The sequence below is a fragment of the Leeuwenhoekiella nanhaiensis genome (assembly GCF_002744755.1).
GTDB classification, from domain to species: Bacteria; Bacteroidota; Bacteroidia; order Flavobacteriales; family Flavobacteriaceae; genus Leeuwenhoekiella; species Leeuwenhoekiella nanhaiensis.
This window is the reverse complement of the sequence record NZ_KZ319290.1, coordinates 315421-423190: the sequence shown is the minus strand read 5'-3', so window position 1 is coordinate 423190 and position 107770 is coordinate 315421. Positions and strand designations below refer to the sequence as shown.

Below are 107770 nucleotides of genomic sequence, written 5' to 3'. Positions count from 1 at the left end.
TAAAAAAACGTTTTACAACATTTCATAACCGTAATTACGGCGGATTCGACTACGTCTGAATCCACTCGGAATTGCTAAAGTCAGTGCTAAACCGAAAATTAACGCATATAAAACCGTAACTGACGGTTATACGAGACCGTTGTAAAACATTTTGACCGAACCAACAAATATGGAAATAGACCACATATTTATATTTTCAAATAATGATGGAAAAGAAGCCGATAAATTAGTTGAGTTTGGTTTGACCGAAGGAAGTAATCGCATTCACCCAGGACAAGGAACAACGAATCGAAAATTTTATTTTGAGAATTTTTTTCTCGAAGTTTTGTGGGTCATTGACGAAATTGAAATACGAAGCGACTTGACTTCTAAAACAAAACTTTGGGAACGTTCACAATTTGATGAAAATCAATTTTCACCTTTTGGCTTGTGCTTAGTCAACTCAAAATTGACTGACAAGCTTTTTGAGCAAAGCCAAATTTATCAGCCGAATTATTTTCCAAAAGGAATGTCAATTGACATAATTACAAATGAAAAAAATCCAAATCTACCTTGGACTTTCAGACTTCCATATCGTGGCGAAAAAAAAGCCCATAATGAACCTACAAATCACAAAAATGAAATACGAAAACTAACCCATGCGGAATTTGAAATCCCATTAAATAAAGACGAAAAAGTATTTGAGACCTATTTTCAGTGTTGTGAAAATATTGATTTTAAGAATGGACAACGAAATCATTTAACTCTTGAATTTGATAATAAAAGTCAAAACAAAATAATGGAATTTGACGGACTGAATTTAACAATTAAGTACTGAATTAAAACGTTTAAAAAAAATGGTAACCGTTGCACAAGCCTCTAATATTTATAAAATCTTACTTATTTAAACCGCTTTTCTCGTTCTAGCAGCTTTTCCCTACTTCACTTCAAACGCTCTCACTTTTAAAACTTTAAAAGCAAAAAGCTTAAAAGTTTTACGGGTTTCTGTAAGCTGCTTCTGTGACAAAAAGCTATTTTTATAAAGAGTACTTTAAAGTGTTGATATCCGGTAAGTTTTATGGGATATTAATACTATTAGAGTTGATATAATAAGTTGTAGAGCATTAGAACTCAGAGATGAAATACATATTTTTAGATACAAACATATTTCTACATTTTCAAAATTTTGAAAAAATTGACTGGTTATCTGAATCATCTTCTGAAACCTGTAAACTAATTATTCCGCCTGTCGTAATTGATGAATTAGACGAAAAAAAAATTGGCACCAACAAAATTGGAAATCGAGCAAGAAATGTACTGAATCGATTTGAAGAGCTTGTTGAAATGGAAGATTCCAAGATTAATGAAGATATTGATTTTGAAATTCTTTTGTCAAAACCAAGGAGAGAGATTTATGAAACAAATAATTTAAACTTTGACGAGAAAGACCATAGGCTTATAGCTAGCATAATTCAATTTTGCGAAGGCTGTGATTTAGATAAAATACTTTTATGTTCGAATGACATTGGACCTAGATTAAGAGCAAAAATGTATGGTATTCAATCTTTAAAATTGAATTCGAAATACTTAATACCAAACCAAATCTCGGAGGAGGAAAAAAAAATTAAAAACCTCGAAAGAGAAAATCAAATTCTTAAATCGAGAGTACCTAAACTAGAAGTTTTTTTTGATAATGAGAAAAACCATATAAAATTTCAACTTGAAAAAAAAGACTTCTCTAATTTTGAAAGTTTCAAAAGAGAAAAGTTAAGTCAAATAAAAATTGATTATCCTCATTTGGAATATAGTAAATCCAAAAGCAATACAGTATTACAATTTAGTTCCCTCAATCCAAGTCAGATTAGAGAATATAACGATGCATTGAACATATATTATGAAGAATATGAAAAGGTTTTGGACGATATATTTAAATATGAACAAAAAGAATTATGCACATTTGAAATTCAATTAATTATTAAAAATATTGGTAATACACCAGCAAGGGATATCGATTTACACTTACATTTTCCTGATGGCTTTAGATTAATAGAAAGTACGAACAAAGAAGAATATCCAGAATTACCAAAACCACCGTATAAACCAAAACACCCTTTTGATTTTGGCTTTTCAAATCACCCTATTTTACCATCATTATATACTAGAATGGGACAAGATGTTAATCTGAATTTAAATTCCCCAAGTATAAAAAAAACCAATAGTTATGACGTGGATTTTCATAGAGCTAACTTGAAACACGGTTATGTTGAAGAACTAGAAAAATTATTAATCATTTTTGATAACGAACAAAGTATAAATAACTTTAAAATTGATTATCAGTTAAGTTCAGCTGATATTCCTGAAAAAATAATAGGAAAATTAAACCTAATATTTGAAAAATAACGCTCTACAATAATGGTAACAGCTCCACAAGCCTCTAATTCTTATAAAATCCTACTTATTTAAACCTCCCGAAGCTTCGGGATTAAGCGGTTTTCTCGTTTTGAGATGTTTTTTCCTACTCCACTTCAAACGCCCTCGTTTCTAAAACTTTAAAAACAAAAAGCTTAAATATTTTACGGGTTTCTGTAATCTGCTTCAAGGACAAAAACCTATTTTTATAATGATAACGCTAAAGTGTTGATATCCAGAAAAAGTTAAAAAATTATCAATATTAAGAGAGCTAATATTATAAGTTAGTTTTAATTATGAAAAATAAAGGATATATATCAAAAATCAGCTCCGTTAATAGAGGATTCGGTCAAATATTGGATGAAACCAAAATCGTGGTGAATTTTGAACTTGTTGAATGTAACTATGATTTTGTGCGAATTGGAGATGAAATATTTTATGATTTGGTACAAATCTATGATGGCTCATATGAAGCCTTAAATATTGAATTTAAAAATAACTCAATCTTATCCGAATTAGATAGTGCTTACCAAAAGCAAAACAAACTTCAATGTAAGGTAAATTTTAAAACACCAAATGGCTTTGTCCTTGATTACAAGGGAGTATCCATTTATCTTCCAAATAAAGAATTGCAAGGAACTAATTTAGTTGAAGGAAGCGATACAACACTTTACATAAAGCACTTTTCTTATAATGCTAATATTATTTGCTCTTTAAATAGCAACTCAAATTCTAATCTAGTCTCACAATTTCAAAAATATATAGGAAAAAGTGATTCTTTTAATTTTGAGATAATTGAGATCAACAATTCTGGCTTAATCGTAGCAGACTCTTCCATATATGGTTTTATTCCAAACTCTCATTTAGGCAAAATAAGTAAAGATAAAATCCGGCAAGGTAACACAATCAAAGCTTCGGTTATTGCGTGTTCTCTTAAAGGAGGTCTGGTTCTTTCCATAAGAAATCATCTTTTGTACGATATTCTTGTTGATTTAAATGACGCATTCAATAATCAGATTTGCTTATCAGGGGAAATAAAAAGTTTCTATAAAAAATACTTCATCATTGACTACAAAGGGATAGATCTTCTCCTTAACAAAAATTATGTACTCAATAATGATAATATTGACATCAAACAAAGTATATATTTCAAAATTATTGATTTTAGTTGGACAAAAACAATTTCAATATCAGTACTAGAAACATCTGAAAATGGCTTAGTCAGTTCTTTTAGACGTGAAAATTTGTTTATCGGTACGGTGCAAAACGTAATGGATAGTGGATTACTGATTTCTATCAATGAAAATTATATTGGCTTTATGCCAAATTTTGAAATAACTAATAATTGGAAACTCGATTTGAGTATTGTAAAAGAGGGCCAAAAAATAAAGGCTTCAATTACAAAATTTAACTATCAAGGGCTTTATTTGTCTAGACTTCTTTATACAAGAAAAATCAGAAGCAGGTTAGCTTCAAAAAAAATCAAAATAAATGATACCGTTGTACTAAAAATCTACGATAAAATGGCAAAATTTGGTGTATTAGTAAGAAATGAAGCAATTAAAGGATTAATACCCTTAGAGAATATTCTACCAAAAGAAATCATTGAACAAATTAACATCTTAAATTTTGTCAAATACTGTAAACTCATTTTTAAAAAAAAATCATTAATAAAATGTATTGTATCAGAAGTGGACGATAATGATAACAAAATAGCATTTGATATAAATGTTCATGAAATCGATAATAAAGAAAAAATTATTCAAATTTTCGACTATTTTAAGAATAACACTAAACAAAAAATTGCCGTTATCGATTTCTACAATAAAAAAGCCCGTAAAGATCTATAAGCGGCATTAAATCGACCGCTAATACAAAATATCGAAGTGCATTTAAAAAACAACAGGTGTTGTAAATTAGAAATATGAAAGAGACAACAATATATTCAATAGGTCACGGCAACAAGAAGATTGAAAACTTTATTGCCGAATTAAAGTCGTTTAAGATTCAGTTTCTTCTTGACATACGTTCAAAACCATATTCAAAATGGAACCCCCAATTTAATCAAGCAGCACTTGACTTAGAATTAAAAAATTATGGAATTACTTATGTTTTTGTTGGCGACACCTTAGGAGGTCTTCCAGAAGACAGAAGCTGCTATGACAATGATGGAAAGGTGGTTTATGACCTGATTAAAGAAAAAGAATTTTTCAAACAAGGACTCGAAAGATTAACAACTGCTAATGCAAAAAAAATTAACCTTGCAATAATGTGTAGTGAATCTAAACCAGATGAATGCCATAGAAGTAAATTAATCGGACAAGAACTTCTGAACAAAAAAATTTCCTTGAAACACATTATATCAAGCAAACGTATTAAATCGCAAGAAACAGTAATGAACGAACTAACAAAAGGTAAAGGAACTGTTGACCTATTTGGTAATGAAATGGACTTTACTTCAAGAAAATCATATTAATGGAATTTTTCACAATTGGAGTTTACAACTCGACCGAGCAGGAGTATTTTAAAAAGCTGACAGAAAATAACATTGACACATTTTGCGATATACGTCAAAGAAGAGGTGTTAGAGGCGCAAAATATGCTTTTGTAAATAGCACTAGGCTTCAAGAAAAGCTTAAAGAGCTTGATATTCAATATGGTCACGTTATTGAACTTGCCCCAACTACAGATATTAGAGACCTTCAAAAAGAAGCTGACGCTCAACAGGGAGAATTAAAAAGAGACCGAAATAAACTCGGTAAGGTTTTCACAATCGCTTATATGGACAGAATATTAAGCAATTTTGATTTTGACTCATTTATAAATAAGCTTAATGAAGTTGGTGCAAATCGTGTGGTTTTATTCTGTGTTGAAGAAAAACCAGAAGCTTGTCATAGGTCAATTGTAACCGATAAACTTGAAAAACTTGGATATAAAATTACTCATTTGTAATGGATGTTATCATAGTATCAAAAACCCATATGTCCAATGCAGCCTGTGTTGGTGGTATTTTAGCCAATGGTCGTTTTGTAAGACTTCTTAACTCGGACGGATATAATCAAGATTCAGATACTGACCTTGAAGTTGGAGATGTTTTTACTATAACCTTTTCAGAAAGAACAGATAAAAGACCTCCACATGTAGAAGATATTTTGGTTTACTCACTGGAGCATAAATTCTCTTTTCCTTCAATTGAAAAAATGGTTGATTACTTAACGGTAAAATTGAAAGTAAGAATTTGGAAAGGAAGTCCAGATATTCTATTTGACGGCAAGCTAAATTGGACAAATAGCGGCAGTGGATATATCAATGAAGAAAATGGAATTTGTAAAAATAGTGTTGGGTTTTGGATTTCTGACAGGGATTTAACAAAAAAAATTTTCTACGATAAAACAAGATATAATTATCCAAATACCAATGGTTGGAGAAGTTTACCATTCGTAGGGTACGGAAACGCAGTTGAAAATATTCCAGCAGGCACATTAATGCGTGTTTCTCTTGCAAGATGGTGGGATACTAATGGTACAACGGAGGAAAGGTGTTCTTTACAATTATCAGGTTGGTATGGGCTACCTGAACCTGATACTAAAAATGAAGAAGAGGAAGATGATTTACCATTCTGAAATAGGAAAAACTAATCCTACATAGTGCATGGTTAATCGCGATTATTTGCTTTTAATCAACTTTTTTAAATCGACCCAACTAATCGTTCAACCAAAAGGAAAGTGAATTGAAATACGCCACTTAGCATACACAGACCATTATTCCCGCAAAAAAATTCCTTGTCCAAACCCAACCCCACTTTTCTCAAAAAAAAACTACCTTACCATCCGGTAACCGCTTCTAATCAAGCGAACTAGGCTTTCTAAGGATGTTGCGTGCTTTAAAAATACTGGTTTTTACAGGTGTCCTGGGATGTGTAAATCTGGCTTACAGCCAGCAAATACATCGTATTGATACCCTGTATCCCGTACACAGTCTTGATTATGCTTTAGCCGTCTACCCCGACTCTACCCAAAGCTTAAGCCCTGAGATGCTGCTTGACAATCTACCCAAAGACCATTTAAAGGGAGATCAACTACCCCGATATCTGGAAGTAGGCACCGTCTACTGGGGCAGGCTAAGCCTTGAGGCCAAACAACCCCTTACCGGCTGGGCATTGCATTTTGAAGATTATATGATTGGTCCGCCTGCCTGGACCAAAAGCAACGGCAAGGTAGATGTCTATGCCTACTCAGGCGACAACCTCCTTTTTCATCAAAGAACCGGGTTGAGTTATCCCAGGGCAGCACGCGCCTTTCAGGAATCTTTGGCCTACAACCGCGTTTCTCTGGCAGACCTGCCGGTCAACACACCCGTAACGCTTTTAATTCGGGTAGAAGGCAATGCGATGGGCTACCCGCACTATTTTAACCTGACGGCGCGCAGCAGTAAACAGGGCTTTTATCACGAGTTTAATCAGGTACAGCACAGCTTTAATGTGTTTTTGTTTGGGGTTACCTTTATTATTTTTCTGTATCACCTCCTGCAATTTTTCTACCTGCGCGAACGCATCTATTTGTGGTTTTCCACCTGGCTTTTCTTCTGCACCCTGACTCAGGGTATGACCAGCGGTATGGTGTTGAATACGACTTCAAATGCCTATTATATACTGTGGTTAGTCATTGCTACCAGTATTTTATACAGCTATTGGTTTTTTGGAAGAGCCTTTGTCAACTCCAAAGAAAAATTTCCCAGGCTTGACAAGCTGATGCTGGGCTTGGCGCTGTTTGTACTACTTGAAATTCTGATAACCGGTCTCTATACGCTTCTCTTTAAACCACAGGTGTATTATACCGCCGTTGGGCCGCATTATATCTTTCTCAATATCTACACGCTGGCAGGCCTCATACTGTCTTTTGTGCTGCTGAGCAAAAAAGACCGGTTTGCACGGTATTTTGGCGTGGGTTCACTGGTGGGCAGTTTGATGATGCTTATTGGTACGCTTTGGTCGTTAAAGCTGATCACGCCTCCCTTTCGTATAGATCCCTTTGCCGCCAGTATCTTTCTGCAAATCATCATTTTCTCCTTTGGAATTGCCTACAGGCGGCAGACTTTGGCCAAGAAAGCCGAAGCCGAACGTCTCGAGACCCAGCGGGCACAGATTGAAATTCAGCGGGTAAGGGATCTTGACGAACTCAAAACCCGGTTTTTCACCAATATTTCGCACGAGTTTCGAACTCCGCTTACGCTGATACAGGGCATCTTTTCGCAGGCGAAACCCGGGAAAAAATCCGCATCAGATGCTGAACGTATAGAACTTCCGCTTAAATCTTACGAAGTGGTGGCGCGAAACACCCGCAGGCTCGAGTTGCTTATTGACGAACTGCTCGAACTGGCCAAACTGGAAAGCGGTACTGTTAAGCTGACCTTGCATCAAGGCGATGTGGTGCAGTTTGTACGCGCGCTGGTCTTTTCTTACGAAAGCCTGGCGGAACGTAAAAATATCAGCTTAAGCGTTACGGGGATGACTGAAACGCCTGTTGACAGCTATTACGATCCCGGCAAGCTTGAAAAAATAGTGGTAAACATCCTGTCTAACGCTTTTAAGTATTCACCGGAAGGCGGCAGCGTTTCCGTGTCCATCAATCACGCCAATGACAGGCTCAGTCTGGTGGTAGCCGACACCGGCAAGGGAATCCCCGAAGCGGAGATTCCGCATATCTTTGACCGCTTTTACCGTACGGAAGGCAGCGAGGCTAAAGGCAGCGGCATTGGCCTTGCCTTGTGCAAAGAACTGGTGGCGGTGCATGGCGGTGAGATCCACGTAAGCAGTACTCTGGGAAAAGGTTCCAGCTTTACGTTACAGCTGCCTACTTCACTTGTAAACCTGCCCAAAGACGCCTATGTGCAGACCAGTCGCGATCCTTATGCTCCTGCTTCGCCTGAATTTACAGCAGACGGAGATGAGATCGCTGAATCCTCCGTTTCCAAAGACCTACAGAAGCCACACATTCTGGTCGTGGAAGACAATGCAGATCTGCGGAATTTCATCAAAGGCATTCTTCAAGATCACTACGAAATAAGCACCGCTGTTGATGGAGAACAGGGCGAAGAAGTGGCGCTTAAAGAACTTCCCGATCTGGTTTTAAGCGATGTGATGATGCCGAAGAAAAGTGGTTTAGAACTGTGTCACAACCTGAAAAACAACACCAAAACCAGTCATATTCCCGTGATTTTGCTAACTGCCAAAGCCGACCACAGTCATAAAATGGACGGACTGCAACGGGGTGCCGACAGCTATCTGACCAAACCTTTTCAGGAGGAAGAACTTTTGGTTCGCATTCAAAACCTGCTCACTGCTAAAGAAAAGTTGTGGCAGCGCTTTAAAAATTCGGGCAGTATGCTTGTAGACGATCTGGAGTTGAATTCGCTGGACGATGCCTTTTTGCAGCAGGTTTTTAAAAGCATAGAAGCCGAAATGCACGAAGAAGACTTTTCGGTAGAGAAACTGGCACAACGAGTAGGCTTCAGCCGCACGCAATTGCACCGCAAACTCAAAGCTCTGATCGATAAATCGCCCAGTCAGCTGCTTAACGAAATTCGTCTTAACAAAGCCCATCAGCTGCTCACTCATAAAACCGGTTCGGTTTCCGAAATCGCCTATGCGGTAGGCTTTAGCAATATGAGCTATTTCACCAAACGCTTTAAGGAAAAGTTTGGCGAAACCCCGAGCACTCTTCTGGAATCAGATGAAACATCCAATTAAAAAACACTGATAATAAGCCAGTTAACACGCTCGAGACATCTGTGTTAGTCTTTGCAACATAGGTGTTAGTAGCCCCTTTCTATTTTCTTCAACTTCGTACGAAACAAGTTTATCAACGTTCAACTTAAAACTACAATCGTATGAAAAATGTTACTACATGGTCACAGCGTATTCTGAAGTTTACCTGTGCAACCGCAATCGTTTTGGGCACTGCCTGCTCTACTGAAGAATTGGCCTTAAGTCCGGAGGAGCAAGCCGCAGATTTAAAATCAAAAACCACTACTGTAGAAAGTCAGCTGGAACGCCTCACCAAAAAAATGCAGCGCTTTCACAACTTTAAGGTAGCCGAAGCGCAGGGGTTTATAGCGGTTTCTCCCTACATACCGCATATGGGTATTCACTTTGGGCAGCTTGATCGTTTTGATGCGGACTTCATTCTCGAAGAACCTGAAATCCTGCTCTATGTAACCGAAGAAGATGGAAGTATGCGCTTTGTCGCGGTAGAATACGCTGTGCCCGTCGCGCTATCTGCAACTCCTCCGGAAGGTTTTGTGGGTGACGACGATCACTGGGAATTTAATCCTAATGTCGCGGGAGGTTCGTGGACGCTGCATGTGTGGATGGTTGAAGAAAACCCGAATGGCATTTTCGCACCTATGAATCCGAACATTCCGGCAGCGCCTGCTAATTAAAACCAGCCTTACGCTCATTTTAACTTAATTATTATGAAACCACAATTGATTTGGCTTTGCCTTACAACGGCCCTGCTTGTCACGGCCTGTAAAGACGGGGAAGCAAAGAAGGAAAAAGAGGAGTATCAGATTCAGCAGGCCGGTATGCAGGCACCGGTTAATTTAAAAAAACGTGGCGAATACCTCGTAAACATTATGGATTGTGCGGCCTGCCATACGCCCAAAACGATGACGCCCCAGGGCCCCGTTCCTGATATGACCCGCTATATGATGGGCTACGATGCCGCTGAAGCGCTCCCTCCACTGCCTGATAATGTACCAATAGGTCCGTGGGCTTTGTTTAAAGGCGATCTGACTGCAGCGGTAGGTCCGTGGGGTACTTCGTATGCCGGGAACATCACTCCGGACGATACAGGAATTGGCAGCTGGACGCTGGAGCAGTTTTCAAACGCTATTCGTAAAGGCATGTATAAAGGGTTGGAAAACACCCGCCCGCTTATGCCGCCAATGCCTACTCAGGCCTATAAAAACCTGAGCGACGAGGATGTCAAAGCTATTTTTACTTACCTAAAAAGTCTGGAACCTATAGAAAATGTGGTTCCGGCATACACGCCTCCAAACGCCTAACCGTAGATCTACAAAAAAACAAAGCCAAACAGAGGTCTGTTTGGCTTTGCTTTTTTAGTATAATATTGTTATTATTTTTTATCGGCAGGGGCTACAGCTTCAATAGTACCTTCACTGGAAGAATCTGCGGTGCGTTGAGCTGCTTTATAAGAAACCCGGAATTTTTTTCCTTCAAAATTTCCGTTGATTAGGTCCACAGGTAATTCTTTCTCACACTTCAAGACTACCGCCTGAAAATCAGTATCGGTAAAAAAGTAATACTCTCCTTCATATCCATCAAAAGTCAATTCCTGATTGATGAGTATTTCTGCATTAATGTCGATGCTTTCTGCCGGTTTCAGTACTTCCGTTTCACTTTCCAAAGGTGAAAAAGTAAGGGTGATGATGCTTATAATGCCTATTAAGAGTTTCATAGTTTTCTAATTTATACTACTAAGATAAGCAGCCTCTTACCCAATCTAAAGACTCTTAATTATACTTTAGCAGGAAGTGCTAAAGCATTCCCAACATACCAGCTCAAAAGCTTACGATTCCTAATAATATTAACAAAATAAATTATTATTAATAAAATTGCATTTCAACGGAAAAAAGCGTGACTTAAACAAATAGTTCCCTTCCCGTGGAAAAAAGGGGTTTTTCTTAACTAAAAAGACTCCGTTTTTCTTGTAACTTAGTTGAAGTTCATTCTTAGTTGGCCTCTAACTTCCCCTTTTGTTTTTCCTCTATAAAACGTGAATGAGCCTCCTGAGATCGCAGTATTGACTATTAACCATTCTATATATATTCATCAAATCAACGGGTAATGAGAAAAATTTACTTCAGTCTCGGAACACTTTTCTGCGGGACTTTCCTAATCGCACAAACCAACACCAGTACGGTAACGCAAACCGGAACGGGCAATGTTTCTGACGCGATACAAACCGGAAACCGTAATATACTTGACGTCAGACAAGAAGGTGTTACTAATTTTGCAGATTCCAGACAGAACGGGAGAATTAACGATGCAGATATTGATCAGATAGGTACCAGTCAGGATTCGTACATCAAACAGATTGGAACGCGTAATGAGTATCGTACCTCTCAGGTTGAAAATGGAAACGACAACCTGGCAATGGTACGTCAGGAAGGCTATGCGAATTATGGTGGTCGTGGAAACGACTGGGGGACCTATCAGGCCGGATCCCGCAATTTTTCAGAATCCTATTCGATAGGAGACGAAAACGGTGCTGCCACCCTTCAACGTGGCGCCGATAATGAGGCTTCGTTATTGCAACGGGGAGATCGCAACCGGTCTACCTATTTAACGAGTTGGAACTGGGGTATTCAGCAGATTGGAGACCGAAACAGTGCAGATATTGATCAAATTGATGATGATAATGTCGCTTCTGTAGAGCAATGGGGTAATGACAATGACTTTCGCATTACGCAGGAAGGCTTTGTCAATGTCGCCTCATCCTATCAATTTGGAAATCGCAACCGGGGTGGCGGCTCCTACTTAAACTGGGGTGTTCTTCAGGTAGGCAGCGAAAATCGGGCAAGTTCCGTATCCATCGGTGACGACAACAATTCAGGCACCTATCAGGAAGGGGATTACAATACTTCAACCATTTTACAGGTAGGAAATGCTAACGTAACAAATGGGTTTTCCGTCGGAGATTTTGGCACTAATCAACGCGGCTATTACAACAATTCCGATTTGGTTCAGGCAGGCAACTCCAATGCGGCTTCTACAGATCAGCAGGGCAATAGAAACCAGGCTGACACCTATCAGCTGGGAGATGGCAATACCAGTTCTGTATTTCAGGAACGCTTAACTAACCATTCTGATGTTGACCAACTGGGGGATTTAAATGGTTCTGCCGTGTACCAGTACGGCACTTCAAACCGAAGTATAGTTTTTCAGGATGGAGATCGCAACACCAGCGATGTTGCTCAGACCGGGCTTACGCATTTAAGCAATGTTAACCAATGGGGTGGTATGAATAATGCGCAAGTAACACAGCGCAATTAATTCTTTATAGACTTTATTTAATATAAACACAATATAGCCTAAAGATTTTACTGCACTTTAGATCGAAGCCTTTAACAAAGTCTAGGCATTAACCACCTCTTCTTTACGCTTTACCAGTCTGCGATCTTTGATATACAGACGGGCATCTTCAAGTGCCAGATACAAACAGGGTACGATAATCAGAATAATAGATGTAGCGAAAATAATACCGAAGCCCAGCGATATGGCCATCGGGATCAGATAAAATGCCTGACTCGAAGTCTCCAGAATAATCGGGGTAAGTCCGCCAAAGGTGGTAAGCGTAGTAAGCATTATCGGTCTGAATCTACGTAATCCCGCCTCGTGTATGGCTTCGTAAATAGACAGGTCTTCGCGCTTTTTATTAGCATAATCAATCATGATCAGCGAATCGTTAACCACCACCCCAGACAATGCGATCACGCCCATCAGGCTAACCAGAGAGAGGTCATAACCCAATAAAATATGGCCTAAAACCGCACCTACAATTCCAAAGGGTATTGCCGTCATCACAATCAGCGGCTGAATGTAGTTTGAGAACGCCATAGCCAATAACGCATAGATGATCAGCATCGCTATGAGAAAGTTGCTGTACAGCGACTGTGTCGATTCGCGCATATCAGCCTGACCCCCTTCAAAAGTCCAGGTAATCCCGGGATAATCGGCTCTTAGTTGTGGCAAGTCTTCCTCTTTAACTTTAGCCAAAACCCGGCTCACCGCATTTGCCGGTTCTACATCAAAACCTACGTTAACCACGCGCCTCCCGTCTCTTCGGTTGATACTGGTAAAGGCTTCACGTTGGCTAACTTCAACCACATCCAAAAGAGGCACCTCAACCCCTGCCGGAGTGCGTACAATAAAGTTTTCTAGATTTTCCAGATCCCGGCGTTCTTCGAGGGGTAGTTTTACACGTACTTCTATTTCATTGGTACCGCGTAATTGCCTTAGAGCAAGCGCACCAAAAAATGCGTTACGCACCTGGCGTCCCACCTCATTTGAAGTAAGCCCTAGATTACGCCCCTCCGGAAGTATTTTAAAGTCGTACTGCAGTTTTCCCTTATCGTAATTATCGCTTACATCCCGCGAATTCTCAAGCGCCTTCATCCTGTCGTAAAAAGCCATACTGGCGCGTTCCAGCATCTCAATATCCGAATGGCTCAGGTCTACGCTGATGTCCTGCTGATAACTCCCGGGGCCGCGTTCCGCTTCAAAAGTGATTTGGTCAACACCCTTAATATCCCCAATATTATCGCGCCATAGCGTGATGACCTCAGCCGCGCTCATATCCCGCTGATCGGGTGGCAGCAACACAATCTCGGTATCTATAAAGTTCTGTCCCCTGATGTTGGTCTTAATTCCTTCTGCGATTTCATAGAGATTATGCTCGTCAAACATACGCTGGGTAGCCTGCGTTATCTCTTCGGCAACCGCTTCTGCCTGCAAACGCGTGGTGCCCACCGGCAAACGTACTCCTGCCTCAATCTCTTCGGCAGCCACCTGAGGCATTAAGATCATTCCCATATGATCGCTATACGCATAGCCCCCAACGATGAGGAGCAAAGCGAAAGCCGCACTGAGGGTAATGTATCGGTATTTTAAACAGCGATCCAGAAAGGGACGGTAGTAGGTTTCGATAACATGTTCAAAACCTTTTGCAAACCGCTGCTGATAGGATTCCAGTTTTAAAATCCATTTGTTCTTCTGTTTTGTGGAAAGATGCGCCAGGTGTGAAGGCAGTATAAATAAGGCTTCAAAAAGACTTACCGCAAGAATGACGATTACCACGGCAGGCAGGGGCCACCAAAACTTTCCGGTTTCCCCGGGAATAAAAAGCAGGGGTAAAAAGGCTATGATCGTGGTCAGAATACTAAAGATTACGGGCTTGGATACATCTTTGGTTCCGGCAATGGCCGCTTTTTTAAACGACATGCCCTGCTGGCGTTTTTCGTAGACGTTTTCGCCCACAACCACCGCATCATCTACCACAATACCCAACACAACCAGAAAACCGAACATCGAAATCATGTTCACACTTACCCCGATGAGTGGCAATAGGATCATCCCTCCCACAAAGGAAATGGCCATCCCCATCATTACCCAAAAAGCCAGGCGGTATTCCAGAAACAAACTCAAGATCACCAGGACGATAATTATTGCCAAAATACCATTTTCGGTCAGTAAGGAAAGTCGTTCCCGGTAGTCCTCTGCGCGGTTGCTGTCTATCCTGAAATTGACGCCGGGCGGAAGTGGGAAATCATCCATAATTTGTTGTACCGTCTCTGCAATGACCAGCGGGGATTGATCGCCAATTCTAAAAATCTCCATCTCAACCGACGGGGTCTGATTGAATTTTCCGTGAAAGCCCGATTCTTCAAAGGTATCGTCTAAGGTGGCGAGATCACCCAGTGTGACCTTAGCACCTGAGTCTGCCGTTAGAATGGTAATGTTGCTGAATTCATCGGCCCATTGCTTGCGTTCTTTCATGCGCAACAGGATCTCGCCCGAATTGGTTTCTACAGCGCCTGCGGGCACATCCTGACTGCTTTGGGAGATGATGTCTGCGACCTGCCCGAGTGTGAGTCCGTATTCCTGAAGCTTGTAGCGGGAGATTTCAATTCGGGTTTCATAATCGGGTACACTTCCTATTTCCACCTGGGTTATTTCGGGATCACTTAGGAGTCTGTTTCGCATTTGCTCGGCAAGTTTGCGCAGGGTCCAGATGTCTACATCGCCATAAATACCTATTTCCATCACATCGCGCTGCCGGTCGCGCAGGCTTACCTGAGGCTGTTCGATATCATCGGGAAAAGTGTTGATACGGCTCACGGCCTGATCTATATCCTGAAAGGCTTTCATACGGTCTGAACCGGCTACCAGCTCAATCGCGATGGTTCCCGAACCTTCATTTGCGGTGGAAACAATTTCTTTTATACCCTGAATGCCTCTGATGGATTCTTCTACCGGAAGGAGTATCCCCTGCTCTACTTCGGCGGGGGCAGCTCCGGGATAGCTCACAGATACATCCACAAAATCAAGCTGAAACTGGGGAAACACTTCTTTCTGAATGTTTACCATGGTATAAATACCTCCGCCAATAAGCAAAATCATCAGCAGATTGGTAATCACGGAGTTTCGGGCCATAAAGGCTATTGCCCCTTCCTTACGCGGTGTATGTTTCTCGTTACCGGCCATTAGTTTGTTTCGCTTATAGAATCCATACTCGTTTTACCGGTATCTTCACGCAGGGCAACACCTTCTGCCACCGTGCTCAAATTGGTTATCACCAACTGGTCTCCATCTTCCAAACCCTTTTCCACATAGGCATAATCGGCATCGGTAAGCAGCACCTCCAGTTTGCGAATCTGCAATTTACCGTCTTTCATAACCCAGGCGGTAGTGTTGGGTCTTACATAATCCCGTCGTATCCGCACCACATCGTTTACCGGTTTCCCCTCAATGTTTACCTCTACAAAAGAACCTATGATGAGTTCGGGTTGATCTTCTTCTGATTTCAGATTTAAGGGATCTGCTACACGCACCAGGACGCGCGCCAGACGCGTCTGACCTTCCAAGGCGCCTATTTGTTTGTCGAGATAGCCGATGCGCTGCTGCTGCGGGCCCCAGGCCGAATTGCTGCGTAAAATTACTTTAGATCCCTGCTCTCCATTTTTAGGGAAACGAAGCCAGCGCAGTTTCGCCACCGGAATCGTTACTTCTACCCAATAAGAATCGGTACCTACCAGTCGTCCCAGGTTATCCCCTGGAGCCACCTGTGAGCCTTCGGTAACGTTTTGGGACAAAATATGCGCATCAAAAGGAGCTCTGATGCTGGTACGGCTTAAATCTAAAGCTGCCTGATCAACAGTTGCCTGAGCCGCCTGAATATTCGCTTTTACGGCTTCCAGCTGGGGTTGTCGCAAAACCAGATCGCGCTGATTGCTGCTCAGACTATCTGCTCCTATAAGGGCCAAATCCTGTTCTGCCACCTCCTGGCGGCCCATTTCAATATTGAGATTGGTTTGTTGTTGTTTCAGGTTTCCTCTTTGCAATTCTAGCGCATTGCGATAGTCCGCCGGATTGATTTGCAATAGAAGTTCGCCCTTTTTTACAAAACTCCCGGGTACAAACGAGCCTGAACGTCTGCTTACCGGTCCTGCTACCAACGGACTTATAATTACATCTTCGACCGGTCGTACGGTTCCCGTAGCTTGGAGAACCGGCGTAAAATCGCTTCGGGATACGGTGTTCAGGCTTACCAGCATAGCCGTTTCCTTCACACTGCCTTCACTTTTTGCGGTGGGTTCGGTATTAAAAATAAGCACCAAAACCAGCACTGCTACCAGCACTATTCCCGCACAAATGATTATTATTTTTTTTCTGCTCATAAGTTAACTTCCTTCTTCCTGTTCTCTCCGGGTTTCAAAACCTCCTGCTAAAGCACGATAGAGGTTTATTCTAAATTCAATGAGTTGTTGTTCGGCCCTGATCTGATCGCGTTTGAGCTGCTGTTGCTCATCGAGTGCAAGCAAAACATCCAGGTAATCGCTTAGTCCGTTAAAAAACTCAAAGCGTATTTGTTTGTTGGTCTTTTCGGTGAGTTCCAGTTGACGCTCCAGGATTTCAAGTCGGTCTTTTTGCTTTTGTTCGTTAACCAGGGCATCTTCGACCTCGCGAAAAGCAACCAAAACGGTCTGACCATAATCATATACCGCGCTTTGCTTAAAGGCTTCAGCCTGATCGGCCTCGGCCTGTAACCGGCCACCGTAAAAAAGCGGTGCCACGAGATTTCCGGCTAGGCTGTACGCCCATTCCCGGAATAAATTGGTATAGGTATTAGAACGCACCTGCCCCGATAGTCTAAAGGACAAACGCGGGTACCTGTTGCTCAAAGCTGCCGCATATTCACGGTCGTTTGCTTTAACCCGTTCATAAGCGCTTTGCAGATCGGGACGGCGCCGGGTCAGTTCAAGAGGAAGCCCCGTCTCAGGTAATGGACTTAAATCAGGCAGCTCTTTAAATTCAAGAACATAATCATTTTGAGCAGGAATACCCATCAATACATCAAGCCGATTTTGTGCCAATGCCAGTTCACGCTCAAAGCTTACCGCCAGACCCCGGGTGGTTTCCAGCAGTTGTTCCTGCCTGAGAATATCAACCGCACGTATTTGTCCGCTACCAAAACGGTTGCGGATGAGCTTCATAATTTGTTCATTGATTTCTATTTGTTCCTTAATGAGATTAAGCTGTTTTGAAGCCGTAAGGACTGAAAAATAGGCGGAGCTCAATTCTGCCGAAAGACTCATCGCAGCCGTCTGATAGTCGTAATAACTCGCTTTTGCCCGATATACTTCTGCATCCTGCAGGGCATTCAACCTGCCCCATAAATCTACTTCATACGAAGCTGAAATACCTGCCTGAGTATTCTCACCACCTGCAAAATCGGGCTGCGGCCGGCTAATCCCGCTTTGTAAAGTAGCTTCTACCTGCGGCCACAGGTTAGACCCGGCAATGCGAACACCTGCCTTAGCCGCCTGAAATTGTTGCCATATCGATGCCAGATTTAGATTTTTGGTCAGAGCACTGTCCATAAGTCTGTTCAGTTGTTCGTCATCAAAAGACCTCCACCATTCTTCTGGTATCACATCCTGGCCGGTATAACTAAAAGATTGGGGCTCAGGAACCGGTGCTTCGACGGTTCCCAACTTCGACCCGCAGCCGGCAAGCATCAGAACACTCAGCAGCAAAAGAAACTTTAAACTTTGACGCATTAAAGGACATGACCTGGGCCTGGAAAAGATATAATCATTTTTCTTCTTCATTCAAGATTATCAGAAACTTAGCAATTTTCTTAAAGTTAAATATCCCGTTGCAGTCTCACAGGTGATTATCAATTCTTTAACATCGAAAAAGAAAAAAACCTCATTTTAAAAAAGCTTACAACCGCATTTCTTCGAGTAGTTTCTAGAATGCCTTACCTTTGTTTTACTGATACTACAACGTTATAATTAAAATGAAATTCATGAAATACCATCATTTACTGTATTTGATTTGTTCTGTATTTGCTTTACCGCTACACGCGCAGCAGATCAATTCACCCAATCAAAATTTTACTTTAGACTTTTCCGTTGAAGACGGAAAGCCCACCTACGCGCTTTCGTACAAAGGCAAAGTTCTGGTTAAGCCCAGTCATTTAGGCTTCGAGCTCAAAGATGCCGAAGATCTGACAGACGGCTTTAACCTTGAAAAATCTGAAACCGCCAGCTTTGACGAAACCTGGAAGCCCGTTTGGGGAGAAAGCAGCAGCATTCGCAACCACTACAACGAATTGCTCGTGATGCTGAAGCAGGAAGCTACCGATCGCATGATGCACATTCGTTTTCGATTATTCGACGATGGTCTGGGCTTTCGCTATGAGTTTCCGCAGCAGGATAACCTCATTTATTTTGTGATTCAAGACGAAAAAACCCAGTTTGCGATGAACGGCGATCATACCGCCTGGTGGATTCCCGGGGATTATGATACGCAGGAATTCAATTATACCAAAACCAAAATCTCGCAGATCAAAAATTCGGTTCAGGGCGCGCTCGAGCGCAACGGAGCCAATGCCTCGATGACACCGATATCTGATTCTACCGTACAGACCGCGCTGATGCTCAAAAGCGATGACGGGATGTACCTCAATCTGCATGAAGCCGCTTTGGTCGAATATTCAGCCATGCATCTGGATTTTGATACCGACGCCATGACTTTTGAAGCGCACCTTACCCCCGACGCTATCGGGAATATGGCGTATATGCAGGCGCCGCGCAATACGCCCTGGAGAACAATTATTGCCGGGGAAAAAGCCGGAGACATCCTGCTTTCTAACATGACGCTCAACCTCAACGAGCCTACAGCATTTGAAGATACCAGCTGGATCAAGCCCGTGAAATACATCGGGGTCTGGTGGGAGATGATTACCGGCAAAAGCAGCTGGGCCTATGGCGACGTACCCAGCGTACAACTGGGTGTAACCGATTTTGAAAACCTCAAACCCACCGGAAGACACGCAGCCAATACGGCTCACGTAAAAGAGTATATTGATTTTGCCGCAAAGCACGGCTTTGATCAGGTGCTGGTAGAAGGCTGGAATGTAGGCTGGGAAGACTGGTTTGATAAGTCTAAAGATTATGTGTTTGACTTTGTCACTCCGTATCCTGATTTTGACGTGGTGGAACTTCGGGAATATGCTAAAGATAAAGGCGTACGTATTATGATGCACCATGAGACCTCAGGGGCGATACGCAACTACGAGCGTCATATGGATACTGCCTATCAGTTTATGAAAGCAAACAACTACAACGCGGTGAAAAGTGGTTATGTAGGCGATATCATTCCACGTGGGGAATACCACTATGGTCAATGGGCCAACAACCATTATTTGTACGCCATTAACATGGCAAAAGACTATCAGGTGATGGTCAACGCGCACGAAGCGGTACGCCCTACCGGTCTGCGTCGCACCTACCCCAACCTGATTGGTAACGAGTCGGCTCGTGGTACCGAATACCAGGCCTTTGGCGGAAACAATCCCGATCATACCACCATACTTCCGTTTACCCGTCTTATTGGTGGACCTATGGATTATACGCCGGGTATTTTTGAGATGGACGTGAGCAAATACAACCCGGACAATAACTCTAAAGTGAATGCCACCATAGCCAATCAATTGGCTTTGTATGTGACTATGTACAGTCCGTTGCAAATGGCTGCCGATTTACCGGAAACTTATGACAAGTTTCTGGATGCCTTCCAGTTTATCAAAGATGTGGCTATAGATTGGGATGAAACTTTAGTTCTTGAAGCGGAACCGGGTGATTACATTACCTATGCCCGCAAAGCGAAAAATTCGCAGAACTGGTTTGTAGGGCGTACCAATGATGAAGAAAAACGCACCTCATCTATCGCGTTTGATTTTCTTTCGCCCAAAACCCAGTACATCGCCACCGTTTATGCCGATGCAGCAGACGCACATTACAAGACCAATCCACAGGCGTATACCATTACCCAATATGTGGTGACTTCAAAATCAAAACTGGAGCAAACTTGTGCTCCCGGAGGAGGTTATGCGATTAGTATCGTACCGGTTGAAAACAAATCAGAAACAAAAGGTTTGAAGAAATTGTAAAAATCCTTTTTCAGATTTAAAAGTGCAGTCCAAATTAATTTTTGGGCTGCTTTTTTTTTGGCGCAAAGGGAAACATAATAAACAGACCACAACGACCCTTTTTTACGCGTGCAGACTTTTTGATGCCTTAAGAGTTTTAGAAGTAGTAATTCAGGAATCGATTACATAAAATACAAACTCAAGAATCTATAGCAACTAACTGAAATACATCATTTTACTGTTTATTTTCAACCTATTAAAAAACTAAAAATTATTTTTATTTTTTTGTTGCGCGATTCGATATTTCGATTAGATTCGCACGCATTTTTAACGCAAAATAACCTTATACTATGAAACGCATTTTTTTAGCTGTTTTTGCTTTGAGTTTAATGATCACTGTTTCTTCTTGCAGAGAGTCTGCTGAAGAGAAAACAGAAGAAGTAATGGAGGAAACTTCTATGGAAGCTGCTCCTGTTGAAGCTCCTGTTGAAGTAGAAGTAGAAGAAGTTGAGGAAGTTGTAGTAGATACTACTGCTGCTCCTGAAGTTCAGTAATCCAGATACCTAAACGAAATAAGCCCCAAAGCTTAGAATCAAAACCCTGCCGAGTGCAGGGTTTTGTGTTTATGGGCACCAACAAAGGACTTCAGTACCCGAAGACTTTCGTTGAATTTGAACATTTTTTCTAAAGAATGCTTTTTATTCCTGCCCCGGGGTAGTTTACTTAAATCCCGTACTTAACCGCTACCGCATCTGCACAATTGATCCCATCAATGGCGGCAGACATAATTCCTCCCGCATAACCGGCTCCCTCTCCGCAGGGATACAGGCCTTTTATTTCAATATGCTGCAGCGTTTTCTCATCTCTGGGAATGGAAACCGGCGACGAGGTACGGCTCTCGGGCGCGTGCAATACCGCATCAGCTGATAAATACCCCGGCATCTTTTTGCCAAAAGCCACAAAGGCTTTCTTCAACCGTTTTGCGATTAAGGCCGGAAGCACTTCGTTTAAATCAGCACTTACAATCCCGGGCTGGTACGAGGTTTTGGGGAAGTCTTTCGACTTAACGCCCTTTACAAAATCGGTCATTCGCTGGGCCGGTACACGCTGGGTTTGTCCGCCGGCCATCCAGCAGGCACGCTCAACCGCTTTTTGAAAATTGAGGCTCACAAAAGGATCATCCGGTTTAAATCCCGGTAAATCTTTGGGCTCCACACTCACCACGATGCCTGAGTTTGCATAAGGATTATTGCGTTTGCTGGGACTCCAGCCATTGGTCACCACCTCATTCTGATCGGTAGCGCAGGGCGCGATGATTCCTCCGGGACACATACAAAACGAATACACTCCCATCCCGTCTACCTGCTCTACCAGGCTGTAGGAAGCGGGCGGCAGATAGGGATTATCGGTTTCCCCGTGGTATTGAATGTAGTTGATCACTTCTTGACGGTGTTCTGCCCGTACGCCAAGTGCAAAGGGTTTGGCTTCGATCTTTACCCCTTTTTCGTGCAGCAAATAAAAAATGTCCCGTGCCGAGTGCCCCGTCGCCAGAATTACTTCTTTAAAATCGTATTTGATTTTGTCGTTGATGACCAGTCCGGTGATCTGCTTGTTTTCAATCAATAAATCGGTAAGCTTGGAGTTGAAGTGTACCTCCCCTCCTGCCTCGCGAATGGCTTCCCGCATAGCCGTAATGAGTTTGGGCAATTTGTTGGTCCCGATATGCGGATGCGCGTCTACCAGAATATCTTCATCTGCACCAAAATGCACCAGCCACTCCATCGCCTTAAGCACATTGCCGCGCTTTTTAGAACGGGTGTACAATTTCCCGTCTGAATACGTACCGGCACCACCCTCTCCAAAACAGTAATTCGACTCCGGATTTACAATTTGCTCTTTATTGATTTTAGCCAGATCCCGCCTGCGTTCGCGCACATCCTTGCCGCGTTCAAACACAACCGGTTTTAAACCCGCCTCAATGGCTCTGAGTGCCGCATACAATCCGGCAGGGCCCGCACCTATGATGGCAATAGCGGGTGCCGGGCGTACATCCCGGGCTATAAACCGACTGAGCAGTGCCTTAGACTCTCCTTTTTTCCAGATCTCAACCTGCAACTGCAGCTTTACCGGACGATTACGGGCGTCTATGGAACGTTTGCGGATGCGCCAGTCTGCCACCTGCGAAAAGGGAATATTGGCTTTTTGCAGCGCCTGCTTGATAATATACTCGTTATTTTCAAGCAACTCGGGCCTGATGGTAATGGCAACTAATGTACTCATAGCGCAAATATAGGGAGTAGCAATCTTTAAAATACTACTAAATCTTGCTTATAGAATCGTTAAAGCAGATTGCAGAGATGCCAGAATTAGGCATTTTCGTTAGAACAACCTAATCTTAACACCTATGCGTATTCTTTGTCTTTGCTTTTTGCTAATAACTTCGGGCGTTTTTGCTCAGGAAACCGAATCTCCCTATGAACTCAGCTGGGGTAAAGATGCGACCTGGCTGGGATTGGGACTGGCCGGTACCACAGCGGGTTTTCTTATCATTCAAAATAAAGACCGAATCGATGAAGAGACGATTATGAATCTCGATGAAGATAACATTCCGTTTTTTGACCGCTGGAATGCCGGAAATTACAACGAGGACCTCAGCAAAATAAGTGATGTACCCTTTTACACTTCATTTGCAATCCCGCTGGCGATGCTGTTTACCAAAGATCAAAGCAATCACACCGGGCAGATCAGCGTGATGTATCTGGAATCCCTGTCGACCACGGCAGCCCTATTCACGCTATCAGCCGGACTCACCGACCGTCTGCGTCCGCGTACCTATAACGAAGGTATTCCGCTAGATCAGCGGACTGAATCTACCAATACCCGCAGTTTTTACTCGGGTCACGTTGCGGCTTCGGCGACTGCAACCTTTTTTGCTGCTAAAGTATGGACCGATTTTAATCCCGATATGAAAAACAAATGGCTGGTTTGGACGGGTGCTGCCCTAATCCCTGCAACGGTGGGAACCCTGCGTATGGAGGCCGGAAACCATTTCTTTAGCGACGTTCTGCTGGGTTATGCTCTGGGAGCCGCAAGTGGTATTTTAGTCCCTGAACTGCATAAGAAAAAGTATGAGAACCTTTCGTTTAGTCCTATAATGGGTGATGATTATCAGGGGGTTTATTTGAGTTACCGGTTTTAAATACCTCCTCCCGAATTCTTCTCCTGCCTAAGATGTCAGCTTTATTCTGATTTGAATATGGATTCGAGTGATTTTGAGAGCAAGAACCTAGTAAAAGTTATCGAGAAGTGTCACTTCGAGTGCCAGACGAGGTGAGACCGAGACTGGTGTATCGAGAAGCCCGGTAAGCAAGAAACATACTAACTAAGAAGACTTCTCGATACATCTAAAGCTACGCTATTGCTTTGCTTTAGCCACTCGAAGTGACATAAAAAAAGGCTTCAGTAGATTACTGAAGCCTTTTTAGTTTATTCAAAATTGGAATTTACTCGTAGCTAAAAGTAGCCTTTTTCAAGTCCATAGAGTTGGTACCTATCATCACTTCAAAATCCCCGGGTTCGGTTTCCCAGATGTTGTTTGCACTGTAAAATTCGAGTGTTTTAGGCGTGATTACAAAAGTTACCGTTTTGCTTTCGCCCGGCTCCAATTCGATCTGTTTAAAATCGCGCAGTTCTTTTATAGGTCTGGTTTTGCTGGCGAAAAGATCGCGTATATACAACTGTACCGTTTCTTTACCTGCAACAGCGCCCGTATTGGTCACACTTACCGAAGCGGTCAGCGTACCTTCTGCATTTAAGGTTTCAGCCCCCAGACTAATGTCGCTGTATTCAAAGGTGGTATAGCTTAAGCCAAAACCAAAGGGAAACAACGCCTCAATAGACGAGTCTTCATAACCCGAATAGAATATCAAATCGCTGCTGGGGCGACCGGTGTTTTTACGGTTGTAATACAAAGGCTCCTGCCCTACATTACGCGGAAACGAAACCGGAAGCTTGCCAGAAGGATTGTAATCGCCAAACAACACATCGGCAATGGCATTACCGGCACGAGAACCCAGGAACCAGGTTTCTAAAATTGCTGGTACCTGTTCGTTAGGCTTCGACAAATCAAGCGGACGCCCGTTCATCAGTACCAAAACAATGTTTTCATTAACCGCGTGCACGGCGTCAAGCAATTCCTGCTGTACTCCGGCTAAAGTAATATCGGTATAACTGCGCGCTTCGCCGGTCTGGTAGGCATCTTCACCCAATACCATCACAACAACTTCCGATTTTGCTGCTGCGGCAACCGCATCGGCAAAACCTGTTGTGTCGGTTTGATTGAGTTTTAATGGCTGAATGAATGCACGCTCGCCGATAGCTAAATCAGCCCCTTTGGCATAATTGATTTCAACAGCATCTCCCAACTTATTCTGAATACCTTCTAAAACCGAAACGGCTGAATTAGGCACAGCCTGCGCTCTCCAGTTGCCCAATGGCGAATCTTTATCTGCCGCCAGCGGACCAATTACCGCAATGCTTTTTAAAGAGGTTTTGAGCGGAAGTGCATTATTTTCGTTCTTTAACAACACAATAGACTTGCGCGCGATGTCTTCAGAAGCTTCCAGGTGCGCTTCGGTATAAACATTTTGAGCCTCGCGAGTCTCATCGCTGTATTTATACGGATCTTCAAAAAGGCCAAGGTCAAATTTCACCCTCAGGATGCGGCGTACTGCATCGTCTAAAAGCGCTTCGTCAATGCTTCCGTTTTCCACTAAAGGAACCAAAGATTCCTCATAGACCAAACCTTCCATATCCATATCGCTTCCGCCTTTAACAGCGAGCTCACCGGCCTGCATTTTATCTTTTGCATAGCCATGATTGATCATCTCTACAATAGAACCCCAGTCTGAAACCACAAAACCTTTGTAATCCCAGTCTTTCTTAAGCACTTCGCGCTGCAAATACACACTTGCTGTCGCAGGAGTACCGTCAATTTCGTTAAAGCTGTTCATAAAGGTGGCTACGCCGGCTTCGGCAGCTGCCTTAAACGGCAACAGGATTGAGTTTTGCAATTCGGAAACACCCACGTTTACCGTGTTGTAATCCCTTCCGCCTTCACCATAGCCATAGCCTGCAAAATGCTTGGCACAGGCTGCAATACTGAAGACATCAGATAGATTAGTACCCTGAAAACCTTTTATACGGGCAACGCCTATGACGCTGTTTAAGTATGGGTCTTCCCCGCCGCCTTCCATAATACGACCCCAGCGGGCATCACGGGAAACGTCTACCATAGGTGCAAACGTCCAGTGCACTCCGGAAGCTGCAGTTTCCACAGCCGCAATACGCGCTCCGTTTTCAATAGCTTCGAGATCCCAGCTTGCGCTTTCGCCCAGTGGAACAGGAAACATGGTTTTATACCCGTGAATCACGTCATAACCAAAAATCAACGGAATCTTAAGGCGGCTGTACTTCATTACATTTTCCTGAGCCTCGCGGGTACCGGCAGCGGTCAAAACATTGAGCATAGAACCTACCTCACCGTCGCGCAGCTTTTGCAATTTGGTATTCCCATCAATCTCTGAGGGGGCTCCGGTCAGATCAAAACTCCCGTTGTATTGCACCATTTGACCCATTTTTTCCTTGAGGGTCATCAGGCTGATAATCGAATCGATTTTACGCTCGGTTACGGGATCGAGATCGTTAACTCCCTTTTGTGCTGAGGCAAGCTGTGTGGCAAAAGCCAAAACCATAAGGGATAGCAGCGCTTTTGTCGTATTCATAGTTTTAAAATTTAGGTATTAAAAGGAGCTGATCTGTGCATTTGATCAGCTCCTGAATGGATTGATTGCTTTTTACGTTTTCTAATTTGTAACGGTCACGGAAACATTATCTACGTTAGCAGAAACACTACATCCCGCATCTCCACCACAAACCGACTCGATGAGCAGAGAAAGTCCTTCACTAACATTGGTTCCTGCAGGAATCGTATAGGTCGCTGTAAAGGTTGTCCAGGTATCCGTTAGGGCGGGCCTTGGATCAAAAACCTGTGTAAATGAAGCCCCATCAGCAGTTTCACCAAATAAAATCACATTAAATACAGCCCCCGGTTGAGTTACGGAACCTATATGATCAAATTTTACCTCAACAACATCTCCTGCCTGAACGACGCCGGCACCAAACCGCTCCCGTTTTATAGCGGGGTTACTAGGGCCATTAGTACTAATCTTAGCAGATGCCGAACTTCCATTACCTAGGGAGTTATCCAAAATAGAGCTGCCTCCATTTTGGAAAAACAGCCATCCGGCTTCTCCTTCTTCAAAACCACCATTGGTGATAAAGTTATCGGAAGTACCACCGCCACCGCCAGTTCCTCCACCGGTACCGCCGCCGGTGTCGTTGCGAGTAAGGGATACATTGTCAATATTTACAAGGCCTACCGCACCTCCGTTATCAAAAAGCACACGGCTGTTGGCATCACCAAAACCATTTGCTGTTAGCGTTAAGGTATACGTTGTACGCTCTGAAGTTATTGCTACATTTTCTGATGTATTGGCAAAATCGCCGTCACTCAAACCGATACCTGCGATTATAGAGCGATCGCGATCAGACCAGGCGTCAAAAGTGAGCGTATAAGTCGCGTCCGGAACAATGGTTAACTTCTGGCTTAGGTTTACTAAAAACGCATCGCCCGCAGTTTCAACATTAACCGAATAAAAGGTATTTCCATTTTCGGTAGTAGTGGGTGCAGGATCAGTTCCTACTCCAACCGTCCAGGGGCTGGCTCCGTCTTCAAAATCACCATTTATAAGCAATCCTGAATCGAAATCACTTCCGCCACCTCCGCCGGTGCCTCCGGCAGCTTCCAATCTGAGATCATCCAGGTAATAAGTACCGTCTGTAGTTATCGCAGCGTCAGCCTGATTGTTATCGGGCTTAATGACCAATTGATTGTATGCCGTTGGCGCACCCGGTAAATTGGTGAACGTAAACTGAACTTCTGTCCAGGTATTTGCTTCCGGAATGGTTACAAATACGGGAGCAGGATTACCTGTTACCGGAACGGTCTGAGGATCAACCGCAAGCTCAAATCTAAAGACCACATTCGCTTTAGTGGAATACACTTTAAGTTTGAAGGTATTGGTCGTCGTTAAATCAAAATTAGGATTGAACGTGTTTTGAATACCTGCAAAGAAACTTGAACCGGCAGGCTTGTCAACACGCAGTACATAATCTGAAGTATTTATACCTGTTTTGCTTGGGTTATCAGCAAGACCCGATGTGATACCGTCTCCAAAATTATTGGAAGCCAGGAAGGTTTCACAACCCTCAAAATTTAAAGGAAGCGTTGTTGCGGCTATCGGCGTATCGTCACAGCCACCTGCACCGGTTCCTCCGGTATTGCTGTCGCTTCCGTCACCTCCTACTACAAGGGAAATATTATCCAGAACCACAACACCGGTATCTGCACCCATATCAAAAAGTACGCGGCTGTTTGCACCGCCAAAATCGGCCGCACTCAATTGGAGGGTAAAGGTTTGGGTTTCTGTAGTCAGATTAATTTGTGGAGCCGTGTTGGTAAAAGGCGCTTCGTTAAGACCAATACCGGCAAGAATTGTTCTAGCCCGATCTGAGGAAGCATTAAACGTCAGAATATAATTGGTTCCCTGAGTGATTTCAACAACCTGACTCAAATTCACATTAAAAGTTTCCCCTGCAGTTTCTACGTTTACGAAATTATAGGTATTACCTCCTTCTGTTACGGCGTTGGCACCATTACCTATCCAGGGTTGAATACCTGCCTCAAAATCACCATTTACCAGCAAGCCTGAATCAAATGGTGGTACCGGAGTTTCAATCTGTGCGATATCATCTACGTAAAAAGTCGCTGCGGTATTGCCGGGGCCATCTGCAAAGAGGGTCACTCGAGAATAACTTGCTGCAGAATTAAAGTCAAACTGAAGACTTTCCCAGCCACCACCGGTATGGTTTACACTCACCTCAACATCTGCACCGGTACCCTGTTCTAATTTTAACAAAACGGGAATCGCTGTTTCAGACCAGAAATTCATGGTGATGGTTTTTTCTGTGGTCAGATCTACCGCCATACCTACATCAAAAGTGATTCCTTCAAACTGGTTACCCGCGTTTACGATTTCCCCTACCTGAGAAGCTTTATCATTAGATCCCGAAACATCAGGATTGGATACAATTTGAAAAGTAGTACCGTTAAAGGTATTTACCACGTAATTCACATTAGGATCGTCAAAAGTCACCGGAAGATTCATGGGTAATGGAATATTGATCACTACAGTATCTGTGAAACTATCTGAACCACCCGCAGCGTTTTTAGCCGTCAGGGTTACTTCATACGTACCTGTTCCAAAAGCCCGCATGGGGTTGATCTCTTTAGAAGTACGCCCGTCGCCAAAATCCCAGCTGTACATCGTAGCTTCTTCTGAGGTATTGAAAAAGGTAACTGCCCCGGTATCTTCATCAAGGGTATAGGTAAATCCTGCCGTAACTTCCGGCAATTCTGCATCATCTTCTTCGCAGGATACGAAAGCGACAAGGCTTAGCACTACTGCCAATACTCCGGCAAATTTTATGTTTTGTATAATTTTTCTCATCTGACTGTAATTTTGTTGCCCACAGGTAATGCTTTTCTTATTACCCCGCTGACAATGGTTTTTAAATGCCCATTATGGGCTTTCATAATACTGGTTTTAAAAGTTTCGTTGTCCATTGCTTTCGTATACGCGTACGTAATCAACAAGCATGGTTTGTGGGAATACGGTTTCTGCATTGGGTGAGCCTACAAAGCTTCCACCCACGGCGAGGTTAAGAATGATGTAAAAATCGTGATTGAAGACCCATTCGCCGGGAACATCTTCTGGAGTGATCTGATTATAGAGTACGTCATCTACATAAAAGTTGATGTATTCAGGTCCCCATTCAATACCAAATATGTGAAAACCGGTATCAAAACGGTCGCCCTGCAATTCGTAACGCTTGGAAATGGATTGCCCGGCTGAATAGCCCGGCCCATGAACGGTACCTAAGACTACGGTAGGTTCCTGCCCACGGTATTCCATAATGTCTATTTCGCCTATCTGTGGCCAAATTTCACCTGGAATGTCAGAACCCAGAAGCCAGAATGCTGGCCAGATTCCCTGCCCATAAGGCAGTTTAATTCGCGCTTCATAACGGCCATAGGTGTTTTCAAATTTACCTTTGGTCAGCAAACGAGCGGAGGTGTACCCTGAACCCTGAAAATTCTCTTTCCGGGCGGTAATAAGCAGGTAGCCGTTTTGCACGCTTACATTCTCACTGCGACTGGTGTAATACTGAAGTTCGTTGTTACCCCAGCCGTTTTCACCGGTTCCAATATCGTAGTTCCAGATGGAAGCGTCTGGCGCGCCATCCTGATCAAAGTTATCTTCGAGTACCAAATCTTCAAAAACAGCCACTGTTTGCTCTTCACTGGTGTCACAAGCCGCAAAAGCAAATACAACAGCGAGCAGGGCAAGTTTCGATTTGGAAACCCGAAGCATCGGTATAAATCGTTTTTTATCTTTCATAATCCTATTTTTTTATTCGGTATAGAAGTAAATATTATCCACGAGCAATTCGTTTATTTCTGCACTGCCCTGAAAAAGAATAAGTCCTAAATTGGTGCGCGTGGTAAGTGCTGTAAAGTCTGAAAGCGGAATATCGAGCGTAATCCACTGCCCGGTTTCCAGGCGGTCTGCAGTTATTTTTATACGGGATACCGTGTCGTCTCCTCCTCCGGTCACAGCATCACTGCCGTAATCCTGTAATTCAATATCTATAAAGCTATTCGCATTTAGATTTATACCTTCAGGGATGTACAGATCAATGTGTAAACTGGTCATCGCTGAAGCATTTACGCGGCCAAATTGGATTCCTACGAAATTGAAATCGGTATAATTGATAATACGATTGCCGTTGATGTTTAAATCATCTCCTCCCAAAGTGGTTTGGAAAGGCTCAAAAAAACCATTGTAGAAATCGATATTTACATTGGTATAGGCATCACTATACACCGAAATCACATTTGCTGCGGGGCGAGTGGGTGTGGGAGCCAATTCAAAAGCTCCTCCCACATTGAGCGTGAGCGAACCAGCCGCACGCACACCACCTACTAAAGCGGTAATGACTGCAGTACCCTCATTTAGGGTAGTTACCACGCCCTGCTCATTGACTAAAGCTACACCGGGGTTTGAGGTTTCAAACGTAAAATAACCGGGAGCGGCATTTACCGTTTGATTTACTCCGTTTGCCAGATTAAAGGTTTGGGTAAGACCGGTAACAGGAATGGTAAGATCTGTAAATGTACTTTGCTCTACATCCTCACCGTTTAGAATAGCCGGTCTGGGCTGAGCAACTGTATTCAGTTTTTCAAATTGTACTTCATCAACCCAAAAGGTGTAGCCGTCACCATCTTCAGGACCCTCAGAGTACCAAAAGAGGCCGCTTTCAGCGATGAGTTTCGACGGATCTGGAATCGGGATAATGTATTTTACCCAATTGGTACTGACGCGCAGATTGGTTTTGGTTACCAAAAATTTATTTTCGCCAAAATTATTACCAAAGCCGATCTCGTTTATAGTCGCTGCCTTTGTTGCTTTCGCCCAAAAGGTAAGGGCGTCATAACCCGAAAGGTCACGCGGACTATCAGTAGGGAAAATAGCTCCCGCATAAGCACCTCCCGGATCTCCGAAATTGGGTACATCAAAGCGCATAGAAGCTTCACCGTCGTAACTGACTTCTGAATCTACCGTAAAGGCATCAAGTTTTGATCCTTCAAACGGAAAGTAATTCAAGCCGGCGGTAAAACCATCCAGAAAAACGTCACCGTTGCTGGCATAGGTTGCAAATTCAACATCGTCAGACAGGGGTCTGTCACAGGCGGTTAAACCTATTAAAATACCTGTGCATATGAGTTTATATAAGTTCGTTTTCATCATCTCTCTATTTACCAATGTTGATATGTATGTATGTTCTGATTTCCCATTCGTTTCCGTCAGGAAAACCTACCGGACTAATCGTGGGTTCGGTAGCAAATTCTTCTCCCTGCAGCGGTGCATAACGGTTTGAAAACTCATTAAGCGAGCGCCAGGTTCCGCGGACACCTATGCGGGTATTGGGCAAAATAAACCAGCTGGGTTTGCCTAAAGTGGTTGATACATCAAGCATCAACTGCACCGGGAAGGTCAGGTTAAAATCGCGATGGTAATCATAAGGACCCCAGTCATTAATCTTAAAGGAGTGAATAAACTTAAACTTGTTATAGATCACCCGGATGTCCCCACCTACGCGCTCAATCAACCGTGGATCGCTACCGCGAGCCTGAGCATTACCCACATACATATTGGCGATAAGGCCAAGATTAGGTGCAGCTTTTGAAACGATACGGGTGTTGAATTCCCATAAATCTTCTGCCGGTACGGAGTTGGGAAAAGCAAATGAAGTACGGTTACCCAGAAAGCCAATCGCAGCATCCATTGTTGTGGGTAAATGCCAATACACAAAACCGGCGTTGAAGGCAAATTTTGCGTCTTCCATCTCATCGTTATCCCAGGCGTACATCCAGGTTCCCGGTGTAGGGTCATAGGTGAGCAGGAATTCACCTGCAACGGTTTCCCGGTTTTCACGCACTGAAAACGGATCGTCCTGAATGTTACGCAAACGTGCCGGAGCAGGCGCGTCGTTCGGAATGGCTTCCACCAAAGGTTTTTGCCACAGAAAATTAGGTGCAAGCGTCCAGTTACCGGTGAGATAGGTAAAACCGGAAAGGAAATTGGTAATATTCCCCCCTCCTACATCTTTCAATCTCCAGCCGGTAAAAGTCTGGGTTTGATCAAAACCGCTGCGGGCTACAAGACCCATCGCCGATCCCTGCGCATACCAGTTTACAGGACCACTTGAGAACGTTATTTTTGCTTTACCTCCCCAGTTATCCATTGAATTTACCTTGTCTGTATACACAATGTAATTATCGGGGTTATCGCCGCGTACTACCTGAAATTCGCGCCCGTTAAGCGGCTGACCTGCCCAGATGGCTCCGGCTTCAAAACCAAATTTACCAAGTGTAGTTTTACCCTGAAGGGTTACGCGTCTGGTTTTAGGCTGCGGAATCGCTATCGAACTTACGGTGACCCCGTAATCGTCAATATCTTCGTGATAGATGGCAGCTACATCAAAGTTTTTGAACTGCTTGTAATATTTAAGGAAAACAGCCGGGTTTGCGCCCCACCACAATTGAGGACCAAAGGCTACTTTAAAGTCTTTAAGCGCTTTTTTACCATCAACTTCAAAACCTAAAATCTCCCCGTTGTAGATATCGAGGTTAGGCCCGTAATTGGCTTCGGGATAGAGACCGAAGAAGTCGCCCTCGTAACCCCAGTGGTAATGCCCGGTACGGTAGAATCCGCGTAAGTCAAAATATTCAGCATTCCACTCGTATTCGGCGCTATAGACCTGTACACGATTTACATCGGTGACATCGACGGTGCCGTCAGGACTCAAAAAGCGTCTCGCGCGGGCCCGGTTTTCGTAGAAAATCTCATCTATGGGATTTTCAGCCACATTACCCACGATGTTAAAATTCACTTCTGCACGCATATTGGCAGTAGGATTCCCTTCCACACCCACATAATACGATTGCATGTGGTCAAAGCCCAGCTCATCGGGGTACATCATCGCTTCTGGATCTGCATCACGGGGAGTCGTAATGAGGCTTCCGCCGGTGTTAAAGGTGGTGAATTCGGCTCTTAGGTTGCTGAGTCGCACTTTGCTGTTGAGCTCCACACCCAAAGCCGCTTTATCGCCACGCGCACGAAGTACCGCGTCCATGACTTCGATATCCTTAAAGGCGGTTGAAATACTTTCGGCAGTCATTCCGCCAGAATAGGGATTCAGACTATGCGCCTCTTTTAATACATAATAGGCGGCACGCGGATACAGATCGTAGAGTCCGCGCTCGTTAGTAGGTCCTTTGGCACAAATGCCAAACCACTCTTCGTTCATATTATTTTCGCCATCGCGGAAATCAAACGCGTAACCCCCGTTAGACCAGGATGCGTTGTTGTCGTGCACCGAAAGATTTTCGGTCTGACCGTATTTCCACCAGCCATCACTAAACTGAAAGGTAAAACCTCCTATTGAGTTACCGGCTTTACCCATACCAGAAGCATTGGCATAAATTTCTTCCCAGTTGCTTTTAAGGTATTTGGCCTGAGCTTCCTGATCCTCCTGATTTTCGATTGCATTAAACGCATCCGAACCAAACTCGGTAAACATAATGGGCATATTGAGTTCGTCTCGCACACGGGTGAATGCATCGCCAAAAGACATTCCGCGATACACGTTTGTACCAAAAATGTCTACGTCTTTACATTCCTGTTTGATGATTTCGAGAAACAACAAATCCCCGTTACACATTGCAATGGGATGATCGGCATCAATCGCTTTCATCGCCACAGCAGCCTCGTTAAACAATTTATACATAGCTTCGGCACGCACAGTAGACTTGCGATCTTCAAACGGAATATCTTCGGTCTCTGCACCGTCCCAAAACAGGCCGTAGTTATTTTCATTACCCAAAAGGAACATCAAAAGACCGCGTGTGTTTTTGTATTTCGCAGTCATTTCAGTCACTTCCTCAAGCAATAACTTCTGAGTCAAGGGATTGGCATATTCAGTATTGGGGACCCATTCCCCGTTTAGGGTAAGACCATAGCGCCCAAAAGAATGGTTAAGCATGGTGTAAATACCGTAGTTGTCATAGATATAGGTAATCCATCGCGGCTGAATGCCGGTGTACTGGCGTACCACATTGACTCCCATATTTTTGAGAAGCCCCATCTCTGAATCGAGCGCAGCCTTGATAATATCATCAGACTGATTCCACAGACTGTATGAAAAGTTAGTACCTATGGGAAAGTAATCCCAGTTCATTCCATTTATCATAAATGGTTTGCCTTCTACCAGCAATTGCATACCTCCCGCATTCTTATCAACCATGACTCGCTGAGTCTGACTGATTAATGCGGAACTGTACAATACAATAGCCAGCGCAAGTAGTTTTTTGTAAATCATAAATACATAGTATTAGCCCTGTTATCCTTTTAAATTTAAACTTTTAAATGCTCTTATTTCCTTTATTTCAGGGGTTTGAACAGGTTTTCTAATCGCTCATACCCGTAAAATGATCAAAACACTTCGCAAACGTTATAACCAGCGAGTTTCCATCAAATGTTAAAATTTTTGCTTTCGTTGATTTTCAGGTATTCCTGATGCTTTTTAAAGCTCATTTTATGTTTTGTATGCCCTATTCCAGCTCGTAAACCCGCACGTAATCTATACTAAACTCCTGCGGGAAAATTGTATCGTCTACCTCAGGCCCGCCAAAGTTTCCGCCAATGGCCAAATTCAGTATAAAATAGAAGGGTTGGTCAAAAGGCCAAATGGCTTCTGTTTTATCTTCAGGATTGAAGGTGTACACCAGTTGATCGTCAACAAAAAAGTCTATTTTTTCAGGAGACCATTCTGCAGCATACACATGATAGGCATCTTCGATACCCGGAAATTGTGTCTTTTTGGTGTTAATGGTATTGCCGTGACTATCTGGGGTATGTAACGAAGTGAAAATCTCGCCGGGTTCACGACCTACATACTCCAGAATATCGATCTCGCCACAAGCCGGCCAGCCCACTTCGCTGATGTTTGCACCCAGCATCCAGAACGCAGGCCACAGGCCGTGACCTACGGGTAATTTGGCGCGGGTTTCCATACGCCCGTATTGAAACTCGTGCTTGTCTTTAGTAGTTATACGTGTAGACGTATAAGTATCTCCGTCTTTTTTTGCGGTGATAATCAATTTACCATCTTCAAGGCGGTGGTTCTCTTTGGTGTAAATCTGCCGCTCGTTATTACCCCAGCCACACAGATTGGGACAGCCATCGCCCAGTTCGTAATTCCAGGATGACTCATCCAGGCTTTGTCCGTCAAATTCTTCGGCCCAAACCAATTTCTGGTTTTGGCAGATACCGCTATAAGCCGTAAGCAAAGCGATAATCAGATTTAAGTGTAGTGTTTTCATAAAATTAGTCCATAAAAAAACGCTCCTCAGCAGATAAAAACCGTTTGGGGAGCGCTTTCTATTTTTCGTTTAATTCAAAAAATGAGAATCTGTTAGGATTCTGTATTCTTATCAGTCACGCTGATAAACGCGTACGTAATCTACTTCCATACTTGATTCCTGGAAACCGGCATCAACAGCACCTCCAAAGTTTCCACCCATAGCCACATTGAGGATTACAAAGAAGTCCTTGTCATAAGGCTTGCTCGAATCGTTCTCAAAAATGTGGTAGAGTTCGTCATCTACATAAAAGCGAATTTGCGTCTCTGTCCATTCGGTTGCATACACGTGAAACTCGGTTGAAGCGGTAGGCACGGTTGTGCTTTCACTTACTCCATTTGCTCCAAAGTTTTCCGGGAAATGCAGGGTTGAGAAGACGGTATTTTGCTCACGACCTACGTGCTCCATAATATCAATCTCTCCGGCTGCAGGCCAGGCATTGGTCTGGTAGTCTGCTCCCAGCATCCAGATTGCAGGCCAGGTACCCACACCGGTAGGTAATTTGGCTCTCACCTCTACTCTACCAAAAGTGAATTCCTGTAGACCTTCAGACTTAATACGCGCGGAGGTAAACGGCTGACCATTAAACTCCTCACGCTTTGCCGTGATTTTAAGCATTCCGTCTTCAACAATCACGTTTTCAGGACGGTCTGTATAGTACTGCTCTTCATTATTACCCCAGCCGGCCTGACCTACGCCAATATCGTAAGTCCAGTTTGCTGCACTTGGAGCACCATCAGTATCAAACTCGTCTGACCAAAGCAGATTAGGAAAATTGTCTTCTTCGGCTACCGGACCCGTATTCTGAACAGGTTTAGTGGACGTAAATATTTGATACCAGGCCAAGAAATCATCATTACCCTGAATGGCACGGGTAACCATACGATTTTCGGTAATTGAGAGAATTTCATATCGGGTAGTCCCAATATAATAGCCCATAAAACCACCGTCGTTAAAGGTCATCACCGTTCCACGCTTCCGCTCCGGAGCTACTACCGATTCTGAAGGACCTAAAGTAACAGTCTGTGTACCACCTGAAGTTGTATCAAACTCATAACACTGGTCGTCTGGTGAAGTACCGCCTGCTACGCTGGCATAACTTCTGTTAAAGAAGGTAGCCCCGTTGTTGTCATACAGGTAATTTAGATTTTCACCATTTGTAGTGCTAAAAATGAATTCGTCATCATAAGCACAGCTCGCAGCATCAAAGTTCAGGGCAAAAGGATCGGTAAACGAGAAGAACGCCCAAAAGTAGTTTTGGCTTAGATCATCGTTGTTTGGCCCTACACCCAAATGGTTAGGCACATCTGCCGCCCAGTACCAGGTTTTGGTGGAAGGACTTCCGCTCGCGGGATTATATCCTGTTAACAGCTCAATCGCATCAAGATCAGAAAAATCACTTTCTACCTCAATTTCGATGAGTTGTGAAGTACTTACCCCGGCCTGCCCGTATGCAATAACAGTTACCGTATAGGTATTTAAACCGGTTTTGGTAAAACGTTTAGTATACACACCGCTAGGCGCAACGTCTGAAGACCCGTCAGGAAATATAAACCGATACGTAATTGCATTATCTGCAGTTGCGGTAAAGGTTACATTACCCGACCCATCTGTCGTAATATCTGTAGACACGGTGAGATTTTGAGGCACAGCGACCGACTCTAAAGTCGCGTCGTCGTCCTGACAACTAAAAGTCAGGAACAAACTCATTACCGTGAATAGTTTTAAAATAGCTTTCATAGATTATTTTTTAATTCCTAGTTATGGAAATAAACATTATCAACATACACGGTTGCTGCACCTGCAGGACCTGCAGAGTAAATCAACTGTGCGATATGCTCACGTGCAGCCAGTCCTGTAAAATCTGCAAGGGGAATATCTAAGGTTACCCAGCTGTTGCGTACAAAATCTCCGTTATCAAAATTGAGCGTGATCTCGTGCTCGCTGTCATCGCCCCCATCAAAGCTTCCGTTAGGACCAAAATCAACCAGCTTTATGCGGATTTGAGTTGCATCACCAGTCCAGATATCCGTGCGGAAATGCGTCATACTGGTAGCATCAATAGGCGCGGTAGGCTCTGCTCCAACAAAATTTAATGCAGAATATTTCTTAACAGCATTACCTGCAACAGTTATGTCCTCTAGTGTCGCTGATGACCAGTCAGTTCTCCATGTTGCCATTGCTACATCTGAATAGGCATCGCTAAAGAGTGAAAGAACATTTGCTTCCGGGAATGTAGGTGCAGGTGCCGCATTTTGCGGACTATCTGGAGCTGAAGCATTAGCATCATAGAAAAATACGTTGTCAATGTATACGGTTGCTTCACCGGCAGGAGCAGCAGAATAAATGAGTTGCGAGATATGGCCACGATTTTGAAGACCTGTAAAATCAGCTAATGGAATGTCTAAAGTTACCCACTCTGCCTGTGACGGATTTTCAATTACAACCTCGTGCTCCGTATCATCGCCACCGTCAAATGTTCCATTGGCACCAAAATCAACAAGTTTAATTCTAAAGGTAGTAGCGCCATTTGTCCAGATATCTGTTCTGAAGTGTGTCATTTGAGTCGCGTCGATTGGAGCTACGGGTTCGGCACCTACAAAATTCAGCCCCGAATAAATCTTAACGTCATTTCCATTAATGGCAGATTCTTCTAGCGTAGCAGCAGACCAATCTGTTCTCCAGGTTGCCATGTCAATATTGGTGTAGGCATTGCTGAACATGGAAATAACTCCGCTCTCTGGCTTATCTGGAGTTGGAGCAGCAGCTTGCGGGCTGGTCAAACCTCCCGTTTGCTCGATGTCATCAATGTAGAAGGTTCCGGCCAGGGTACCGGGCCCGTCCACAAAGATTACCATTGAGGCATACTGACCGGTAGGTACAAAAGGCTCACCTACTCCCTGACTTCCATCTATATAACTTTTAATAGCCTCAGAGCCAAAATCAAAGCTTAGCTCTTCCCAGCCTGTACCGCTGTGAGGTTTAGAAATCTCATTCTGACGTTCTCCGTTTACACCACCTTCAAATTTCAGGAGTATGGAAGTAGGAGTATCTGACCAAAACTTCATGGTGATGGTTTTATCTGCACCGCTAAAGTCGACAGGAGTTCCTAAATTAAATGTTCCACCTTCAAATTGTGCTCCACTATTTGTAATAGCTCCTACATTTGTTTCTGCAGTATTAGCTCCGGAAAGGTCTGGATTAGTTACCACTTGAAAAGAAGCTCCGTTAAAGGTTACAAATTCGTAATTCACATCAGGATTGTCAAACGTAATTGGCATTACAATGGGATCAACTGCTCCTGCTACTTCAACAGATTTGGTAAGTTCTATAGTTTCAACCGAAGCTGCACGTGCAACTACTCTAATATCGTATGTTCCGGCTTCTAAATACTCATAAACTGCAGATTCACCAGGCATAATTGTTACCGGCTCTTCATCATCCCCAAGACCAAAGTACACGTCAAACTGCGAAGCATCTGTGGCTTCAGGAGTTACTGTAAGTTTAAGACCGCTTACCGAAGTCTCAAAACTCAGGTTTTCTGGAGCGGTAAAAGAAATTATCAGGTTTTGATTATACTCACTAGTAAGACCGGTAGCCCCGGTAGCAACAATGCGCACCACGTATTCTCCTTCGAGGTAAGTAAAACTTACAGTCTCGCCGGCGTTAATGGTTACAGGCGTATCTCCTTCAATTCCGGAATAAACCGTAAAGGTTGAAGCACCTTCACCCACAGGGGTAATGTTTACCACACCTGAGTCATCCTGAGTTACCTCAAAGTTTGCTTTTAAATTTTGAGGAGCAGAAATATCATCAAAAGCATAGTTGGTGATGATATCATCCTCACAGGCGGTAAACGCAGTCACTGCCGTAAGAACTAACACTAAAAGTTTAAAAATTTTCATCGTATTCTGGTGTATTAATTAGTATCCTTGATTTTGTTCCCATCGGTTTCCGGCCAATTCAATCTCGATTGACGGGATGGGGAATAATTCGTTTTTATTAGGTGTAAAGCCGGGTATTTCATCTGCCGCACGACCGGTACGAACCAGGTCGAAGAAACGATGTCCTTCACCTACCAGCTCTAGTCTGCGCTCGGCATAGATAAACTCCGTTAATGCCGCACCGGTTGCCACGATATCGTGGTCCAGATCGCCAAAAGCTCTGCGTCTTACGCGGTTTAAATATTCCTGGGCCAGAACATCGTTGGGATTCGCCTTACGATTATGCGCTTCTGCAGCCATAAGCAATACGTCTGCAAAACGAATAGACCGATAATTGTTTGGGTTCGTCAGGTTTGCATCACCTATATTAGCATCACCTTTACGTGGCAAGTATTTACGGTTGAAATAACCCGTATGCTCGTAACCTTCATTATAGGTTGCTCCGGTACGTGCCGCAAAGGCTTCGATATCTAAAATCGCATTATCCTGACGGGTATCTCCAGGTTCAAAAGCATTGTAAGCTTCGGCAACGGGGACGTTAAAACTAAAACCGCTATCAAATTCGGGACCTGAATAATTACGGATACCATTAAATCCTACAGCTACGTTACCTTCACTACACTGTAAGCATCCAAAACCAGCCCCTTCCTTATCGGTATACTGTACTTCAAACACAGACTCCACGCTGTTTTCGCCTTCCTGAAGAAATAAAATCGAATAATCATCAAGCAAATCATAAGGCCCTGCGATCACCTGATCAAGCGCGTTAGCTGCTTCGGTAAATTTGTCCTGATACAGGTAAGCTTTGCCTAAAAGCGCACGGGCAGCTCCACTCGTGATACGTCCTTCCTGAGCCTGAGTAGCAGGCAGGTTGTCGGCAGCAAAAATCAAGTCCTGCTCAATCTGAGCATACACTTCTGAAGCCGGAGTGCGATCTACACTAAACTGATCTCCAAACAGCAATCTACGATCAACAGCGAGCGGCACATCACCAAACCATTTCACCAATTCAAAATAGTAATAGGCTCTTAAAAAACGGGCCTGAGCAATGATTTCATTTTTGCCTTCAAAATCAATTTTATCCTGAAACTCCAGAATATAATTAGCACGGTTTACCCCGCTAAACATCCATCCCCAGATATCCCGCAATTGCTGATTAACCGGAGTATGGGTCATATCATCAATCTCCTGTATTCCGGGAGTATCGGTAGCGCTTTCACCACCCGCAAGGGTATTGTCGGAAGCAATTTCTCCTACCATAACATTCAGATACGTGGCCTGTAATAAATCATAGGCACCTACCAAAGCCAGTTCATACTCTTCCGGAGTATTGAAATAGTCTTCAGAGTTTGTGTTTATAGGATCTACGTCTACAAAATCGTCACCGCAGGAAAGCAGGGCCAATGATGTAAAACACCCAATTAGTATTTTATATATGTTTTTAGTTTTCATCGCTCTTCTTTTAAAATTTGAAGTTAAGTCCGGCTGTATAGATGCGTGGTACCGGGTAGAATCCCTGATCAATACCACCTCCAATAGGAGCTCCTGAAGATGCAGAAGGATCAAAGCCCTGATATTCGGTAAGTGTAAAGGCATTAGCGACAGCCACGTAAAAACGCAATTTGCTAATTCCCAACTGCTCTATAACATCACTTCCTAAACTATATCCCAACTGCACGTTTTGTAATCTCAAATACGAACCATCTTCCACATAAAAATCAGAAAACAGCAGGTTTGAGTTAGGCCCAATAGTCACACGAGGATAGGTATCTGTAGAACCGGGACCAATCCAACGGTTTAAAACATAGTTGGTTTTATTGGTCAGGTTTTGATTACGGTCGTAAGCCCTTACAATATCATTACCTATTGACGCATAGGCATAAGCCGTAAAGTCAAAGTTCTTATAATTGAAACCTAAATTAAGTCCCATAGTAACATCCGGGATTGGGTCACCAATATTTATACGGTCGTCCCCGTCAATAACTCCGTCGCCATTTTGGTCAACATAGCGTAAGTCTCCCGGCACTGCATTTGCCTGTGTAGCGTGTGCATCAACTTCTGCCTGAGTTTGGAAAATACCGTTGGTTTGTAAACCGTAGAAGTAACCTATTGGGAAACCGGCCTTCATACGTGCTGGAGCCTCCTGGCCAAAACCAAAAGCACCGCCGGGTATAAAACCACTTTCATTACCTACCTGAAGCACCTCATTCTTAAGAGTAGTCAGGTTATAACCAATATTAAAATCGGCATCATCGCTGATGATCTGATTGTAGTTGATTGAAAACTCAAAACCTTTATTTTCAACGCTACCTGCATTTACAATGGGTGCACCGGCTCCCGGAGCACTTACTCCCAATATCCCTGATACCTGAGGAGTTAATAATAGATCTTCAGTACGTTTGTTGAAATAATCTGCTGTTATTTTTACGGCAGAATTGAATAATTCTAAATCAAGCCCTATGTCATAAGACTTTTGGCTTTCCCATTTGATTTCCGGATTTGAAAGTCTTCCTACGGCAACACCGTTTACCAACTCATTATCAAAAACATAAGTTCCTTCACCATTAAGTGTAGATACAAATCCAAAAGCTCCTATTCTATCATTACCTAAGCTACCGTAACTCCCTCTAAATTTGGCGAAATTGACAAGCTCACTATCAAAAAAGGCTTCTTCACTTATTACCCAACCTCCTGATAAGGAGTAAAATGTTCCAAATTTATTTTCAGGTCCAAAATTTGAAGAGCCGTCCCGCCTTACTAATGCTGAAAACAGGTATTTCTCTTTAAATCCATATTGCAGACGCGCAAAATAGGACAGCAAACGTTGATCAAATTCAGCAGGACCATTAATATCGCGCGCATCAATGACCTCTTCTGCTCCGTTAAGTGTTGCCTCTGCAAAGGTGTTCCCTGGTACACCACGTCCGGTAAAGTTGTAAAATTCTCCACTGGTTCTGAAGGCAGATGTGCCAAGCAGGGCGGTGATATTATGATCGTCTGCAATGGTATTGGTATAGGTCAATAAGTTATCCCAGGTGTAATCTCTAAAGAAACTATCGTTTACAAAATATTGATTAACCCCTATATTGTTAAACACCTTACCATCTCCGTAAAAGAGTCCGGAGGGTGTAAAAGCGCGATTGCGCACTTCAGAATAGTTGAACTGGTAGTTCGATTCAATTTTAAAATTATCAAAGAACTCATAGGACAATCCTACGCTCCCCGTTATTTTGTCCACCTGAGTACGATTAAACGTATTGGCTATCTGAGCAACCGGATTGATCACCTCGTTTCCTAAACCGGTAGCCAGGGTAAAATCACCGTTGGCATCATAAACCGGCTTGGTAGGATCCATATTTACAGCGTTGAAAAGTACCGATCCCAGTACATTTTCAAGCAGGGTACTTCGGTTTGAATTGGTGTAAATACCTGAAGCTTTAAATTTAAGATTATCGGTAATATCGAGACTATAGCTTCCGCGACCGGTAAATCGCTCAAAGTTTGCTGCGCTGCCGCCAACGATACCATCCTGATCTAAATAACCCAGACCGATGGAGTATGCAGATTTTTCGCCACCTGCATAAGCTGTTGCGTTAACATCGGAAAGTAGGGCTTGTCTAAATACCTGATCCTGCCAGTCGGTTCCCATACCTAAATTTCTTAGGTTGGGGAATGGCGGAGCCTGATTACCGGCTACAAAAGCTTCATTAATAATTGCGCCATATTCAGTAGCGTTTAAAACCGGCAACTTACGAGTAGTTTCCTGCAAGCCTACATAGGAATCTACATTTACACGAAGATCGCTGTTTTTACGACCGGTTTTAGTCGTAATCAGAATCACCCCGTTTGCTGCTAAAACCCCATAAATACCAGCTGTGGCATCTTTTAAAATATTGATACTTTCAATATCATTTGGATTTAAGACACTTAAATCTTCAATTCTTGCCCCATCAACCAAAATAAGAGGGCGGTTATCCCCATTAGTAGATATACCCCTAATGTTAATGGTTGAAGCACTCCCCGGAGAACCTGAAGTTGAGCTGATGTTAACCCCGGCAACACGACCCTGTAGCGCCTGTTCTATACGTACCGGATTCTGTTCTTCGATAGTTTCAGAACCTACCACAGCAACGGCTCCGGTAACTTCTTTACGGGTTTGTGTACCGTACCCAATTACCACCACCTCTTCTAAGGCACTGGCGTCTTCTACTAATTGAACGGTGATTGGACCGGCACTTGTAACGACTACTTCTTTAGGTTGAAAACCCAAATACGAAAAAACCAGTGTGCCTGATTGCGGAACCGAGAGGCTAAATTCACCGTCAAAATTTGTACTGGTACCTCTTGAAGTTCCTTTTACAATAACATTAACCCCGGGAAGTGGCATTCCCGTCATATCTGTCACTGTTCCTGATGCCTGAATTGGGTCACCGGTTTGTGCAAGAAGCCCCGATGAAAACAAAACAAGAACCACAAAGGATAATATTGATCTCATAAATGTTTAATTTGAAATCAAATCTACCCGCAAGTATTAACAATTCCTTAAAACCTGCCTTTACAAAAAATCAACAAGTCAAACATCTACAGGTATAACTGAGAAAAACTCAACGCAAACGCTTTCGCTACAAGGCTTAAGCACAGATGTTAAAATTAAGGACATGCAATCGAAAAACGTTCAAAAACACCACATTACAGCTTTTTGTATAGGTAATGTTGAGTTGTATATCTAACTTGTATAGGTGTATTAGATGGAAAGTATATACTCAACAAGGCCATCTTCACGCTCTAAATCCATTTTTTTACGCAAACGATATCTTTTAATTTCTACGCTGCGTACCGAAATGTTGAGTAAGGGAGCGATTTCTTTGGAAGTCAAATTTAAGCGCAGGTATGCACATAGTTTAAGATCATTAGGAGTGAGCTTGGGATGCAGGCGTTTGATCTTCTTTAAGAAGTCTTTATCAGCATTATTGAAGGCCTCTTTAAAAAACTCCCAATCTTTTTTAGGATCCAGATTGTTATCTATGATTTTAATAACCGATTTGGTGTTTTTTTGTTCTGCCTGTTCCAATTCCTTTTTAATGGTATTCAGCAGCTCATTTTTCTTAACCAGATTCATTGTAGAGGCAGCGAGTTCTCTACTCTTACTATCTACATCCTGCTGAAGTTTTTCATTCTCAAGCCTGATAATTTCCCGCTGCTTTTCAGAATTGGCCAGTTCAATTTTACGGTTATTAATCTCGATGAGCCGCTGTTTTTGTTTCTGGTAGTGGCGGCGGTTATACATCTGAATTCCTGTCAAGAGCAATAGCCCCAAAACAACATAAGAAGCAATGGCCAGTATAGATAAATACCAGGGGCGTTTGATTCTAAACGGATAGCTGAGCGTATTCTCAGAATAGGCTTCACCAATGCGCGCCCGCACTTCAAAAACATAGTCTCCATAAGGAAGGTTCTCATAAGAAACCTGAGCTTCGGGTGACCAGGCAGACCACTCCTCGTAATAGCCCTTTAGACGGTACTGATAGACCACAGCACGAAATTTATCATATTGCGGAACGCTAAACATAAACCGAAAATTAGACTGCTCGTTAGCAAATGTCTCTTCTAGATTCTGATTGATGTATTGCAACTTTCCGTCCCGGGTACCGTTCTCGATACTCCGTAATCGAATGGTAAATGCTTCCTCACGAGCCTCGTTGAGGTCAAAAAGCGTATATCCGGTAGAATTGCCCAGCAAATAGACATTGGTGCCTACCGGGGTAATATTCTCAAATCCCGGAATATCTCTACGTGCTTTCGCAGGTAGGGCAAAACGGTTAATTTCAAACTCATCCGCGAGAATACCCGGCTTGAGATAACTAATTTCCTGTGAATTGAAAGCCCACAAACGATCATTCTCGGGGTCATAGGTAAGTTTACCCGTAGTATAACTACCAGTTTCAAAAAAACTCTTAGTTAGCAGAATGTCCATCTGAAAAGTTTCGGTCTGTTCATTGAGTTCATAAACACCCGCATTGCTCACGTAAAACAAGCGATTTTTATAAGAGGTAATACCTGCTTTTTCTGCAGGCGGTAATTCAGGGATTAATTTGTAATTGCGAACCTGTGTAAAATTTTCGTTTACCGAAACTTTAAAAACTCCTTTGTACTCGTGACTCACATAAATTGTCTGATTGGGTCCCAGACCAAAATACCGACTCGAAATGTCAAAGCCGGTAATCTTATTGCGCAGCTCCCAGCCGTTTGCAGTATTTTGCAAGACATAAAGACCACTGTAATTTCCCTGAATGGCAAGCCCCTGAGCCTTATCAAGCCATTGAATCTGCCAGGTTCCCGGTGTTTTTGCAATTTGCCTTACGCTCGCCTTATCTACTAAAAAAGTACCTTCGTGATGACCACAAAACAGATCATCTCCCAGTTTATTAAGACTCCATACCTGCCCCTTGGTTCCGGAAATTAATTGGTAATTATTTGCTTTATCCTGAATAGTGCGGTAAAATAATCCCTGATTGGTACCTAAGTATAAATAGTCTCCCATACGGGCAGCGGTATAGACTGAGCCCAACTTACCGGCATTATCCCTAAAAACTTTAAAAGCCGTACTGCTGTTAATAACACTTATACCATTGTCAAGCCCCAACCATACGTTAGCATCCCGATCTTCTTTAATACAAAGCACTGTATTATTACTGATACCACGCTGCTGATTCAGCACGTAATCGAAAGTGAAGTTTTGATCTAAATGCATAAGCCCTGAGGAGATGGTACCCAGCATCAGTGAACCGTCCCTAAGCTTCTGGCAACTATAAATTACTACCTCCTGAACATTTTGAGGCACGGGAATATTTATTACTTCATCATTTTTAAGACTAAAAAATCCGGATCGTGCAGTAATCAATACAAATCGGCTTTCCTCTTTAAAAAAACCAACCAGAACGTCATTCTTTAAAAATTCAGCCTCTGAAATCAATACTGCTTTTCCTTCCTGAAGCTGAAAAAGGCCCTGCCCTTCCAGTTGAAAATAAACCGATTTATCAATCCGGAATGCTTTAGTAATGTTCCCTTCCGGCGCAAAGATATCAAGACTCTGATTCTGTGTATCGTAGCTGTAAATTCGGTTTAAAGACTGAAATAAAACCAAATTATCAATGGTAAAAATATTCCAGAACTGTTCATCTTCTACCAGTTGCAGTTCTTCTTTTCGGCTTAACGAATGATACTCTAGAAGTCCCTTTTGATCGGGCTCCCAGTAGCCAAATTCCATATAAGCCCCTGTATAAATGCGATCCCCACTGGTCTCAACGGCTCTTATAATGGTTTTATTAGGAGAATCGTAAATACGCCAGCGCGCGCCATCATATTCCAGCAAACCCGAATTGTTTGCTACGTAAATAAAATCATTAGCTCCCTGAGTGATTGCCCAGTTTTGATTCTCTGCGGCATATTCTTCAGGCGAAAAGTTTTGCACAGGAGGCAGCTCCTGCCCTATCACGGGAGGCAGAAAGAGTATAAAGCAACAAATGAAATGTAGAAATTTCAACAAAGCAGTGTTTTAAAGCAAGATACTTAAAACCGAAGCTAACTTCTAAAACTGATACCGGTAGTTGAGGCCGATTCCCAGGTTTTCTTTAGAGAGATTGCTGTAATCTACGCCAAACAAACCGGTGAAACTCCCGAAATTACTGGGATACGTGAGCTCCAGAAAAGAATAAATGGCTTTTTCAGTTACAGGATAAGGTCTGCCGTAAGTACCTAAATTTTTCACATAACTCACTTTACCTTTAAAATTAAATTTACCCAGACTACCTGTCGCTCCAAGGTGATGAATGTAAAAACGGTCGTTTATATTTTTGTTTTCTGGATTAACGCGGTCCGGAATTACAAAAGGCAAACCAATGATGCGGTTGTGGTATTGCCAACCTGTGTTGTAAATCCCGTTCCAGAAATAACTGTCGCTGCCACTTACACTACCCTGAGTAGGATCCTTCGAGAAGCGCCCGCTCTGAGATACGGTTTGAACATATTCATAAATAACAGCATCTATAGAACCCCAGTTTTCCGGCTCCAGATAAGCGCCCCAAACCCCGTCAGGAAAATTGCTGAGTTCAATCCCGGAAGTATCTTCAAACAGTGACTGATGGTACATTCGTAAATAAAAGTTTTCACGGGTTAAGTCATAGGCAAGTTCGTAAGACCCCAAACCATTTCCTAAGGAGTTTACCTGCTCTCCGTCAAAAGAACCGGCATTACTGGATCCCTGTCCAAAAAAAACATCTATAAAATCCCTGAAACCGGAAGGTTGCTTGCCGAAATTGGGGTTACTTGAGGTTCCACCAAACTGCACATAATGCTTCATACTCCCACTCAGACGGTCTCCCGGCGAAAAAACCAGTGCCAGCTCGAGGCTTTTGTGATGTACCTGTGCATTTTCAACCACCCGGTCGTCTCCCAGAAAATAATGCCCAAAAGTGGCTTTGGCTTCAAACCATTTAAAAATTTTGAAGGGTTCGGTCATTTGTAAATATACTCCGGGTAAAGCGCGTGCGTTGTTACTCCATACGATATCACCGCCTACACTTGAGATTCCACTTAACTTTTCGTCACGATGCTTTAAACCAAGATCGGCCCTGATGATCTTCCACTGGTAGGTGCCATAAAGCTGGTCTATTATTGCACCGTCATACAAACCATCTTTATATAATACCCCTCCGCCCAATTCAAAGCGATTGTCTTCATCTAAAGCCTTTTCATATTTAGTCTCTGCCAGAGCATAAAAGTTAGTCTGCTCATCTACGCGGCCTTTTTGATTGGCATAAAACCAGAAGTTATTAGCATCGCCGCTTGAAGCCATTCCGCGCAGCTCTATTGAGGTCACCAGACTGTCCTGGGCCTGTAATACAGAAACGAGCATCAGACTCAGGAAACTAAAAAGGGTTTTCATACTTGTTTGTTTAAATGTGGAAGGAAGTGTTTAACATCTTAAACCGGTCAATACATGTATTTTTACACTAAATAAACCGGCAGCATGTTTTCTATTTTCAGTTCTAAAAAACTCCTCGCCTCCAGATTAGGCGAATTTACAGATATTCACAATCATATACTACCCGGAATCGATGATGGGGCTAAAACACCAGAAGATTCTCTGACATTGCTCTCTCATTTTAAGGAACTGGGAATAACAAAGCTTATCTGCACACCGCATACCATGAGTGATTTTCACCCCAATACTCCAGAGAGTATCCTTGGAGCCAAAACAAAACTGGAAGAATTTTTAGCCGAAAAAGGCCAGGATTCGTTCAACATACGTGCTTCATCTGAGTATATGATGGACAGTGCCTTTACCGATTTACTGGAAGCCAAAAAAATCCTGCCGCTTAAGGAGCAGTTTGTTTTGGTAGAAATGTCTTATTTGCAACCTCCGGTTAACCTGCGAGAAATTTTGTTTAAAATAGGCAATGCCGGCTTTGTTCCCGTACTGGCACATCCCGAGCGCTATGCCTTTTACCACAGTAAATACGACACCTATACCGAATTGAAGAGCATCTGTAAATTTCAGCTTAATGCCCTTTCAATCACCGGCTATTACGGTTCGGGAATTGCCAAAACAGCCCTCAAGCTTCTGGAAGATGGGATGTTTGACTTCTTTGGAACAGATACCCATCATATGCGGCATATTGAAAACCTGAAGAACGCCAAATACCCGGGTAAATACGAGCAGGCTCTGGAACGCATCATCAGCAACACCACTGAGACATTTAGCTAAAATTTATGCTGAAGTAAGTCTTTCTAAATGAGACTGAGCTTCTTTTACTCTGTAACTTTGGGCGGAACGTATACATTGCTGCAGTAAGGCTGAATCTAGCAGGGTTTCTTTGGTATTGCTAACCAAGACCAATGATCCGGTACACGCAGTACTTTCCATTTCGGTGGAAGCTTTAAGCTCTTCATTTTCTTTTTCGGATGAAAAGAGCGGTTCGTATTCCAGAGGATAATCTTCCTTATTGATACCGAAGGATTCCAGCACCCGTTTTGCAACCTCGGGTACGGTTAACAGTTCATAATCCTTTGGAATATAGACTCCCGAAGCTGCACCCCCCATCAAAACGTCTAACATAGGCATCAACTGCCCGGGTTGCACGAAAGCCCTTCTGGACTCCTTTCCGCGAATGATAAGTGGCTGATTTTTAGAAATTCGTTCTTCAAACAAAGGCACAACAGAACCTGACGAACCGTACACATTGCACAACCGCAGGATGTGAATTTTAATATCGGGATTTTGCTTCTGCTCCCTCAGCGCGTACATTTCAAAAAGCTTTTTGGTGCGCCCCATCACACTTTGGGGGTTTACTGCTTTATCTGTTGAAACAAAGATGAATCGAGCTACCTCATGCGCTATCGCCTTATCGAGAATCTGCTTAGCTCCTGTAAAATTGGTATTAATAGCTGCACACACATTAGTCTCAACCATAGACACGTGCTTGTAAGCCGCCGCGTGTATAAGCGTCGTGACTTTGAACTCATTGAACAGATACGCAACGAAAGCTTCATTGCAAATGCTGTCTATAAAATACCTGATCGCGGTATTCGGGGCGGCCTGTTTTAATTCGAGTAGCAGGCTGTGCAAAGCTGTTTCGGCAAAATCAACCAGAATCAACTGTTTTGGATTGCGTTTCGCAAGACCCAGGGTGAGTTCGCGGCCAATGCTTCCTGCTGCTCCCGTGATTAGAATGATTTCGTTCTGTACTGATTGTTGCATCATAATCAGCGTGAAAAATACGCAATTAGCGTTTCCTGAATGTAGTTAAGTTCGCTTTTTGTGAGTCCGGCACCGCTGGGCAGGCACAGGGCGTTTTGCCAAAGACTTTCGGCAACGGGATTCCCAAAATACTGCTGTTCTTTATAGATTCCCTGTAAATGTAAGGGTTTCCAGGGTTGGCGGCTCTCAATTCCGGCACTTTGCAAGTATTGCATCAGGCCTTGGGGTGTAATTTCGGAGTCTGTTTCGGTAAAACGCAAAACATTCAGCCAATAGTTTGAAAAGCATTCCGGTGGTTCGTTTAACAATGTAACACCTGATTGCTCTTTGAAAATTTCGCTATACACTGCGTGTATATTTCGCTTTGCGGAAATCTTAGCGCCCAAAGACTGTAACTGACTCCTACCCAGAGCTGCATTGAGACCGGGCATCGCATAATTATAGCCCACCGCATCGTGTTCAAAAGCTTGCTGAGTGATTTTTGCCTGACACGCGAGATGCCGTGCCAATTTTGCCTGTTCGTTATTTTTACAAATCAGTGCTCCGCCCCCGCCGGTGGTAACGATTTTATTGCCATTAAAGGATAAGATTCCAAAATCGCCGAAAGTCCCGCAGGCCTTTCCAGCAACACTGCTTCCGAGTGCTTCTGCAGCATCTTCAATAAGCGGAATCTCGTATTCCTGTGCTATCGCTGCGATTTCCTGAATTTTGCACGGAATACCGTATGAGTGAACCGCAACAATGGCAGCCGGTTTTTTATGCTGACTTACACAAAATTGAATAGTCTCGAGCACTGCCTCGGGGTCCAAATTGTAGGTTTCAGGCTCGCTGTCCACAAAAATCGGAATGGCATTGAGATACGCGATAGGATTGGCAGTGGCCACATAGCTCATCGTCTGGCAAATCACAAAATCGCCACTTTTCACCCCCGCCAAAATAAGCGCTAGATGTAAGGCGGCAGTACCTGCATTTAAAGCAACAACCTCAGCTTCGGTGTTTAAATACGCTTTTAAATCTTGCTCAAAAGTCTGTACAAAAGGACCTCCGGCTGTAATCCAGTTCGCCTGCAAAGCCTCCGCCACCGCGGTAGTATCCGTTTCGTTAAGCAACGGAAGCGAAAGACCTATTTTTGGCGTTTTGTTCATAAATACACGGTATTACTTTTCTTCTTTAAACTGCTTTACCAAAAGTCTGAGGTAAAAATGAAACCCAAACCAAAGCATCATTTGTATAACAAAATACAGATAAATTCCGGTTACAGGAACCAGATAAACCGCCCCCAATACCTGAATCAGGGTCGCCAGAAAAACCACAAGCGCAATAAAGGCAGGTTGGTAACCCAGGCGCAACAATAAGGAATAACTGTGTAGCTTATCGCGCTCAAACAGCGATTTCCTGGCACGAAGACGCAGACTAAAAACCCGCAACGTATCAAAAAGGGGAAACCAAAATAAAGCTATTGCGACCGGCAGACGCTGGCTGTAAGTCTCAAGCCAGTAATTTGTTGTAGAAAGGTCTGCTTCAATAAATTTAATGAGTAACACACTGCACAACAAGCCCAGAAACAGCGAACCGCTATCACCCATAAAGATCTTGGCAGGTTTTTTATTGAGCATTCTAAAACCAAATACCGCAGCAACCACTACAAATAAAAACGGATTGAAAAAAGGAATCTGAAAAAACAGCATGCCTAAAATTGCCGTAAGCGCAACGAGAGCTGCCAGTCCGTCTGAACCGTCAATAAAATTAAACGCGTTGGTACCAAAGGTGATAATCGCTATACTCAGAATAACACTTAACGCATTAGGCATCAGTAGAAAACGGTCTTCAAATAAAACCGTTTCCAAACGTACATCGGCCACCACGACCACAAAGCCAATGAGAACGAGCTGGGTGATAAGTTTGGGTAGCCAGCCTAGTGGTTTGAGATCATCTATCAAACCCAAAATAAATATGCCTATAAGCCCCAGGAAAAGCCATTTTTCGGCCATAAGAAATTCGGGATAAAACCAAGCCGAGGCCCCAAAAATTCCCAGAACTATCGCAATACCTCCCGATGCCGGCACTGCTTTTTTGTGCAACTTTTTTCCGCCACCAACATCGTTAAAATAGTCTGCCAAATGGGTTTTGTAAAGCAGCATACATAAACCGTAGGTAAGCAACAGGGCTATAAACGGCGGCAGTAAATTGGCTAAAGAGTAGGGCACGTATCAACTTTATGGTTTTCAAATATACGCAAGGCCAAAGCAAACCTGTTTACAAATCATCTTAAATGAAAAAAAGCCGCCTGTTGGCGACTTTTGATTTTATCTTGTTCTGCAAGAAATTAGGATTCTAAAGTAGCGTCAAGCGTAATTTCGGCTTTGAGCAATTTTGAGATCGGACAGTTTTCTTTAGCCTTGTTGGCCAACTTTAAAAACTCGTCTTCGCTGCACTCCGGCACTTTGCCGGTTAAGGTTAAATGCACCTTAGTTACCGCACCGTCTTCAAAAGTTACTTTAGCTTCGGTGTGCAGGTTTTCAGGATTGTAATCCTCTTCGCCTAAAAACGCAGATAACTGCATGGTATAGCATCCTGCGTGAGCCGCTCCGATTAATTCTTCCGGGTTTGTACCTTTTCCATCTTCAAAACGGGTAGCAAAACCATATTTTGCAGCATCAAGTACACCACTTTCGGTAGAAATAGTTCCCATTCCGGCTTTTATTCTTCCTTTCCAAGTTGCAGATGCGTTACGTGTAAATTTCATAATGTTATTTTTTCATTTGGTTATACCTAAAACTAGGCATCAGACGACGCTCCTGCAACATTTTAAAGATAATTTAGCTTTTGAAACACCAGTATTAACGGGCTTTAACAGCTTTTTGGCTAACTTGCGGGTATGAAGACAGCGACGGTTTCTCAACTAAAGAAAGAATTGCAGCATCGGGACGAGGCAGACCTGCTCGAAATCTGCCTCAAACTGGCAAAATTCAAGAAAGAAAACAAAGAATTGCTTACCTACCTGCTGTTTGAATCTGATTATGAAACCGGGTATGTGGAAAGCGTCAAAGAGCTGATCGCCGAACAATTTGAGACCATCAATACCAAGAATTATTACTGGATGAAGAAAGGCATCCGTAAGATTCTGAAGGAAACCAAAAAATACGCCCGCTACTCCGGCAATAAAGAAACGGAAGTTGCGCTTCTGCTGTATTTCTGCGAAAAAATGACGGAAGTACGGCCGGCTATCCGTAACAACAATGTATTGCGAAACCTGTATCTGCGCCAGAAGGAATACATCGCCAAAAAGATCGAAGCGCTGCACGAAGATCTGCAGCTAGACTATATACATGCACTTGAAAAATTAGATTGATATGACCACCTTACAACTTGACCAATTAAAAGTACAATTAGATGAAGGTTCACTCGTGAGCTTTAAGGCTGACGGACACGAATACATACACCAGGTTGGCAGTCCCGGTTGGGGCAAGTCTGACGACGAAATGTTCCCCATCATAGGCCCTACTGATGAAGCCGGTTTTAAGGTAAAAACACCTAAAGGAGATGCGGTTCTAGATCAGCATGGGTTGTTACGCGAACTTAAATACCAATGCGTGAATGCTACAGATACCCGGGCAGTTTTTCAGAAAACCTACATGGCCAATACTCCGGTTAAAAACTCCAAATTCCCGAAAAAATCTAGCGAAGAATGGTTGACCTGGCCTTATGATTTCAGGTTTCAGAAGCAATTCAGCCTCAAGCAAAACGCTCTGGAAATTGAATTTATCATTACCGGCCCCGAAGAGATGCCGTTTATGCTGGGTTATCATCCCGCATTTAAATTACACAGTGAAAATCCGGTCGTAGTCACTTCAAAAGAGGAAATTCCATTACAGGATATTCTCGCAGTAGGCAGCAGGGCTTACGAGGTTGCAGATTGTACCGAGATCACACTTAAGGACGCCAAAACACTGCGCATCAGTTCGCAGGGATTTGGCAATTTTATGTTGTGGACCGAAGTCACCAATATGCTGTGCATCGAGCCGATAAGCTTTTATCCCTACGCTGTCGAGCAGAAAAATCTGGATAAGGGTTTTAGACAACTCATCAATGAGCCGGCGCGGTTTAAAGTGACTTTATCCGTTTAAATTAAAGTAAAGCTTCCCGTAAAACGGTCACGGGATGCAATGCCTCGCGTTGTGTCCCGTCTTTAATCTGATGTCTGCAACTGGTACCCGGCGCCACGATAAGCGTGTCTGAAGGCGCTTTACGCACAGCCGGAAACAGGGTCTGCTCCCCTATTTGCATACTGAGTTCGTAATGCTCTTTTTCATACCCAAAAGACCCGGCCATACCGCAACATCCGGAAGGAATAAGCGTTGGTTTATAATTTTCAGGAAGGTTGAGCATCGTAAAGGTATGTTCCATCCCGCTGAGGGATTTTTGATGGCAATGCCCGTGAATCTTGAGTCTTTTGGCTTGAGTGGTGAAAGATTTGGAGGTGATATTTCCCAACTTGATTTCGGCTGCGATAAACTCGTCAATGATAAACACATTTTTAGCCAGAATCTTTGCGGCTTCTACATCTTCACTCAGCCGAATGTATTCATCCCTAAAGCCTAAAATAGCCGAAGGTTCGATCCCGATAAGCGGGTGTTCTGCATCAACAAGATTCTTAAATGCCTTAATGTTTTTGTCGGAAACCTTAGCGGCTTCCTTTAAAAAACCTTTGGAAATCATCGAGCGTCCGCTCTCTGCGTGGTCTATCGTACGCACTTCATAATTGAGGCGTTGCAGAAGCACCACCGCATCTTCACCAATTTGGGCGTCCAGAAAATTAGTAAACTCATCTACAAAGAGGTAGACGGTTTTTATTGGCTTTTTAGGATTGAAAGCCCGCAGCTTTTTAAGACGTTTGCGCAAGGTTTTTTTAGCCAAAGGCGGAAGGCTGCGCTCAGGAGCCACCTCCAGGGTTTTCTTGATAAACTTACCGGTGAGTTTACCGGTGTACAAACCGTTTGTAACGCCCGGCACTACAGAAGCAAAGCGATTAAGGTAGCTGTTAAAGGCAAAAGCACGAGTGCGGAGGGAGCTCCCGTTCTCTTTTTTATACTGGTATTCAAATTCAGCTTTTAATGCTGCTACATCCACATTGCTGGGACATTCGCTGGCACAGGCTTTACAGCTGAGGCACAGATCAAAAACTTCTTTGAGTTCTTTATGATTAAAGGGATTCTTTCGGGGCGAATTGGTCAAAAATTCCCGTAAAGCATTAGCCCTGCCGCGAGTCGTATCCTTTTCATTACGGGTGGCGCGGTAACTGGGGCACATCGTCCCCCCGGCCAATGGAAGTTTTCGGCAATCGCCGCTTCCGTTGCATTGTTCAGCCGCTCTCAAAATGCCTTCAGAATCTGAAAAATCCATCAGGGTTTCTACCTCCGGTTCTTCGCGGTCTGGCGTATATCTCAAATGCGTATCAAGCGGTTGCGCATCAACAATCTTCCCCGGATTAAAGATATGCTGCGGGTCAAAAGCATTTTTAATGGCTTCTATGCGCTTATAATTCGCTTTACCCAGCATCAACTCCACAAATTCACCACGTACAATACCGTCGCCGTGTTCCCCGCTCATGGAGCCCTTATATTTTTTAACCAGTTGCGCCACAGCGGTGGTAATCTGCCGAAACAGCACAACATCACCGCTGGTTTTGAGGTTGAGAATGGGTCGCAGGTGCAACTCCCCCGCACCGGCGTGGGCATAGTACACTGCATCCTGCTTAAACTCTTCCATCAACGCGCTAAACTCTTTAATATATGGAGCGAGGTCTTCTAAAGCTACCGCCGTATCCTCGATACACGCAACCGCTTTGCGATCGCCTACGATGTTGCCCAAAAGACCCAGACCGGCTTTGCGCAACTCCAGCGCCTGCTTGATTTCAGGACCTTCGAGCGTTGGATGCGCATAACTCAATCCCGATGCATCCAGCGTTTCAATAAGCTTAAGAGCCTGCCGGCGTGCGGTATCTAAATCTGCCGCACGTACCTCAAGCATCAAAATGGCTTGCGGATCGCCCTGAATGAAAAACCGGTTTTTTTGCTGCTCCCGATTATTCAGGGTGCAATCTAAAATCACCTTATCCATCATTTCACAGGCATACAGATTATGCCGCATTACCGGCACAACCGCTTCGAGACAGGCATTAATGGTTTTGAAATGCGCCGCAACCATCACCCCTGCTGCAGGGGGAAGTTCGTCAAGTTTTAAAGTAATTTCTGTTGTGAATGCCAAAGTTCCCTCGCTCCCGGCAAGCAGTTTAGACATATTGAAGGCTTCAGGCGTATTGGAAAACACCTCATTATCCAAAAGTGCATCAAGCGCATAACCGGTGTTTCGGCGGTGAATTTCGGGCTTGGGATAGTTGCTTTTTATATCGGCCTGAGCTTCTTTGTCCTTTAATTGCTGATACACCGTGTCGTAAATTTTCCCTTCAAGACTTTGTAGTTTTCGCTTTTGCGCAAATTCTTCCGCAGTTAAATCTTTAAAAACCGCTTCGCTACCGTCACTCAACAGGGTCTTTAGCTCAACCACTTTATCGCGGGTTATGCCATATTGAATAGAAGTCGTACCGGAAGAGTTGTTGCCTACCATTCCGCCAATCATGCAGCGGTTTGAAGTAGAAGTATTCGGACCAAAAAATAAACCGTGAGATTCCAGAAAACTGTTTAACTCATCCCGAATGACGCCGGGCTGAACTTTAACCGTTTTTTTCTCCTGATCAAAGTCTATAATTCTCGTAAAATGTTTCGAAACATCTACCACAACCCCCTCTCCTACACATTGCCCGGCGAGCGAAGTACCTGCCGTACGGGGAATGAGCCCAACCTTGTTGGCCTGAGCAAAAAGGATCAGTTTTTTGAGGTCTTCCTCGTTTTTTGGAAATGCCACCGCAAGAGGCAGCCGGCGGTAAACCGAAGCATCTGTCGCATATAAATTGCGGTGCAATTGATCGGTCAACAACTCTCCTTCGAGTGATGCGGTTAGGGTATCGAGAGCTTCGTCAAGGCTTGTAATCATAGGCTAAAGGTACAATTATTCACGGAACAGCTATTAACAGATTCTTAGATAAGCTTAACAAAAGATTGGCGCAGGCACTACTATAGCGTGTACTTTCTAAAACTACATTTGCACCAATCAAGTATTAACAAACACGAATTAATTATGAAAAAATTATTTATAGCTTTTGTTTTAATCGCTGGCTTTTCATTTAGCTCGCAGGCTCAGGAAATTGCAGATAATGCTTTAGGTCTACGACTTGGAGACAATGATGGTTTTGGTGCTGAAATCTCCTACCAACGTGCTTTAGGCGGAAATAACCGTCTGGAATTAGACCTTGGTATCAATGATGGAAAATACTACGATGCATTTAAACTTGCAGCTCTTTACCAATGGGTATGGAATATTGACGGTGGCTTTAACTGGTACGCCGGTGTAGGTGGTGGTTTAGGAAGCGTTTCATACGATAATCGTCCCAATGATAATGTTTACGATGGACGATCTGAATTTTTTGCCTTTGGAGCGGGAGATATAGGTATTGAATATAATTTTGACATTCCGCTTTTAATTTCTTTGGACTTCAGACCAGAAATCGGGTTTAACGACTTCAATGATGATTTAGGTTTTGATATCGCATTAGGTTTGCGTTACCAGTTCTAATAAGAAATCAACACTATTGAAAAGGCCGTCGATTGACGGCCTTTTTTTATGCATTAAAACTTCAGTTTTAAACTGAAAACAGAGAGGGTATTACTTTGTCAGGGAAGGTTTCTTTTTGAGCGCAATGCGCTTAATGGCTTTGGTGTACACCTCTTCATATAAGGGTACTACCTTCTCTATCGCAAAATTTTGGGCCTGTTCTTTAGCCTGTGCTTTAAAATTTTTAAGCCCGGCATCGGTGCGTAAGATCGTAAGGGCGTTAGCAGCCATATCGCTAACATCGCCCACGTCGCTTAGAAAACCAGAAAAACCGTGAACATTTACTTCCGCAAGACCGCCTGCATTAGACGAAATTACCGGAACCCCGTGCGACATAGCCTCCAGTGCGGCAAGACCAAAGCTTTCGGCTTTAGAAGGAAGTAAAAACAGATCTGAAAAACACAGAATTTTCTCTACCTCGTTGCTATTACCCAGAAAAACCACTTTAGGTGCAATGCCCAGTTCATTAGCCAGGTCTTCAGCAGGTCCGCGTTCAGGGCCGTCACCCACCATAATGAGTTTTGAAGGGATTTCCTTTTGAATCGCGTAAAAAGTTCTGATTACATCAGGGATGCATTTTACTTCCCTCATGTTACTGATGTGCGTAATGATGCGTTCATTTTCGCTGGCCATTAGCCCGCGCTGACAGTCTGTAAAGGTATTTTTTACGGTTGCCAAATCAATAAAATTAGGAATCACCTTTATTTTACGCTTGATGTCAAACAACCGATTGGTATCGTCTTTTAAACTTTGAGAAACCGAAGTAACGACATCACTTTTATTAATACTGAAGGTAACAGCAGGTTTGTAAAATGGATGGTTACCTACTAGGGTAATATCTGTACCGTGGAGTGTAGTCACCATAGGAATGCTTATCCCTTCCTGCTCCAGCATTTTTTTTGCCATATACCCCGCATAGGCATGCGGAATGGCGTAATGCACGTGAAGCACATCTATATCATAGCCCTTTATGATGTTTACCAGTTTGCTGGAAAGCGCCAGTTCGTAAGGCTGAAAATGAAATAAGGGATACTCCGGCACATTGACCTCGTGGAAAAATATCTTTTCGTTGAGCAGGTCAAGGCGTACGGGCTGCTTGTAGGTAATAAAATGAACCTCGTGACCGCGCTTAGAAAGCGCGATTCCCAATTCGGTTGCGACTACGCCGCTTCCTCCAAAAGTGGGATAACAAACTATAGCAATTTTCATCGTCTAAAATTACTCAATAATCAGACGGCACAGATTGCAAAAGCGCTTTTTTAGAAATAATTAAGAAGTTACTACAGTATGATCGCTTCCTGAATTACCTCCTGAATGCGGGTTCTTAAGTCGGAAGTAATCAACTTTCGGTTTTCTGCCGTGGGAAAGGTTCGGTTAGAAAGAAACACGTAGATGATCTCAGACTCCGGATCAGCCCAGGTAAATGTGCCTGTAAAGCCCGAATGACCGAAGCTTGCTTTACTTACGCATCCGCAAGTAGGCCCTACTGTTCCCAATTGAGGTTTGTCAAATCCTACCCCGCGGCGCACGCCCTCATCGCAATAATAACAGGTATTAAAGGCCTTCATCGTATTTTCCGAAAAATAGCGTTTACCACCATAATAGCCATTTTGCAAGTACATCTGCATCATTTTGGCCACGTCATTGGCATTGCTGAACAGGCCGGCGTGACCGCCAACATTATCTTCCATCGCGGCACCCATATCGTGCACATAGCCCTGCACCTGCTGCATACGCCAGTAGGTATCATTCTCAGAAGGAACAATTTTAGATTTTGAGAGGCGGGTCAGCGGTTTGTAACCCATTTCAAAAGCTCCAAGCGGTTCATAAAAACGTCTTTGGGTCAGGGTGTCGAGATCTGAGCCTAACGTATCTTCCAGGTATTTTTTGAAAAGGAAATACGAAAGATCACTGTATTTGTAAACACGTCTCGATAGCAAATCGGAATCTGCAATGGTTTTTATTATGCTATCCGGGTAATCGTTACGCAGGTATAAATCTTCGGCAACTTTAATGCTGAATTCGTCTTCCGGGCGGGTGCGGTAATAATTTTTGGAAAGCTTGCCGCTTTCATCAAAAGTCGCCGTATAAAAAGGAATCCAGGGTTTTAAACGCCCATAATGGGATAAAACTTCTTTTACAGTGATGTTTTGCTTATTAGTCCCCTTTAATACCGGAAGCAAATCTCCTAATTGATCATCAAGTTTGAGCATTCCGGCGTCGTATTGCTGCATCAAGACGGGTAGGGTTGCCAGAATTTTGGTCATTGAAGCCAAATCATACACATCGTCAAGCCCAACGGGTTGCTTTTTACGGTAGGTGTGATAACCATAGGCTTTTTCAAAAATCACCTTTCCATGACGGGCTACAAGCACCTGAGCTCCCGGAAACATCAGATCGGTAAGTCCCTCGCGCATCAGTTTATCAATTCCCTGTAATTTTTGGGAGTCCATCTGCTCCTCTTCGGGGATGCCGTATTTAAGGCGACGCAAGGTTCCGGTCTCGTAGCTGGTATTGATTCTAAAATGTGGATTGAGCGAAACGGGAAGTTTTCCTTCGGCACTGATCGCTCCAAAGATAAGCTGAGTACTGAGCTGCTGTGCAATACGGCTATTTTGATACGAAAGCACCACGCCTTCCAGTTTAGTAAGATCTTTAAGTTGAAGCAAGGCGTACGGACGTACAAATACATCGAGCACGGTAGGTTTAGCAGCTGCCACAGCTTCGATTGTAGCAATCTCCTGAGCTGAAAAGGAAAAGGATTTCCACGGTGTTTCGTTAGAACGGTGAAAACCAACAATGACATAATTGAATTTTTCCAGTTTCTGTAAAAGCTCGGTCGTGCTTGCTCCACTTACCTGGGTCACATCGGCATATTTCCGCATTGCTTCGTAAAAAGCTTTACCGCTGTCATCGCCCAGTTCTACGTAAGCGATTTTCTTATCATCTAAATCCTTAACGGGCAGGATCGCACCGTCATTTTTTAAAACGGTCAGAGCCTGAGCCATCGCTTTAGTATAAATCACATCATCTTCCGGGTTATTTAAATCTTCATACAGATTTTGCGTATCAACCGGCTGATAAGCGTTAAGGCCTACTTTAAACTTGGCAAATAAAATTTTCTTGACGGAGCGCGCGAGCCGGGTTTCAGTAATGCTTCCGTTTTTATAGGCTTCTTCTAGTTTAGCTGCTGCTTTCGGTACATTTTCACTTATAAGCAAAATATCGTTTCCGGCTAAGAAGGCTTCCAGATCGATATCTCCGGGCTCCTTAAAGTTAGCGGCACCTTTCATATTCAGGGCATCGGTAAAAATCAACCCCTGAAAATCAAGACTGTCTTTGAGCAAACCGGTCACCACATTTTTAGAAATCGAAGTGGGGTAAGCTTTTCGACTTTCTAAAGCCGGCACATTGAGATGCGCAACCATGATACTGGCAATACCTGCATCAATAAGGGGTTTGTAAGGATACATCTCAATAGAATCGAGACGCTTGCGCGAAAAAGGTATCGTAGGTAAGGTTTTATGCGAGTCCTGATTGGTATCCCCGTGCCCCGGAAAATGCTTGGCACTGCCCAAAACACCGGTGCTCTGCATTCCTTTTAGAAACGCAATACTTTTTTGAGTTACATTATTACGGTCTTCACCGAAAGACCGGTTTCCGATAATTGGGTTTTCGGGATTGACATTGATATCTACTACCGGGGCAAAATTGATATGCACCCCCAGACGCTTATTGTGTAAACCTATCTGTCTCCCTACTGCTTCAACAATCTTGTTGTCTTTTATAGCTCCCAAAGTCATATTCCACGGGAAAGCATAGGTAGAATCGAGACGCATCGCCAGACCCCATTCCGCATCCATCGCAACAAGCAAAGGTACTTTACTTGCAGCCTGAAACTCATTATTGAGCTTGGCCTGCCGCATAGGACCACCTTTAGAAAAAATCACACCACCTATATGCTGATTGCGAATGAGCGATTTAATCGCATCGGTTTTGGCCTTAGGATCGCTCGAAAAGACATCAACCATAAAAAGCTGGCCAATGCGCTCCTTTAGGCTCATGGCATTGTACACGCTATCTACCCAGGCTTGCTGCTCTGAGATTTCTTTTGCTACGAGTGGGTTATTGGTTTGTGCGGTAGCCTGAAAACCCATAACTAGTATGAGAATTAGGAAAAGTGATTTTTGCAGCATTGTTTTTTATTTAAAGAAACGGTTATGCCAGCTTTCTATTGCGGGAACCTCCCAATGTTCCTCATATTCTTCAATGGTATTGACCAAATTGTTGAAAACCGTGGTATTCTTACCCACAGCACCGTCTTTAGCCATCTTTTTAAAGTCGGCCAAAGGTTTAAAATGAAGTCGGTCATTCTGAATGTAGGTCACATTCATTTTATCTAGAAGCGAAACATCATAAGCCGTTTCCAGTTTTTGTATAAAACGCACCTGAGCGTCTATAGAACATCCTGAGGCAGCGTTTATGTGCTGATCAAGACCTATCACAATAAAGCGATCGTACTTAATCTCAAAACCTGCATTGAGGTCAGCTCCGTGGGCAGTCCACTGCTCCAGAAAAACAGCAAGTTCCTGTTTGAGTTTGGGAAGTTCTTCTTCGGTAAATTTACGATCGCTCTGGTAAATCCAGACACGCGAAGTTTGAGGTAATTCCTTAAATTGAATAAGCATAAAAAGTGATCCTGTGTAAGATCACAAACTTAAGGTTTATCGCAAAGTTGATGTGGAAACAGAGTGTTAAAAGGCTCTAAAAGCCAGAAGTTTGTCTTTTGCTTCAGACGAAGCACATATGCTTTTAATGTACGGATGCTTTACTACTCAATATGTGAAATCACTACCCATTTACTGGTAGGGCCATCATACACCAATTCAATCATTCCCTGTCCTGAAATATTAAAGGATGAACCGGTTAACGTATCTACCTGATTGCCGGGTAGTGACAAGTTACTCATATTAAGAATAGTAAGTGTGCTTTTGTCATCCTGATACAGATATACGTGACGCCCATCATATCCTCCCCGAATCCCGGTAATTTTAATATTTCCCGGTGTATTGATCAGCTTGATAACTATTTTATCTTCGTTGGCCTGCCCTGCACCAATCTTAAGGTCCAGATTATTTGTAATTCCTCCCGGGAAAACCATAATACTCTTCAGGTCTCTTACTCCCATCGAATAGAAACTTGAACTGCGCATAGAGATTCGGCCTTCGTTTAAAACCAAATTTTGACCCAAATCAATAGTGGTAAGTACACCATTTTCATCTGCTGCAACCAAAGCATCTACATTCTTGTCAATAATTGCAGACTCTACCATAATGGTCCCATTAACATCAAGCATCTTGGTAGGCTGGGTAGTCCCAATACCAACCTGAGCCTGAATTGAGAAAGGCAGAATACTTACAAAGGCAACGACAATAAGTTGTACTGTTTTCATAATTTGGGGTTTGTTATGTTTTATTCCTGAAACTTGATGATAAACCAGCGTCCTAAACCATCATCACCACCATTCTCATCGTAAACTAATTCACAAAATCCCTGCCCTGAAGTAGAACGTGAAGCATTGGCAAGGGTAAGAATTCGGTTTTGAGGTAGAGATCCATTATTATCCTGTTCAAAGCTCATATTTGCAGAACCAGCATTGTAAATAATTACACGTCGACCGTGAGTACCTCCCTGCAATCCGGTTATAGAGACCTTGCCTCCCGTATTGAATACGGTAAGCAGCGTAATATCTTTGTTACTGCCATTAATATCTAAATCCAGATTATTGTAGAAACGGTTACCTCCACTATTTTTATCGGGAGTCACTGTATCTAAATCGTATTCTCCCAAGGATAATTTTGTTGGGGTGAGCCGAATTTCCTTTTTGTTATTTTCTTTAATAATGCCTCCACCCAGTTCGGTTTTTCGAAGCAAACCATTTGAGGTTGTACCGGTAAGATCAAGACCTGTGGAAGAAAGATCACGTACTCTGACATTACCATTTACATCTAACTGATGCTGTGGATTTGAAGTACCAATACCCACCTGGGCAGTCACTAGACCGCTTCCAAAAAAAATAATTCCTAAAGACAAGAGTAATTGTTTCTTCATACGCCGGAGGTTTTTAATTTCTAAGGTTGACCAGTAGCCATTTATTTATTCTACCATCATAAATGAATTCTGCCACTCCCTTACCACTAAGTCCCATACTGCTTCCATTTGGCAAGATGATCTGGTTTTCATCACTTGAAGCGTTTGCACCGTTAGATCTATCAAGAAAAGTAACATTGACTGAAGATTCATTTAAAACGTAAATATGCTTTCCGTCTATGCCATCCTGAAAACCGCTTATGCTGTAATTACCTGAAACATCATTAAGCCTCACAATTGGAGTCATTTGATGCACTCCATCTAAGGCTATGTCAAAATTGTGATAAATATTACCGCTGCTTAGCGTATTGGTAGTAACCGATAAATCCTCAATATTGAGTAGGTCGGCACCTGAATCGTTTATAATCGTAAGTTCATTATTAATAATTCCAAAATCATCACCCAGATCAACTTCACCAAGAAGACCGGTATCGTCAATACCTACGACGCGTTTAGGCTGCACTGACGTATCTGGGATATACTGCATCGCGCCGGCCACGTGAAGCGTCGCCTGCGGATTTGTAGTACCAAAACCCACTCCCTGAGCGGATATCTGGCAGGTGCCAAATAGTATACTAAAAACACTATATACTATAAGAACAAAGTTTTGATTTGGGGTAAAACTGTACATATCCTGTTAGTTACCCTGCTAATATAAAAAGATTAAAGGATTAAATGCAAATATAATCGTTGAAATACATATATAAAGTTAAAATTTAACTAAACCAAAAAGAAGTGTAGGTTTTTGAACTACAAAATAATGTTCTTATATATTGTTTAGCTTGAAAAAAAAAAGCATCGTTCTCACGATGCTTGAATTAAACTTATGTTTTACAGTATTTATAAATCATCTGCTGCTGCAATCATTTCTGCAATGTCTAAAACTTCAATTTCAGACTCCTTTTCTTTGTTTTTGACACCATCAGTCATCATGGTATTACAAAAAGGGCAACCTGCGGCAATTATTTCAGGTTTTGTTTCCAATGCCTGTTCGGTTCTCTCAATATTGACGTCTTTGTTCCCGGGTTCTGGTTCCTTAAACATCTGAGCACCGCCTGCACCACAGCAAAAACCTTTTGTTTTACAACGCTTCATTTCTACAAGCTCCACTTCGAGCTTAGCTAAAAGATCTCTTGGCGCTTCATATATACGATTAGCTCTCGCCAGATAGCAAGGATCATGAAACGTTATGCGCTTGCCTTTATATTTACCGCCTTCAACAGTTAAACGACCTTCGTTAATAAGGGACTTTAAAAACTGGGTATGGTGCAAGACTTCGTAATTACCCCCCAAACCGGGATATTCATTAGCAATGGTGTTGAAGCAATGCGGACAGGCAGTTACAATCTTTTTTACCTCATAGCCATTAAGCACTTCAATATTGGTAACGGCCTGCATTTGGAATAGAAATTCATTTCCGGCGCGTTTTGCCGGATCACCGGTGCAGCTCTCTTCAGTTCCCAATACCGCAAACTCAACACCAGCTTTCGCCAATAGCTTAACAAAAGCCTTAGTTATTTTCTTTGCACGGTCGTCAAAACTACCGGCACAACCCACCCAGAATAAAACTTCAGGGCTTTTACCTTGTGCCATAAATTCTGCCATTGTAGGAACTTTGATCGCTTCTGCCATAAGATTTTCCTCTTTTGAGTTAGTCTTTAAATACTTCTATGGTAACGTCTTTTTCTACCAAATCTGTAAATTTCCCTTTATAGCGTGTTGCACGTACCAGGTGATTGTCTATCCAATGATAGTTACCGCCTCTGGGTTTGCCCATCAATAAGCTGTGGTAGTTAAAGCCATGTTTTTCCAGCCAGGCTTCTGTAACTTTACGATGCTCTTCGGTGCGTGAGGTGAAAAAGCAAATAATATGACCTTCATCATACCATTTATTTAGGGTTGCCAAAGCATCCGGAAATGGTTTACAGGTTGCCATACGCTCTGGCTCCTCATTTGGCACATCTTCGGTAATAGTACCGTCTATATCAATGAGGTAGTTTTTCACACCTTCTGGCAGTACCGGACTTACATGCTCGCCATCCTGCAATTTTTCACTTAACATTTTGTCTACTTCCTCTTTTTTCATGAGATTCAATTTATAATAATTATGGTTGGTTGCTAGATTTCGTTTATCCAGTTCGCACGATCCATTTGGTTAAACGGCCAGGGAGCTGCATTATTTTCAATATTGGTCATAGCGTTATTAAGGTCAGAAGGGGCCGCGCTTTGCTCCATAACCAGATATTGTCTCATATCCATGATTATGGAAAGCGGATTGATTCCTACCGGGCAGGCTTCAACGCAGGCGTTACAGGTTGTACAGGCCCACAATTCCTCGCGGGTTATGTAATCATCCAGTAACTGCTTACCGTCTTCTTTAAATTCCCCCTTATTAGCATCAATATTTTTACCGATGTCTTCAATACGATCGCGGGTCGCCATCATAATACGACGAGGTGATAATTTTTTACCGGTTTGATGTGCAGGGCACTCGCTGGTACAACGACCACACTCGGTACAGGTATATGCATTTAAAAGTTGTGCCCAACTCAAATCTGTCGCTTCACTGGCACCAAATTTTGCCGGAACCTCATCTGCCGCACCCTCTTCCGGCATGGCATAAGGATCGGCATCAGGATCCATCATTAACTTCACTTCATTAGTAACCGCTTCCAGATTATCAAGTTCACCCTGTGGTTTAAGTCGGGCGAAATAGGTATTTGGAAAGGCTAAAAGAATGTGTAAGTGCTTGGAGTAATACAGGTAATTCAGAAAAACCAGAATACCTAATATATGTATCCACCAGGCCGCCCGCTCAATCATAATGACAGAAGCGGTGTCCATATTTTCAAATATCGGAGCGATAAACTGACTCACAGGAAATGCCCCGACAATACCCGAAGCCTGAGCGTAGTGCTCTGCTCCTCGCAGTTGAAGACTCAGGTCTGCCGCGTTCATAGTAAGAAAAAGCAACATCAATACCACCTCAAAATATAAAATGAGATTGGCATCAAGCTTTGGCCAACCCTTAAGTTCTTTATTTAGGAAACGTTTGATGTGTAAAACGTTACGCCGTATCCAAAAGATGATTACACCCACTAAAACCAATAAGGCGAAAACCTCAAAAACTGCTATTAAGAAATCGTAGAAACCTCCTAAAAAGCTAAAAATACGGTGTGTACCGAAAATCCCATCAATAATGATCTCAAGTACTTCGATATTAATGATGACAAAACCCAGATAAACCAATACGTGGATAATACCCGAAACCGGTCTGCGCACCATTTTATATTGACCCAGTGCAATCTTGGCCATGTTTTTAAATCGCTGTGGTTTGTTGTCGCTGCGGTCTTCATCGCGACCCAATTTGATATTGCGAATGAGTTTTCTGCAATTGACAACGAAAAAACCAATACCTGCTGCAAGAGCCAGTATAAAAAGAATGTTAGGTAAATATTCCATCAGGTTTATTTAAGTGAGTCTTTCGGCTCCTCGTAGGGCCCTGGCTTTTTACCAAATACCGAAAAGTGTACATAGCGTTTAGGGTTAAGCTTTATATCCTGAAGTAACTCTTCCATTTGCTTGGTAGCGCGCTCCAGGTTATTGTACATATCTTTATCATTGATGAGTTGACCCAGTGTGCCTTCACCCTGTTCTATTTTTCCGGAAATGCTTTCAAAGTCGGCCAAAACGTTCTCCATTCTGCCTACCAGTTCGTTAATATTCACATGTGATAAACTGTCACTTACTTTACTGAAGTTAGCCGACATCTTATCAAGATTGGTAAACGTACGACTCAATTTCTGATCGTTATCTGCCAGCAGTTCATTCAGATTTTTTGAAGCTTCTTTGAAGTAGATTGCAGTCTGGCTGATGTCTGCAATGGTCTCCCGTAAATTTTTGCGGGTTGGCTCATCCAGTACATTAGAAACCCCGGTTAACACAGAGTCTGTACTGTTGATTACCGATTCTACTTTGGCCTGTAATGGAGTTAGACGCTCATTTACCAATTCAAAAATACCTTCATCAATGGTACCTTCAAGCGTATCCCCAGATTTTGCCATTTCATCCCGGTCATATTCAGGAACTATGGAAAGGTTTTTACCTCCAATTAAACCACCTCCGTAAATCTGGGCTTTACTGTTTTTTGAAAACTGAAAATCATTTTGAACATTGAATGTTACGAGCAGGTCTCCTTTGGTATCGGCAAAATCAATAGACAATACTTTACCTACAACAAGACCATTTATCGTCACATTAGATCCCGGAGAAAGCCCTTCGACATTATCATAGATAGCATAGTAGGTACGGTCATTATTGAGCAGGTTGTTACCCTTGAGAAAACTATAGCCAAAGATCAATAGCGCTATGGCTATAACAGCTAAAAGACCTGTTTTTACTTCTCTAGAAATGTTCAATGCACTGATTTTTTGATGAGCCCCAAATTTAGGAATAAAATCTCTTGGGACTTTACCTGCTAACTTTTATTTATAAAATCGTTAGCGTTTCGTTTTATCCCATTTCTAAAGGCGACAATATAGGCTGTTTTATATCCTTTAGCCTGGGCTTCACTTAATTTACGTTGAATTTCAGAGTAATTTGAAGTATTTCCGTAATAATACTTATACAGCTTTCCTTCCTTTTCACGCTCAATAGGAGAAAGACCCTTAAAATTATAAGGTTTGGTATCGAGGCTGCGGCTACTCGCTGCTATCTGAACCCGAAAGACAGCATCTTCAACCACCACATCTTCAACCTGAGCTACGGGCAACTCTTTTTGAATCGGTAGAAAATCATTGGCTCTCACATGATCTTTGTAGTCTACAACAGCACGAGCGATGGAACCTGCGATCTCCTGCTGACCTTTAGAAGAATTCAGATATCTTCCTTCCTCAGTATTGGTAATAAAACCGGTTTCTATAAGAATGCTGGGCATTACGGTCTGATGTAAGACTACAAAACCTGCCTGCTTTACGCTGCGGTCTTTTCTCTTTAATTTCTCTCTAAAATTATCCTGAACGTAACTCGCTAACTGAATGCTTTGATCTAAAAATTCTTCCTGCATCAGGGTAAGCCCTATAAGTGACTCCGGAGCATTCAAGTTATACTGGGCATACTTCTCCTTGTAATTATCTTCCAAAAAGATCACCTCGTTTTCAGCCTTTGCAACTTCAAGATTCGTTTTGTTACGATGCAATCCCAAAACGTATGTCTCCGCTCCTGATGCCTGTGAATGGTGAGCATTACAATGTATTGAAATGAAAAGATCTGCTTTTGCCCGGTTTGCAATATGACCCCGCTCTTCAAGACCTATAAACACATCGGTTTTACGGGTGTAAATTACCTCAATGTCCTGATCACGTTTCAGTTCATCACCTACCAGCAATGCTATTTTTAGAGCAATATCCTTTTCTTTGATGCCGCCGTTAGTATTCTTACCCGGATCGTGACCGCCGTGACCGGCATCAATCACCACTACAAACTTTTTATAGTCAGTGGGTTTTAGATTGGCGTAACTTGTTTTCGCATAAGCGAAAACCATAAATACTAATAAGTAGGTTATAATCGTTCTCATATTTGGGTAACGTCAATTTTGTTGGGCTATTTTACAAACATTTTAAAACCTGCACCTGCGTTTTGCTGCGATCAGCGTACAGCATCACCAGGGCTTTTCTATTTTACTCGGGTTTACCTAGGGCTTCTAAAAAATAGATGTAATTTTGGCACTTTGAATTTTGCCCTTACATTTACAAAAATAGTATTAATCCCATTGCAAACAAAGATCCTCTCAGCACTACTGGTTCTAGGCTTAGGCCTTATAAGCTGTGGGTCTGTATGGTCTCAGGAACTTCCGGTTAGCAGCCTTAACACCATCCCTGCAGACACTACAGAGACTGACAGGCTACTCCCCAAAGGAACGTTGCTAAGCGAACAAAAACCCGAATCTGTACAGGACACCACTGCCAAAGACAGTATAAGAGCACCCCGGGAATCGCTTACCGATATTGTCAAATACAGTGCCACAGACTACAGTCGCTTTAACCGCAGGGAAAACAAGCTTTATTTGTACAATGAGGCAGAGGTGAATTATACCGATATCAACATAAAAGCCGGGCAAATTGTGGTAGATAATACTAGCAATACTGTTTTTGCCAAAGGAATTGTAGACTCAACGGGAGCCTATACTCAGGGACCTGTCTTTGTTCAGGGACCTAATACAGTTGAGCCGGACTCCATCAAATACAATTTTAAAACTGAAAAGGCACTTATTTACGGCTCGCGTACACAACAGCAGGAATTCTACATCAGAAATGAAGTTAGTAAGCGTGTGAATGACTCAGTGGTGTTTATGAAAAATGTGCGTTTCACAACCAGTGAAAATGAGGATGATCCCGAATATTACTTCTACGCCCGAAAGGTCAAATTTGTACCCGGAAAAAAGATTGTAACCGGTCTGGTAAACATGTTTGTCTACGATGTGCCTATTCCATTAGGTGTTCCTTTTGCGTATTTCCCAATGGAAAAGGAAACCAGCGTTTCCGGATTTATTTTGCCTTCGCCGGGAGAAAACCGGGAACGCGGTTATTTCCTTCAAAATGGAGGTTATTACTTTGCCATAAATGACTATGTAGACCTCACCTTACAGGGTGATTATTACACTAACGGAAGTTATGCGCTTCGCGGAAGCAGCTCGTATCGTAAGCGCTATAAATTTAGTGGTAACGTAAACATCCGCTTTGAGCGCTTACTCGCCAGTGAACGTGGCTTACCTGATTTTTCGGAAACCAATACCTACAACATTCAGTGGTCACACAGTCAGGATACCAAATCAAGTCCTAACAGTCGCTTTTCGGCATCGGTAAACCTGGGAAGTAGTAACTATTTCAGGCAGTCAACTAACATCGACAACGTGGCGAGTCGTCTTACCAATACCCTGAGTTCGTCTGTTTCGTATTCTAAAACCTTTCAGACCGTACCCGATGTCAATCTGGCCCTTACAGCACGGCATTCGCAAAATACCCAGACGCAGCAAATAAATATGACCCTGCCCAGTTTACAGGTTAATGTAGGGCGTATCTACCCCTTCGCGCCAAAATCGGGAACCAAAAAGGGAATATTTCAAAACATCAACTTTAACTACTCCGGTAGCGGAGAAAATCGCATACAAACTACCGACAGTTTATTCTTTACTCCACAAATGTTTCGGGATGCCGAATTGGGCGTTCGTCACAGTATTCCGATTACGACCAATTTTAAACTTTTTGACTATCTCAGTGTTTCGGCGAGCACCAACTTTCAGGAAAGCTGGGTATTTGAAACCATCAATCAACGCTATGATGTAGATGAGCAGGCTATTGTTCGCGACACGGTAGGTGGCTTTGACCGGTTTAACACGTATAATTTTAGCACCAGTATTGGTACTACTCTCTATGGTCAGTTTAACTTTGGGGATGATAAAAAAATACAGGCGATACGCCATACAGTTAAGCCTTCGGTTTCTTTCAATTACAACCCGGCTTTTGACCAGTATTACGAGACGTTTCTAGCTCCCGAGCTTGATGACCCCAACGGACCATTAACCCGTGAAGTCACCTACAGCCGTTTTCAGGGAGGTTTTTATGGTGCTCCCAGCAACTTTCAGTCAAGTGGAATCAGCTTTAACGTAAACAACACCATTGAGGCCAAAGTACGCGACAAAGACTCTACGGCTCTTGAGCCTAAAAAAATTGATCTTTTGAGCAACCTGGCGATTTCGACCAACTACAATTTTCTTGCAGACAGCTTAAAACTAAGCCCTGTTAACGTACGGGGAACCATTCCCATTATTCAGAGCAAGCTTAGCGTCAATTTCAACATGACCTTAGACCCGTATGCGCTTAATAATAATAACAGACGTATCGATAAATTGAATATTGCCAATGGAGGTAGCTTATTTAGACTTACCAATGCCAGTGCTAACTTCGGCTATTCTTTTAGCAGTAAAACTTTTGGAAAAGAAAACGACGATGTAGAGGGCGAGGATACGCAAACCGCACGTAATGGAGCCAGGCGAGATGATATATTTGGTGAAGACAGCAGACAATTACAAAATAAATTTAATGACGCCGAAGGTGCTGATGAAGACCCGCAAGAGAATCAGGAATTATACAACTATAAAATACCCTGGAATTTGCGGGTCAACTACAACGTAAATTACGGTAATACCCAAAGACAAAACAGGATTACCTCCCATGCCATCAACTTTAGTGGCGATGTGGAACTGGGCGAAAAGTGGTTTGTAGGAGCTTCTTCAGGTATTGATGTTACCACGGGTAAGTTCACCCCTACCCAATTGCGCTTTGCACGGGATCTGGAAAGTTTTAATATGACTTTTGCGTGGACACCTTTTGGCACCTTCTCATCATGGAACTTCTTTATCGGTATTAAATCAAACGTACTTAGCGACCTTAAATACGAGCAGCGTCGCACACCAGATCAACGTCTATAAGAATTTAAATCTGAAGTCAACCAACTATCTAAAATCAATAAGCAATGAAAAAAATAATCAGTACCTCCAACGCTCCGGCCCCCATAGGACCGTATAATCAAGCGATTTTTGCCGGAGACACTTTATACATTAGCGGACAAATACCCCTTGATCCTAAAAGTGGAGAACTTGTAAGCGGAGATATAGCAGAAGAGACTAAAATGGTGATGAAAAATCTGGAAGCCATTCTTACCGAAGCAGGCCTTACTTTTGAGCACGTGGTAAAAAGTTCCATATTCCTTAGTGATATGGGTAGTTTTAGCGCGGTAAACGAAGTCTACGGAAGTTATTTTAATGAAGACACTGCTCCTGCCCGGGAAACTGTTGAAGTGGCTAATCTGCCCAAATACGTGAATGTTGAAATCTCAATGATCGCTATGAAATAACAGCTATTTTTAGCGCATAAAAAAAGCCTGAAACTTTAGAGTTTCAGGCTTTTTATTATTTATAAAGTATGGTTTACTTAACCATCATATAATTTTTGTGATAGGACACAAGACCTTCAATAGGACGCTTCAATACTTTACCCATTTTCAAATCGTATTCTTTAAGCACGGCTTTCATTTCTTCCTGTAAATAGAAAGATATCGAACCTACGAAGTGAATCGGAATTTCTTTAGCGTTTTCAAACTGAAGCACCTGATGCTCTACAAATAATCTAAAGCCTTTACGAATTAACTTTTTGCAGTAGTCGTGATCTTTATTAGTAATCAAAAAACGCGCAAATTGAGCCAAATAAGTGTTTGGGTTTGGCATTTTATACAAATGATTCTTAATACTTTCGGCAGTTAGATCAAATTGCTTTGCAAACTCATAGGCCAATTCCTTTGGAATTTTGTTGAAGTGAAAATCCCGAAGCAACTGTCTTCCGAAGTAATTACCACTCCCATCATCCATAAGAATATAACCTAATGAAGTAACCTTTTGCTCTATATCCTTACCGTCATATAAACTGCAGTTAGAACCCGTTCCTATAATACATACAATACCGGGCTCTCCCTTTTTTGTAGTAGCGTAAAGTGCTGCATAGGTATCTTCTTTAATATCGATAACCTCAGCTTTATCAAAGAATTCATCAAAAACACCTTTTATGAGTTCCTTTGGCTTTTGAGTCCCACAACCTGCACCGTAAAAATGAACGTGAGTCACGTCGTGACGGTGTTTGTACAACTCGTAATTATTGATAATTCGCTCGGTGAGAATTTCAGCAGACAAAACCTGTGGATTTAAACCAAAAGTTTGTGTTTGAAACATCTCATTTCCTTCAGCATCAAGGGCAATCCAATCTGTCTTGGTAGACCCGCTATCTACTAGTAATATCATGTGGTAAGAATTTAAAAAAAACCCTTTAAGTCTATTACAGACTTAAAGGGTTGAAACTTTTATTAAAGTGAATTAACGTACTCAGCCAAATCTACCAATTTGTTTGAGTAACCAAATTCGTTGTCGTACCAGGAAACGATCTTGAAGAATTTAGAATTCAATTCAATACCTGCACCTGCATCAAAAATACTGGTACGTGGATCGCTTACGAAATCCTGAGATACTACGTCTTCTTCGGTATAACCTAAAACGCCTGCCATTTCTCCTTCAGCAGCAGCTTTAAAGGTCTTTTTAATATCCTCGTAGCTGGTTTCTTTAGATAAACGCACAGTTAAATCAACTACAGAAACGTCTACAGTAGGTACTCTAAATGCCATACCGGTAAGTTTTCCTTTCAATTCTGGAATAACTTTAGTTACTGCTACAGCAGCTCCTGTACTTGCAGGAATGATATTTACCATTGCAGAACGCCCGCCTCTCCAGTCTTTCTTAGAAGGACCATCTACGGTCATTTGAGTAGCGGTAGTAGCGTGTACGGTTGTCATCAACGCCTCTTCAATACCGTAAGCATCATTCAATACTTTAGCCAGAGGAGCAAGACAGTTAGTAGTACAAGATGCATTTGATACGATATTATCGCTTGCTTTAACATCCTTATGGTTAACACCCATTACAAACATAGGCACGTCTTTAGAAGGAGCAGAAATCACAACCTTCTTAGCACCTGCCTGAATGTGGTAGTCAGCAGTTTCCATTGAGGTAAAGATACCGGTACACTCAGCAACAACATCAGCACCTACTTCGTCCCATTTTAAGTTTTTAGGATCGCGCTCTGCAGTAATACGTACGGTTTTACCGTCAACCACAAGATTTCCATCCTTTACTTCTACTGTACCGTCAAAATTTCCGTGTACAGAATCATATTTTAATAAGTATGCAAGGTGCTCAACATCTAACAAGTCATTGATCGCCACAACATCTACGTTGTCACGCTTAACAGTTGCTCTAAATACAATACGACCTATACGGCCAAAACCATTGATACCTAATTTTAAATTTCCCATTTTTCTAGTGTTTGGATTTGTATTATGCTTATGTGGTCATAATTTCAGACACGCGCACAAGCTCTTTATTAATATGTGATTTTCCTTTGATGGCTTTTTCTATAGGATACAGAACCATTTTCTCGTGCTGTATACCCACCATATAATTGCTTTGCCCTTCCAGCAAAGACTCTACTGCTTTCACCCCCATTCGACTGGCAAGTACACGATCATAGCAACTGGGAGAACCCCCGCGCTGCATATGACCTAAAACAGCTACCCGCACATCATAACCCTCAAGGTTTTGATCTACATAGTCTTTAAGTTCAAAAACATTTTTACCGGTCTTATCACCTTCAGCAACTACAACTATACTGGAACTTTTTCCGCTTGCTTTACTTCGCAAGAGTGACTCGAGTAAACGCTCAAGACCAAGGTTTTCTTCTGGAATCAAAATCTCTTCAGCTCCGGCTCCTACGCCCGCATTGAGTGCAATATGGCCCACGTCACGTCCCATTACTTCAACAAAGAAGAGGCGGTTATGTGAACTGGCCGTATCGCGAATTTTGTCGATAGCCTCCACAACGGTGTTTAAGGCGGTATCATAGCCCAGGGTACGATCTGTACCACTGATATCATTATCAATAGTTCCCGGAATACCTATCACCGGAAAATTGAATTCCTTATTGAAATAAAGGCCACCGGTAAAGGTACCGTCACCTCCTATAAGAACAAGAGCATCAATTCCGTTTTCTCTAAGATTATCATGAGCTATTTTGCGTCCTTCTGGTGTTCTGAAGCGATCTGATCGCGCAGACTTAAGCATTGTTCCACCCCGGGTAATGATATCGCGTACGCTTCGTGCATCCATCGGGTGGAAATCACCGTCTATGAGACCTTCATAACCTCTGTAAATACCCACACAATCTACTTTGTGATAAGCACAGGTACGTACAACTGCACGAACCGCAGCATTCATCCCGGGAGAATCACCTCCCGAAGTTAAAACTCCGATTTTTTTAATTTTTTGTGTCATTTCCTGTAGAATGAAAGGTAAAAATAGCAATTTCATTGCCTTTTAATAAACCATTGGCAATGAATTTAACCGTATTCTCAATTTCAATCGTTATCGTTAATAACTATTTTTTTTTGAGGGGTGTTTTTTTGGAAATATTGATCTGAAATGAGCCTTTTTGAGAGTTTAAAAATGAAATAGCGGTCAAAATATCATATTCTCAGCCACTGATTTTGGAATAAATCAGTCTAATCCCTGATATGGAATTTCAGAATCGGGTTGAATGATCTTGATTTCTTCTTCAACTTCCCGCATCTTTCCTTTAAAGATTTTTCGGATGAGTTCTTTAAAGGTATTGAAATCTACCGAGTACGAGAGCCCGGCCCCCTGGGTATACCCTTCATTATTTCGGGCAACAAATTGAATATCGGTCTGACGGTTAAAAATACTCGCGCGCAGGGTTCCATCTTCATTGAGTAAAAAGTTTACCTCTACGTCTCCCACAACCGCCTGTTCGCTGATACCGCCCACAGGCACCCCTACTTTACCGTTAATGATGACTCTATTTGATATTTGGGTAGAAAGGGTAAAACCAAAACGCCCTGAAGTCTGCAGATCGGGACGGTTGTCTGCCTGCACATAGTCTAAGCCCACATTAAATTTCCCGTCTTCATCTGAAAGCAGGTCGTTAAATATACCCGAAGCCGTCTCAATAAGGTTACCGTAAGCCGCTGATTGTGCATCAATACCATTTTGACTAAAGAATGATCCCTGAGTGACCAAAGAAAAGGCCTGTAATTCCCTAGTAGCACGATTATCTAAACGATAGGCCAACTCAGACGTAACGATCGAACTGGTATTGGGAAACTCAAAGTCAAAGGTAATCTCAGGCTGCATCAGTTCACCATCGAGATTGATGACCACATTAACCGGAATCTTTCGGTTAATAGAAGGGTTTTCCAAAAGAATAGACGGGTTTGCCTGAGTTTTATATACCGCGCTGATATCTAGTAAAGCTTCGGTAGGATTACCGTCCCAGCTTATTTTTCCTTCCGGAAGGATATCAAACTGCTTCTGTACCACCCCGCTATACCTGAAGTTATAGGTTCCTTCATAGGGTGTAAAGTCACCAAACATATTAAACTTTCCGTTGGTGTTGATTTGTATCAGCAAATAACCTGCTCCCCTACCCTTCAAAGTGCTTCCATTGACCTCATCTACCACAATTTCAACCTCAGCATCACGGGTAACCTCCAGGTCAAAATTGAGCTCTAAACCTTTAATTTCTTCAATTACAAGCTCTTCACCCTGCATACGGCTCTCCTTTTCTTCAGGGCTTAGAAAATAAATATTACTGCTGTCTCCAAAGGATTCGGTATCACTTAAAGGAATCTTGAACACCGTACCCCGTTCTGTTGTTGCGGTTACGTCAATGACCAACTCATCTGTGGGACCTCTTAATGTGGCTTCCCCACTCATAAAGCCGGTGCCGTAATACAAAGCCAGATCGTCCGGTTCGGTATCCAAAACCAATAAACGATCGGTATCTATCGCGAGATCAAGTTCCCAGTCTCTAAAGTACTGATGGCTTATCGTACCGCTAAGCGTTCCTTTTGTATTGTATTTGGTATCGCTTAACGAAACCGAATTGAACCGAAAATTCTGATCATTCAGGGTAACCCGCGCCGTACCTGTAAAATCGTAATTGGTATTTAAATAGGGTATTGCCAGCCCCGCATTACGCAGCAGCAACTCCCCGTCTACATCAGGATTTCGGTAATCCCCGGTTACCGAAGCCCTTCCGCTGGCCAGACCTCTTATCTTAGAAATCACATCGCCTCCCAATGGGCTAAAGGCTTCCAGATTCAGTTTTCGCAGTTGCACATCGAGATCAATTGAAGGATTACTGGTACTTACATCAATAGTCCCCAGAGCCGAAAGGGATTGAATCTCGTCGTTAGTAAGAGTGGTATTGATCTTATAATTGGTAAGACTTTCATTTCCCGAAATAGAAAGGTCTAAATCTCCCATCAGAATATCATTAATCGTAAAATTGGAAATATCAATCGTACTGCTAGGCAGGTAAACCCCATCCTTCTGCAAAATATCAAGGTTTCCGTTTACCAGGCCTTTCAAATCGAGACTATCTACGTAGGGCGTGATGTGAGAAAGACGTACCTGCTCAAAATTAGTCTTGATGTCCTTATAGACTGTATCTTGTATTTGTCCGCTCAATGTGATACGCTCTTTATCGTGCGATAAAATCAATTCTTTGATATCAATATCTTTAAAGTTGTTATCAAAGACGATTTTATTCTCCTTATTATCAGCTTCGTTCAAAAACCAGTCGTTGTTTTTAAACTTAAGACTGCTGCGCTTAAAACCAACCACCGAATTGTTGTCTTCATTAATGGTATGATAAAAGCTCAAATCAAAGGCATCCTGCTTCTGAGGTCCTCCTTTAAATTCAGACCGAATGAACAGCGTATCTTTAAGCGTAACGTTGATCAGATTAAAATCACTAATCCCATACATACCGCTACCTATACTATCTGCTTCGATGAAGGTATTAAAAAGCGGGTTTTTATTATCTACCCGCACATTAACCGATTCAGCCAGAATACCGAAAGCTTTAATTTTTGGAGATCGAAAGGTTAACTTAAATTCTGAATCGTCTGAAACCACGCTTCCCCGTACAAAGGTGTCGGGTTCCAGTTCAATTTCGGGCACCAGGATTTCCACAATCTTACTGTAGATTTTAATGTCAAAATCCATAAACTGTGCGGTTGTAATTTTAGTAGGCTCATAATTGGTATACAGGCTTCCAATGGCATTTCTAAATAAGGCTTTCACATCACCTATTTTAAACTGACCTGAAATCTGTCCCGAAATAATATCCGGCGAATTGATGGTAATGGTACGTATGCCCCGTCTAAAACCTGAGGTAATCAAAAAGTCCTGAAACTCGTACAGGTCATTTCCATTTTCAAAACTGGCATCGGTAAATAAAATGGTACCGCCGGTATCGTCAATGTTTGTTCCGCGCATATCCATCGCCACATTACCTTTCAAAACTGCTGAAGAATCTTTGAGGAAATTAAGTTTCCCCAGATCTACCCGGGTAATATCTGCGGTAAAATCATAGGTATGTATTTCTTCGGAAACGTCGATGAGGCCATCAAAAGTAAACTGCGCATTGGGATCATCTACCGTGAGTTTTCCGTCAAAAACGGGGTTTCTCAGGTTTCCGGAAACCATAATTCCCTGATAGGTATAGCCTTTATAACGCAACCTACTTATAATTCCTTCTATACTGGTATCAAGCGTTTCTGCCTCCAGACCTTTACCGTCTACAGTTACGTTAAAGCTGGCGGTTTCTAACTGCGGATCTTTAAACAAGCGCCCCAGATTGAAGCGTTCTCCCCGCAACGACCCACTGTAGGTAGCCTGCCCTATATTTTTGAAGTTTCTAAAATCGATATCGGTTTGCAAAAAACCTAAATCGGTTTGTACATCGGCATTGGCGTAGACTGTATTTTCAGTTACGGTAAGTTTGCCCTGTAAGTCGGCAATACCCAGACGCACCAGTTCTGGCGGAAGGCTGTTTCCCAAAACATTAGGAAGCAACCGGGTGAGATCAAGGTAAGAAGTTTGAAGCGTGCGGTAATCGCCATCTATGCGAAAGGTATTTCCATCTGAAAGCAAGCGTTCAAAACGTACATTTCCTAATATACGGCTGCTTTCCAAACCGTTTAAATTTAAATTTTGAACCCTGAAGTCATTAAGCGTTCCGGTCAATTTCCCCGAAAGGTCAATGCGGTACCCGGTTCCAAATTCCGAATAAAAAGCCTTTAAATCTGTTGTGGAGATTTCGCTTTGCTTAAAATCTGCGGTGATCTGCACCAGGTTATTGAAATCTGAAAATGCCTCGTTGCGTGTATCGAGCTTCAGATCTCCCCGAATCACTGAATTTTCGGTTTTGAGCGTCATCTCCTTCAAAACAATCTCGTCAGGATTGTATTTAAAATCAGCCTCAAGAGCCCGTATGTGATAATCACGGGCAGCATCCAGACTCAGTTCTTCAATTTGAGCGGTAACCTCTACATCATTGAGTTTAAAATCACTTGCGACTAAATTTAAATTTGAGAAATCAACCAGGCTGGGATCGTCGCGGTTTTCATCAGTAAAGCGGAATTTCATATTCTCTAGCTCAACCTCAGAAGAAGCTAATTTGAATGGAGTTCCTGAAGGATTACCGGTGTTGAATTTCTGCGAAAAAATATAGAGGTTGTCGTTTTCTTCCCCTTTGTATTTCCGCACATTCATCGTTCCGTTAGAGATGGTAACGTCGCCCAGATTGAGGCGGTTATTAAGCAACTGCTGAATGCTCAGAATACTGGTTTCTACCGTTTCAGCAAAAATAAGCGTGTCTTCGTGGTGATCTGCAATATAGACTTCATAAAGCAGCGCATTACCATTGTATTTGATGCGCACCCGCTCTACCGAAATATCAGTACCGTACTTTTCATTAAGCGAAGTAGTAACCTTACGGGCCACTGAAGTCTGCACGGCGGGAATCGAGAAAATAATTAGAAACAAAGCAAATGAGCCTATTGCGATAAACAGGACACGTCTCAGTATTTTTCTAAATTTTCTGATATGCTATTAAGTTTTAACTTTGCCAATCCCGGCAAAATACAAATTTAGTTTACCATTTGTGGCCAGGCTTTTGAGCAGCTGATCAAAGTCTATGACTAAAAGCCTAATTTTGGGTAAAAGTACATGAACAATCCCTATGCCTAACGCAGATTCTACAAAAAATAAAACCTACATTCTCGCTATAGAATCGTCTTGCGATGATACCGCTGCAGCTGTACTCGACAACGACAAAACCCTTTCAAATGTTGTGGCGCGTCAAGCTGTACATGAAGAATATGGAGGTGTGGTGCCTGAGCTGGCCTCGCGTGCACATCAGCAAAATATTGTGCCGGTGGTGCATCAGGCTCTTAAAAAAGCCGGAATTACCAAAGAAGACCTCAGCGCCGTCGCATTTACCAGCGGTCCCGGCCTTATGGGCTCGCTTCTCGTGGGTACTTCATTTGCCAAGTCCCTGGCGATGGGTCTCGACATTCCGCTGATAGATGTAAACCATATGCAGGCGCACATCCTCGCACATTTTATAGACGAGGAAGGTTATGATAAGCCTCAATTTCCTTTTTTGGCTCTGACTATTTCAGGGGGGCACACACAGGTTGTTCGGGTAGACTCCTATTTTGATATGACTATTTTAGGCCAAACTTTGGATGATGCCGTAGGTGAAGCCTTTGATAAAAGCGCTAAAATACTGGGACTGCCCTACCCCGGCGGACCGCTTATTGATAAGTATGCGCAAAGCGGAAATCCGAAAGCTTTCAAGTTTACCAAACCCAAGGTTGACGGACTCGACTTCAGCTTTAGCGGACTTAAAACTGCGATTTTGTATTTCTACCAAAAAGAAGTGGCCGCAGATCCTGATTTTGTTGAAAAGCACCGGGACGATATCTGTGCTTCCATTCAATACACCATTATCAATATTTTGATGGATAAAATCAAGAAGGCCGTAAAACAAACCGGAATCAGACAGGTGGCCATTGGAGGCGGTGTTTCGGCAAATAGCGGAATTCGGAAAGCCTTAAAAGATGCTGAAGCTAAATACGGCTGGAAAACCTTTGTCCCCAAATTTGAATATACAACAGATAATGCGGCGATGATAGGGATCGTGGGCTATTTAAAATATAAAGACGAAAACTTACAGGGCTCCGGTTATATAGAAACCCACGCCAAGGCGCAATCCCGACTTAAATTCTAACTATGCAGCTTTTTTACAATCCGGATATTGCCGCAAATGCCAAAGAAGCCAGGTTCCCGAAAGATGAAAGCAAGCATATTGTAAAAGTGCTGCGGAAACGGGAAGGAGATATTCTCGACATCACAAACGGAAGTGGTAATTTTTTCAAAGCCGAAATCACGCAGGCGAGTCCGTCAAATTGTACTGTAAAAATCCTTGAAGTCACTACCGAAAAAGCCTTTGACTATCATTTGCATCTGGCCGTTGCACCCACCAAACTCAACGACCGCTACGAGTGGTTTCTGGAAAAAGCCACTGAAATAGGCGTTTCTGAAATCACACCCATCATCTGCGATCACAGCGAACGCAAGGTGGTAAAAGAAGATCGGTACGAGCGTATTCTGCAAAGTGCGATGAAACAATCGCTCAAAGCGTATCTGCCCAAACTGAATGAAGCGGTTTCCTTTTCCGAATTTATAGAGACACAGGCTGCAACCAAAACAGACCGGTTTATCGCGCATTGTGAAGAAACCAACCGCTTTTCGCTCAAACAAAAACTAAAACCCAAAACTGATGTTCTTATCCTGATAGGACCTGAAGGGGATTTTTCACCGGCTGAGATTGAACAGGCCCTGAAAGCGGGCTTTGTGCCGGTGATGCTGGGCGAACAACGTTTACGTACCGAAACTGCTGCAGTTGTCGCCACGCACAGTGTGGCTTTCGTTAATGAATAGGAATTTAAAATTTGAGGCTCAAGGTTCCATTGTTTTGAACTTTGAATCTTAAATTTTGAATTGTAGAACTAGTTCATCACGTGCACCAGCAATTCCTTAAGCAAATCACCCTGTGGCACGTTGTAAGCGCCCACACCTTTACTTTTCACATCTGCCGTACGAAGTAAATTGATGACGTGACTCACTTTTTTCATGGGGTAATTGCGCGCTGCATCGGTATACTGACTCACAAAATAGGGATTTACCTTTAAAGCCTTGGCTACCGAAGCTTTGTCCTTACTTGGCAAACCGTGGTAAATCAACAGGTTTTGAAAAAAACTGAACAACAATGCAATGGTAACTACCATCGGGTTGTCTTTCGGGTTTTGAGCAAAATAATTGATGATGCGATGCGCTTTAACCACATCTTTATCACCTATTGCACGTTGCAACTCGAAGTTATTAAAGTCCTTACTGATCCCAATATTCTGCTCCACCGCCAGTGGGGTGATCGTACTTCCTTTTTCCATAATCAGCTTCAGTTTCTCCAGCTCATTATTGATTTTGGAAAGATCTGTTCCTAAAAACTCTACCAGCATATGCGCTGCTTTGGGCTCTACGGTATAGCCCTTGCTTTGCATCACCCGGCGAATCCAGTCGCCTACCTGATTTTCATACAGGCGTTTACTTTCAAAAATAATCCCGTTTTTGGCGATGTTCTTATAAACCCGCTTACGTTTGTCGAGCTTCTTGTATTTGTAGCAAAAAACCAAAATGGTAGAAGGTTGCGGGTTTTCGGCGTAAGCTTCCAGCTTATTTTTTTTATCGTCAGATTGCGCCAGGATTTCGCGGGACATATCCTGAGCTTCTTTAACAATCACAACCTGATGCTCAGCCATCATTGGGAAACGTTTAGCCTGCGAAATCACATCATCAAGACTTACATCGCGGCCGTAAAGCACCATTTGATTGAAGCCACGCTCCTCTTCCGTCAAAATTGAAGAGGCTATAAAATCTGAAAGTTGATCTATGTAATACGGCTCATCCCCCATCAAAAAATAGATGGGTTTGTAGTTTTTATTCCTGATGTCTTTTACAATTCGGGTAACTTCTTCCACAGGTTTGATTTTTACTGCCACAACTGTAAGAAGTTGCCGGGCAGACTGCTATTGGAGCTTGGTATACTTGATAGGGATAATTACCTTTACCGGGATGCAGCAACTCAACTTCCCACCGTATACCTTCAGGCTCAAAAGTAGCGAAAATAAACCGCTTATATTTGACCCCATCCGTAAAAAGTTCGTCGTTTTGACCCCTGAAGAATGGGTACGTCAGCATACGGTAAAGCATCTTCAGGAAGTCTATAAGTATCCGTTGAGCTTGATCAATGTTGAAAAAGAACTTAAGGTAAACGGCCTGTCAAAACGCTATGATGTGGTGGTTTTTGAATCGGATGGAAGTATCAGGCTTATTGTAGAATGCAAGGCACCTAAAGTCAACATTACCCAGGTCACCTTTGACCAGATCGCGCGGTATAACCTTACCCTTCAGGCTTCCTTTTTAATGGTCACAAACGGACTCAACCATTATTTTTGCCAAATGGATTATGAGCAGAAAAAATATAATTTTTTACGGGATATTCCGGTTTACAGCCCTTAATTTGCCCTTGTGAAAATCGCGATTGTCATACTCAACTGGAACGGCAGGCATCTGCTTGAAAAATTCCTGCCTGTAGTGCTTGAGCACAGTGCTGAGCAGGCTGCGGTGTATGTTGCAGATAATGCTTCTACTGATGATTCTGTTGCTTTTTTGGGCGAAAACTTTCCACAGGTAAAAATCATACGCAACAGCACAAACGGCGGTTACGCCAAAGGCTACAACGAAGCCCTGCAACATGTGAGCGAAGAGCTTTTTGTTTTGATGAACAGTGATATTGCCACCTCTCCCGGCTGGCTAAATCCCATCATCGAAGCATTTAAAGCCGACGCCAGTCTAGGTGCTGCACAACCCAAAATTCTAGACCTCAAACGCCCGGATTATTTTGAATATGCAGGTGCCGGGGGTGGCTTCATAGACTCTTTTGGATATCCGTTTTGCAGGGGACGGCTTTTTGAAACTCTGGAAAAAGATGAGGGGCAGTATGATGATAGTTTGCCAGTTTTTTGGGCCAGCGGAGCTTGTCTCGTTATTCGCAAAAAAGCGTTTTACGATGCAAACGGGCTGGACGAAACCTTTTTTGCACATCAGGAGGAGATTGATTTGTGCTGGCGCGTTCGGGCATTGGGTTATGCTGTTTACCATATTGGGAGCAGCAGTGTTTACCACTTAGGCGGTGCAACCCTTGAGCAAATGAATCCGCAAAAGACCTATCTCAATTTCAGAAACGGTTTGATGCTCCTGCTCAAAAATGTTCCTGGACTTCAGGTTTACGCGATTTTATTTTTCAGAATGTGTCTGGATGGGATTGCAGCTCTTAAATTTTTGGCCGAAGGTAAACCCAAACACAGTTTTGCTATACTTCGTGCACATTTCAGCTTTTATAAAAAAATACCGCAAACCTTAGGCTTGCGCCGAAATACGCCTAAGTTAAAGGCGTATTCTACTACATTTTCAATTGTTTGGAAGTATTTTGTACTTGGAAAAAAGTATTACACCGATATCTTTCCGAATAACTAAAAGTATTGTTAAGAATCTGCCATTGCGCAGCTTTTTTGATATTTTTGCGAGTACTGAATTCTAAAAATTAACAACAATAATTATGAGAAAATTAATGATAGTATCTGCCTCTGCGCTGGTACTGCTTAGTTCTTGTGTATCTCAAAAAAAATACGCTGCTTTAGAAGCAAAACAGCGTGAGACGCAAGACATGTTGAATACAGCAACCGTAAAATTAAACGCGTGTCTGGCTACAGAAGAAAGCCTTCGCGATCAGATTGCTGATTTACGTAAAACCAATACCGATCTTATCAATACGCAGGGTAACCTGACTACACTATCTGCAAAAGGTGCAGAAAACCTGGAGAAATCTTTGGAGCAAATGAAAGAAAAAGATCTTCAGATCAAAGCTTTCCGCGATGCGCTTAACCGCAAAGATTCGGTAACTCTTGCTTTAGTTACCAGTTTAAAAGGTGCAATAGGCAATATGAACGACGAAGACATCGAGATCAATGTTGAGAAAGGTGTGGTTTATGTTTCTATTTCAGATAAATTACTTTTCAACAGTGGTCGTTGGGATGTAACCAGCCGTGCTAAAGAAGTTTTAGGCAAAGTTGCTACTGTTGTAAAGAACAAGCCTGAAATCGAATTTATGGTTGAAGGTCATACTGACAGCAAACCAATCAGCACTTCAGTAATTGAAGACAACTGGGATCTTAGTGTGAAACGTGCAACTTCAGTAGTACGTATTCTTCAGGAAGAATTTGGTGTACCGCCAGAGCGTATGGTTGCAGCAGGTAGAAGTTACTATGTACCTCTAGCCAGCAACGATACTGCAGAAGGTCGTGCCCGTAACCGTAGAACCCGTATTGTGGTACTACCTAAGCTAGATCAGTTCTACAAAATGATTGAAGATGGAATGCCTAAAAACTAGGTAAGCTTTCAATCTTTGAAAATAAAGAAACCCGGCCTTTGGACCGGGTTTTTTCTTTCTATATAGTTCTGAATTAATTATTCAGAAAGTCAATGAGAATTTTATTTACTTCTTCGGTGTGCGTAAAAACCAAACCGTGTGGTGCGCCTTTAATGACTTCATAGCGGCTGTCTTTAACTATGGAAGCAGCTTGCTCACCGGAAGGTTTAATTGGCACTACCTGGTCTGCATCTCCGTGAATAATCAAGGTAGGGATGTCAAATTTCTCGAGATCCGCTCTAAAATCTGAAGAGCCAAATGAAGTGATACAATCTAAAGTACCCTTTGGGGAAGCACCTGCAGCAATTGACCAATTAAAGTGAACCTGCGCCTCACTGATTTTGTCCTTGTTATCGTCGTAATTGACAAAATTGTTTCCAAAATCTTTTAGAAAGCCTAGCCTGTCTTTGCGGACTGCAGCTTTAAATTCGTCAAAAGTTTCTTGCGGAACACCGTCAGGATTGTCATCGGTCTTGAGCAAAAATGCAGCGACTGAAGAAATCAAAGCAGCTCTTTTCAGCTTTGAGGTACCATAATTCCCAATGTATCGCGATACTTCACCGCCTCCCATCGAAAACCCTACAATCGTAACATTTTTAAGATCAAGCCCCGTAATCACATCGTTTAGATCTTTAGCCAGGGTGTCATAATCATAGCCGCTCCAGGGTTTATCAGAACGTCCAAAACCACGCCGATCATAAGCAATCACGCGATGACCGGCTTCTACCAGTACCTGTGTTTGATATTCCCACATTTGTGCACTTAATGGCCAGCCGTGAATGAGAATCACCGGATCGCCGGTACCATAATCCTCGTAATACAGTTTAATGTTTTCTCTATTTTCAATAGAACTTGTTTTAAAATAACTCATAGTATTTTTTTTGTTCCCGGAAACGGGAGTTGATTTTTCCAGAATAGGCTTATAGTCTTAAGGAGAACAGAATTTATAATGCTTTTCTGGATTGTACATAAATTACGAAGCCCCGGATAAAATTCTTTACCCGGGGCTTCTGTTTAATACGACTTTAACCGTATTTCTGTATTTTTTCTAAATAGTAAGCTCTCCTTTTCCTTCCCGTATCAGGACAGCTTCTCCACTGGTAAGATCTATCACGGTTGATGGAATATTCCCTCCATAGCCGCCATCTACGACAGCATCAACCAGCTTCTCCCATTTTTCTAAAATCAGCTCGGGGTCTGTGGTATATTCAATCACCTCATCTTCATCACGTATAGAAGTCGAAATAATGGGATTTCCCAACTCCTTAACGATCGCGCGGGCAATGGCGTTATCGGGCACGCGTATACCAACCGTTTTTTTCTTCTTGAATACGGTTGGCAAATTATTATTGCCCGGCAAAATAAAGGTATAAGGACCCGGAAGCGCTCGCTTCAGCAATTTGAATGTAGGCGTATCGATCTGTCTGACATAATCGGAAAGGTTGCTTAAATCTTCACATATAAATGAAAAATTAGCTTTATCTAATTTTACCCCCCGCAACTGTGCAACACGCTCCAAAGCGCGATTACTGGTAATATCGCATCCCAAACCATAAACAGTATCTGTGGGGTAGATAATCACTCCGTCATTTTTGAGAATCTTGACGATACGTTTGATCTCCCGCTCGCTGGGATTATCTTCGTAAACTTTTATAAATTCCGCCATAGTTTTAGGCTTTTTGAACTTCGCTTTCCAGTTTTAAAACTTTAGCACCATCTTCCTGTTCGATATAAAGGGCTTTGTTCCCTTCTTCTCCTTTACGGGTGATTTCAGAACCATCAATGGTTTTAGTTACTTCTTTAGAATAGGTTTTTTTTACGGTACCTGTTGCCGTACCATTACCCCATTTCCATTTTACTTCGCTTCCTTCTCGTATCATGTTTTTCTTTTAAAAATAAATGACTTCAGTAAAACGAGCCCCCTCCCTAACAGAAGATTAACGTTGCTTATTGGCAGAACTTAACTTGCCCAATGTCTGTATTTATGAAGCAATTGTGCAATGTGAGCTTCCCAGGCCCGTTCCTTTTGACGGTCAACCGAATGATTTGTTTGACGGTCAAAATCTACCTGCATCGCCTTACGTGCCTTTTCTACCTTTTGATAAATAGCCTGAATTTCGGCTTTTGAATTGCGGGTAAATCTGTATTCAGCGATGGTTTTACGCAGTATGCGTGCATGAAGTTCCGAAATGTCGAAATGGGTTTGCTCGTGCGCCAGAGTTGTCTCATTGATCAACTTTGGGACGTACCAGGAAAGATTTGGGTAGAAATTCGCATAAACCCGAGACGCTTTTTTAATTAAATAACCCCGAGAGTCTATCGCATACGTATGACTGATTCCTGTATTGGCCGTAGCTGCATAGGTAGAGCTTCGGTCTGGCATTCCTCTAAAATCAGACCAACTCAATCTTTTGTTGGGTTCCCAACTAAAGCATACGTTTTTGTTAGGAATACGAAAAACATAGTCGTCTTTCGACCCGGTCTCAAGTTCAGTCTTACGATCCGGGCTGTTTACAGCAAAACCCTTTTCACCTAAAGGCGAAAGTCCCAGAAAAAATGAAAAGATCGTCGTATGCAGTAAGCGTATCATGTTTTTTGCTTTTTCTTTTTAGCAGCCGGAAACAAAATATTATTTAAAATAAGTCGGTAACCCGGACTTGTAGGATGTAGTCTCAATTCGGTTTTAGGGTCACCTACCCGATGCTGATAATCTTCAGGATCGTGGCCTCCGTAAAACGTGAAGAAGCCTTTTCCCTTCACCCCGTGGATGTAACGCGCTTCACCATTAGCCTTGTTTTCACCCATAACCAAAACCTGGGGTTTGATTTGCTCTGCGTTGTAGGCCGTGGTTTGTCCCATAAAACCTTTGACTAAAGCAGTGTGGTTTTGGCACAACATCGTGGGTACAGGATCCCATTTCGCAGAAAAACTTTTCAAACTGAAATAATCGGTATCGGCGTTTACCCTGCGATAGGGCGTAGTGTCGATACTCGAAAATTCATAGCGCGCCGGATTTTTTTCAAGTATAAAGTCCTGAAAGGCAAACGTTCGCTCAAAGCTGATTCTGCTCTGATAGTTAGGGTCTGAAGCATCGCCGTCAAACATAGGTTCACAAATATCTACACCTTCCGCAGAAAGCGCGATATCAAAACTGTCTGTAGCGCTACACATCGCAAACATAAAACCGCCACCTATGACGTAATCACTTATTTTATTGGCAACAGCCAGTTTTTCCTGAGAAACTTTGTCATAACCCAAATCTGCCGCTAATGCCTCTGCATCCTGTTTGTCTTTAATGTACCAGGGAGCCGCGCGATACGAGCCGTAAAATTTACCGTACTGCCCCGTAAAGTCCTCGTGGTGTAAATGCAACCAGTCGTAAAGTACCAGTTCGTCTGCAAGCACTTCACGATCGTAGATTTTGGTGTATGGAATTTCGGCATATTCTAAAACCATGGTAACCGCGTCATCCCAGGGCGCTGTTCCATCGGGGGTATAAACCGCAACTTTAGGAGCTTTCTCGAGCACTACGGCTTCCATATTTTGAGACGGACTTTCTATTTCTGCCAAAATACTTTCGGCTTTAGCATCACTAATCACTTCAAAAGAAACCCCGCGAATCTTGCATTCTTTCTGTAATTCTTCGGTATCCGGAAGCAGAAAAGATCCGCCGCGATAATTGAGCAACCATTTTACTTTTTGCTGTTTGGCCAGCGTCCAGTAGGTGATTCCGTAGGCTTTGAGATGTTCCTTTTGGCTATCGGCATCCATAGGGATCAAAACGTAAGAGGCCATTGCCGGTATTGTAAAAGCAAACAATAAAACCCCGATAAGGAGGGCTCTTAGTCGTGCCTGACTTGAAGTATTTGAGTAAGTAAAGTTTGTTTTCATAAGCGTTGCTTAAAATACAACGTTGCAAAGAATATGCCTAGTATCTGTAAATCATATTCCTTCAAAGGATTTAATAAGCTAATTAAAAAGGCGACCTATACGTATGCGGTGATAGCGCTGAAGGATAACCGGATACGCATTGCCTACAATATTGATCAAAAACGAAAAGCCCGCAAGCCAATAAAAACTAAAATAAAGGAGTATTAAGCAGGCCAGAAATGTGACTAAAAATGCACCCAGATGGCCAAATTCTGATTGTTTGGTCTGATACATAAAATTTTTAATGCCTTGTCGTGAGCCGTCAAAATACTTTTTCCTATTTGCTGTTCTTCCCCAAAAAAATAACAGAAGCGCTTTTCTGAAATATTCAACCTGAGCAACAGCGTAGAGCCTTTTCAGTCTTTCGGGATGGCGGATCACATAATAGCCGTGAGGTAAAATTTTATGGGTAGGATATACAAAACCCAAAAAAGCAAAAACGCCGGTGATACAAAGACTCAATAAAAATGCCAGTACAAACTGAATGCCTATAGAAATTGAAACGGGCTCCAAACGAATGAATGACACCATTAGAACATAAACCTGATAAGCCAGAAAAAAAGCAAAAAGAGTAAAAGCAATCTTTTTAATGAGATTCATGAGTTGTTGAAATTTCGATTCTAAAAATAAAAAAAGGAAGCCCTTTTAGCGGCTTCCTTTTTAGATATATAACCAGTCTAACAGTCTAAATTGAATTAAAAAGGAACTTCATCTTCCCCGTCGCGGTCAAAACCACCATCATTCATACTGCTTCCAAAAGCCTGATCAGGAGTTGGGAAGGTGTCGGGTCTAAAAGTATCATCGTTTGCCGCGGCGTTTTGGTTCATCGCCGACTCAAACTGGTAGGGCGTACTGAAATCATCGAGGTTATCAAATTTACCCAGATGGCCAATAAACTTCAGCCTGATATTTTCAAGTCCCCCGTTACGGTGCTTGGCTACGATAAATTCGGCCTGCCCATCTGTAGGGCTGCGTTCTTCATCATCCCACTCATCAATTTTATAGTATTCGGGACGGTAGATAAACGATACAATATCTGCATCCTGCTCAATCGCACCAGATTCCCGAAGGTCAGAAAGCAACGGACGCTTACTGCCACCACGGGTCTCTACCGCACGTGAAAGCTGTGATAGCGCGATTACCGGCACATCAAGTTCTTTTGCCAAAGCTTTAAGGTTACGCGAGATCATGGAGATTTCCTGTTCACGGTTACCGTTTTTCTGGCTGCCTCCTGCGGTCATCAACTGCAGGTAGTCAATGATGATCATTCTAATACCGTGTTGTGAGGCGAGACGACGTGCTTTTGCACGCAGGTCGAAGATCGAAAGCGACGGTGTATCATCAATAAAAAGCGGAGCTTTCTCCAGACTCTTTACTTTTACGTTAAGTTGCTCCCACTCGTGTTTTTCAAGCTTTCCGGTACGCAACTTCTCTGAAGAAAGACCGGTTTCTGAAGATATCAAACGGGTAATCAACTGTACCGAAGCCATCTCGAGTGAGAAGAATGCTACCGGTATGCCCTGGCCTACGGCGATGTTTCGCGCCATAGACAAGGTTAATGCCGTTTTACCCATACCCGGACGTGCCGCAACGATAATCAAATCACTGGGCTGCCACCCGGAAGTAAGCTTATCGAGACGGTCAAAGCCTGAGGGAATACCGGATAGACCTTCCTTATTTGAAATTTCTTCAATTTTCTTTTTAGCCTGAATAACCAGACTCTGTGCTGTTTCTGAACTACGCTTAATATTTCCCTGAGTTACCTCGTACAGTTTACTTTCGGCGTTGTCTAACAGGTCAAATACATCTGTAGTCTCATCGTAAGCTTCTTCAATAATTTCGTTAGAAATCTTAATGAGGCTTCGCTGAATGTATTTCTGCAAAATGATACGCGCGTGGTACTCTATGTGAGCCGAAGAAGATACTTTTTGGGTAAGTTGAATCAGATAATAGTCGCCCCCGGCCTTGTCAAGCTTAGCCATTTGCTTGAGCTGCTCAGAAACGGTTAATAAGTCAATAGGCTCCCCGTTTTCAAAGAGTGATCTTATGGCATCATAGATATGTTGATGGGCTTCTTTATAGAAAACTTCGGGGCTTAGAATGTCAATGATTTCATCAACACCCTTTTTATCAATCATCATCGCCCCAAGAACAACTTGCTCTAAATCAATTGCTTGAGGCGGTATTTTACCCTTCTCAAGGGCAATAACATCCTTAGACGGAATTATATAGTTAGGTTTGGTCTTTAGGTTTTCCATGAGGACGAATGTAAAAAAAATGTTAAGGGCAGTTCAAGTTTTTTGACCGGTCGTTGTTCACTACAAGTTAACAATATGATTGTTGATAACTAAATAATCTTGTTAACAACCATAAAAAAATCCAGAGTCAAAAACTCCGGATTTTAATGACAAGTGATGTTTAAGTCTTTTAGCCTTTGAAAACTCCCATTTCAGAATATTTATCCATCCGTTTTTTAATCAAATCGGTTGGTGATAAGTTTTTAAACTCATCATAGGCTTGTAGAATCTTTTCTTTTACCGTATCAAAGGTTTTTTGACGGTCGCTGTGCGCTCCTCCAAGAGGTTCTTTTACGATCTCGTCAATAAGTTTTTGTTTCTTCATATCGGTTGCGGTAAGCTTAAGCGCTTCTGCAGCCTGCTCTTTAAATTCCCAGCTTCTCCAGAGAATAGACGAGCATGATTCCGGCGAAATAACCGAGTACCAGGTATTTTCAAGCATCAGCACCTTATCGCCTACACCTATACCCAAAGCACCGCCACTGGCACCCTCTCCTATAATACACACGATAATGGGCACTTTAAGGCGGGTCATTTCCAAAATGTTTCGGGCGATGGCTTCTCCCTGTCCGCGCTCTTCTGCTTCCAGACCGGGGTATGCTCCCGGGGTATCGATAAAAGTGACTACCGGCAAACCAAATTTTTCGGCGCTTTTCATCAAACGAAGTGCCTTACGGTATCCTTCCGGGTTTGCCATACCAAAATTGCGGTACTGGCGTGTTTTCGTATTATATCCTTTTTGCTGACCGATAAGCATAAAACTCTGATCACCGATTTTACCCAAACCGCCAATCATCGCTTTATCATCCTTCACATTTCGATCTCCGTGAAGTTCTAACCACGTGTCTCCGCAAAGTGCCTTTATGTAATCAAGTGTATAGGGGCGATTAGGATGACGCGAAAGCTGAACGCGCTGCCAGGGTGTAAGATTTTTATAAAGATCTTTCTTGGTTTCTTTAAGCTTCTTCTCGATTTGCTTGCAGGTATTGGTGACGTCTACGTCACTCTCCTGACCTATTAGGGTACATTTTTCGAGCTGTTCTTCAAGCTCTTTTATAGGTTGTTCAAAGTCTAAATATTCCATTAGGGGAAGATTTTAGTTAGCTGACAAATATAGCGCATTTACTCGATACTAGAGAACAAATGCCGGGTGGCTTATCTTCTGAAAATTAAGATACGAGCCTTAGTAATTCCATTTTACGAGGTGCAAAGGTTCAAAAAAAGAGCTACTTACAAAAACCATTTATCCGATAATCGGGACTTAAATGCGCTATCCCGATAGCTATCGGGATGCATTGAAATCAAAAGCAGTTGCACTTTAATGCTTTGAGGTCTTGCCTCAGGTTAGTTTATTGCTTTCCAATAGGCGACGTTTTTTACGCTCGCGGGTTTTAAAAATTCCGTTTAAAATAACTGTGATCAAAATTAAAACGGCTCCCAAGTAAAAATCAGTATGCATCCGCTCGGCATCGCCTAAAATGATAAAGGCCAAAATGATACCGTACACCGGTTCCAGGTTTGTGGTAAGCATAACGGTATAGGGCGAAAGGTTGCGCATAACAGTTACCGAAGCGATAAACGCATAGGCGGTACAAACCAGAGCCAAAATAGCCAGGTACCACCAATCTGATACCTGAAGACTAAAAAAAACGGAATCAAACCGGGAAGTCAAAGCCAGAAATACGGTGATGCTTCCGGCACCTGACAGCATTTCAAAAAACGAAATCTTTACCGGATGATGCTCTTTTACCAATTTTCCGTTTATCAACGTAAAAAAAGCGGCCAGCAAAGCAGAAAGAAGCGCGACCAGAATTCCGGCGGTGTATCGCGTTTCCACATTAAAAATGAGATACAAACCCACGATAACCAGGAGACCGAAAACTAGTTCGTAGCCTATAATCTTTCGCTTATAAAATAGAGGTTCGAGAATACTCGTAAAGAACGCTCCGGTGCTCATCATCGCAAGAGTAACCGAAACATTAGCCATTTTAATCGCTCCGAAAAAGGTGATCCAATGCAGCGCGATGAGCATCCCGGCTCCTATCATAAGAGTTAAGACTTTGGGTTTCGTGATTAGAGGGATCTTTTTGAATTTGAGGTATCCAAAAATTGCCAGACTTGCTAAACCCATGCGATACCACACCAATTCTAAAGCACCTATACTGATCAGGGCGCCTAAAACAGCGGTAAAACCCCAAATGAAGACAATGAGGTGTAAATGCAGGTAATCTTTGAGACTAGCGCTTTGCATAATTGAGCAAGTAAACCGCCAGAATACCAAATAGCAGATTGGGTAACCACACCGCTACCATAGGCGAAAAATCAGATTGCTCTGAAATGGTTCCAAAAACCTTGTCGAAGAAAATAAATATAAACGCAAGCGAAATACCCAAAGCCAGATTAATCCCCATACCACCGCGGCGCTTCATAGAAGATACCGCTACCGCGATTATGGTAAGAATATAGGCGCTTACAGGCAAACTGAAGCGTTTGTACAATACCACTTCATACCGATTAATAGCTGAAGAACCCCTTGCTTTTTCTTTGGCGATAAATTCGCGCAGGCGTGGTGTGGTCAGGGTTTCGGCAATGTACTCAAGTGGTGTTAAATCTTCAAGATCGAATGAAAATGTGGTATCTACCTTTGGCTCTGATATCAAAATATCCCCCTCTTTACCAACGATACGTTTTTTGTACTGGTTAAGCCGATATACGGAATCTTCGGGCATATAGACAATACTGCGCGCCTGAATCTTATATTGAAGTGTATTATCTTCAAAATGCTCCAGTGTAAAGTTCTGCCCCATACGGGTTGAAGGCGTAAAACGGCTTACATAAATGTAATCGTTGTCATTGATTTGTCGATATACGTTACTCGTTTCCCGGGCGTCTCTATTGTTTTTTAAGTACTCGTACGAAAACTCATTGAACCCGCGACTGGCTGCCGGAGCCAGATAGGTTCCTAAAATATAGGCACCTACACAAACTATAGTTGCTCCTATTATATATGGTCTGAGAAAACGGTAGAACGAGACTCCACTACTCAGGAAAGCAATTACCTCGGTGTTATTGGCCAGTTTAGAAGTAAACCAGATTACCGAAAGAAATAAGAACAGAGGAAAAAGCAGGTTTGCAAAATAGATCGTAAAATTGAGATAATAGATGGCTACTTCGCTAAACGGCACTTCATTAGCCAGCATTTTATCAATCTTTTCTGCCAGATTCACGGTTATCCCAATAGGGATAAACAGCAACAGCATCGTGATAAAAGTACCCAGATAACGCTTTAAAATGTACCAGTCTAAGATTTTCATCTAGAGTCTTTTATCCATTTGTTTTACCATCTTTTCTTTCCAGGCATTAAAATCTCCCGCGATGATGTGCTTACGGGCCTCACGCACCAGCCACATGTAGAATCCCAGGTTATGAATCGTACCAATCTGGCGGCCCAGAATTTCATTTACGCTAAACAAATGCCGTACATAGGCTTTTGAATAGGCCGTGTCTACCCAGGTAGTACCGTCAGGATCAAGTGGCGAAAAATCATCCTCCCACTTTTTATTTTTAATATTTATGGTTCCGTGTTGCGTAAATAAGGTTCCGTTACGACCGTTACGTGTAGGCATCACACAGTCAAACATATCAACTCCTAACGCAATATTTTCTAAAATATTGATCGGGGTTCCCACACCCATCAAATAACGTGGTTTTTCAAACGGAAGAATATCGGTCACAATTTCGGTCATGGCGTACATTTCTTCAGCAGGTTCACCTACAGAAAGTCCACCAATAGCATTACCTACTGCACCAGAATTGGCAATGTATTCCGCAGATTGCTTGCGCAAATCTTTATAGGTACTGCCCTGTACAATAGGAAAAAACGCCTGATCATAGCCATATTTCACCGGAGTTTTTGCCAGATGCTTAATACACCGGTCTAACCAGCGGTGGGTCATATGCATAGAACGCTTGGCATAGTTGTAATCGCAGGGATAGGGCGTACACTCATCAAATGCCATAATGATATCAGCACCTATACTACGTTGAATTTCCATCACCCGCTCGGGCGTAAACATGTGAAATGAGCCGTCAATGTGCGATTTGAACTTTACCCCTTCTTCCTTGATTTTTCGGTTGGCTGAAAGCGAATAGACCTGATACCCACCACTGTCTGTCAGGATATTCCGGTCCCAGTTCATAAACTTGTGCAGCCCGCCGGCTTTCTCCAGAATAGTGGTCTGTGGCCTTAGGTATAAATGATAGGTATTCCCCAAAATGATGTCGGGGTCAATATCCTGAGTAAGTTCCCGCTGATGCACACCTTTTACAGTTCCCACTGTACCCACCGGCATAAAAATGGGAGTTTCAATGGTTCCGTGGTCAGTTGTTAGAGTTCCTGCCCGTGCTTTACTGGCAGCATCGGTACTTACGAGTTCAAATTGCATATCGTGAATTAGAGGGGCAAAGATAAAACTATTTAATAGATACTTTTGGCCCCAAAAAATGCTTAATAAGTGTAAAATAATCACTTATAACTCCTATCTTCTTAAATTATCCTAAAAACCACCGTATTAAGTAGCTTATTGATTGTAATACCTGTTAAAAATGGGTATTTTTGACCTTCAATTTTTAACTCAATCAACATGCCAAACATTAAAGAATTAGAAGATTTTGTCTCACAGGTACGCAGAGACATCGTAAGGCAGGTACATCAGGTAAGCTCTGGGCATCCCGGAGGTTCATTAGGATGTACTGAATTTTTTGTAGCCTTATATCAGGAAGTGATGAAACGTAAGGAAGGTTTTGATATGGACGGAAAGGGCGAAGATTTATTCTTCCTTTCTAACGGTCACATTTCTCCCGTTTTCTATAGCGTTTTGGCCCGTTCGGGTTATTTTCCTGTTGATGAACTCAATACCTTTAGAAAAATAGATTCACGTCTGCAAGGACACCCCACCACTCACGAAGGTCTACCCGGAATACGCGTAGCTTCAGGTTCTTTAGGACAAGGACTTAGTGTAGCTTTGGGTGCGGCTCAAACTAAAAAACTTAATGGTGATGATAACCTGGTTTACTCCCTTCACGGTGATGGTGAGTTGCAGGAAGGTCAAAACTGGGAAGCCATTATGTATGCTGCTGCAAATAAAGTAGATAATATTATCGCTACGGTTGACCTTAACGGACAGCAAATTGACGGAAGCACCGATGACGTTCTCAACATGGGAAGTGTACGTGCCAAGTTTGAAGCTTTTGGATGGGATGTGCTTGATATCGAGAAAGGAAACGATATGGCTGCTATTCTTGAAGGCTTAAAAGAAGCCAAGTCACGTACCGGAAAAGGAAAACCGGTTTGTATTTTACTGCATACCATTATGGGTAACGGCGTTGATTTTATGATGTACACGCACGCGTGGCACGGTAAAGCTCCCAATGACGAGCAGCTTGAGAAAGCTTTAGCTCAAAACCCGGAAACCCTTGGAGATTATTAATCTTCAACCAGGTATTTAAACAAGCTATTAATCTTAAAATCAATCCCACTTTAATACTCGTATTATTTAAGGGACAATCACTATGAAAAAATTCACAAACTCAGGAAATATAGATACACGTTCAGGTTTTGGTGCCGGAATGGATGAGCTCGGCAAAACACATGAAGATGTTGTTGCATTATGTGCTGACCTTACCGGATCGCTTAAACTGAATGACTTTGAAAAAAATCATCCCGAGCGCTTCTTTCAAACCGGAATCGCAGAAGCTAACATGATAGGTATGGCTGCCGGTATGACCATAGGCGGAAAAATACCTTACGCTACTACTTTTGCAAACTTTGCTACCGGTCGTGTTTACGATCAGATTCGTCAAAGTGTTGCTTACTCTGGTAAAAACGTAAAAATATGTGCTTCTCACGCCGGTTTAACCTTAGGAGAAGATGGGGCAACCCACCAGATTCTGGAAGACATCGGTCTTATGAAAATGCTTCCGGGAATGACGGTAATCAATCCTTGTGACTTCAACCAAACCAAGGCTGCCACAATAGCGATCGCTGATTATGACGGACCTGTTTATTTACGCTTTGGTCGTCCAAGCGTTCCCAATTTCACCGAGAAAGACGGAAAATTTGAAATAGGAAAAGCTTTGCATTTAGTAGATGGTTCTGACGTTACCATCATTGCAACCGGTCACCTGGTATGGCACGCGCTTGAAGCTGCTGAGCAATTGGAAGAAAAAGGAATCAGCGCTGAAGTGATAAACATTCACACCATTAAGCCGCTTGACGAGGAAGCTATTTTAAATTCAGTTAAGAAAACCCGTTGTGTAGTGACCTGTGAAGAGCACAATTATTTAGGTGGTCTGGGCGAAAGCGTTGCCGGTGTATTAGCCAAAAACGATCCTGTTTATCAGGAATTTATCGCTACCAATGACACCTTTGGCGAGTCTGGTACTCCTGCCGAATTGATGGAAAAATACGGTCTCAATACTAAATCTATTGTAGAAGCCGTTAATAGAGTGCTGGCTAAGAAGTAGGCACTCTTTATGACATAATTCCTAAGAATGCCTGTTTTCAGCATCAACCAAAAATTAGTTCGGAATCATTTTTAATCCAATTTAATTTTAACCGCCCGCAAGGGCACAACTTAATTGATATGAAGAACGCATTTTTAGGAATTTTTTGTTTAGTCGCGTCATTGACTTACGCGCAATCAGACCCGGGCTTTGGTATTAAAGCAGGTCTTAATTACGGTGCCACCGGCGATATCAGTAACGATGTAGGTGAAGCTTATGAGAATCCTGACAGGGATTTAGGCTTTCACGTTGGGGTTTACGGCCGAACAGGTGAACGTTTATACTTCAGACCTGAGCTGGTCTACACAAAACTAAAGACCACCTATGACAGTGATGAGTTTAGTGTTCAAAAACTGGATGCGCCGCTTCTTGTAGGTCTTGAAGTTTTTGGGCCCATCAACATTTTTGCAGGTCCTTCGTTACAATACATCTTAGATACCGAATATGAAGGTATTGATCTTGGCGATGTACAGGACGATTTTACAGTAGGCCTTAATTTTGGTGTAGGCCTTGCTTTAGGAAAGCTGGGAGTTGATTTGCGCTATGAGCGCGGCTTTAAAGATAATGAAGCCCAATTCTTAAGTACTAATGGAATCATCACAAACGATTCGCGAATAGACACCCGCCCTGATCAGTTGATCCTAAGCCTTTCATTGAATTTATAATATTCAATAACCAAACGGTTAAACTAAAAATCCCGCTACTTCAGGTAGCGGGATTTTTTTGTTTTCAATATTCTTCTGATTAATTATCAGGGTCTAAGTAATCTGGAGTGTCATCATTGTTTGAATCTGTAAACGTAATACTTCCATCTTCGTTTATAACAATCTCCTCTCGAGTAGGGATTCCATCACCGTCATCGTCGCTATCCTGAAAATTAGGTATACCGTCATTATCCGTGTCATCTTCTGCTTCAAACAAATAGAAATTGCCATTTATATCCTCCATTGCATTTGGAATGCCATCATTATCCTCATCAGCGTCTTTGACTATCCCGTATAATTTGAAACGAAAGACTAAATCTGAATAGGCAGGTATTGAATTGGTAGGATTACTAAAATATCCCAGACCACTGGGTATAAATACTGCACCTACACCATAGTCGGTTCCATAATTGAAACTGCCGTCTTCATTTTGAGAAATCCCTGTACCGGCTTTAAGCTCCTTTAGCCCATTTCCAAAACCAAAAATAGTTTCCGGAAGATTTAACCATATTGGGGTTGTAGTACCGTCAAACTTAGAACCCTCAACAATATTTCCCTGATAATTTACAAAAGTAGAATCTGCAAAGCTAGGCTGCTCTCCCTGCCCTTCCTTAGCTTCAAGAACATATAGCGTATAATCGACATCCCGATAAGTATACCGAGTCGCCTTTAAATTTGGGTGATCTATAAGAGGTATTTTATCTGCATTTTCTCCTGAGATAGTATCAAATACAATGTCAAAATTAAAATCTGCAGGGGGCGTTGCAAAATCCTCGTAATTATACGTATGTGTTTCGAGATAAGTCTGAAGGTTTGCTTCACTTTCTAACTGAACTTCGCCGCGATCTCTGGGTGGCTCCACAACCGGACCATCATCATCATTTTGACAAGACACTATCAATAAAAGCCCAAGAGCTGCAAAAACCGTATTTTTCATCATATTCATCAATATCCTTTTAGGTCGCGCAAGATACAATTTTGCGCTATTTTTGTTGTGTAAAAACGAGCTTTAAAGCAATAGATTATGCGAGTAGACAAATATTTATGGTGTGTGCGATACTTTAAAACCCGTTCTATAGCAACCGAAGCCTGTAAAAAAGGACAGGTAAAAATGAACGATGTTGCAGTAAAACCTTCACGGGAAGTTTTCCCTTCAGATACCATACAAATACGCAAGAATCAGATTGATTACATTATAGAGGTTTTAGCCCATCCGCCCAGCCGGGTTGGAGCTAAGCTTACCGGATTGTATTATGTAGACCGAACCCCTGCCGAAAATCTGGAAAAACTGGATTTGCTGAAATACTCTAAAGATTATTACCGTAAAAAAGGTACCGGCCGTCCTACTAAAAAAGACCGTCGCGATCTGGACGATTTTTACGAAAACGACGACTTCTTTGAAGACTCACCTGAATAAAAAATATTGGGAATCCCGTTATATGGAATCGCAAACGGGCTGGGATATAGGCTACGCAGCTCCTGCCCTGATGCAATATGCAGATCAACTCCCATCGAAAAATCTACGCATTTTAATACCCGGAGCCGGTTACGGACACGAGGCAGAATCCCTTTTAAATGCCGGGTTTACGAATATCACCGTCATTGATCTTTCCGGTTCTGCCCTGCAGCGCTTACAGCAACGTATTCCGGCTACAGATCGCTTAAAAATCATTGAAGGAGATTTTTTTGAATATTCCGGCAGCTATGATCGTATTCTGGAACAAACCTTTTTTTGCGCCCTTGACCCCAAACTCCGGCCTCATTATGTGAGGCACAGTTACCATTTACTGACTTCAGGCGGAAAACTCGCAGGTTTGTTTTTTGATTTTCCGCTTACCGAACAAGGCCCTCCCTTTGGCGGCAGCAAAAGAGAATACACCAATTTATTTTCAGAATACTTCCGCATAAAAACTTTAGAGCGCTGTTATAATTCCATAAAACCACGGGCAGGAAAAGAACTCTTCGCTATCTTTGAAAAAATCTGAAATCTTTTAGTTTAAGTATGAAAACGGCAGTACAAACCATTCTATCGCACGAGGATATTCAACATAAAATACGTCGCATTGCTTATCAGATCTACGAAAGCAATGTTGATGAAAGCGAAATTATTCTTGCCGGTGTTGCGCTAAACGGTTATGCGATTGCGGAACGGCTAAAACCCATTTTAGAAGAGATATCAGAAATCAAATGTACCCTGTGCCGGGTTACCATGAATAAAACCGCGCCTCAGGGAACGGTAGAGACCTCATTACAACCGGAAGCTTATGCGAACAAGTCTTTGGTACTCATAGACGACGTGCTCAATTCAGGGACTACACTTATTTACGGGGTTAAACATTTTTTGGATGTGCCGCTAAAGCAATTTAAAACCGCTGTTTTGGTAAACCGAAATCATAAGAAATATCCGGTAAAAGCCGATTACAAAGGCATCTCTTTAAGCACTTCATTAAATGAGCGTGTAAAAGTGCGCTTTAAACCCGAAGGCGATTATGCCATTTTAGAATAAAGCCGCTTCTAAGGCTTTTAAAGAGTCCTCAGGAGTTTGATCTTGCGTGCGCAGTATTAAATCTGCCTGATTGTAATAAAAACTGCGTTCAAAGAGGTGTTTACGCACAAATTCTTCCAGTTTCTCAGGAGTATCCTGATGATTTAGAACCGGTCTGTGTTCCCGCTGACTCCACAAACGACTACTCAGTTCAGTAACCGGAACGTTTATATACACAGAGGTACCCGGCGCCGCTTTTATGCGCTGCATTGCATCACCATAACACGGGGTACCACCGCCCAGGCTTATAACCGCTTCTTCTTCCAGATCTAAAAGTTCGTCCAGATAGTGTGATTCGCGTTTCCTGAAGTAGATTTCGCCTTTCTCTTTAAAAATAGTTGCGATGCTCTGCCCCTCTTTTTCCTCGAGGTACTCATCAAAATCAATAAATCGAAGTTGTTGTTTTTGGGCCAAAGCTCTACCTAAAGTAGATTTTCCTGAGCCCATATATCCTATTAAATAAATTTTCATGCTTAAATGAATCTGATTTTCAGAGCAGTAAATAATACTGAATAATTTTCTTCAAATTTATTACAAAAAGCCTTGTGCAGATCAAAAAAATGGCTGTATATTTGCAGCCGCATTCAGGGAAAGACTTGGTAGCTCAGTTGGTAGAGCATCTCCCTTTTAAGGAGAGGGTCCTGGGTTCGAGCCCCAGCCAAGTCACAAAATAAACCAGATTTATAGTCTGGTTTTGTTTTTTTAAATAGTTTTGAATTAAACAGACCCGGGTGCTGAAATTGGTAGACAGGCACGGTTGAGGGCCGTGTGTACTTCGTACGTGTGGGTTCAAGTCCCATCCCGGGTACTACCAGAAAAAGCCCGTAAACATTCAGTTTACGGGCTTTTTAGTTTTTTTGCATTATGTCTTGTTAGAACGGCTTGATCGCATCTTCAATTCGGGTATCTCCTTCAATCATTTCAAAAACTGCATTTTGAGCCACATCATCGTTTAAAACGTGCACTAAAGTGTACGCGACATCATCACGAGTGATTTCGCCATAATCTACTTTCTTAGATGCTTTAATTTCACGGGTTCCTGAATCATTAGTAAGAGAGCCCGGTCTTACGATAGTATAGTTTAAACCACTATTCATCAAATGCTCGTCTGCATTTTTCTTGGCCTCCAGATAATGCTGTAGTTTATCACTGCTTGACGGATCATCGGTATTTATTGAGCTCAACATCACAAATTTTTTGATTCCGGCTTTTTTAGAAGCGTCAATCAGGCTTTTTGCTCCTTCCTGATCTACCGCTGTTGTTTTTTCAGGACCTGTATGTCCTCCGGAACCGGCTGCAAAGATTACTTTATCAATTCCCTTAACCACATCAGCCAGATCTTCCTCAAGGTCGCCCAATACGGTATCTACATCCTGAATTTCAAACTGCTTTTGTTGCTCGGCTTTGCGAACCATTGCCACCGGATTGAAGTATTGAGATTCCTTCAAATACGTGACGATTTTCTTACCGGTTGTTCCGTTAGCACCGGCTACTAAAATATTTTCTTTACTCGTTTCCATAGTTTTATTTCTGATTTTCTTAAAATTAAGCAAGCTGAGGGGTATCACAAAGCGCATTAACTACCATTAACGCGGGTTTCCTTCAGGATTAGGATACTATTAAGATCGCGTTAAAGCATTTCATCAAATGCGGCTCAACCCGTAATTTTGAAGCTATGAAAACAAGTTTTGGAACTCTTACCGACTCAGACATACCCGTACTCATTGATTTTTATGCAACCTGGTGCGGACCCTGTCAAACCCTCGCTCCTATTTTACAGGATGTAAAAAAGGATTTGGGCGAAAAAGTCAAAATTGTAAAAATTGACGTTGACAAAAATCCTGCTATTGCCCAAAAGTTTCAGGTGCGTGGTGTTCCCACACTGATGCTGTTTAAAAACGGGAAGCAGCTTTGGCGTCAAAGCGGTGTACTTTCACGCGCTGACCTCAAACAGGTAGTTGCACAACACAGCCGTTAATCATCAACACATCATTCATCCTAAGGCTATGAATTTAGAAATCTGGCGTTTGCTTTTTGACTTTGGGATGGTTGTTTTGATCTGGCTGGTACAGCTGGTTATCTATCCCGGACTTTGCTACTACAATTCTTCTGATGTGGCGATCTGGCATCAAAAATACACACCGCGTGTTTCGTATGTAGTTATGCCTTTAATGGTAGGACAATTACTCCTTGCTATCATACAGGTAACCAAAAATGCCGATTTGTATACTGTTTTCAGTCTATGCGCTGTACTTATCCTTTGGCTTTCCACATTTATACAGTTTGTACCGCTGCATTCTAAAATCTCAGGAAAACAGGACTGTACAGGAATTCCGCAAAAACTGGTGAAACGCAATTGGTTTAGAACGGTTTTGTGGACACTGGTATTTCTGTGGAGTGTTTATTGGGTATTGATGAAATAGCATTGTTTTATCGCTTTAGCGTAAAATGCCCCTTTAACTCAAGTTTCTTTTCTTCCTGGCGATAGCTTATTAAATACCAGTAATCTGTACCCGGCATATTTTTACCCCTGTAAGTACCATCCCATAATGGATTTACCGCATCTAGCTGTTTGAGAAGTTTCCCAAACCTGTCAAAAATATATACACCCGTTACTTCTATTCCTTCTGCGATTTTTAGTTCCCAGAGGTCGTGATAACCATCTGAATTTGGCGTAAAATAGGTTGGGATCAAAAAAGGAATTCCATCCTGAAAAGGAGGTTCTAAAACATCATCATCCGGAATCTCTGTTCCCTCAGGGAAAATAGTTACCAAAAATGAAATCTCATCAGCGCACATCAAATCATTTTCGGCATAAACGTAAAAGGTAATGGAATAAACATCAAACTCGGAATAATAAATCTCATCTCCCGGATTGAAAGAATTACCCTGACCAAAAGGCTGAGTATAAAACCTAAGCGTTTCTGGAAGATTCTGTCCTGTAATTTGAGGAAATCTAAAAGCTTCAACAACTCTGGAGTCAGCTATTTCATTAAGCAAAGGAGCTTGATCTACCTCAACGGTAAGGCTGGCTTCTACAGATTTAAATTCCCCCACTCTATCGGTATCAGTCACCACACAGCGTAAGTTTGTGGTTTCATTAAGTGATCCCGAAAACACGGGCTCCGTGCTTAACAAAACGGTGTCATCCGCGTCGTACCATTCATACGTATATTCTCCGAATGGTATTTCAGGATCTATTTGAGCAGAAACCGTGAAATTTTCACCGGCACAAACAGGACCTACAGGTTGTAAACTTAGTGTCATTCTACAAATGGACGCTACAGTAACCTCCGCAGCTCCAAAAATAGACCTCCCGTTTAACAAATCTGGGCACAGAGGGCTGGTAGTTCCGGTTGCCGTATCTACTGATCTTACACTGCCTCCGCCGGTGGCTATCATAGTATAGTCTATATTTCCGATACATGGTTCTCCGCTTACTACAGACACCACTCCATATATGGTGGAGAAACCCGAAGCATTCATATTACCTATTAGTTGGCTTGCTCCGGGATTTGCAATGTTGATCTTAACAAGGTCATCACCCACTGCTGAGAGGTACAAATCCCCGTCAATAAAAGTTAAATCTCCACCTGAGGCATAATTGGTTGCACCAAGAAAGGTAGCCTCGAGAGTGTTTGGATCAATCCTTAACAGAGACCCATTTCTGTCTTCGCTAACTGTAAGCAAACTGCCATCCGCGTCTTTTACGAGTGAATTAAAATTGGTCAACCCGGCTGAAGAACTGGTAAACTCCCCCAACTCCGTTATCGTTGACGCATCAAGATCTATCAAGAATAGGCTTTGTTGATAGATACCATAGAGGGAACGCTCGGTAGGTCCTTCAGCTATGTCAAACAAAACTATATTCCCGGGACTTATTAATTCTTCAACTGTACAATTATCAAAATCGGCCAAGACTATACTGCCGTCAGATAAAGACAGGTATGCAGAATTTCTGGTTTGTGCTTTCAATGCCGAAGTCAAAAACCAAAACCCAAGAATGAGAATAATTCGTAACACGGAGAGTTGGACGTTTTATCGATTAAATATACTCCAAATCAGATAAAACACCTGCTTTTCAGTTAAAGTTCAGCAAACCAACAAAAAGCTTATTTTGAATAACTATCTCGCTTTAACCTCAATCATTGCAAGCTCCAGCGCTTTTTCATATTTACGAAGGGTTCGTAACTCTTTAGAGTTTACCAAAGCCAGAGACAAACCTTCTTTTCCGGCACGTGCGGTACGACCGCTTCGATGCGTGTAATAGGCTTCCTGATCAGGCATTTCATAATGAATTACAAAAGACAGGTCTTCCACATCAATACCACGCGCGGCGATGTCAGTCGCGACCAGAATACGCAGGTTTTCATTCTTAAAGGCGCGCATGGTTTTGTCCCGCTCCTTCTGCAGCATATTACCCTGTAAGGCTTCGGCAGCGCAGTTTTTAGCTTGCAATTGTTTAGCCAGCTTAGATGCCGCTGCTTTAGTTCTGCAGAAAATGATACCCCGCTCTTCCTTTCGGCTTCTTAAAAAATCAAGCAGCACTGGTAACTTGTCAGTATCGTCACAGACGATAAACTGATGTTCGATTTTTTTATTGACCACATCCCTGCTTACCTGAATACGATGGGCGTCTTCTGCCATATGCTGGTTTACAATCTGTCGTATTCCAAACGGCATCGTAGCCGAAAAAAGCCATTTGTTTCTAATCGTATTAAGCTGTATGAGAATCACATCGAGCTGATCTTTAAAACCCATACTCAGCATTTCATCGGCCTCATCCAGCACAACCGTATCAACCTTTGACAAGTCTATGGCTTTACGATCGAGTAAATCAATTAATCTCCCCGGCGTAGCTACAACAATATGCGTGGGCCTGTTTAAGTTTTTGATTTGGATGTCTATTTTCTCCCCTCCGTAAACGGCTTCAGTGAAGATTTTATCGGTGTATTTCGTGAATTTAAAGAGTTGCTTTGCCACTTGTTGGCTCAATTCGCGTGTTGGGCACAAAATAAGAGCCTGAATCTGCTTTTTTCGGGGATCAATACGTTCAAGAATAGGCAAACCATAGGCAGCGGTTTTTCCCGTTCCGGTCTGAGCCTGCCCCACCAAATGAGCATCTCCCTCAAGCAAAAGCGGAATTACCTGCTCCTGAATTGCCGTAGGTTCAACAATACCCAGTTCATTGAGTCCTTTGATAAGCTTGTCTGATAAGCCCAAATCTTTAAAACGAATTGCCATACTATGTATTTAAGCAGCAAAGGTACATAT

Annotated in this window: 86 protein-coding genes and 2 tRNA genes; 34 read left to right on the top strand and 54 right to left on the bottom strand. The window is 42.6% G+C overall.

All coding sequences use genetic code 11. The annotated features are described in order from the left end of the window. Positions 1 to 169 precede the first annotated feature (169 nt). From CJ305_RS10690 to CJ305_RS10650, 9 genes are all read left to right on the top strand, one after another. Positions 170 to 817, top strand: a complete 648-nt coding sequence (locus CJ305_RS10690) for a VOC family protein (RefSeq protein ID WP_099646246.1) — start codon at positions 170 to 172, stop codon at positions 815 to 817. Positions 818 to 1116: 299 nt separating this feature from the next. Next, positions 1117 to 2379, top strand: a complete 1263-nt coding sequence (locus CJ305_RS10685; protein WP_099646245.1) for a PIN domain-containing protein — start codon at positions 1117 to 1119, stop codon at positions 2377 to 2379. Positions 2380 to 2684: 305 nt separating this feature from the next. Next, positions 2685 to 4238 (top strand): hypothetical protein, encoded by a 1554-nt coding sequence (locus CJ305_RS10680; RefSeq protein ID WP_143469373.1) that lies wholly within the window; start codon positions 2685 to 2687, stop codon positions 4236 to 4238. 74 nt (positions 4239 to 4312) lie between these two features. After that, positions 4313 to 4864, top strand: a complete 552-nt coding sequence (locus CJ305_RS10675) for a DUF488 domain-containing protein (RefSeq protein ID WP_099646243.1) — start codon at positions 4313 to 4315, stop codon at positions 4862 to 4864. Then, a complete protein-coding gene (locus CJ305_RS10670; protein WP_223248858.1) occupies positions 4864 to 5340 on the top strand; it encodes a DUF488 domain-containing protein in 477 nt (158 codons plus the stop codon). Before CJ305_RS10675 ends, CJ305_RS10670 begins: the two co-directional genes overlap by 1 nt. Continuing rightward, complete coding sequence (locus CJ305_RS10665) at positions 5340 to 6011, top strand: dual OB domain-containing protein (protein ID WP_099646241.1); 672 nt, start codon at positions 5340 to 5342, stop codon at positions 6009 to 6011. Before CJ305_RS10670 ends, CJ305_RS10665 begins: the two co-directional genes overlap by 1 nt. A 248-nt stretch (positions 6012 to 6259) precedes the next feature. Then, a complete protein-coding gene (locus CJ305_RS10660; RefSeq protein WP_099646240.1) occupies positions 6260 to 9136 on the top strand; it encodes an ATP-binding protein in 2877 nt (958 codons plus the stop codon). 140 nt (positions 9137 to 9276) lie between these two features. Further along, positions 9277 to 9828, top strand: a complete 552-nt coding sequence (locus CJ305_RS10655; RefSeq protein WP_099646239.1) for a hypothetical protein — start codon at positions 9277 to 9279, stop codon at positions 9826 to 9828. Between the two features lie 33 nt (positions 9829 to 9861). Further along, on the top strand, positions 9862 to 10455 hold the full coding sequence (locus CJ305_RS10650) for a c-type cytochrome (protein WP_099646238.1): 594 nt from the start codon (positions 9862 to 9864) through the stop codon (positions 10453 to 10455). A 71-nt stretch (positions 10456 to 10526) separates the two neighbouring features. Here CJ305_RS10650 and CJ305_RS10645 read toward each other — a convergent pair whose 3' ends face one another. Then, on the bottom strand, positions 10527 to 10868 hold the full coding sequence (locus CJ305_RS10645) for a hypothetical protein (RefSeq protein WP_099646237.1): 342 nt from the start codon (positions 10866 to 10868) through the stop codon (positions 10527 to 10529). Positions 10869 to 11257: 389 nt separating this feature from the next. Between CJ305_RS10645 and CJ305_RS10640 the strand changes: the two genes are divergently transcribed. Further along, the gene (locus CJ305_RS10640) at positions 11258 to 12466 is read left to right on the top strand and encodes a hypothetical protein (protein ID WP_099646236.1); all 1209 of its coding nucleotides are present in this window, start codon (positions 11258 to 11260) and stop codon (positions 12464 to 12466) included. A gap of 81 nt (positions 12467 to 12547) precedes the next feature. Here CJ305_RS10640 and CJ305_RS10635 read toward each other — a convergent pair whose 3' ends face one another. From CJ305_RS10635 to CJ305_RS10625, 3 genes are read right to left on the bottom strand one after another with little or no spacing between them, the layout of a single operon-like run. Beyond that, positions 12548 to 15676, bottom strand: a complete 3129-nt coding sequence (locus tag CJ305_RS10635) for an efflux RND transporter permease subunit (RefSeq protein WP_099646235.1) — start codon at positions 15674 to 15676, stop codon at positions 12548 to 12550. Continuing rightward, entirely contained in the window at positions 15676 to 16869 is a 1194-nt protein-coding gene (locus tag CJ305_RS10630; protein WP_099646234.1) for an efflux RND transporter periplasmic adaptor subunit, read from the bottom strand. Before CJ305_RS10630 ends, CJ305_RS10635 begins: the two co-directional genes overlap by 1 nt. 3 nt (positions 16870 to 16872) lie before the next feature. Continuing rightward, a complete protein-coding gene (locus CJ305_RS10625; RefSeq protein WP_223248857.1) occupies positions 16873 to 18252 on the bottom strand; it encodes a TolC family protein in 1380 nt (459 codons plus the stop codon). A gap of 242 nt (positions 18253 to 18494) precedes the next feature. Between CJ305_RS10625 and CJ305_RS10620 the strand changes: the two genes are divergently transcribed. Then, complete coding sequence (locus CJ305_RS10620) at positions 18495 to 20651, top strand: glycoside hydrolase family 97 protein (protein ID WP_189319426.1); 2157 nt, start codon at positions 18495 to 18497, stop codon at positions 20649 to 20651. A gap of 329 nt (positions 20652 to 20980) precedes the next feature. After that, positions 20981 to 21184, top strand: a complete 204-nt coding sequence (locus CJ305_RS10615) for a hypothetical protein (protein WP_099646232.1) — start codon at positions 20981 to 20983, stop codon at positions 21182 to 21184. Positions 21185 to 21353: 169 nt separating this feature from the next. Here the strand turns inward: CJ305_RS10615 and CJ305_RS10610 are convergent, their stop codons facing one another. Further along, on the bottom strand, positions 21354 to 22910 hold the full coding sequence (locus CJ305_RS10610; protein WP_099646231.1) for an NAD(P)/FAD-dependent oxidoreductase: 1557 nt from the start codon (positions 22908 to 22910) through the stop codon (positions 21354 to 21356). Between the two features lie 124 nt (positions 22911 to 23034). Here CJ305_RS10610 and CJ305_RS10605 point away from each other — a divergent pair, with 124 nt between their 5' ends. Then, the gene (locus CJ305_RS10605) at positions 23035 to 23829 is read left to right on the top strand and encodes a phosphatase PAP2 family protein (RefSeq protein ID WP_099646230.1); all 795 of its coding nucleotides are present in this window, start codon (positions 23035 to 23037) and stop codon (positions 23827 to 23829) included. 304 nt (positions 23830 to 24133) lie between these two features. Here CJ305_RS10605 and bglX read toward each other — a convergent pair whose 3' ends face one another. The 12 genes from bglX to CJ305_RS10545 form a co-directional block, all read right to left on the bottom strand. After that, a complete protein-coding gene (bglX, locus tag CJ305_RS10600; RefSeq protein ID WP_223248855.1) occupies positions 24134 to 26413 on the bottom strand; it encodes a beta-glucosidase BglX in 2280 nt (759 codons plus the stop codon). Positions 26414 to 26494: 81 nt separating this feature from the next. Next, positions 26495 to 29260, bottom strand: a complete 2766-nt coding sequence (locus tag CJ305_RS10595) for a carbohydrate binding domain-containing protein (RefSeq protein WP_099646229.1) — start codon at positions 29258 to 29260, stop codon at positions 26495 to 26497. A gap of 96 nt (positions 29261 to 29356) precedes the next feature. Next, complete coding sequence (locus tag CJ305_RS10590) at positions 29357 to 30211, bottom strand: glycoside hydrolase family 16 protein (protein ID WP_099646228.1); 855 nt, start codon at positions 30209 to 30211, stop codon at positions 29357 to 29359. Between the two features lie 12 nt (positions 30212 to 30223). Beyond that, positions 30224 to 31618, bottom strand: coding sequence for an Ig-like domain-containing protein (locus tag CJ305_RS10585; RefSeq protein ID WP_099646227.1), 1395 nt, complete (start codon positions 31616 to 31618; stop codon positions 30224 to 30226). 7 nt (positions 31619 to 31625) lie between these two features. Continuing rightward, positions 31626 to 34754: a glycoside hydrolase family 2 TIM barrel-domain containing protein gene (locus tag CJ305_RS10580; RefSeq protein WP_099646226.1), complete on the bottom strand. Its 3129-nt coding sequence runs from the start codon at positions 34752 to 34754 to the stop codon at positions 31626 to 31628. A gap of 232 nt (positions 34755 to 34986) precedes the next feature. Continuing rightward, positions 34987 to 35757 (bottom strand): glycoside hydrolase family 16 protein, encoded by a 771-nt coding sequence (locus CJ305_RS10575; protein ID WP_099646225.1) that lies wholly within the window; start codon positions 35755 to 35757, stop codon positions 34987 to 34989. 111 nt (positions 35758 to 35868) lie between these two features. After that, entirely contained in the window at positions 35869 to 37536 is a 1668-nt protein-coding gene (locus tag CJ305_RS10570; RefSeq protein WP_099646224.1) for a family 16 glycosylhydrolase, read from the bottom strand. Between the two features lie 17 nt (positions 37537 to 37553). Continuing rightward, a complete protein-coding gene (locus CJ305_RS10565; RefSeq protein ID WP_099646223.1) occupies positions 37554 to 39701 on the bottom strand; it encodes a hypothetical protein in 2148 nt (715 codons plus the stop codon). Between the two features lie 18 nt (positions 39702 to 39719). After that, positions 39720 to 41192, bottom strand: coding sequence for a RagB/SusD family nutrient uptake outer membrane protein (locus CJ305_RS10560; protein WP_099646222.1), 1473 nt, complete (start codon positions 41190 to 41192; stop codon positions 39720 to 39722). A 10-nt stretch (positions 41193 to 41202) separates the two neighbouring features. Beyond that, entirely contained in the window at positions 41203 to 44235 is a 3033-nt protein-coding gene (locus CJ305_RS10555) for a SusC/RagA family TonB-linked outer membrane protein (RefSeq protein WP_099646221.1), read from the bottom strand. 249 nt (positions 44236 to 44484) lie between these two features. Further along, positions 44485 to 47283 carry a triple tyrosine motif-containing protein gene (locus tag CJ305_RS10550; RefSeq protein WP_099646220.1) on the bottom strand — a complete coding sequence of 933 codons (2799 nt, stop codon included), beginning with the start codon at positions 47281 to 47283 and terminating at the stop codon, positions 44485 to 44487. Between the two features lie 45 nt (positions 47284 to 47328). Next, entirely contained in the window at positions 47329 to 48684 is a 1356-nt protein-coding gene (locus tag CJ305_RS10545) for a capsule assembly Wzi family protein (protein WP_099646219.1), read from the bottom strand. A gap of 84 nt (positions 48685 to 48768) precedes the next feature. Here CJ305_RS10545 and CJ305_RS10540 point away from each other — a divergent pair, with 84 nt between their 5' ends. Beyond that, positions 48769 to 49506, top strand: coding sequence for a tyrosine-protein phosphatase (locus CJ305_RS10540; RefSeq protein WP_099646218.1), 738 nt, complete (start codon positions 48769 to 48771; stop codon positions 49504 to 49506). Between the two features lie 3 nt (positions 49507 to 49509). On the opposite strand, the gene CJ305_RS10535 is transcribed toward CJ305_RS10540, so the two are convergent. The 4 genes from CJ305_RS10535 to CJ305_RS10520 all read right to left on the bottom strand — a co-directional run bounded on the left by CJ305_RS10535 (position 49510) and on the right by CJ305_RS10520 (position 53245). Further along, a complete protein-coding gene (locus CJ305_RS10535) occupies positions 49510 to 50502 on the bottom strand; it encodes an SDR family NAD(P)-dependent oxidoreductase (protein ID WP_099646217.1) in 993 nt (330 codons plus the stop codon). Between the two features lie 2 nt (positions 50503 to 50504). Continuing rightward, positions 50505 to 51644 (bottom strand): DegT/DnrJ/EryC1/StrS family aminotransferase, encoded by a 1140-nt coding sequence (locus tag CJ305_RS10530; RefSeq protein WP_099646216.1) that lies wholly within the window; start codon positions 51642 to 51644, stop codon positions 50505 to 50507. A gap of 12 nt (positions 51645 to 51656) precedes the next feature. Then, positions 51657 to 52706, bottom strand: coding sequence for a glycosyltransferase family 4 protein (locus tag CJ305_RS10525; RefSeq protein WP_099646215.1), 1050 nt, complete (start codon positions 52704 to 52706; stop codon positions 51657 to 51659). A 119-nt stretch (positions 52707 to 52825) separates the two neighbouring features. Then, a complete protein-coding gene (locus tag CJ305_RS10520; RefSeq protein WP_099646214.1) occupies positions 52826 to 53245 on the bottom strand; it encodes an OsmC family protein in 420 nt (139 codons plus the stop codon). A 132-nt stretch (positions 53246 to 53377) separates the two neighbouring features. Between CJ305_RS10520 and CJ305_RS10515 the strand changes: the two genes are divergently transcribed. Then, positions 53378 to 53851 (top strand): hypothetical protein, encoded by a 474-nt coding sequence (locus CJ305_RS10515; RefSeq protein WP_099646213.1) that lies wholly within the window; start codon positions 53378 to 53380, stop codon positions 53849 to 53851. 1 nt (position 53852) lies between these two features. Then, complete coding sequence (locus CJ305_RS10510) at positions 53853 to 54626, top strand: aldose 1-epimerase (protein WP_099646212.1); 774 nt, start codon at positions 53853 to 53855, stop codon at positions 54624 to 54626. A 1-nt stretch (position 54627) separates the two neighbouring features. On the opposite strand, the gene CJ305_RS10505 is transcribed toward CJ305_RS10510, so the two are convergent. Then, complete coding sequence (locus CJ305_RS10505) at positions 54628 to 57552, bottom strand: FAD-binding and (Fe-S)-binding domain-containing protein (protein ID WP_099646211.1); 2925 nt, start codon at positions 57550 to 57552, stop codon at positions 54628 to 54630. A gap of 144 nt (positions 57553 to 57696) precedes the next feature. On the opposite strand from CJ305_RS10505, the gene CJ305_RS10500 reads away from it, so the two are divergent. Beyond that, positions 57697 to 58191, top strand: coding sequence for a hypothetical protein (locus CJ305_RS10500; protein WP_099646210.1), 495 nt, complete (start codon positions 57697 to 57699; stop codon positions 58189 to 58191). Positions 58192 to 58281: 90 nt separating this feature from the next. On the opposite strand, the gene bshA is transcribed toward CJ305_RS10500, so the two are convergent. From bshA to CJ305_RS10445, 11 genes are all read right to left on the bottom strand, one after another. Then, positions 58282 to 59439, bottom strand: coding sequence for an N-acetyl-alpha-D-glucosaminyl L-malate synthase BshA (bshA, locus tag CJ305_RS10495; RefSeq protein WP_099646209.1), 1158 nt, complete (start codon positions 59437 to 59439; stop codon positions 58282 to 58284). A 71-nt stretch (positions 59440 to 59510) separates the two neighbouring features. Beyond that, positions 59511 to 62426 carry a glycoside hydrolase family 3 N-terminal domain-containing protein gene (locus CJ305_RS10490; RefSeq protein WP_099646208.1) on the bottom strand — a complete coding sequence of 972 codons (2916 nt, stop codon included), beginning with the start codon at positions 62424 to 62426 and terminating at the stop codon, positions 59511 to 59513. A 6-nt stretch (positions 62427 to 62432) separates the two neighbouring features. Further along, positions 62433 to 62918 (bottom strand): ABC transporter ATPase, encoded by a 486-nt coding sequence (locus tag CJ305_RS10485; RefSeq protein ID WP_099646207.1) that lies wholly within the window; start codon positions 62916 to 62918, stop codon positions 62433 to 62435. Between the two features lie 143 nt (positions 62919 to 63061). Beyond that, positions 63062 to 63682 (bottom strand): hypothetical protein, encoded by a 621-nt coding sequence (locus CJ305_RS10480; protein ID WP_099646206.1) that lies wholly within the window; start codon positions 63680 to 63682, stop codon positions 63062 to 63064. Between the two features lie 20 nt (positions 63683 to 63702). Then, on the bottom strand, positions 63703 to 64341 hold the full coding sequence (locus CJ305_RS10475) for a hypothetical protein (RefSeq protein ID WP_099646205.1): 639 nt from the start codon (positions 64339 to 64341) through the stop codon (positions 63703 to 63705). Positions 64342 to 64354: 13 nt separating this feature from the next. After that, complete coding sequence (locus CJ305_RS10470; RefSeq protein ID WP_099646204.1) at positions 64355 to 65011, bottom strand: hypothetical protein; 657 nt, start codon at positions 65009 to 65011, stop codon at positions 64355 to 64357. Between the two features lie 209 nt (positions 65012 to 65220). After that, positions 65221 to 66012: a (Fe-S)-binding protein gene (locus CJ305_RS10465; RefSeq protein WP_099646203.1), complete on the bottom strand. Its 792-nt coding sequence runs from the start codon at positions 66010 to 66012 to the stop codon at positions 65221 to 65223. A gap of 19 nt (positions 66013 to 66031) precedes the next feature. Then, complete coding sequence (locus tag CJ305_RS10460; protein ID WP_099646202.1) at positions 66032 to 66466, bottom strand: LNS2 domain-containing protein; 435 nt, start codon at positions 66464 to 66466, stop codon at positions 66032 to 66034. A gap of 32 nt (positions 66467 to 66498) precedes the next feature. Next, complete coding sequence (locus CJ305_RS10455) at positions 66499 to 67842, bottom strand: 4Fe-4S dicluster domain-containing protein (protein ID WP_099646201.1); 1344 nt, start codon at positions 67840 to 67842, stop codon at positions 66499 to 66501. Between the two features lie 5 nt (positions 67843 to 67847). Then, positions 67848 to 68798 carry an MlaD family protein gene (locus CJ305_RS10450; protein WP_099646200.1) on the bottom strand — a complete coding sequence of 317 codons (951 nt, stop codon included), beginning with the start codon at positions 68796 to 68798 and terminating at the stop codon, positions 67848 to 67850. Between the two features lie 59 nt (positions 68799 to 68857). Then, on the bottom strand, positions 68858 to 69955 hold the full coding sequence (locus CJ305_RS10445) for an N-acetylmuramoyl-L-alanine amidase family protein (protein WP_099646199.1): 1098 nt from the start codon (positions 69953 to 69955) through the stop codon (positions 68858 to 68860). Positions 69956 to 70150: 195 nt separating this feature from the next. Between CJ305_RS10445 and CJ305_RS10440 the strand changes: the two genes are divergently transcribed. Beyond that, positions 70151 to 72868 (top strand): putative LPS assembly protein LptD, encoded by a 2718-nt coding sequence (locus CJ305_RS10440; RefSeq protein ID WP_223248854.1) that lies wholly within the window; start codon positions 70151 to 70153, stop codon positions 72866 to 72868. Positions 72869 to 72912: 44 nt separating this feature from the next. Beyond that, a complete protein-coding gene (locus tag CJ305_RS10435) occupies positions 72913 to 73293 on the top strand; it encodes a RidA family protein (RefSeq protein WP_099646197.1) in 381 nt (126 codons plus the stop codon). Positions 73294 to 73366: 73 nt separating this feature from the next. On the opposite strand, the gene CJ305_RS10430 is transcribed toward CJ305_RS10435, so the two are convergent. The 4 genes from CJ305_RS10430 to CJ305_RS10415 all read right to left on the bottom strand — a co-directional run bounded on the left by CJ305_RS10430 (position 73367) and on the right by CJ305_RS10415 (position 80887). After that, positions 73367 to 74230, bottom strand: coding sequence for an N-acetylglucosamine kinase (locus CJ305_RS10430; RefSeq protein ID WP_099646196.1), 864 nt, complete (start codon positions 74228 to 74230; stop codon positions 73367 to 73369). Positions 74231 to 74292: 62 nt separating this feature from the next. Beyond that, on the bottom strand, positions 74293 to 75294 hold the full coding sequence (gap, locus tag CJ305_RS10425; RefSeq protein WP_099646195.1) for a type I glyceraldehyde-3-phosphate dehydrogenase: 1002 nt from the start codon (positions 75292 to 75294) through the stop codon (positions 74293 to 74295). Positions 75295 to 75322: 28 nt separating this feature from the next. Continuing rightward, positions 75323 to 76309, bottom strand: coding sequence for a 6-phosphofructokinase (gene pfkA / locus CJ305_RS10420; protein WP_099646270.1), 987 nt, complete (start codon positions 76307 to 76309; stop codon positions 75323 to 75325). 222 nt (positions 76310 to 76531) lie between these two features. Further along, the gene (locus tag CJ305_RS10415; RefSeq protein ID WP_099646194.1) at positions 76532 to 80887 is read right to left on the bottom strand and encodes a translocation/assembly module TamB domain-containing protein; all 4356 of its coding nucleotides are present in this window, start codon (positions 80885 to 80887) and stop codon (positions 76532 to 76534) included. Between the two features lie 196 nt (positions 80888 to 81083). Between CJ305_RS10415 and tsaD the strand changes: the two genes are divergently transcribed. Both tsaD and CJ305_RS10405 read left to right on the top strand, forming a co-directional pair. Then, positions 81084 to 82136 (top strand): tRNA (adenosine(37)-N6)-threonylcarbamoyltransferase complex transferase subunit TsaD, encoded by a 1053-nt coding sequence (tsaD, locus tag CJ305_RS10410; RefSeq protein WP_099646193.1) that lies wholly within the window; start codon positions 81084 to 81086, stop codon positions 82134 to 82136. 2 nt (positions 82137 to 82138) lie between these two features. Further along, entirely contained in the window at positions 82139 to 82849 is a 711-nt protein-coding gene (locus CJ305_RS10405) for a 16S rRNA (uracil(1498)-N(3))-methyltransferase (RefSeq protein ID WP_099646192.1), read from the top strand. 68 nt (positions 82850 to 82917) lie between these two features. On the opposite strand, the gene holA is transcribed toward CJ305_RS10405, so the two are convergent. Next, positions 82918 to 83946 (bottom strand): DNA polymerase III subunit delta, encoded by a 1029-nt coding sequence (holA, locus tag CJ305_RS10400; RefSeq protein WP_099646191.1) that lies wholly within the window; start codon positions 83944 to 83946, stop codon positions 82918 to 82920. Between the two features lie 94 nt (positions 83947 to 84040). Between holA and CJ305_RS10395 the strand changes: the two genes are divergently transcribed. From CJ305_RS10395 to CJ305_RS10385, 3 genes are all read left to right on the top strand, one after another. Next, the gene (locus tag CJ305_RS10395) at positions 84041 to 84487 is read left to right on the top strand and encodes a type I restriction enzyme HsdR N-terminal domain-containing protein (protein ID WP_099646269.1); all 447 of its coding nucleotides are present in this window, start codon (positions 84041 to 84043) and stop codon (positions 84485 to 84487) included. A gap of 9 nt (positions 84488 to 84496) precedes the next feature. Then, complete coding sequence (locus CJ305_RS10390) at positions 84497 to 85504, top strand: glycosyltransferase family 2 protein (RefSeq protein WP_099646190.1); 1008 nt, start codon at positions 84497 to 84499, stop codon at positions 85502 to 85504. 82 nt (positions 85505 to 85586) lie between these two features. Further along, positions 85587 to 86417, top strand: coding sequence for an OmpA family protein (locus CJ305_RS10385; RefSeq protein WP_099646189.1), 831 nt, complete (start codon positions 85587 to 85589; stop codon positions 86415 to 86417). Positions 86418 to 86490: 73 nt separating this feature from the next. Here the strand turns inward: CJ305_RS10385 and CJ305_RS10380 are convergent, their stop codons facing one another. The 11 genes from CJ305_RS10380 to tgt all read right to left on the bottom strand — a co-directional run bounded on the left by CJ305_RS10380 (position 86491) and on the right by tgt (position 97128). After that, positions 86491 to 87327, bottom strand: coding sequence for an alpha/beta fold hydrolase (locus CJ305_RS10380; protein ID WP_099646188.1), 837 nt, complete (start codon positions 87325 to 87327; stop codon positions 86491 to 86493). Positions 87328 to 87504: 177 nt separating this feature from the next. Beyond that, entirely contained in the window at positions 87505 to 88122 is a 618-nt protein-coding gene (locus tag CJ305_RS10375) for an L-threonylcarbamoyladenylate synthase (RefSeq protein WP_099646187.1), read from the bottom strand. A gap of 4 nt (positions 88123 to 88126) precedes the next feature. Further along, the gene (locus CJ305_RS10370; protein ID WP_099646186.1) at positions 88127 to 88336 is read right to left on the bottom strand and encodes a hypervirulence associated TUDOR domain-containing protein; all 210 of its coding nucleotides are present in this window, start codon (positions 88334 to 88336) and stop codon (positions 88127 to 88129) included. 80 nt (positions 88337 to 88416) lie between these two features. Further along, complete coding sequence (locus tag CJ305_RS10365; protein WP_099646185.1) at positions 88417 to 89046, bottom strand: DUF922 domain-containing protein; 630 nt, start codon at positions 89044 to 89046, stop codon at positions 88417 to 88419. Next, on the bottom strand, positions 89043 to 90251 hold the full coding sequence (locus tag CJ305_RS10360) for an asparagine synthetase B (protein WP_223248861.1): 1209 nt from the start codon (positions 90249 to 90251) through the stop codon (positions 89043 to 89045). Before CJ305_RS10360 ends, CJ305_RS10365 begins: the two co-directional genes overlap by 4 nt. Before the next feature lie 174 nt (positions 90252 to 90425). Further along, complete coding sequence (locus CJ305_RS10355) at positions 90426 to 90986, bottom strand: glycosyl-4,4'-diaponeurosporenoate acyltransferase CrtO family protein (protein WP_099646183.1); 561 nt, start codon at positions 90984 to 90986, stop codon at positions 90426 to 90428. Positions 90987 to 91081: 95 nt separating this feature from the next. Next, a complete protein-coding gene (dnaB, locus tag CJ305_RS10350; protein WP_099646182.1) occupies positions 91082 to 92644 on the bottom strand; it encodes a replicative DNA helicase in 1563 nt (520 codons plus the stop codon). 169 nt (positions 92645 to 92813) lie between these two features. Beyond that, complete coding sequence (locus CJ305_RS10345) at positions 92814 to 93767, bottom strand: acetyl-CoA carboxylase carboxyltransferase subunit alpha (protein WP_099646181.1); 954 nt, start codon at positions 93765 to 93767, stop codon at positions 92814 to 92816. 255 nt (positions 93768 to 94022) lie between these two features. Continuing rightward, positions 94023 to 94934: a DMT family transporter gene (locus CJ305_RS10340; RefSeq protein ID WP_099646180.1), complete on the bottom strand. Its 912-nt coding sequence runs from the start codon at positions 94932 to 94934 to the stop codon at positions 94023 to 94025. Beyond that, positions 94921 to 95997 carry an LptF/LptG family permease gene (locus CJ305_RS10335; RefSeq protein WP_099646179.1) on the bottom strand — a complete coding sequence of 359 codons (1077 nt, stop codon included), beginning with the start codon at positions 95995 to 95997 and terminating at the stop codon, positions 94921 to 94923. Before CJ305_RS10335 ends, CJ305_RS10340 begins: the two co-directional genes overlap by 14 nt. Next, positions 95998 to 97128 carry a tRNA guanosine(34) transglycosylase Tgt gene (tgt, locus tag CJ305_RS10330; protein WP_099646178.1) on the bottom strand — a complete coding sequence of 377 codons (1131 nt, stop codon included), beginning with the start codon at positions 97126 to 97128 and terminating at the stop codon, positions 95998 to 96000. 198 nt (positions 97129 to 97326) lie between these two features. Between tgt and CJ305_RS10325 the strand changes: the two genes are divergently transcribed. From CJ305_RS10325 to CJ305_RS10315, 3 genes are all read left to right on the top strand, one after another. After that, a complete protein-coding gene (locus CJ305_RS10325; RefSeq protein WP_099646177.1) occupies positions 97327 to 98172 on the top strand; it encodes a transketolase in 846 nt (281 codons plus the stop codon). An 82-nt stretch (positions 98173 to 98254) separates the two neighbouring features. Continuing rightward, the gene (locus tag CJ305_RS10320) at positions 98255 to 99208 is read left to right on the top strand and encodes a transketolase family protein (RefSeq protein ID WP_099646176.1); all 954 of its coding nucleotides are present in this window, start codon (positions 98255 to 98257) and stop codon (positions 99206 to 99208) included. 119 nt (positions 99209 to 99327) lie between these two features. After that, positions 99328 to 99912 (top strand): outer membrane beta-barrel protein, encoded by a 585-nt coding sequence (locus tag CJ305_RS10315; RefSeq protein ID WP_099646175.1) that lies wholly within the window; start codon positions 99328 to 99330, stop codon positions 99910 to 99912. Positions 99913 to 99991: 79 nt separating this feature from the next. Here the strand turns inward: CJ305_RS10315 and CJ305_RS10310 are convergent, their stop codons facing one another. Beyond that, the gene (locus CJ305_RS10310; protein ID WP_223248853.1) at positions 99992 to 100897 is read right to left on the bottom strand and encodes an FKBP-type peptidyl-prolyl cis-trans isomerase; all 906 of its coding nucleotides are present in this window, start codon (positions 100895 to 100897) and stop codon (positions 99992 to 99994) included. A gap of 78 nt (positions 100898 to 100975) precedes the next feature. Between CJ305_RS10310 and CJ305_RS10305 the strand changes: the two genes are divergently transcribed. The 3 genes from CJ305_RS10305 to CJ305_RS10295 are packed head-to-tail and all read left to right on the top strand — an operon-like array spanning position 100976 to position 102457. Continuing rightward, positions 100976 to 101368 (top strand): RNA-binding S4 domain-containing protein, encoded by a 393-nt coding sequence (locus CJ305_RS10305; protein WP_099646174.1) that lies wholly within the window; start codon positions 100976 to 100978, stop codon positions 101366 to 101368. After that, entirely contained in the window at positions 101349 to 101936 is a 588-nt protein-coding gene (locus CJ305_RS10300; RefSeq protein ID WP_099646173.1) for a methyltransferase, read from the top strand. Before CJ305_RS10305 ends, CJ305_RS10300 begins: the two co-directional genes overlap by 20 nt. Before the next feature lie 17 nt (positions 101937 to 101953). Further along, entirely contained in the window at positions 101954 to 102457 is a 504-nt protein-coding gene (locus CJ305_RS10295; protein WP_099646172.1) for a phosphoribosyltransferase family protein, read from the top strand. On the opposite strand, the gene CJ305_RS10290 is transcribed toward CJ305_RS10295, so the two are convergent. Next, positions 102449 to 102967, bottom strand: a complete 519-nt coding sequence (locus tag CJ305_RS10290) for a shikimate kinase (RefSeq protein ID WP_099646171.1) — start codon at positions 102965 to 102967, stop codon at positions 102449 to 102451. The two genes, CJ305_RS10295 and CJ305_RS10290, sit on opposite strands and share 9 nt — an antisense overlap. A gap of 122 nt (positions 102968 to 103089) precedes the next feature. On the opposite strand from CJ305_RS10290, the gene CJ305_RS10285 reads away from it, so the two are divergent. Both CJ305_RS10285 and CJ305_RS10280 read left to right on the top strand, forming a co-directional pair. Beyond that, positions 103090 to 103162, top strand: a tRNA-Lys gene (locus CJ305_RS10285). 59 nt (positions 103163 to 103221) lie between these two features. Next, positions 103222 to 103304, top strand: a tRNA-Leu gene (locus CJ305_RS10280). A gap of 64 nt (positions 103305 to 103368) precedes the next feature. Here the strand turns inward: CJ305_RS10280 and CJ305_RS10275 are convergent. After that, on the bottom strand, positions 103369 to 104016 hold the full coding sequence (locus tag CJ305_RS10275) for an SDR family oxidoreductase (protein WP_099646267.1): 648 nt from the start codon (positions 104014 to 104016) through the stop codon (positions 103369 to 103371). A 155-nt stretch (positions 104017 to 104171) separates the two neighbouring features. Here CJ305_RS10275 and trxA point away from each other — a divergent pair, with 155 nt between their 5' ends. Further along, complete coding sequence (gene trxA, locus CJ305_RS10270; RefSeq protein WP_099646170.1) at positions 104172 to 104474, top strand: thioredoxin; 303 nt, start codon at positions 104172 to 104174, stop codon at positions 104472 to 104474. A gap of 28 nt (positions 104475 to 104502) precedes the next feature. Further along, complete coding sequence (locus CJ305_RS10265; RefSeq protein ID WP_099646169.1) at positions 104503 to 104919, top strand: hypothetical protein; 417 nt, start codon at positions 104503 to 104505, stop codon at positions 104917 to 104919. 7 nt (positions 104920 to 104926) lie between these two features. Here CJ305_RS10265 and CJ305_RS10260 read toward each other — a convergent pair whose 3' ends face one another. After that, positions 104927 to 106519, bottom strand: coding sequence for a T9SS type B sorting domain-containing protein (locus tag CJ305_RS10260; RefSeq protein ID WP_099646168.1), 1593 nt, complete (start codon positions 106517 to 106519; stop codon positions 104927 to 104929). Between the two features lie 102 nt (positions 106520 to 106621). After that, the gene (locus CJ305_RS10255) at positions 106622 to 107740 is read right to left on the bottom strand and encodes a DEAD/DEAH box helicase (RefSeq protein ID WP_189319425.1); all 1119 of its coding nucleotides are present in this window, start codon (positions 107738 to 107740) and stop codon (positions 106622 to 106624) included. Between the last annotated feature and the right edge of the window lie 30 nt (positions 107741 to 107770).

Coding starts and splice junctions, on each gene's coding strand:
- CJ305_RS10535 (WP_099646217.1), bottom strand. CDS start 50,502: ATGATGCAACAATCAGTACAGAACGAAATCATTCTAATCACGGGAGCA.
- CJ305_RS10555 (WP_099646221.1), bottom strand. CDS start 44,235: ATGAGATCAATATTATCCTTTGTGGTTCTTGTTTTGTTTTCATCGGGG.
- CJ305_RS10585 (WP_099646227.1), bottom strand. CDS start 31,618: ATGAAAACGAACTTATATAAACTCATATGCACAGGTATTTTAATAGGT.
- CJ305_RS10355 (WP_099646183.1), bottom strand. CDS start 90,986: ATGAATCTCATTAAAAAGATTGCTTTTACTCTTTTTGCTTTTTTTCTG.
- CJ305_RS10365 (WP_099646185.1), bottom strand. CDS start 89,046: ATGATACGCTTACTGCATACGACGATCTTTTCATTTTTTCTGGGACTT.
- trxA (WP_099646170.1), top strand. CDS start 104,172: ATGAAAACAAGTTTTGGAACTCTTACCGACTCAGACATACCCGTACTC.
- CJ305_RS10475 (WP_099646205.1), bottom strand. CDS start 64,341: ATGAAGAAACAATTACTCTTGTCTTTAGGAATTATTTTTTTTGGAAGC.
- CJ305_RS10435 (WP_099646197.1), top strand. CDS start 72,913: ATGAAAAAAATAATCAGTACCTCCAACGCTCCGGCCCCCATAGGACCG.
- tsaD (WP_099646193.1), top strand. CDS start 81,084: ATGCCTAACGCAGATTCTACAAAAAATAAAACCTACATTCTCGCTATA.
- CJ305_RS10665 (WP_099646241.1), top strand. CDS start 5,340: ATGGATGTTATCATAGTATCAAAAACCCATATGTCCAATGCAGCCTGT.
- bshA (WP_099646209.1), bottom strand. CDS start 59,439: ATGAAAATTGCTATAGTTTGTTATCCCACTTTTGGAGGAAGCGGCGTA.
- CJ305_RS10655 (WP_099646239.1), top strand. CDS start 9,277: ATGAAAAATGTTACTACATGGTCACAGCGTATTCTGAAGTTTACCTGT.
- CJ305_RS10490 (WP_099646208.1), bottom strand. CDS start 62,426: ATGCTGCAAAAATCACTTTTCCTAATTCTCATACTAGTTATGGGTTTT.
- CJ305_RS10340 (WP_099646180.1), bottom strand. CDS start 94,934: ATGCAAAGCGCTAGTCTCAAAGATTACCTGCATTTACACCTCATTGTC.
- CJ305_RS10590 (WP_099646228.1), bottom strand. CDS start 30,211: ATGAAAGATAAAAAACGATTTATACCGATGCTTCGGGTTTCCAAATCG.
- pfkA (WP_099646270.1), bottom strand. CDS start 76,309: ATGACACAAAAAATTAAAAAAATCGGAGTTTTAACTTCGGGAGGTGAT.
- CJ305_RS10465 (WP_099646203.1), bottom strand. CDS start 66,012: ATGGCAGAAGCGATCAAAGTTCCTACAATGGCAGAATTTATGGCACAA.
- CJ305_RS10370 (WP_099646186.1), bottom strand. CDS start 88,336: ATGATACGAGAAGGAAGCGAAGTAAAATGGAAATGGGGTAATGGTACG.
- CJ305_RS10545 (WP_099646219.1), bottom strand. CDS start 48,684: ATGAAAACCCTTTTTAGTTTCCTGAGTCTGATGCTCGTTTCTGTATTA.
- CJ305_RS10615 (WP_099646232.1), top strand. CDS start 20,981: ATGAAACGCATTTTTTTAGCTGTTTTTGCTTTGAGTTTAATGATCACT.
- CJ305_RS10650 (WP_099646238.1), top strand. CDS start 9,862: ATGAAACCACAATTGATTTGGCTTTGCCTTACAACGGCCCTGCTTGTC.
- CJ305_RS10560 (WP_099646222.1), bottom strand. CDS start 41,192: ATGAAAACTAAAAACATATATAAAATACTAATTGGGTGTTTTACATCA.
- CJ305_RS10670 (WP_223248858.1), top strand. CDS start 4,864: ATGGAATTTTTCACAATTGGAGTTTACAACTCGACCGAGCAGGAGTAT.
- CJ305_RS10540 (WP_099646218.1), top strand. CDS start 48,769: ATGTTTTCTATTTTCAGTTCTAAAAAACTCCTCGCCTCCAGATTAGGC.
- CJ305_RS10505 (WP_099646211.1), bottom strand. CDS start 57,552: ATGATTACAAGCCTTGACGAAGCTCTCGATACCCTAACCGCATCACTC.
- CJ305_RS10295 (WP_099646172.1), top strand. CDS start 101,954: ATGAAAACGGCAGTACAAACCATTCTATCGCACGAGGATATTCAACAT.
- CJ305_RS10685 (WP_099646245.1), top strand. CDS start 1,117: ATGAAATACATATTTTTAGATACAAACATATTTCTACATTTTCAAAAT.
- CJ305_RS10375 (WP_099646187.1), bottom strand. CDS start 88,122: ATGGCGGAATTTATAAAAGTTTACGAAGATAATCCCAGCGAGCGGGAG.
- CJ305_RS10565 (WP_099646223.1), bottom strand. CDS start 39,701: ATGAAAATTTTTAAACTTTTAGTGTTAGTTCTTACGGCAGTGACTGCG.
- CJ305_RS10635 (WP_099646235.1), bottom strand. CDS start 15,676: ATGGCCGGTAACGAGAAACATACACCGCGTAAGGAAGGGGCAATAGCC.
- CJ305_RS10265 (WP_099646169.1), top strand. CDS start 104,503: ATGAATTTAGAAATCTGGCGTTTGCTTTTTGACTTTGGGATGGTTGTT.
- CJ305_RS10610 (WP_099646231.1), bottom strand. CDS start 22,910: ATGAGTACATTAGTTGCCATTACCATCAGGCCCGAGTTGCTTGAAAAT.
- CJ305_RS10480 (WP_099646206.1), bottom strand. CDS start 63,682: ATGAAAACAGTACAACTTATTGTCGTTGCCTTTGTAAGTATTCTGCCT.
- CJ305_RS10310 (WP_223248853.1), bottom strand. CDS start 100,897: ATGAATATGATGAAAAATACGGTTTTTGCAGCTCTTGGGCTTTTATTG.
- gap (WP_099646195.1), bottom strand. CDS start 75,294: ATGGGAAATTTAAAATTAGGTATCAATGGTTTTGGCCGTATAGGTCGT.
- CJ305_RS10575 (WP_099646225.1), bottom strand. CDS start 35,757: ATGAAAACACTACACTTAAATCTGATTATCGCTTTGCTTACGGCTTAT.
- CJ305_RS10605 (WP_099646230.1), top strand. CDS start 23,035: ATGCGTATTCTTTGTCTTTGCTTTTTGCTAATAACTTCGGGCGTTTTT.
- CJ305_RS10510 (WP_099646212.1), top strand. CDS start 53,853: ATGACCACCTTACAACTTGACCAATTAAAAGTACAATTAGATGAAGGT.
- CJ305_RS10580 (WP_099646226.1), bottom strand. CDS start 34,754: ATGATTTACAAAAAACTACTTGCGCTGGCTATTGTATTGTACAGTTCC.
- dnaB (WP_099646182.1), bottom strand. CDS start 92,644: ATGGAAAACCTAAAGACCAAACCTAACTATATAATTCCGTCTAAGGAT.
- CJ305_RS10595 (WP_099646229.1), bottom strand. CDS start 29,260: ATGAGAAAAATTATACAAAACATAAAATTTGCCGGAGTATTGGCAGTA.
- CJ305_RS10460 (WP_099646202.1), bottom strand. CDS start 66,466: ATGAAAAAAGAGGAAGTAGACAAAATGTTAAGTGAAAAATTGCAGGAT.
- CJ305_RS10680 (WP_143469373.1), top strand. CDS start 2,685: ATGAAAAATAAAGGATATATATCAAAAATCAGCTCCGTTAATAGAGGA.
- CJ305_RS10385 (WP_099646189.1), top strand. CDS start 85,587: ATGAGAAAATTAATGATAGTATCTGCCTCTGCGCTGGTACTGCTTAGT.
- CJ305_RS10360 (WP_223248861.1), bottom strand. CDS start 90,251: ATGGCCTCTTACGTTTTGATCCCTATGGATGCCGATAGCCAAAAGGAA.
- CJ305_RS10675 (WP_099646243.1), top strand. CDS start 4,313: ATGAAAGAGACAACAATATATTCAATAGGTCACGGCAACAAGAAGATT.
- CJ305_RS10645 (WP_099646237.1), bottom strand. CDS start 10,868: ATGAAACTCTTAATAGGCATTATAAGCATCATCACCCTTACTTTTTCA.
- CJ305_RS10530 (WP_099646216.1), bottom strand. CDS start 51,644: ATGAACAAAACGCCAAAAATAGGTCTTTCGCTTCCGTTGCTTAACGAA.
- CJ305_RS10290 (WP_099646171.1), bottom strand. CDS start 102,967: ATGAAAATTTATTTAATAGGATATATGGGCTCAGGAAAATCTACTTTA.
- CJ305_RS10500 (WP_099646210.1), top strand. CDS start 57,697: ATGAAAAAATTATTTATAGCTTTTGTTTTAATCGCTGGCTTTTCATTT.
- CJ305_RS10690 (WP_099646246.1), top strand. CDS start 170: ATGGAAATAGACCACATATTTATATTTTCAAATAATGATGGAAAAGAA.
- CJ305_RS10255 (WP_189319425.1), bottom strand. CDS start 107,740: ATGGCAATTCGTTTTAAAGATTTGGGCTTATCAGACAAGCTTATCAAA.
- CJ305_RS10515 (WP_099646213.1), top strand. CDS start 53,378: ATGAAGACAGCGACGGTTTCTCAACTAAAGAAAGAATTGCAGCATCGG.
- CJ305_RS10395 (WP_099646269.1), top strand. CDS start 84,041: ATGCAGCAACTCAACTTCCCACCGTATACCTTCAGGCTCAAAAGTAGC.
- CJ305_RS10640 (WP_099646236.1), top strand. CDS start 11,258: ATGAGAAAAATTTACTTCAGTCTCGGAACACTTTTCTGCGGGACTTTC.
- CJ305_RS10485 (WP_099646207.1), bottom strand. CDS start 62,918: ATGCTTATTCAATTTAAGGAATTACCTCAAACTTCGCGTGTCTGGATT.
- CJ305_RS10470 (WP_099646204.1), bottom strand. CDS start 65,011: ATGTACAGTTTTACCCCAAATCAAAACTTTGTTCTTATAGTATATAGT.
- CJ305_RS10405 (WP_099646192.1), top strand. CDS start 82,139: ATGCAGCTTTTTTACAATCCGGATATTGCCGCAAATGCCAAAGAAGCC.
- CJ305_RS10455 (WP_099646201.1), bottom strand. CDS start 67,842: ATGGAATATTTACCTAACATTCTTTTTATACTGGCTCTTGCAGCAGGT.
- CJ305_RS10660 (WP_099646240.1), top strand. CDS start 6,260: ATGTTGCGTGCTTTAAAAATACTGGTTTTTACAGGTGTCCTGGGATGT.
- CJ305_RS10315 (WP_099646175.1), top strand. CDS start 99,328: ATGAAGAACGCATTTTTAGGAATTTTTTGTTTAGTCGCGTCATTGACT.
- CJ305_RS10625 (WP_223248857.1), bottom strand. CDS start 18,252: ATGCGTCAAAGTTTAAAGTTTCTTTTGCTGCTGAGTGTTCTGATGCTT.
- CJ305_RS10380 (WP_099646188.1), bottom strand. CDS start 87,327: ATGAGTTATTTTAAAACAAGTTCTATTGAAAATAGAGAAAACATTAAA.
- CJ305_RS10335 (WP_099646179.1), bottom strand. CDS start 95,997: ATGAAAATCTTAGACTGGTACATTTTAAAGCGTTATCTGGGTACTTTT.
- CJ305_RS10520 (WP_099646214.1), bottom strand. CDS start 53,245: ATGAAATTTACACGTAACGCATCTGCAACTTGGAAAGGAAGAATAAAA.
- CJ305_RS10305 (WP_099646174.1), top strand. CDS start 100,976: ATGCGAGTAGACAAATATTTATGGTGTGTGCGATACTTTAAAACCCGT.
- CJ305_RS10570 (WP_099646224.1), bottom strand. CDS start 37,536: ATGAAAGCTATTTTAAAACTATTCACGGTAATGAGTTTGTTCCTGACT.
- CJ305_RS10630 (WP_099646234.1), bottom strand. CDS start 16,869: ATGAGCAGAAAAAAAATAATAATCATTTGTGCGGGAATAGTGCTGGTA.
- CJ305_RS10325 (WP_099646177.1), top strand. CDS start 97,327: ATGCCAAACATTAAAGAATTAGAAGATTTTGTCTCACAGGTACGCAGA.
- CJ305_RS10445 (WP_099646199.1), bottom strand. CDS start 69,955: ATGAGAACGATTATAACCTACTTATTAGTATTTATGGTTTTCGCTTAT.
- tgt (WP_099646178.1), bottom strand. CDS start 97,128: ATGCAATTTGAACTCGTAAGTACCGATGCTGCCAGTAAAGCACGGGCA.
- CJ305_RS10620 (WP_189319426.1), top strand. CDS start 18,495: ATGAAATTCATGAAATACCATCATTTACTGTATTTGATTTGTTCTGTA.
- CJ305_RS10430 (WP_099646196.1), bottom strand. CDS start 74,230: ATGATATTACTAGTAGATAGCGGGTCTACCAAGACAGATTGGATTGCC.
- CJ305_RS10345 (WP_099646181.1), bottom strand. CDS start 93,767: ATGGAATATTTAGACTTTGAACAACCTATAAAAGAGCTTGAAGAACAG.
- bglX (WP_223248855.1), bottom strand. CDS start 26,413: ATGAATACGACAAAAGCGCTGCTATCCCTTATGGTTTTGGCTTTTGCC.
- CJ305_RS10275 (WP_099646267.1), bottom strand. CDS start 104,016: ATGGAAACGAGTAAAGAAAATATTTTAGTAGCCGGTGCTAACGGAACA.
- CJ305_RS10320 (WP_099646176.1), top strand. CDS start 98,255: ATGAAAAAATTCACAAACTCAGGAAATATAGATACACGTTCAGGTTTT.